General features: G+C 72.0%; 105 protein-coding genes, 2 tRNA genes and 1 pseudogene (1 of these 108 running past the window's edge). 80 read left to right on the forward strand and 28 right to left on the reverse strand.

Annotated features, from left to right (window positions below):
- Positions 1 to 23: 23 nt before the first annotated feature.
- The 4 genes from AOM05_RS14690 to AOM05_RS10570 all read left to right on the forward strand — a co-directional run bounded on the left by AOM05_RS14690 (position 24) and on the right by AOM05_RS10570 (position 2706).
- The gene (locus AOM05_RS14690; RefSeq protein ID WP_267127700.1) at positions 24 to 146 is read left to right on the forward strand and encodes a hypothetical protein; all 123 of its coding nucleotides are present in this window, start codon (positions 24 to 26) and stop codon (positions 144 to 146) included.
- 54 nt (positions 147 to 200) lie between these two features.
- A complete protein-coding gene (locus AOM05_RS10560; protein WP_062522043.1) occupies positions 201 to 1841 on the forward strand; it encodes an IS1634 family transposase in 1641 nt (546 codons plus the stop codon).
- Between the two features lie 64 nt (positions 1842 to 1905).
- Positions 1906 to 2331: a tetratricopeptide repeat protein gene (locus tag AOM05_RS10565; protein WP_082097462.1), complete on the forward strand. Its 426-nt coding sequence runs from the start codon at positions 1906 to 1908 to the stop codon at positions 2329 to 2331.
- A 3-nt stretch (positions 2332 to 2334) separates the two neighbouring features.
- Positions 2335 to 2706: a YccF domain-containing protein gene (locus AOM05_RS10570; protein ID WP_062522047.1), complete on the forward strand. Its 372-nt coding sequence runs from the start codon at positions 2335 to 2337 to the stop codon at positions 2704 to 2706.
- Positions 2707 to 2710: 4 nt separating this feature from the next.
- Here AOM05_RS10570 and AOM05_RS10575 read toward each other — a convergent pair whose 3' ends face one another.
- Together AOM05_RS10575 and AOM05_RS14695 are read right to left on the reverse strand one after the other, a co-directional pair.
- Positions 2711 to 5398, reverse strand: coding sequence for a DEAD/DEAH box helicase (locus tag AOM05_RS10575; RefSeq protein WP_228373274.1), 2688 nt, complete (start codon positions 5396 to 5398; stop codon positions 2711 to 2713).
- Entirely contained in the window at positions 5328 to 6998 is a 1671-nt protein-coding gene (locus AOM05_RS14695) for a hypothetical protein (RefSeq protein WP_156165155.1), read from the reverse strand. Before AOM05_RS14695 ends, AOM05_RS10575 begins: the two co-directional genes overlap by 71 nt.
- On the opposite strand from AOM05_RS14695, the gene AOM05_RS14295 reads away from it, so the two are divergent.
- The 10 genes from AOM05_RS14295 to AOM05_RS10620 are packed head-to-tail and all read left to right on the forward strand — an operon-like array spanning position 6987 to position 16636.
- Positions 6987 to 7736 (forward strand): tetratricopeptide repeat protein, encoded by a 750-nt coding sequence (locus AOM05_RS14295; RefSeq protein WP_156165156.1) that lies wholly within the window; start codon positions 6987 to 6989, stop codon positions 7734 to 7736. The genes AOM05_RS14695 and AOM05_RS14295 overlap by 12 nt on opposite strands.
- Positions 7733 to 8734, forward strand: a complete 1002-nt coding sequence (locus AOM05_RS10585; RefSeq protein WP_062522051.1) for an HAD-IIA family hydrolase — start codon at positions 7733 to 7735, stop codon at positions 8732 to 8734. The genes AOM05_RS14295 and AOM05_RS10585 overlap by 4 nt, the downstream gene beginning before the upstream one ends.
- Positions 8735 to 8745: 11 nt before the next feature.
- Positions 8746 to 8919, forward strand: coding sequence for a hypothetical protein (locus tag AOM05_RS14300; RefSeq protein ID WP_156165157.1), 174 nt, complete (start codon positions 8746 to 8748; stop codon positions 8917 to 8919).
- A 2-nt stretch (positions 8920 to 8921) separates the two neighbouring features.
- Positions 8922 to 9728 carry a TlyA family RNA methyltransferase gene (locus AOM05_RS10590; RefSeq protein ID WP_062522053.1) on the forward strand — a complete coding sequence of 269 codons (807 nt, stop codon included), beginning with the start codon at positions 8922 to 8924 and terminating at the stop codon, positions 9726 to 9728.
- Positions 9725 to 10588 (forward strand): NAD kinase, encoded by an 864-nt coding sequence (locus tag AOM05_RS10595; protein WP_062522055.1) that lies wholly within the window; start codon positions 9725 to 9727, stop codon positions 10586 to 10588. The genes AOM05_RS10590 and AOM05_RS10595 overlap by 4 nt, the downstream gene beginning before the upstream one ends.
- Before the next feature lies 1 nt (position 10589).
- The gene (gene recN / locus AOM05_RS10600) at positions 10590 to 12272 is read left to right on the forward strand and encodes a DNA repair protein RecN (protein ID WP_062522057.1); all 1683 of its coding nucleotides are present in this window, start codon (positions 10590 to 10592) and stop codon (positions 12270 to 12272) included.
- 5 nt (positions 12273 to 12277) lie between these two features.
- A complete protein-coding gene (gene steA / locus AOM05_RS10605; protein WP_062522059.1) occupies positions 12278 to 13408 on the forward strand; it encodes a putative cytokinetic ring protein SteA in 1131 nt (376 codons plus the stop codon).
- A complete protein-coding gene (locus AOM05_RS10610; protein ID WP_062522061.1) occupies positions 13405 to 14283 on the forward strand; it encodes a copper transporter in 879 nt (292 codons plus the stop codon). The genes steA and AOM05_RS10610 overlap by 4 nt, the downstream gene beginning before the upstream one ends.
- A gap of 38 nt (positions 14284 to 14321) precedes the next feature.
- Positions 14322 to 16010: a CTP synthase gene (gene pyrG, locus AOM05_RS10615; RefSeq protein WP_062522063.1), complete on the forward strand. Its 1689-nt coding sequence runs from the start codon at positions 14322 to 14324 to the stop codon at positions 16008 to 16010.
- Entirely contained in the window at positions 16010 to 16636 is a 627-nt protein-coding gene (locus tag AOM05_RS10620) for an NUDIX domain-containing protein (RefSeq protein ID WP_062522065.1), read from the forward strand. The genes pyrG and AOM05_RS10620 overlap by 1 nt, the downstream gene beginning before the upstream one ends.
- Before the next feature lie 19 nt (positions 16637 to 16655).
- On the opposite strand, the gene ilvA is transcribed toward AOM05_RS10620, so the two are convergent.
- Together ilvA and AOM05_RS10630 are read right to left on the reverse strand one after the other, a co-directional pair.
- Complete coding sequence (gene ilvA / locus AOM05_RS10625; protein WP_062522068.1) at positions 16656 to 17885, reverse strand: threonine ammonia-lyase; 1230 nt, start codon at positions 17883 to 17885, stop codon at positions 16656 to 16658.
- Positions 17885 to 18787, reverse strand: coding sequence for a COX15/CtaA family protein (locus AOM05_RS10630; protein ID WP_062522070.1), 903 nt, complete (start codon positions 18785 to 18787; stop codon positions 17885 to 17887). The genes ilvA and AOM05_RS10630 overlap by 1 nt, the downstream gene beginning before the upstream one ends.
- Positions 18788 to 18972: 185 nt before the next feature.
- On the opposite strand from AOM05_RS10630, the gene AOM05_RS10635 reads away from it, so the two are divergent.
- The 10 genes from AOM05_RS10635 to AOM05_RS10680 all read left to right on the forward strand — a co-directional run bounded on the left by AOM05_RS10635 (position 18973) and on the right by AOM05_RS10680 (position 26619).
- Complete coding sequence (locus tag AOM05_RS10635; RefSeq protein WP_082097465.1) at positions 18973 to 19623, forward strand: helix-turn-helix transcriptional regulator; 651 nt, start codon at positions 18973 to 18975, stop codon at positions 19621 to 19623.
- Positions 19624 to 19625: 2 nt separating this feature from the next.
- The gene (gene sufB, locus AOM05_RS10640; protein ID WP_062522074.1) at positions 19626 to 21053 is read left to right on the forward strand and encodes a Fe-S cluster assembly protein SufB; all 1428 of its coding nucleotides are present in this window, start codon (positions 19626 to 19628) and stop codon (positions 21051 to 21053) included.
- Positions 21050 to 22237, forward strand: coding sequence for a Fe-S cluster assembly protein SufD (sufD, locus tag AOM05_RS10645; RefSeq protein ID WP_062522076.1), 1188 nt, complete (start codon positions 21050 to 21052; stop codon positions 22235 to 22237). Before sufB ends, sufD begins: the two co-directional genes overlap by 4 nt.
- On the forward strand, positions 22230 to 22586 hold the full coding sequence (locus AOM05_RS10650; RefSeq protein ID WP_062522078.1) for a non-heme iron oxygenase ferredoxin subunit: 357 nt from the start codon (positions 22230 to 22232) through the stop codon (positions 22584 to 22586). Before sufD ends, AOM05_RS10650 begins: the two co-directional genes overlap by 8 nt.
- The gene (gene sufC, locus AOM05_RS10655; protein ID WP_062291949.1) at positions 22583 to 23338 is read left to right on the forward strand and encodes a Fe-S cluster assembly ATPase SufC; all 756 of its coding nucleotides are present in this window, start codon (positions 22583 to 22585) and stop codon (positions 23336 to 23338) included. The genes AOM05_RS10650 and sufC overlap by 4 nt, the downstream gene beginning before the upstream one ends.
- A 2-nt stretch (positions 23339 to 23340) precedes the next feature.
- Complete coding sequence (locus AOM05_RS10660) at positions 23341 to 24612, forward strand: SufS family cysteine desulfurase (RefSeq protein ID WP_062522080.1); 1272 nt, start codon at positions 23341 to 23343, stop codon at positions 24610 to 24612.
- Positions 24609 to 25079 carry a Fe-S cluster assembly sulfur transfer protein SufU gene (sufU, locus tag AOM05_RS10665; protein ID WP_062291956.1) on the forward strand — a complete coding sequence of 157 codons (471 nt, stop codon included), beginning with the start codon at positions 24609 to 24611 and terminating at the stop codon, positions 25077 to 25079. The genes AOM05_RS10660 and sufU overlap by 4 nt, the downstream gene beginning before the upstream one ends.
- Positions 25076 to 25405 carry a metal-sulfur cluster assembly factor gene (locus AOM05_RS10670; RefSeq protein WP_062291958.1) on the forward strand — a complete coding sequence of 110 codons (330 nt, stop codon included), beginning with the start codon at positions 25076 to 25078 and terminating at the stop codon, positions 25403 to 25405. The genes sufU and AOM05_RS10670 overlap by 4 nt, the downstream gene beginning before the upstream one ends.
- A gap of 112 nt (positions 25406 to 25517) precedes the next feature.
- Entirely contained in the window at positions 25518 to 26084 is a 567-nt protein-coding gene (locus tag AOM05_RS10675) for an NADPH-dependent FMN reductase (protein WP_062522082.1), read from the forward strand.
- Entirely contained in the window at positions 26077 to 26619 is a 543-nt protein-coding gene (locus AOM05_RS10680) for a DUF1697 domain-containing protein (protein ID WP_062522084.1), read from the forward strand. The genes AOM05_RS10675 and AOM05_RS10680 overlap by 8 nt, the downstream gene beginning before the upstream one ends.
- A gap of 26 nt (positions 26620 to 26645) precedes the next feature.
- Here the strand turns inward: AOM05_RS10680 and AOM05_RS10685 are convergent, their stop codons facing one another.
- The 4 genes from AOM05_RS10685 to AOM05_RS10700 all read right to left on the reverse strand — a co-directional run bounded on the left by AOM05_RS10685 (position 26646) and on the right by AOM05_RS10700 (position 30235).
- Positions 26646 to 28025 carry an HNH endonuclease gene (locus AOM05_RS10685; RefSeq protein ID WP_062522086.1) on the reverse strand — a complete coding sequence of 460 codons (1380 nt, stop codon included), beginning with the start codon at positions 28023 to 28025 and terminating at the stop codon, positions 26646 to 26648.
- Between the two features lie 66 nt (positions 28026 to 28091).
- Complete coding sequence (locus tag AOM05_RS10690) at positions 28092 to 28835, reverse strand: energy-coupling factor transporter transmembrane component T family protein (protein WP_062522088.1); 744 nt, start codon at positions 28833 to 28835, stop codon at positions 28092 to 28094.
- The gene (locus AOM05_RS10695) at positions 28832 to 29539 is read right to left on the reverse strand and encodes an energy-coupling factor ABC transporter ATP-binding protein (protein WP_062522090.1); all 708 of its coding nucleotides are present in this window, start codon (positions 29537 to 29539) and stop codon (positions 28832 to 28834) included. The genes AOM05_RS10690 and AOM05_RS10695 overlap by 4 nt, the downstream gene beginning before the upstream one ends.
- Before the next feature lie 9 nt (positions 29540 to 29548).
- Positions 29549 to 30235, reverse strand: coding sequence for a biotin transporter BioY (locus tag AOM05_RS10700; protein WP_062522092.1), 687 nt, complete (start codon positions 30233 to 30235; stop codon positions 29549 to 29551).
- A gap of 131 nt (positions 30236 to 30366) precedes the next feature.
- On the opposite strand from AOM05_RS10700, the gene AOM05_RS10705 reads away from it, so the two are divergent.
- On the forward strand, positions 30367 to 31965 hold the full coding sequence (locus tag AOM05_RS10705) for an ABC-F family ATP-binding cassette domain-containing protein (RefSeq protein ID WP_062522094.1): 1599 nt from the start codon (positions 30367 to 30369) through the stop codon (positions 31963 to 31965).
- A gap of 16 nt (positions 31966 to 31981) precedes the next feature.
- On the opposite strand, the gene AOM05_RS10710 is transcribed toward AOM05_RS10705, so the two are convergent.
- Both AOM05_RS10710 and AOM05_RS10715 read right to left on the reverse strand, forming a co-directional pair.
- Positions 31982 to 32260 (reverse strand): DUF4190 domain-containing protein, encoded by a 279-nt coding sequence (locus AOM05_RS10710; protein WP_062522096.1) that lies wholly within the window; start codon positions 32258 to 32260, stop codon positions 31982 to 31984.
- Positions 32250 to 33083 (reverse strand): SURF1 family protein, encoded by an 834-nt coding sequence (locus AOM05_RS10715; protein ID WP_062522098.1) that lies wholly within the window; start codon positions 33081 to 33083, stop codon positions 32250 to 32252. The genes AOM05_RS10710 and AOM05_RS10715 overlap by 11 nt, the downstream gene beginning before the upstream one ends.
- 61 nt (positions 33084 to 33144) lie before the next feature.
- On the opposite strand from AOM05_RS10715, the gene fabG reads away from it, so the two are divergent.
- Genes fabG through AOM05_RS10735 form a run of 4 tightly spaced genes read left to right on the forward strand, consistent with a single transcriptional unit; the run spans position 33145 to position 36092 of the window.
- Entirely contained in the window at positions 33145 to 33849 is a 705-nt protein-coding gene (gene fabG, locus AOM05_RS10720; RefSeq protein ID WP_062522101.1) for a 3-oxoacyl-ACP reductase FabG, read from the forward strand.
- Positions 33850 to 33878: 29 nt separating this feature from the next.
- Positions 33879 to 34646 (forward strand): enoyl-ACP reductase FabI, encoded by a 768-nt coding sequence (gene fabI / locus AOM05_RS10725; RefSeq protein WP_062522103.1) that lies wholly within the window; start codon positions 33879 to 33881, stop codon positions 34644 to 34646.
- Positions 34647 to 34650: 4 nt separating this feature from the next.
- Positions 34651 to 35163: a SixA phosphatase family protein gene (locus AOM05_RS10730; RefSeq protein WP_062522105.1), complete on the forward strand. Its 513-nt coding sequence runs from the start codon at positions 34651 to 34653 to the stop codon at positions 35161 to 35163.
- A complete protein-coding gene (locus AOM05_RS10735) occupies positions 35160 to 36092 on the forward strand; it encodes a glycoside hydrolase family 88 protein (RefSeq protein WP_062522108.1) in 933 nt (310 codons plus the stop codon). Before AOM05_RS10730 ends, AOM05_RS10735 begins: the two co-directional genes overlap by 4 nt.
- A 270-nt stretch (positions 36093 to 36362) precedes the next feature.
- On the opposite strand, the gene serB is transcribed toward AOM05_RS10735, so the two are convergent.
- Together serB and glgC are read right to left on the reverse strand one after the other, a co-directional pair.
- Complete coding sequence (serB, locus tag AOM05_RS10740) at positions 36363 to 36989, reverse strand: phosphoserine phosphatase SerB (RefSeq protein ID WP_062522109.1); 627 nt, start codon at positions 36987 to 36989, stop codon at positions 36363 to 36365.
- Positions 36986 to 38227 carry a glucose-1-phosphate adenylyltransferase gene (gene glgC / locus AOM05_RS10745; RefSeq protein ID WP_062522111.1) on the reverse strand — a complete coding sequence of 414 codons (1242 nt, stop codon included), beginning with the start codon at positions 38225 to 38227 and terminating at the stop codon, positions 36986 to 36988. The genes serB and glgC overlap by 4 nt, the downstream gene beginning before the upstream one ends.
- A 69-nt stretch (positions 38228 to 38296) precedes the next feature.
- On the opposite strand from glgC, the gene glgA reads away from it, so the two are divergent.
- The 6 genes and pseudogenes from glgA to AOM05_RS10775 form a co-directional block, all read left to right on the forward strand.
- Positions 38297 to 39499 carry a glycogen synthase gene (gene glgA / locus AOM05_RS10750; protein ID WP_062522113.1) on the forward strand — a complete coding sequence of 401 codons (1203 nt, stop codon included), beginning with the start codon at positions 38297 to 38299 and terminating at the stop codon, positions 39497 to 39499.
- Between the two features lie 11 nt (positions 39500 to 39510).
- Entirely contained in the window at positions 39511 to 40293 is a 783-nt protein-coding gene (locus tag AOM05_RS10755; RefSeq protein ID WP_062522115.1) for an ABC transporter ATP-binding protein, read from the forward strand.
- 5 nt (positions 40294 to 40298) lie between these two features.
- The gene (locus tag AOM05_RS10760) at positions 40299 to 40772 is read left to right on the forward strand and encodes an RrF2 family transcriptional regulator (protein ID WP_062522117.1); all 474 of its coding nucleotides are present in this window, start codon (positions 40299 to 40301) and stop codon (positions 40770 to 40772) included.
- A gap of 87 nt (positions 40773 to 40859) precedes the next feature.
- Positions 40860 to 41777 (forward strand): sulfite exporter TauE/SafE family protein, encoded by a 918-nt coding sequence (locus AOM05_RS10765; protein WP_062522119.1) that lies wholly within the window; start codon positions 40860 to 40862, stop codon positions 41775 to 41777.
- Positions 41778 to 41874: 97 nt separating this feature from the next.
- Positions 41875 to 42318, forward strand: coding sequence for an NfeD family protein (locus AOM05_RS10770; protein ID WP_228373275.1), 444 nt, complete (start codon positions 41875 to 41877; stop codon positions 42316 to 42318).
- Between the two features lies 1 nt (position 42319).
- Positions 42320 to 43393 (forward strand): annotated as a pseudogene (locus AOM05_RS10775) (SPFH domain-containing protein); the annotation flags it as partial.
- Between the two features lie 97 nt (positions 43394 to 43490).
- On the opposite strand, the gene AOM05_RS10780 reads toward AOM05_RS10775, so the two are convergent.
- Positions 43491 to 44486, reverse strand: coding sequence for a DUF2157 domain-containing protein (locus AOM05_RS10780; protein WP_062522124.1), 996 nt, complete (start codon positions 44484 to 44486; stop codon positions 43491 to 43493).
- A gap of 106 nt (positions 44487 to 44592) precedes the next feature.
- Here AOM05_RS10780 and AOM05_RS10785 point away from each other — a divergent pair, with 106 nt between their 5' ends.
- Entirely contained in the window at positions 44593 to 45393 is an 801-nt protein-coding gene (locus AOM05_RS10785) for a TrmH family RNA methyltransferase (RefSeq protein ID WP_062522126.1), read from the forward strand.
- Positions 45394 to 45408: 15 nt separating this feature from the next.
- On the opposite strand, the gene AOM05_RS10790 is transcribed toward AOM05_RS10785, so the two are convergent.
- A complete protein-coding gene (locus tag AOM05_RS10790; protein WP_062522128.1) occupies positions 45409 to 47244 on the reverse strand; it encodes a glycoside hydrolase family 13 protein in 1836 nt (611 codons plus the stop codon).
- Between the two features lie 119 nt (positions 47245 to 47363).
- Between AOM05_RS10790 and imuA' the strand changes: the two genes are divergently transcribed.
- The 8 genes from imuA' (at position 47364) to AOM05_RS10825 (ending at position 56972) form a co-directional block, all read left to right on the forward strand.
- Positions 47364 to 48065, forward strand: a complete 702-nt coding sequence (gene imuA' / locus AOM05_RS10795; protein ID WP_062522130.1) for a DnaE2-dependent mutagenesis accessory factor ImuA' — start codon at positions 47364 to 47366, stop codon at positions 48063 to 48065.
- Positions 48062 to 49762, forward strand: a complete 1701-nt coding sequence (locus tag AOM05_RS10800; protein WP_082097467.1) for a DNA polymerase Y family protein — start codon at positions 48062 to 48064, stop codon at positions 49760 to 49762. The genes imuA' and AOM05_RS10800 overlap by 4 nt, the downstream gene beginning before the upstream one ends.
- A complete protein-coding gene (locus AOM05_RS10805) occupies positions 49755 to 53129 on the forward strand; it encodes an error-prone DNA polymerase (RefSeq protein ID WP_062522132.1) in 3375 nt (1124 codons plus the stop codon). Before AOM05_RS10800 ends, AOM05_RS10805 begins: the two co-directional genes overlap by 8 nt.
- Before the next feature lie 45 nt (positions 53130 to 53174).
- The gene (locus AOM05_RS10810; RefSeq protein WP_062522135.1) at positions 53175 to 53552 is read left to right on the forward strand and encodes an OsmC family protein; all 378 of its coding nucleotides are present in this window, start codon (positions 53175 to 53177) and stop codon (positions 53550 to 53552) included.
- Positions 53553 to 53723: 171 nt separating this feature from the next.
- Positions 53724 to 53867, forward strand: a complete 144-nt coding sequence (locus tag AOM05_RS14435) for a GPGG-motif small membrane protein (RefSeq protein WP_169746750.1) — start codon at positions 53724 to 53726, stop codon at positions 53865 to 53867.
- A gap of 114 nt (positions 53868 to 53981) precedes the next feature.
- Positions 53982 to 54069 (forward strand) — tRNA-Leu (locus AOM05_RS10815).
- Positions 54070 to 54225: 156 nt separating this feature from the next.
- Entirely contained in the window at positions 54226 to 55626 is a 1401-nt protein-coding gene (locus AOM05_RS10820) for an ArnT family glycosyltransferase (protein ID WP_156165158.1), read from the forward strand.
- 47 nt (positions 55627 to 55673) lie between these two features.
- Positions 55674 to 56972, forward strand: coding sequence for a M20/M25/M40 family metallo-hydrolase (locus tag AOM05_RS10825; protein ID WP_062522137.1), 1299 nt, complete (start codon positions 55674 to 55676; stop codon positions 56970 to 56972).
- Positions 56973 to 56990: 18 nt separating this feature from the next.
- Here AOM05_RS10825 and AOM05_RS10830 read toward each other — a convergent pair whose 3' ends face one another.
- The gene (locus AOM05_RS10830) at positions 56991 to 57248 is read right to left on the reverse strand and encodes a DUF5703 family protein (protein ID WP_228373276.1); all 258 of its coding nucleotides are present in this window, start codon (positions 57246 to 57248) and stop codon (positions 56991 to 56993) included.
- A 42-nt stretch (positions 57249 to 57290) separates the two neighbouring features.
- Between AOM05_RS10830 and AOM05_RS10835 the strand changes: the two genes are divergently transcribed.
- Positions 57291 to 57617 carry a hypothetical protein gene (locus AOM05_RS10835; RefSeq protein ID WP_062522139.1) on the forward strand — a complete coding sequence of 109 codons (327 nt, stop codon included), beginning with the start codon at positions 57291 to 57293 and terminating at the stop codon, positions 57615 to 57617.
- Between the two features lie 67 nt (positions 57618 to 57684).
- Here the strand turns inward: AOM05_RS10835 and AOM05_RS10840 are convergent, their stop codons facing one another.
- A complete protein-coding gene (locus AOM05_RS10840; protein WP_062522141.1) occupies positions 57685 to 58647 on the reverse strand; it encodes an aldo/keto reductase in 963 nt (320 codons plus the stop codon).
- Between the two features lie 67 nt (positions 58648 to 58714).
- Here AOM05_RS10840 and AOM05_RS10845 point away from each other — a divergent pair, with 67 nt between their 5' ends.
- Positions 58715 to 59575: an undecaprenyl-diphosphate phosphatase gene (locus AOM05_RS10845; protein WP_062522143.1), complete on the forward strand. Its 861-nt coding sequence runs from the start codon at positions 58715 to 58717 to the stop codon at positions 59573 to 59575.
- A gap of 41 nt (positions 59576 to 59616) precedes the next feature.
- On the opposite strand, the gene AOM05_RS10850 is transcribed toward AOM05_RS10845, so the two are convergent.
- Positions 59617 to 60483 carry a PAC2 family protein gene (locus AOM05_RS10850; protein WP_062522145.1) on the reverse strand — a complete coding sequence of 289 codons (867 nt, stop codon included), beginning with the start codon at positions 60481 to 60483 and terminating at the stop codon, positions 59617 to 59619.
- 24 nt (positions 60484 to 60507) lie between these two features.
- On the opposite strand from AOM05_RS10850, the gene AOM05_RS10855 reads away from it, so the two are divergent.
- Positions 60508 to 61197, forward strand: a complete 690-nt coding sequence (locus AOM05_RS10855; RefSeq protein WP_062522147.1) for an HAD family hydrolase — start codon at positions 60508 to 60510, stop codon at positions 61195 to 61197.
- 79 nt (positions 61198 to 61276) lie between these two features.
- Here AOM05_RS10855 and AOM05_RS10860 read toward each other — a convergent pair whose 3' ends face one another.
- The gene (locus tag AOM05_RS10860; protein WP_062522149.1) at positions 61277 to 62110 is read right to left on the reverse strand and encodes a RecB family exonuclease; all 834 of its coding nucleotides are present in this window, start codon (positions 62108 to 62110) and stop codon (positions 61277 to 61279) included.
- Positions 62111 to 62224: 114 nt separating this feature from the next.
- Between AOM05_RS10860 and AOM05_RS10865 the strand changes: the two genes are divergently transcribed.
- The 22 genes from AOM05_RS10865 to gtfA all read left to right on the forward strand — a co-directional run bounded on the left by AOM05_RS10865 (position 62225) and on the right by gtfA (position 90081).
- Entirely contained in the window at positions 62225 to 63340 is a 1116-nt protein-coding gene (locus AOM05_RS10865; RefSeq protein WP_062522150.1) for a M50 family metallopeptidase, read from the forward strand.
- Positions 63341 to 63423: 83 nt separating this feature from the next.
- Positions 63424 to 64431 carry a tRNA (adenine-N1)-methyltransferase gene (locus tag AOM05_RS10870; protein WP_062522152.1) on the forward strand — a complete coding sequence of 336 codons (1008 nt, stop codon included), beginning with the start codon at positions 63424 to 63426 and terminating at the stop codon, positions 64429 to 64431.
- Positions 64432 to 64433: 2 nt separating this feature from the next.
- Entirely contained in the window at positions 64434 to 65840 is a 1407-nt protein-coding gene (arc, locus tag AOM05_RS10875) for a proteasome ATPase (RefSeq protein WP_228373277.1), read from the forward strand.
- Position 65841: 1 nt separating this feature from the next.
- Positions 65842 to 67356, forward strand: a complete 1515-nt coding sequence (dop, locus tag AOM05_RS10880; RefSeq protein WP_062522156.1) for a depupylase/deamidase Dop — start codon at positions 65842 to 65844, stop codon at positions 67354 to 67356.
- A gap of 10 nt (positions 67357 to 67366) precedes the next feature.
- A complete protein-coding gene (locus AOM05_RS10885; protein WP_062522158.1) occupies positions 67367 to 67555 on the forward strand; it encodes a ubiquitin-like protein Pup in 189 nt (62 codons plus the stop codon).
- A gap of 20 nt (positions 67556 to 67575) precedes the next feature.
- On the forward strand, positions 67576 to 68985 hold the full coding sequence (pafA, locus tag AOM05_RS10890; RefSeq protein ID WP_062522160.1) for a Pup--protein ligase: 1410 nt from the start codon (positions 67576 to 67578) through the stop codon (positions 68983 to 68985).
- A 40-nt stretch (positions 68986 to 69025) separates the two neighbouring features.
- The gene (locus tag AOM05_RS10895) at positions 69026 to 69949 is read left to right on the forward strand and encodes an FKBP-type peptidyl-prolyl cis-trans isomerase (RefSeq protein ID WP_062522163.1); all 924 of its coding nucleotides are present in this window, start codon (positions 69026 to 69028) and stop codon (positions 69947 to 69949) included.
- Entirely contained in the window at positions 69949 to 70719 is a 771-nt protein-coding gene (gene hisF / locus AOM05_RS10900; RefSeq protein ID WP_062522164.1) for an imidazole glycerol phosphate synthase subunit HisF, read from the forward strand. Before AOM05_RS10895 ends, hisF begins: the two co-directional genes overlap by 1 nt.
- Positions 70716 to 72584: an ABC transporter ATP-binding protein gene (locus AOM05_RS10905; protein WP_062522166.1), complete on the forward strand. Its 1869-nt coding sequence runs from the start codon at positions 70716 to 70718 to the stop codon at positions 72582 to 72584. The genes hisF and AOM05_RS10905 overlap by 4 nt, the downstream gene beginning before the upstream one ends.
- Positions 72581 to 74356 (forward strand): ABC transporter ATP-binding protein, encoded by a 1776-nt coding sequence (locus AOM05_RS10910; RefSeq protein WP_062522168.1) that lies wholly within the window; start codon positions 72581 to 72583, stop codon positions 74354 to 74356. The genes AOM05_RS10905 and AOM05_RS10910 overlap by 4 nt, the downstream gene beginning before the upstream one ends.
- 125 nt (positions 74357 to 74481) lie before the next feature.
- The gene (locus tag AOM05_RS10915; protein ID WP_062522169.1) at positions 74482 to 74865 is read left to right on the forward strand and encodes a hypothetical protein; all 384 of its coding nucleotides are present in this window, start codon (positions 74482 to 74484) and stop codon (positions 74863 to 74865) included.
- A gap of 54 nt (positions 74866 to 74919) precedes the next feature.
- Positions 74920 to 75288, forward strand: a complete 369-nt coding sequence (gene hisI, locus AOM05_RS10920; protein ID WP_062522170.1) for a phosphoribosyl-AMP cyclohydrolase — start codon at positions 74920 to 74922, stop codon at positions 75286 to 75288.
- Positions 75285 to 76832, forward strand: a complete 1548-nt coding sequence (locus AOM05_RS10925; RefSeq protein WP_062522171.1) for an anthranilate synthase component I — start codon at positions 75285 to 75287, stop codon at positions 76830 to 76832. Before hisI ends, AOM05_RS10925 begins: the two co-directional genes overlap by 4 nt.
- A 32-nt stretch (positions 76833 to 76864) precedes the next feature.
- Positions 76865 to 77101 (forward strand): HGxxPAAW family protein, encoded by a 237-nt coding sequence (locus AOM05_RS10930; RefSeq protein WP_062522174.1) that lies wholly within the window; start codon positions 76865 to 76867, stop codon positions 77099 to 77101.
- A gap of 77 nt (positions 77102 to 77178) precedes the next feature.
- Complete coding sequence (gene trpC / locus AOM05_RS10935; RefSeq protein ID WP_062522296.1) at positions 77179 to 77988, forward strand: indole-3-glycerol phosphate synthase TrpC; 810 nt, start codon at positions 77179 to 77181, stop codon at positions 77986 to 77988.
- Positions 77985 to 79193, forward strand: a complete 1209-nt coding sequence (trpB, locus tag AOM05_RS10940; protein ID WP_062522177.1) for a tryptophan synthase subunit beta — start codon at positions 77985 to 77987, stop codon at positions 79191 to 79193. The genes trpC and trpB overlap by 4 nt, the downstream gene beginning before the upstream one ends.
- Positions 79190 to 79978, forward strand: coding sequence for a tryptophan synthase subunit alpha (trpA, locus tag AOM05_RS10945; RefSeq protein ID WP_062522186.1), 789 nt, complete (start codon positions 79190 to 79192; stop codon positions 79976 to 79978). The genes trpB and trpA overlap by 4 nt, the downstream gene beginning before the upstream one ends.
- A complete protein-coding gene (lgt, locus tag AOM05_RS10950) occupies positions 79975 to 80904 on the forward strand; it encodes a prolipoprotein diacylglyceryl transferase (RefSeq protein ID WP_062522187.1) in 930 nt (309 codons plus the stop codon). The genes trpA and lgt overlap by 4 nt, the downstream gene beginning before the upstream one ends.
- A gap of 123 nt (positions 80905 to 81027) precedes the next feature.
- On the forward strand, positions 81028 to 85563 hold the full coding sequence (gene gltB / locus AOM05_RS10955; RefSeq protein WP_062522188.1) for a glutamate synthase large subunit: 4536 nt from the start codon (positions 81028 to 81030) through the stop codon (positions 85561 to 85563).
- Positions 85556 to 87022, forward strand: coding sequence for a glutamate synthase subunit beta (locus AOM05_RS10960; RefSeq protein WP_062522190.1), 1467 nt, complete (start codon positions 85556 to 85558; stop codon positions 87020 to 87022). The genes gltB and AOM05_RS10960 overlap by 8 nt, the downstream gene beginning before the upstream one ends.
- A 17-nt stretch (positions 87023 to 87039) precedes the next feature.
- Positions 87040 to 88458: a pyruvate kinase gene (gene pyk / locus AOM05_RS10965; protein ID WP_062522192.1), complete on the forward strand. Its 1419-nt coding sequence runs from the start codon at positions 87040 to 87042 to the stop codon at positions 88456 to 88458.
- Between the two features lie 129 nt (positions 88459 to 88587).
- Positions 88588 to 90081 carry a sucrose phosphorylase gene (gene gtfA, locus AOM05_RS10970; RefSeq protein ID WP_062522194.1) on the forward strand — a complete coding sequence of 498 codons (1494 nt, stop codon included), beginning with the start codon at positions 88588 to 88590 and terminating at the stop codon, positions 90079 to 90081.
- 7 nt (positions 90082 to 90088) lie between these two features.
- On the opposite strand, the gene AOM05_RS10975 is transcribed toward gtfA, so the two are convergent.
- Positions 90089 to 90547 carry a methylglyoxal synthase gene (locus AOM05_RS10975; RefSeq protein WP_062522195.1) on the reverse strand — a complete coding sequence of 153 codons (459 nt, stop codon included), beginning with the start codon at positions 90545 to 90547 and terminating at the stop codon, positions 90089 to 90091.
- 130 nt (positions 90548 to 90677) lie between these two features.
- Positions 90678 to 90751: transfer RNA gene (locus AOM05_RS10980), tRNA-Leu, on the reverse strand.
- 21 nt (positions 90752 to 90772) lie between these two features.
- Here AOM05_RS10980 and AOM05_RS10985 point away from each other — a divergent pair.
- Positions 90773 to 91402, forward strand: coding sequence for an ANTAR domain-containing response regulator (locus AOM05_RS10985; protein WP_062292132.1), 630 nt, complete (start codon positions 90773 to 90775; stop codon positions 91400 to 91402).
- 163 nt (positions 91403 to 91565) lie between these two features.
- Positions 91566 to 92840, forward strand: a complete 1275-nt coding sequence (locus AOM05_RS10990; RefSeq protein WP_062522196.1) for an ABC transporter substrate-binding protein — start codon at positions 91566 to 91568, stop codon at positions 92838 to 92840.
- A 356-nt stretch (positions 92841 to 93196) separates the two neighbouring features.
- Here the strand turns inward: AOM05_RS10990 and AOM05_RS10995 are convergent, their stop codons facing one another.
- The 5 genes from AOM05_RS10995 to AOM05_RS11015 all read right to left on the reverse strand — a co-directional run bounded on the left by AOM05_RS10995 (position 93197) and on the right by AOM05_RS11015 (position 97315).
- A complete protein-coding gene (locus AOM05_RS10995; RefSeq protein WP_062522198.1) occupies positions 93197 to 93925 on the reverse strand; it encodes an ABC transporter ATP-binding protein in 729 nt (242 codons plus the stop codon).
- Positions 93922 to 94773, reverse strand: a complete 852-nt coding sequence (locus tag AOM05_RS11000; protein WP_062522200.1) for an ABC transporter ATP-binding protein — start codon at positions 94771 to 94773, stop codon at positions 93922 to 93924. The genes AOM05_RS10995 and AOM05_RS11000 overlap by 4 nt, the downstream gene beginning before the upstream one ends.
- The gene (locus AOM05_RS11005) at positions 94773 to 95741 is read right to left on the reverse strand and encodes a branched-chain amino acid ABC transporter permease (protein ID WP_062522202.1); all 969 of its coding nucleotides are present in this window, start codon (positions 95739 to 95741) and stop codon (positions 94773 to 94775) included. Before AOM05_RS11005 ends, AOM05_RS11000 begins: the two co-directional genes overlap by 1 nt.
- Before the next feature lie 38 nt (positions 95742 to 95779).
- Positions 95780 to 96823, reverse strand: a complete 1044-nt coding sequence (locus tag AOM05_RS11010) for a branched-chain amino acid ABC transporter permease (protein WP_062522203.1) — start codon at positions 96821 to 96823, stop codon at positions 95780 to 95782.
- 81 nt (positions 96824 to 96904) lie between these two features.
- Positions 96905 to 97315: a PaaI family thioesterase gene (locus tag AOM05_RS11015; protein ID WP_062522205.1), complete on the reverse strand. Its 411-nt coding sequence runs from the start codon at positions 97313 to 97315 to the stop codon at positions 96905 to 96907.
- Between AOM05_RS11015 and polA the strand changes: the two genes are divergently transcribed.
- The 7 genes from polA (at position 97314) to AOM05_RS11050 (ending at position 107377) form a co-directional block, all read left to right on the forward strand.
- Positions 97314 to 99995: a DNA polymerase I gene (gene polA, locus AOM05_RS11020; protein ID WP_062522207.1), complete on the forward strand. Its 2682-nt coding sequence runs from the start codon at positions 97314 to 97316 to the stop codon at positions 99993 to 99995. The two genes, AOM05_RS11015 and polA, sit on opposite strands and share 2 nt — an antisense overlap.
- 10 nt (positions 99996 to 100005) lie before the next feature.
- On the forward strand, positions 100006 to 101028 hold the full coding sequence (locus tag AOM05_RS11025; RefSeq protein ID WP_062522209.1) for a 6-phosphofructokinase: 1023 nt from the start codon (positions 100006 to 100008) through the stop codon (positions 101026 to 101028).
- A gap of 176 nt (positions 101029 to 101204) precedes the next feature.
- Entirely contained in the window at positions 101205 to 102704 is a 1500-nt protein-coding gene (gene rpsA, locus AOM05_RS11030) for a 30S ribosomal protein S1 (protein WP_062292157.1), read from the forward strand.
- 100 nt (positions 102705 to 102804) lie between these two features.
- Positions 102805 to 103398 carry a dephospho-CoA kinase gene (coaE, locus tag AOM05_RS11035; RefSeq protein WP_062522211.1) on the forward strand — a complete coding sequence of 198 codons (594 nt, stop codon included), beginning with the start codon at positions 102805 to 102807 and terminating at the stop codon, positions 103396 to 103398.
- A 42-nt stretch (positions 103399 to 103440) separates the two neighbouring features.
- Complete coding sequence (gene uvrB / locus AOM05_RS11040; protein ID WP_062522213.1) at positions 103441 to 105507, forward strand: excinuclease ABC subunit UvrB; 2067 nt, start codon at positions 103441 to 103443, stop codon at positions 105505 to 105507.
- Positions 105508 to 105565: 58 nt separating this feature from the next.
- The gene (locus AOM05_RS11045) at positions 105566 to 106600 is read left to right on the forward strand and encodes a TerC family protein (protein WP_062522215.1); all 1035 of its coding nucleotides are present in this window, start codon (positions 105566 to 105568) and stop codon (positions 106598 to 106600) included.
- 117 nt (positions 106601 to 106717) lie between these two features.
- Positions 106718 to 107377 (forward strand): thermonuclease family protein, encoded by a 660-nt coding sequence (locus AOM05_RS11050; protein WP_062522217.1) that lies wholly within the window; start codon positions 106718 to 106720, stop codon positions 107375 to 107377.
- Between the two features lie 12 nt (positions 107378 to 107389).
- Here the strand turns inward: AOM05_RS11050 and AOM05_RS11055 are convergent, their stop codons facing one another.
- From AOM05_RS11055 to AOM05_RS11065, 3 genes are all read right to left on the reverse strand, one after another.
- Complete coding sequence (locus AOM05_RS11055; protein ID WP_062522220.1) at positions 107390 to 107674, reverse strand: YciI family protein; 285 nt, start codon at positions 107672 to 107674, stop codon at positions 107390 to 107392.
- A 76-nt stretch (positions 107675 to 107750) separates the two neighbouring features.
- Positions 107751 to 108500 carry a hypothetical protein gene (locus AOM05_RS11060; RefSeq protein WP_062522222.1) on the reverse strand — a complete coding sequence of 250 codons (750 nt, stop codon included), beginning with the start codon at positions 108498 to 108500 and terminating at the stop codon, positions 107751 to 107753.
- Between the two features lie 9 nt (positions 108501 to 108509).
- Positions 108510 to 109244, reverse strand: coding sequence for a hypothetical protein (locus tag AOM05_RS11065; protein ID WP_062522224.1), 735 nt, complete (start codon positions 109242 to 109244; stop codon positions 108510 to 108512).
- A 102-nt stretch (positions 109245 to 109346) separates the two neighbouring features.
- On the opposite strand from AOM05_RS11065, the gene uvrA reads away from it, so the two are divergent.
- Together uvrA and uvrC are read left to right on the forward strand one after the other, a co-directional pair.
- Positions 109347 to 112187, forward strand: a complete 2841-nt coding sequence (uvrA, locus tag AOM05_RS11070; protein ID WP_062522227.1) for an excinuclease ABC subunit UvrA — start codon at positions 109347 to 109349, stop codon at positions 112185 to 112187.
- Positions 112188 to 112203: 16 nt separating this feature from the next.
- On the forward strand, positions 112204 to 113936 hold the 5' portion of the coding sequence (gene uvrC / locus AOM05_RS11075) for an excinuclease ABC subunit UvrC (protein WP_062522229.1). 151 nt of this gene lie beyond the right edge of the window; 1733 of the gene's 1884 nt are visible here — the first part of the coding sequence; the start codon lies at positions 112204 to 112206; the stop codon falls past the right edge of the window.

Here is a 113936-nt window from a genome sequence, read left to right on the forward strand (position 1 = left end):
TCCCAGGCAGATAGCCTGATGTCATGCGATCCACCGACTGGGAGAGGGACGTCGCCGCGCTCTGGGACGACGTCGACATCGACGACCGCCTGTCTTGGTTCACTCGTGCCACTCGACACACCCCGGAATTGATCTACCTGGGGTGATTGTCGCGCTTAGTGACCGTTCAGGGCACTAAGCGGGGCGTCTATGCTGGGCGGATGGCGTGGGTGAGGCGAGTGCGGACGGCCTCGGGCGCCACTGCGGTGCAGATCATGGAATCCGTCGGCGGTCGGCGCCGGATCGTGCGTCATGTCGGATCCGCGCACGACGAGGTCGAGCTCGGCGTGCTGATGGACACCGCGCACGAGATGCTCACCGACGACGCGCAAGGCCTGCTTGATCTGGGGATGAGCGTGCCGCGGCGGGCGACACCCCTGTCGAAGGCGCCTGGCCCGCGCACCTTGTTTCCCGACACGAGCACCCGGCGCGTGCGCGCGAAGACCGTCAGCCCCGGCGTCGTGCACCGCACCCAGTCCCGCCTGCTCTACGGCGTGCTCGCCGCTGTCTATGACGAGCTCGGCTTCCACGCCGCGGTCGCGGACGAGTGCTTCCGGGATCTCGTGATCGCGCGGATCGTGGAGCCGACATCGCTGCTGGACGTCGACCGGGTCCTGGCGGATCTGGGGAGGGTGTCGGCAAGCCTGTCCACGCGTAAGCGCACCCTCAAGCGGGCCCACTCGGGCCAGTATCGCGATGCGATCGCGACGGCCTGCTACGCCCACGCGTCAACCGTCGGCGACATCAGCTTGGTGCTGTACGACGTGACGACCCTGTACTTCGAAGCTGAGAACGAGGACGCCCTACGCAAGGTCGGGTTCTCGAAGGAACGCCGAGTCGACCCGCAGATCGTCGTCGGCCTCCTCGTCGACCGCAACGGCTTCCCGCTCGAGATTGGCTGCTTCGAGGGCAACAAGGCTGAGACCCTGACGATTCTGCCGATGATCCGCGCCTTCCACGCCCGTCACCAGCTCGCCGGGATGGTCGTGGTCGCCGACGCAGGGATGCTGTCCGCGTCGAACCTGCGCCAGCTCGACGAGGAGGGGCTCAACTTCATCGTCGGGTCCCGCCAGACCCGCGCGCCCTTGGATCTGGAGTCGCACTACCGGTGGCATGGCGACCACTTCGTCGACGGGCAGATCGTCGACACCGTCACGCCCCGCCACCGCGGCACCAAGAACGCGAACGATCCGATGGTGAAGGCCGAGCCCGTGTGGACAGCGACGGATGAGCGCACGTGGCGGGCGGTGTGGGCGTACTCCGCCAAGCCCTTCGCCCGCGACAACCGCACCCTGACCCTGCAGGCTGAGCGTGCCCAGTCGGTGGTCGATGGCGTCAAGGCCGCCCGCGCGCCCCGATTCGTCAAGACCGCTGGAAACAGCCGCTCGCTGGACCACACCGCGCTGGCCCGCGCCCGTCGCGTCGCCGGCCTCAAGGGCTACGTGACGAACATCCCCGCCGCCGTGATGGAAGCCCGCGAGGTGATGTCGAGCTATCACGACCTGTGGCACGTCGAGCAGTCGTTCCGGATGTCCAAGACCGACCTGGCCGCGAGGCCCATGTTCGCCCGCACCCGCGACGCCATCGAGGCGCACCTGACGATCGTGTTCACCGCCTTGGCCGTGTCCCGCACGGTTCAAGACCGCTCGGGCCTGTCGATCCGCAAGGCCCTGCGTCAGCTACGGCCACTGCGGTCCGCGACCATCACCATCAACGGCGCCACCCGCACCTTCGACCCCTTCATCGACGACCCCACCGGCGCCCTCATCACCGCCATCACGACGCCGAGCCCAGGGCACTAAGCGGAATGACCCAACTCAGGTCTGGGACGACGTCGACATCGACGACCGCGCCCGCGTCGAGCAGATGCGCGCGGTGGCGGCATCGGCGCCTCACCCGGCGCTCGGCGCCTTCGAGCTCGGTGGCGCCTACGACTCCGCGGGGTTCGAGGCGGAGGCTGACGCCCAGTACGCCGCGGCGACCGCAGCAGGCCTCGGCGCCGTGGATCCTGCTCGCGCCGCACAGCAGGTGGTGCAGCACGCGTCCACCCTGCGCAATCTCGGTCGCGTCGACGAAGCGATCGCCATGCTGCAGGCCGCTCCGGTGCACCCTGAGACCGGGAGCGCGCCCGCCGTGTTCCTGGCGCTCGCGCTGCACAGTGCGGGACGTCACGACGAGGCGTTGCGCGTCGCGATCGAGGCGATCGAGCCTTCGCTCCCGCGATACCGCCGTTCCGTACGCGCCTATGCCGCGGCGTTGACGGCCTCCCCGCCGACTCGCCGCATACCCTGAGGTATGCGCACTCTTCTCAACATCATCTGGTTCTTCTTCGCCGGCATCGCGCTGTGGGTGTCCTATGCGATCGTCGGGGTGATCGCCTTCATCACGATCATCGGCATTCCCGCGGGCATCGCGTGCTTCCGCATCGCGAACTACGCGATCTGGCCGTTCGGCCGCGAGGTGGTGCGCGACCCCAACGCGGGCGCCTGGACGGTGGTGGGCAACATCCTGTGGATCCCGCTGGGGCTGATCTTGGTGATCGCGCACGTCTTCACTGCGATCACCCTCGCGATCACCATCATCGGCATCCCGATGGCGTGGGCCAACCTCAAGCTGATCCCGATCTCGCTCACCCCGATGGGCCGGATCATCGTCGAGACCCACTAGGGGTTCAGAGCGCCCCTACCGCGAGGACCTCGATCACCACCTCGCCGGCCTCGTCGCTCGCCTCGAGATCCACCGCCGCGACGATGCCCCAGTCGTGGTCGCCTGCCGGGTCGTCGATGACCTGGCGGACTATCCACATGCCGGCAGGGACCTCCGTGTGATCGGTGGCGGCCAGGGCCGCGCGGGCCCGCCCGTCGTCGCCGATCGAGCCGGGCTCGACGAAGGTGAGCAGCGCCGAGGCCCGGGCGTTCGGCCCGATGCCCACCGCATCGTCCCCATGCAGGTCGAACAAGGGCGCGAGCGCGTCCTCCCACGCCTCCGCATCCCAGCCCGCGCCCTTGTCGAGCGTGCCGAGCGCGTCGTAGTCCTCGCGCGCCGCCAGCTCGACCCGCCGGAACATGGCGTTGCGGATGAGGCGGCGCAGGACGCGCGGGTTGCCCGTCACCGGCCGGGCGGGTCCCGCGCCGGCGAGCAGGGGAGCGGCGGGGTCCGCGTCGTCCTCCATGAAGGCTTCGGGGTTGGCGAGCTTCTCCCATTCGTCGAGCAGCGACTGGTCCGTCGACCGCACCAGCTCGCCGAGCCATTCGGTGATCTCCTGGACCTCTTCCGTGCGGTGGTCCTCGGGGACGGTCTGCCGCATGGCTCGGTACGCCTCCGCGAGGTAGCGCAGCGCGATGCCCTCGGTGCGTTCGAGACCGTAGATCGAGACGAGCTCCCCGAAGGTCATCGCGCGCTCGAGCATGTCGCGCACCACGGACTTGGGGGAGAGCTCCGCGCCCATGATCCATGGGTTCGACCGGCGGTACATCGCGAACGCCGGCTCGAGCAGGTCCGCGAGGGGCCGAGGCCAGGTGACCTCCTCGAGCGCCTCGAGTCGCTCCTCGTACTCCATGCCCTCGGCCTTCATCGCGGCGACCGCCTCGCCCCGTGCCTGGAACTGCTGCGCCATCAGGAGCTGACGCGGGTCCGAAAGCGTCGACTCGATGACGGACACCACATCGAGCGCGTGCGACGGCGACTCGACGTTGAGGAGGTCCATCGCGGCCAGCGCGAAGGGGGACAGCGGCTGGTTGAGAGCGAAGTTCCGCGGCACGTCGACCGTGAGGCGGACGGACGGCCGCGAGCCGCGCGGGTGCGTCGGGTCAGGGATCCGCACGCGCTCGACCACGCCCGCCTTGCGCAGGGACCAGTAGATGCGCAGCGCCTGACGCGCGTGCGCCGACCGCTGAGCCGGCGTCTCGTGCACGGCCGCCAGCAGGTCCCTCATCGCGGCCACCGGATCCTGCGCCGCCCGCCCGGCCCGCGCATCGTCCCTCCCACGCGCCAGGATGTTCAGCACCATCGCGTGCGTCACCGCGAAGCTCGAGGTCAGCGGTTCCGGGGCGGCGTCGCGGAGGCGTTCGAAGGTCGCGTCGGTCCAGTTGACGTGCCCGGCGGGTGCCTTCTTGCGGACGATCTTGCGCTGCTTCTTGACGTCGTCGCCGGCCTTGAGGAGCGCCTTGCGGTTCTCGATGACGTGCTCGGGCGCCATCACTAGACACACGCCCTCGGTGTCGTAGCCCGCACGTCCGGCGCGCCCCGCGATCTGATGGAACTCGCGGGCGGTCAGGTGGCGCATGCGCTCGCCGTCGTACTTGACGAGCGACGTGAGCAGCACGGTGCGGATGGGCACGTTGATGCCGACGCCGAGCGTGTCGGTCCCGCACACCACCTTGAGGAGCCCCTGCTGGGTGAGGCGTTCGACGATCCGGCGGTACTTGGGCAGCATGCCCGCGTGGTGGACGCCGACGCCGGCGCGCAGGAACCGGCCGAGGGTCTTGCCGAACCCGGTGCCGAAGCGCACGCCGTCGAGCGCGGCGGCGATCTGGTCGCGTTCCGCGCGCGTCGCGACGTTCATGCTGAGCAGCGACTGGGCGCGCTCGACGGCGTCCTTCTGGGTGAAGTGGACGATGTAGACGGGCGCGAGGCCCGTCTGGACGATGCGCTCGACGACCTCCGGAAGAGGGTCCAGGACGTAGTCGAACGACAGGGGCACGGGGCGCTCGGCGCTCGTGACCTGGGCGACCGCGCGGTCGGAGCGGCGCTGGAGGTCCTCGACCAGCCAGTCGGTGTCCCCGAGCGTCGCGGACATCAGCACGAACTGCGTGCGCGGCAGCTCGAGGAGCGGCACCTGCCAGGCCCAGCCTCGCTGCGGGTCGGAGTAGAAGTGGAACTCGTCCATCACCACGAGCGCGGCATCTGTGGCGTCGCCGTCGCGCAGCGCGAGGTTCGCGAGGATCTCCGCGGTGCAGCAGATGATCGGGGCGTCCGCGTTGACGGCGCTGTCGCCCGTCATCATGCCGACGTTCTCGCTGCCGAACATCTCGATGAGCGCGAAGAACTTCTCCGACACCAGCGCCTTGAGCGGCGCGGTGTAGAAGGTCCGGCCGCCCGTGCCGGCACGATGCGCGGCGAGCGCCGCGAAGTGCGCTCCGGCGGCGACCAGGGACTTGCCCGAGCCGGTCGGTGTCGCGAGGATCACGTGCGACCCGGAGACGATCTCGATGAGCGCCTCGTCCTGGTGTGGATATAATGGAAGGTCCCGTTCCGCCGCCCACGTCGCGAAAGCCTCGTAGAGCGCGTCAGGATCGGGGCCCGCGCCGGGCGCCGTCATCGGCAGGCGGGCGAGCAGGGACAGGTCGGTGGCAGTCATCGTCGCCATTGTCCCGTGTCTTGACCGCTGGAGACGCCGCGACCGCGCGTGATGCAGACTTACTCAGGACGTACTGACCCGGTTCTTCGCGCCCAGCCGCGTAAGAATGGCGGGAGCGTCCACACAATTGGACAGGAGCACCATGAACGACAGGGACGAGCGCGACGAGCGCCGCGCGAGCTACGACTCGCGCCCCGGAATCAACCCGCGCAAGCAGCGCGACGGCGACCGCCGCGACGGCGGTGACCGCCCCCGTCGTTCGAACGATGGTGACCGTCCCCAGCGCTCCTCCGACGACCGTCCGCGTCGTCAGTACGACAACGACCGTCCGCGTCGCTCGTTCGACGGCGACCGCCGCGACGGCGACGACCGTCCGCGTCGCAACTTCGATGGCGACCGGGGACCGCGACGTGACGGTGACCGTCCGCAGCGTTCGTACGACGACCGTCCGCGTCGCTCGTTCGATGGCGACCGTGGTCCGCGTCGTGATGGTGACCGTCAGCAGCGTTCCTACGACGATCGACCGCGTCGCTCGTTCGATGGCGACCGTCCCTCGCGTCCCGCGAACTCGGACCGTCCGCGCCGGAACTTCAACGACGACCGCGGACCGCGCCGTCCCTACGACAACGACCGTCCGCGGCGCGACTTCGACGGCGAGCGCAGCCCGCGCCGCTCGTATGACGAGGACCGCCCGCGGCGCTCGTACGACGACCGTCCTCGCCGTTCCTTCGATGGCGACCGTGGCCCGCGTCGTGATGGCGACCGTTCCCAGCGGTCCTACGACGACCGTCCGCGTCGTGACTTCGACGGTGACCGTCCCCGCCGTTCCTTCGATGGCGACCGCGGTCCGCGTCGCGATGGCGACCGCCCGCAGCGTTCCTATGACGACCGTCCCCGCCGCTCGTTCGACGGTGACCGTCCGTCGCGTCCGGCGAGCTCCGACCGTCCCCGTCGCGACTTCGACGGTGACCGTCCGCGTCGTTCGTTCGATGGCGACCGTGGTCCGCGTCGCGATGGCGACCGTCCCCAGCGGTCGTACGACGACCGTCCGCGTCGCCAGTACGACAGCGACCGTCCGCGCCGCGACTTCGACGGTGACCGTCCGCGTCGTTCGTTCGATGGCGACCGTGGTCCGCGCCGCGATGGCGACCGTCCCCAGCGGTCGTACGACGACCGTCCGCGCCGCCAGTACGACAGCGACCGTCCCCGTCGCGACTTCGACGGAGACCGTCCTCGCCGCTCGTTCGATGGCGACCGCGGCCCGCGCCGTGACGGCGACCGCCCGCAGCGCTCGTATGACGACCGCCCGCGCCGCCAGTACGACAGCGACCGTCCCCGCCGCAGCTTCGATGGCGACCGCGACCGCGACCGCGCCCCGCGCGGCTCCGGTCGCCCCGGCGCGCGTCCCGACCGCGGCGGACGTGCGCGCCCCGAGTCCGAGGAGCGCACCGCCCGCGTCGCCGGCGTGCCGCTGACCAAGTCGCAGATCATCGAGGCCCCCGAGGTCCCCGAGGAGATCACGTACGGTCAGCTCGACCGCGCGGTCCGCGCGCGCCTGCGCACCCTCAGCAAGGACAACGCCGAGGACGTGGGCCGCCACCTCATCATGGCGGGCAACCTGGTCGACACCGATCCCGAGCTCGCCTACCGCCACGCGCAGGTCGCGCTGCAGCGCGGCGGCCGCGTGGACGTGGTCCGCGAGGCCGCAGCGCTCACCGCCTACGCGACGGGCCGCTATGCGGAGGCGCTGCGCGAGTTCCGCACCGTCCGCCGCCTGGGCGGCTCGATCGAGCACCTGCCCCTAATGGCCGACTGCGAGCGTGGCCTGGGCCGTCCCGAGCGCGCCCTCGCGATCGCGGAGGAGCCCGACGCGAAGCAGCTGCCGCAGGAGTCCGCGGTGGAGATGCGGATCGTGGTCGCCGGCGCGCGGCTCGACATGGGCGACGCCGAGGCGGCGCACCTGATCCTCAGCCGCATCGCCGCCCCGAACGACGACCTGAAGGTGCGCGTCGACGAGGCGCTCGTCGCGGTGCTGCGCGCGCTCGGCCGCGATGCCGAGGCCGACGAGCTCGAGGCCTCGATCCCCGAGCCGGTCGACGAGGAGCTCGAGGAGGACATCGTCCTGTACGACACCGCCGAGCTGCCCGACCCCGACCAGGAGCTCGCCGACGAGGACGAGGACGACGACCTCGACGAGGCCGCAGCCTTCGACGCCGAGGACGGCCTGACCGAGGCCGCCGACGACGACGAAGACGACGAGGACGAGGACGAGGACGACGAGTCCGACTCCGACATCGACTTCACGGACGAGGACCACGGCGACGAGGACCGCGCATGACCGCCGGCCTGCTCGGCACCGAGTCCGCGCTCCAGGACGCCTTCGACGTCGCGCTGGTCGACCTCGACGGCGTCGCGTACAAGGGTCCGCACGCGATCCCGTCCGCGCCGCCCGCGCTCGAGGCGGCCCGCGCGGCCGGCATGGGGGTGATGTTCGTGACGAACAACGCCTCCCGCGAGCCGGAGACCGTCGCGGCGCACCTGTCCGAGCTGGGCATCCCGTGCGCCCCGACCGAGGTCATGACCGCCGCGCAGGCGGGCGCCGAGCTGCTCGCGGAGCACGTCCCGGCAGGCGAGCGCGTCCTGGTGGTCGGCGGCGCCGGCCTCTACACTGCGGTCGCGGCCAAGGGCTACGAGATCGTCGAGGACGCGACCGAGCACCCCGTCGCGGTGATCCAGGGCTTCTCGCCCGACCTCGGCTGGCGTCAGCTCGCGGAGGCGACGTACGCGATCAACGCCGGCGCCCGCTTCTTCGCGACCAACCTCGACCTCACCATCCCCAACGAGCGTGGCATCGCCCCCGGCAACGGCTCGCTCGTGGGAGTGGTCCGCACCGCGACCGGCGTGACGCCCCTCGCGGCGGGCAAGCCCGAGCCCGCGATGCTGCGCATGGCGGCACGCAAGGCGGGCGCGGCCCGCCCGCTGATGATCGGCGACCGCCTCGACACCGACCTCAAGGGTGCGCGCGCCGCGGACATCCCGGGCCTCATGGTGCTCACCGGCGTCAACACCGCGCGCGACGCGCTGCTCGCGGTGCCGGGGGAGCGTCCTGCCTTCATCGGCGCCGACCTCTCCACCCTCGCGGACGTGCACCCGGCGCCCCGTCTCGCCGAGCACTGGTGGCACGTGGGCGACGCTCGAGCGCGCGTGACCGAGGGCCGGCTGCTGGTCGACGGCGGCGACACGCTCGACCGCGTCCGCGCCGCGTGCGCGGCCGCGTGGGATGCCGCGGACAACGGTCACAAGTTCGACGTTGAGACCCTCCCGCACTTCGGCTAGCCTCCATTCTCATGGCTGACCTCAACGACGCGCGCGAGTCCCTGGGCCAGGTCGAGTACCCGGCCGAGGTGCGCCAGGCCCTCCAGGCCGTCACCGAGCTCCCCGACGACCTCGACCAGCAGGCCGAGTTCTTCGACAAGGTGCAGGAGGCGCTCTCGACGCGCCTTCGCGACGAGTCGCGCTGAGCATGCGGCTGGACCGCGCGCTCGTCGCGCGCGGCCTGGCTCCGTCGCGCACCCGCGCGCAGGAGCTCATCGCGGCGGGGGCCGTCTCCGTCGACGGCGTGACCGCCGCCAAGGCGGCGCTCGAGGTGAGGGACGATGCGGTGGTCGAGGCCGTCGCGCCCGACCAGTACGTCTCGCGCGCGGCCCACAAGCTCCTCGGGGCCCTCGAGGCGTGCCCGGAGCTCGAGACGGCCGGCCGCATCGCGCTCGACGTCGGCGCCTCCACGGGCGGCTTCACCCAGGTCCTGCTCGAGCGGGGAGCGGCGCGCGTCCACGCCATCGACGTCGGCCACGGCCAGCTGGCGCCCGCCGTCGCCGCGGACGCCCGCGTCGTCGCCCGCGAGGGGCTCAACGCGCGCGAGCTCACCGTCGAGAGCCTGGGCGAGCGGCCCGACCTCGTGGTGGCGGACGTGTCCTTCATCTCGCTCACGCTTCTCGTCGCGCCCATCGTCGCGACCCTCGCCGAGCGCGCGGATCTGCTCCTCATGGTCAAGCCGCAGTTCGAGGTGGGGCGCGAGCGCCTGGGCCGCGGAGGCGTGGTCACCAACCTCGACGACCGCGCGCGTGCGGTGATGTCGGTGGTGCGGTGCATGATGGACGCGGGTCTGGACATCCGTCGCATCGCCCGGTCGACCCTCCCGGGCCCGCACGGCAATGTGGAGTTCTTCGTGTGGGCGTCTCGGGCATGGCAGGCTGGTGGCGGACCCGAGCCGCTGGTAGAACCGCAGGTCAGGGCCGCGATCATCGAGGAGACGGGAGGGACGCCGTGACGCGACGCATCCTCATCGTCACGCACCCGCATCGTCCCGAGGCGGCGGACGCCGCCGCCCTCGCCGCGGAGGCCCTCGCCGCCGACGGCGTCGCCACGTGCACGGACTTCCACGCGGGGGACAAGCCCATCGAGGCCGCGCTGGTGCTCGGCGGGGACGGCACCATCCTCCACGCCGCCGACCTCACGCGCGGCACCGGGATCCCGCTGCTGGGAGTGAACCTGGGCCACGTGGGCTTCCTCGCGGAGTTCGAGCGGGACGACGTCGCGCATGCGGCCCGCCGCCTCGCGGCCGGCGACTACGTGATCGAGGAGCGCGGCACCATCGACGTCGCCGTGACCTCGCCCGACGGCGTGCTGAGCACCGGCTGGGCGCTCAACGACGTCACCGTGGAACGTGCGAACCTCCGCACCACCATCGAGGTCGCGCTCGACATCGACGGCCGTCCGCTGTCGACCTTCGGCTGCGACGGCGTGGTGGTCGCCACCTCGACCGGTTCCACCGCGCACGCCTTCAGCGCGGGCGGGCCCGTGCTGTGGCCCGACGTGGACGCGCTGCTCGTGGTGCCCCTCGCGGCGCACGCGCTGTTCTCGCGCCCGCTCGTGGTGAGCCCGTCCTCCCGGGTCACGGTCGAGATCCTTGACCGGTCCTCGAGCGACGGCCAGGTGGTGCTCGACGGCGCGCGCGCGATCGACCTCGCCCGCGGCGGCCGCGTCGAGGTCACCCGCGGCTCGCAGACCGTGCGGCTCGCCCGCATGTCGGACGCCCCGTTCAGCGAGCGCCTGGTGCAGAAGTTCTCGCTGCCGGTCGACGGCTTCCGCGGCACCCGACCCGTCGCCGGGTGGGGAGCGGGGATCTGACGTGCTCCACGAGCTCGCCATCGAGAACCTGGGCGTGATCGAGTCCGCCCGCGTCGACCTGGGACCCGGCCTCACCTGCGTGACCGGTGAGACAGGCGCGGGCAAGACCATGGTGCTGACCGGCCTGGGTCTCATCACCGGCTCGAAGAGCATCCCCGCGACCGTGCGCACCGGCGCCGAGGCGGCGCTGGCGGAGGCCGTGGTCGACGTCGAGCCCGGCTCCTGGCCCGCCGCCCGCCTCGAGGAGGCGGGCGCGAGCCTCGACGACGACGGCACCGTGATCGTGTCCCGCACGGTGGGCGCCACCACGCGTTCGCGCACCGTCGTGGGCGGCCGCACGGTCCCGCAGGCCGTGCTCGCCGAGGTCGCCGAGCACTGGGTCACCGTCCATGGCCAGAGCGATCAGGCACGCCTGCGCTCGTCGGCGGAGCAGCGCGCGATCCTCGACGGCTTCGCGGGGCACGATGCCCTGGTCGCCTCGTACGCGCGGGCGTGGGAGTCCTGGCGTGAGGCCCGCAGGGAGCTCGAGGCCATGGAGTCCGGCGCCGAGGCGGCGCGGCTCGAGGCGGCACGTATGCGTGACGACCTCGACGCGATCGACGCCGTCGATCCGCAGCCGGGCGAGGACGCGGCGCTCGCCGCTCAGATCGAGGTGCTCGAGCACTCCGAGGCCGTCCGCGCGGGAGTGGCCGGCGCGCGCGAGGCCATCGACGGCGACGCGGAGGTCACCCTGGTGGTGGCGGCCGAGGCGGCACGGCGCGCGCTCGGCGACGCGGCCCGCCACGATCCCGAGCTCGAGGCGCTCGAGTCGAGGCTTGCGGAGGTGGCGTACGGCGCCGCCGACATCGCGCACGAGCTGTCCTCCTACCTCGACCGCATGGACGCCGACCCCGCCCGGCTCGAGACGCTGCAGTCGCGCCGCGCGGACCTCAACGCGCTCATGCGCCGGATCGGCGCGGATCTGGACGGCGTGCTCGCCTACCGCGAGCGTGCCGCGGCCGCGGTTGCGCAGGACGACTCGTGGGACCAGACCCTGGTGGCGCGCCGCGACGCGGAGCGGGACGCGCGCGCCCGCCTCGAGGGGCTGGCGGCGGACCTCACCGCGAGCCGCCGCGCCGCCGCGGACCGGCTGTCCGCCGAGGTCGATTCCGAGCTGGACGGGCTCGCGATGCCGGAAGCCGAGTTCCGCGTCGGGCTGCGCCGGTCCGAGCCCCGCGCGACCGGAGCCGACGACGTCGAGATGACCCTGGCCTCGCACCCGGGCGCCCCGCACCGCCCCGTCGCGCAGGCTGCCTCCGGCGGCGAGCTGTCGCGCATCATGCTCGCGATCGAGGTGGCGCTCGCGCGTCACGCCGTCACGCCCGGCCACACGTTCGTGTTCGACGAGGTCGACGCGGGCGTCGGCGGCAAGGCCGCCATCGCGGTGGGCCGCCGCCTCGCGGAGCTCGCCCGCACCCACCAGGTGCTGGTGGTGACGCACCTCGCGCAGGTCGCCGCGCACGCCGACAGGCACGTGGTGGTGGCCAAGGCCACGGACGGCTCGGTGACCCGCTCCCAGGTGCACGAGGTGGCGGGGGAGGACCGCGTCGAGGAGCTCGCGCGCCTGCTCTCCGGGCACGAGGGATCGAAGACCGCACTCGCCCACGCACGTGAGCTGCTGGAGGCCTCGCGCGTGGCACCATAGCGGCCATGACCGCCGCCACCACCGCCATCTCCGGCCCCGCGCGGGTCGACTCGTCGCCGCTCGCGCTGGCGCGGCGTCTCCAGCCCGGCGACGTGGCGATCGTGGATGCGCTGGACCTCGACAAGCGCGCCGCCGCGGCCCTCGCGGCACGCCGGCCCGCGGCCGTCATCAACGCGCAGGCCTGCATCTCGGGCCGCCTCCCGACCACCGGCGCGCTGGTGCTGCTCGAGGCCGGCATCCCGGTGGTGGAGTCCGCCGGCCAGGACGTGCTCGCGTTCCGCGACGGCGCCCAGGTCACCGTCGAGGGCGACAGCGTCGCCGGGGCGGGACGCGTGGCCGCGGACGGCACGCGGCTCACCCTCGAGGATGTCGAGCACCGCATCCGCGTCGCCGACCAGGACCTCCACGTCCACGTCGCCTCCTTCACCGCGACCGCGCTCGACCTTCTGGGCCGTGACGCGGAGCTGCTGCTCGACGGGATCGGGCTGCCCGAGCTCCGCCTCCCCGTCGACGGGCGTCCCGTCATCGTGGTGACGCCCCGCTTCTCCGGAGACGACGAGACGCTCGCCCGCCTCGCCCGCGAGCGGCGGCCCATCGTGATCGGCGTCGCCGAGGGCGCGGACGCCGCGCGCGCCGCGGGGCTCAACCCGCGCATCGTCCTCGGGGACATCGACGCCGTGGGGGAGGACGTGCTGCGCCGCGCCGCCCAGGTGATCGTCCACGACCCGGCCGGCCGCGACGCGGGCCTCGCCCGCGCCCAGGCGATCGGGCTCAGCCACGACGACTGCGACGCGAGCCTCGCGAGCGAGGACGTCGCGCTGCTCGCGGCGCACGCGGCCGGGGCGTCCGTGGTGATCGTCGCGGGCGGCCGCGACGGGCTGCTCGACTACGTGGAGGACCGCTCGACTGCGGGCGCCGGTGCGCTGCTGTCGCGCCTGGTCGCGAGCGGATCGGTCGTCGACGCGGCAGTCCTGCCCGCCGTCTACCGTCATCGCTACAGCGCGTGGACCGCGTGGGGGGCGCTCGGCCTGGCGGCCGCGGCGCTGCTGCTCGCCGCGTGGGGAACGCCCGAGGGGCACGACGCGCTGGCCGGGGCATGGACCTGGCTCGCCGACACGGTGGGGGGCGGGGCATGAGCGACGGCCGCACCCGGCTGGTGTCCGCGGCCGCCGGCGTGGCGGTGCTCGCGATCGGCGTGGTGCTCGGCTCCGGGCCGCTGCGCGCGGCGTTGCTGGGAGAGACCGGCGATCGCCTCGACCAGCTCGAGGGCGACATCGCGGTGGCCCAGGAGTCCGCGGAGGCCGCCGAGGAGCGCGCGTCCACGTCGAGCGCGTACGTCGACGCGACCGCACCGACGCTGCTCATCGGGCTGCTGCCCGAGACCCAGGTGGTGGTGGTCGCCGCGCCCGGCGCGCCCGCCGAGGCGCTCGAGGCCGTCGAGGGTCGGCTGCCGCTGGCCGGCGCCGTCACCGCAGGCTCGGTGGCGCTGGGCGACGGCTGGGACGAGGACTCCACCTCGGAGTTCCGCGGCGCCCTCGCGGACCAGGTGGCGCCCTCGCTCGTGGGCGTCGACGCGGTCGAGACCGGGGAGCTGCTCGCGCACGCGTTCGTGCAGGGCGCCACCGGCGCCGCGCCCACCGGCGCGGACCCGACCGAGGTCGGAGCGGCCGGCACGGACCGCGGCGCGGTCCTCTGGGACCTGCTTGAGCAGGCCGACCTCGCGACCGGCGTGCCCGCCACCGCCGCGGACGCGATCATCCTGGTGGCCGGACGCGAGGAGGCGACCGCGTCCCTCGCGGCCGCCTTCGCGGCCTACGACGCCCCCGTCACCGTGGTCGGCTCGCCCGCCGCCATCCAGGGAGAGACCAGGCGCGATGATGTGGCGACCGTCGCATCGTCCGACTGGATCCTGGGGTCCGTGACGGCCGTCGCGACCGTGTCCGAGACCCTCACCGGGGTGCTCCCGCACTACCGCGACGGAGAGGTTCCTGCGGTTCTGGGCGTTTCCTGAGACGCACCCGGGACTCACGGCTGTTAGAGTTGAAGCCCGTGGAGCGAACGCGATTCTCGTCCGGTACGGACCATGTCACCCGTCAGATCTTTGTCACCGGAGGCGTCGTGTCCTCCCTCGGGAAGGGCCTGACGGCATCCAGCCTCGGCCGCCTTCTCCGGTCGCGCGGACTGCGCGTCACCATGCAGAAGCTCGATCCCTACCTCAACGTGGACCCGGGCACCATGAACCCGTTCCAGCACGGCGAGGTGTTCGTCACGGATGACGGCGCGGAGACCGACCTCGACATCGGCCACTACGAGCGCTTCCTCGACGTGGAGCTGTCCGCCGCGTCGAACGTCACCACCGGCCAGGTGTACTCGCAGGTGATCGCCAAGGAGCGCCGCGGCGAGTACCTGGGCGACACCGTGCAGGTCATCCCGCACATCACGGACGAGATCAAGCGCCGCATGCGCCAGCAGGCCGGCCCGAACGTCGACGTCATCATCACCGAGATCGGCGGCACGGTGGGCGACATCGAGTCGCAGCCGTTCCTCGAGGCCGCCCGTCAGGTGCGCCACGACGTGGGCCGTGACAACGTCTTCTTCCTGCACGTCTCGCTGGTGCCGTACATCGGCCCGTCGGGCGAGCAGAAGACCAAGCCCACGCAGCACTCGGTGGCCGCGCTGCGCTCGATCGGCATCCAGCCCGACGCGCTGGTGCTGCGGTCGGACCGCGAGGTGCCCACCTCGGTCAAGAACAAGGTCGCGCTCATGTGCGACGTCGAGCCCGCCGCCGTGGTCAACGCGATCGACGCGCCCAGCATCTACGACATCCCCAAGGTGCTCCACGCCGAGGGCCTCGACGCGTACGTGGTGCGCCGCCTCGACCTGCCGTTCCACGACGTCGAGTGGGGCGCCTGGAACGACGTCCTCAAGCGGGTGCACAAGCCCGCCAAGGACGTCGAGATCGCACTGGTCGGCAAGTACATCGACCTGCCCGACGCCTACCTGTCGGTGACCGAGGCGCTGCGCGCCGGCGGCTTCCACCACAACACCCGCGTCCGCATCCGCTGGGTCGCCTCCGACCGCTGCCAGACCCCGCAGGGCGCCCAGGAGGCGCTGGGCGGCGTCGACGGCGTGCTGGTGCCCGGCGGCTTCGGCGTGCGTGGCGTGGACGGCAAGATCGGCGCGCTGCGCTGGGCCCGCGAGAACCAGGTCCCCACGCTCGGCATCTGCCTGGGCCTGCAGACCATGGTGATGGAGTACGCGCGCAACGTGCTGGGCCTCGAGGGCGCGTCCTCGTCGGAGTTCGACCCCGACACGCAGCACCCCGTGGTCGCGACCATGGAGGAGCAGCTCGAGATCGTCGAGGGCAAGGGCGACCTGGGCGGCACCATGCGCCTGGGCGAGTACCCCGCGCTGCTCAAGGAGGGCTCCGTGGTGGCCGCCACCTACGGCGCCACCACCGTGGGCGAGCGTCACCGCCACCGCTACGAGGTGAACAACGCGTACCGCGCGCAGCTCGAGGAGGCCGGCCTGGTGGTGTCGGGCGAGAGCCCCGACCGCTCGCTCGTCGAGTTCGTCGAGCTCCCGCGCGAGGCGCACCCGTACTACGTCTCCACGCAGGCGCACCCCGAGTTCCTGTCGCGTCCGACCAAGGCGCACCCGCTGTTCGCCGGCCTCATCGGCGCGGCGATCGAGCGCCAGGAGGGCGCCACGGCCCCGGCGGACGCCGCGACCGTCTGATGATCGAGGACGTCCCCGGCGCGCGGCCGGTCGTCGAGACGCGCCTGGCCTTCGAGGGCAAGGTGTGGAACGTGCGATCGGACCGCGTCGACCTGGGGGAGTCCGGTCAGGTCCAGCGCGACTACATCCATCACACCGGCGCGGTCGGCGTGATGGCGCTCAACGAGGCGGGCGAGGTGTTCCTGGTCCGGCAGTACCGTCATCCGGTGCGCGCCGAGACGTGGGAGCCCCCCGCCGGCCTGCTCGACCTGCGCGACGAGCCGCCGGTCGAGGCCGCCGCGCGCGAGCTGTTCGAGGAGGCGGACCTGCGGGCCGCCCGCTGGGACACGCTGGTCGACTTCATGACCTCGCCGGGAGGGTCCTCGGAGGGCATCCGCATGTTCCTCGCGCGCGACCTCACCGCGGTGCCCGAGGCCGAGCGCTTCGAGCGCCACGAGGAGGAGCGCGACATGGAGGGCCGCTGGGTCCCCCTCGCGGACATCCTCGCGTCCATCTGGGCCGGCACGGCGCAGAGCCCGTCGCTCGTGGTGGGCGCGCTGGCGCTCGACGCGGCGTTGCGGTCCGATGGTGCGACCCTCCGCCCGGCCGACGCGCCCTGGCGACGTCCGCCGTCGCTGCTCGACTGAGGCGCGGCCGGGCCGCGCGTCAGCCCGCGACCTGCGGCGCGAACCCCGCGCCGCGCAGCGCCTCGAGCACCTGCTCCTGATGGTTCGGGCCGCGCGTCTCGACGCTCACCTGCAGCACCACGTCGTTGAGCGTGAGCCCCAGGTCGTGGCGCGTGTGCAGCACCTCGATCACATTCGCGCCCACGTGCGCGAGCAGCTCCGAGACGCGCGCGAGCTGGCCGGGACGGTCGGGGAGCGGGATGCGCAGCGTCATGTAGCGCCCCGACGCCACCAGGCCGTGCGCGACGATGCGCTGCAGCAGCAGGGGATCGATGTTGCCGCCCGAGACCAGCGCCACGGTGGGCCCGGTCGCCTCGATGAGGCCCGCCTGGATCGCGGCCACGGGTGCCGCGCCCGCGGGCTCGACCACCAGCTTGGTGCGCTCGAGGAGGGTGAGCACGGCGCGCGCGAGGTGGTCCTCGTCGACCGTCACCACCGCGTCCACCAGCTCCTGCACCAGGGGGAACGTGTGCTCGCCGGGGCGGACCACCGCGATTCCGTCCGCGATGGTGCCGCCGCGCTCGATGGTGACGGGACGGCCCGCCGCGAGCGACGGGGGGAACGATGCGGTGGCCGAGGCCTGCACACCGACCACCTTCACCTGGCGTCCGGCCGCAGCGGCGCGCGCCTTCGCGGCGACGGCCACGCCGGCGATGAGACCGCCGCCGCCGACGGGCACGATGATGGTCGCGGCGTCGGGGACCTCGTCGAGGATCTCGAGCCCGATGGTGCCCTGGCCCGCGATCACGTCGGGGTGGTCGAACGGGTGGATCATCACGGCGCCGGTGCGCGCGGCGTGCTCGGCGGCGAGCACCAGGCACTCCTCGACGGTCGCGCCGTCCGTCACCACCGTCGCGCCGTAGCCCTTGGTCGCGAGGAGCTTGGGCACGGGCGCGCCCAGCGGCATGAAGATGGTCGCGTCGACGCCCAGCTGCTGCGCGGCGAACGCGACGCCCTGCGCGTGGTTGCCCGCCGAGGCCGCGACCACGCCGCGCGCACGCTCCTCGGGGGTGAGCCGCGACAGCCGGTACGTGGCGCCGCGCAGCTTGAACGACCCGGTGCGCTGGAGGTTCTCCAGCTTCATGTACGTGGGGACGCCCAGCAGCTCGGTCAGGTAGGACGCGTGGTCCACCGGGGTGCGCTGCGCCACGCCCGCGAGGACCCGCGCCGCGTCCTCGACGTGGCTGAGCGTGACCTCGCGCGCGCTCATCAGGCCGCCGTGTCGCGCGCCGTGAGGCGGAAGAACGCCGAGTGGGCCGCGGTGAGCACCGCCGCGCCGAAGAGGTGGAAGCCCACGATCAGCGCGGGCAGCCCGGTGAAGTACTGGACGTAGCCGATCGCGCCCTGCGCGAGCGTCACGCCGGCGAGCACCCAGAAGGACAGCCGCGCCTCGTCGCGGTCGCCCGCGCTCACGTCGCGGCGGATGCGCCAGCCGATCCACACCAGCAGCGCGCAGAACGCCCACACGGTGAGGGCGTGCGCCTTCGCGACACCCACGGGGTCGAGCGCGAGGCGCTCCGTGGCCTCCGCGTCTCCCGAGTGCGGTCCGGCGCCGGTGGTGAGCGCGCCGAGCACGAGCAGGACCACGAGCAGCCCCGCGGACACCCATCGCTCGACCGCGAGGGAGCCGCCCACGCGGCCGCGCGCACCGCGGTAGCGCAACGCGAAGCGCACCGAGTACCAGACCAGCGCGAGGCTCAGAAGCATGTGGGGCGCGACCACCAGGGGATGGAGCTCGACCAGCACCGTGATGCCGCCCAGCACGGCCTGTGCGATGACGCCCAGCGCGGGGACCAGGCCCCACCACTTGAGCTCGGGACGCGTGCGCCACACCGCGATCGCCATGGCGACGGCCACGATGAGCAGGAGGCCGGTGAGCGTCCGGTTCCCGAACTCGATGAACGGGTGGATCGACGTCGCGTCGTGGCGCGTGGGCGTGAACTGTCCGGGCTCGCACTGCGGCCACGTCGAGCAGCCCAGGCCGGACCCGGTGAGGCGCACCGCGCCGCCGGTGACGATGATGCCCGCCTGCGTCGCGATGTTGGCCAGGGTGAGGCCCCGCGCAATGCGGTAGCCCAGGGTGGACCGGGTCAGTTCGGTGGTGCTCGACACCCGACAATCGTAGGGCCGCCGCGGGCACAGAACGGCCCGCCGACGCGTTGTGGACAAGGGTGACCGCCGCATCGTCCCGAGGTAAGGCTCGCCTTGCTTGCGCCCTTCTTTTTAATGAACCAAAATGTTTGTAAATACGTCGCAGCCGCTGTCGGCTGCGCGAGATGCGGACGAGAGGACCACGGATGACCGCCGACACCACGCGCGATCGTGTGCTCAGCCTCATCGCCACCGCGGGTCCCATCACCGCGGCGGCCCTCGCGACGGAGCTCGGCGTCACGCCCGCGGGCGTGCGCCGTCACCTGTCCTCGCTGGAGGACTCCGGCTACATCGTCGACCACGAGCCTCCGGGCATCCACACGCGCGGTCGGGGACGTCCCGCGCGGTCGTTCGTCGCGACCAACGAGGGCCAGCGCGCCCTCGCGACCGCGTACCAGGCCGTCGCCGTCGACGCGATGACGGCGCTGCGCGACTCCGGCGGCCTTGAGGCGTTCGTCGAGGCGAAGGCCAAGGAGCTCGAGGACGCGGTCGCGTCCGCCGTCGACCCGGCCGCCCCCATGGCGACCAAGGTCCAGGACCTCGCCGCGGCGCTCGGGGACCGTGGCTTCGCCGCGTCCGTGCGTCCCGGCCCCGGCGGCATCACCGTCCAGCTGTGCCAGGGGCATTGCCCCGTCCAGTCCATCGCGGAGAAGACCCCCGAGTGGTGCGAGGCCGAGGCCCGCGCGTTCTCGAGGATCCTCGACGTGCACGTGCAGCGGCTGTCGACCCTCGCGGGCGGCGCGCATGTCTGCACCACCACGATCCCGCTCGCCACCCCCACCCGTAAGGAAGGATGAGCATGAGTGCTCCGACCGAGCCCATGACGCAGGACGAGGCCATCGCCTCGATCGGCAACTACCAGTTCGGATGGCACGACTCGGATGAGGCCGGCGCGCTTGCCAGGCGCGGCCTCAACGAGGACGTCGTCCGTCAGATCTCGGCGCTGAAGAACGAGCCCGAGTGGATGCTGGAGACGCGTCTCAAGGGCCTGAAGCTGTTCGGCAAGAAGCCGCTTCCGCACTGGGGCTCCGACCTCACCGGCATCGACTTCGACAACATCAAGTACTTCGTGCGGTCCACGGAGAAGCAGGCGACCTCCTGGGAGGAGCTGCCCGAGGACATCAAGAACACGTACGACAAGCTCGGCATCCCGGAGGCGGAGAAGCAGCGCCTCGTCGCGGGCGTCGCCGCGCAGTACGAATCCGAGGTGGTGTACCACCAGATCCGTGAGGACCTCGAGCAGCAGGGCGTCATCTTCGTCGACACCGACACGGGCCTGCGCGACTACCCGGAGCTGTTCGAGGAGTACTTCGGCACCGTCATCCCCACCGGCGACAACAAGTTCGCGGCGCTCAACACGGCCGTGTGGTCGGGCGGCTCGTTCGTGTACGTCCCGCCGGGCGTCCACGTGGAGATCCCGCTCCAGGCCTACTTCCGCATCAACACGGAGAACATGGGCCAGTTCGAGCGCACGCTGATCATCGCGGACGAGGGCTCGTACGTGCACTACGTCGAGGGCTGCACCGCGCCGGTGTACTCGTCCGACTCGCTGCACTCGGCCGTGGTCGAGATCATCGTGAAGAAGAACGCCCGCGTGCGCTACACGACCATCCAGAACTGGTCGAACAACGTGTACAACCTGGTCACCAAGCGTGCGACCGCGGCCGAGGGCGCCACCATGGAGTGGGTCGACGGCAACATCGGCTCGAAGGTCACCATGAAGTACCCGGCGATCTTCATGCTCGGCGAGCACGCGCGCGGCGAGACCCTGTCGATCGCGTTCGCCGGCGAGGGCCAGCACCAGGACGCGGGCGCCAAGATGGTGCACGCCGCCCCCAACACCTCGTCCTCGATCATCTCGAAGTCCGTCGCCCGTGGCGGCGGCCGCACCTCGTACCGCGGCCTGGTCCAGGTCCTCGAGGGCGCGAAGAACTCGAAGTCGAACGTGCTGTGCGACGCGCTGCTCGTCGACCAGATCTCGCGGTCCGACACCTACCCGTACGTCGACGTCCGCGAGGACGACGTCCACATGGGTCACGAGGCCTCGGTCTCGAAGGTGTCCGAGGACCAGCTGTTCTACCTCATGTCCCGAGGCCTCGAGGAGTCGGAGGCCATGGCCATGATCGTGCGCGGGTTCGTCGAGCCCATCGCGCGCGAGCTGCCCATGGAGTACGCACTCGAGCTCAACCGCCTCATCGAGCTCCAGATGGAAGGATCCGTCGGTTGACCGTCACCGATCACACCCAGGCCACCGCAGACGCCGCGCACTCGCACGGCATCATCCCCGACAAGTCCCGCGCGGACCGCGTCGTCTCCTTCGACGCCGACGTGTTCCCCGTGCCCACGGGGCGTGAGGAGAACTGGCGCTTCTCGCCGGTGCGCGACCTCAAGTCGATCTTCGCGGACGAGCCGGCCGACGGCCACCTCGAGTGGACCACGTCGGAGCTTCCGGCGGGCGTCACGCTCGCCGAGGTTCCGGAGGACGATGCGCGGGCCCGGACCGTGCGCGAGCCCGGCGACCGCGCGTCCGCCCTGGCGGTCAAGCACTCGGGCGGCGCGATGGCGCTGACGATCGCGGCGAACACCGTGGTCGAGGAGCCCATCACCATCGACCTGCGCGGCACGGGCGGCGACGTCCGCGGCCACCTGCTGGTCGAGATCGGCCAGAGCGCCGAGGCGACCGTGGTGATCACCCGCACGGGCACCGCGCGCTACTCCGAGCTGGTCTCGGTGGACCTGCGCGACAACGCCGGCCTCAACCTGGTGCTCCTGCAGCAGTGGGACGAGGACGCGATCCACGCCGGCGAGGTGGTGGCCCGTCTGGGCCGCGACTCGCGCCTGCGCGGCACCGTCGTCACGCTCGGCGGCAAGGTGGTCCGCCTCAACACCTCGGCCGCGTTCGCGGGCGAGGGCGCGTCCGTGGACCTGTTCGGCCTGTACTTCGCGGACTCGGGTCAGCACCAGGAGCACCAGCTCTTCGTCGACCACGCGGTCCCCAAGTGCACGTCGCGCGTCACCTACAAGGGCGCGCTCGCCGGCAAGACGGCCCACTCCGTGTGGATCGGCGACGTCCTCATCCGCGCCGCGGCGGAGGGCACCGACACGTACGAGCTCAACCGCAACCTGGTCCTCACGGACGGCGCGCGCGCGGACTCGGTCCCCAACCTGGAGATCGAGACCGGCGAGATCGAGGGTGCGGGACACGCGTCCGCGACCGGCCGCTTCGACGAGGAGCAGATGTTCTACCTGCGCTCGCGCGGCATCTCCGAGGACCAGGCCCGCAAGCTGGTGGTCCGCGGCTTCTTCGCGGACCTCGTCCACGAGATCGGCGTGCCGGCGGTGGAGAAGTCGCTGATGAAGCAGATCGACCTCGAGATCGCGCACGTGGAGGAGGAGCTCGAGCATGAGTGAGCAGCTCGCCTGCCTGGTGAGCGACCTCCAGCCCGGCTCCGCGATGCTCGCCGAGCTCACGGTCGCGGACGGCTCCGACATCCCGATCGCCATCGTGCGCTCGGATGACGGCGACTTCTACGCGATCGACGACCTCTGCACCCACGGCGCGGTGTCGCTCTCGGAGGGCGACGTCGAGGGCTGTCACGTCGAGTGCTGGGCCCACGGCTCGCGCTTCGACGTCCGTACCGGTGAGCCCGACGAGCTGCCCGCCATCACCCCCGTGAAGACCTACCCGACCCGAGTCGACGGCGAGCGCGTGCTCGTGGACGTCGACGCCCCCAAGAATTCCGTCAAGGAGAACGCATGAGCACCCTGGAGATCCGCAACCTCCACGTCACCGTCGAGACCCCCGAGGGGACCAAGGAGATCCTCAAGGGCGTCGACCTCACCATCAACTCGGGTGAGACCCACGCCATCATGGGCCCCAACGGCTCCGGCAAGTCGACGCTGGCCTACTCGATCGCCGGCCACCCCAAGTACACGATCACCGAGGGCTCCGTCACGCTCGACGGCGAGGACGTCCTCGAGATGTCCGTGGACGAGCGCGCCAAGGCGGGCCTGTTCCTCGCGATGCAGTACCCGGTCGAGGTCCCCGGCGTGTCCGTGTCCAACTTCCTGCGCACCGCGAAGACCGCGATCGACGGCGAGGCCCCCAAGCTCCGCACGTGGGTCAAGGACGTCAAGGGCGCCATGGAGAACCTCCGGATGGACCCCGCGTTCGGTGAGCGCGGCGTCAACGAGGGCTTCTCCGGCGGCGAGAAGAAGCGCCACGAGATCCTCCAGATGGAGCTCCTCCAGCCGAAGATCTCGATCCTCGACGAGACCGACTCGGGCCTCGACGTCGACGCGCTCCGCATCGTGTCCGAGGGCGTCAACCGCGCCAAGGACACCACGGGCCTCGGCATCATGCTCATCACGCACTACACGCGGATCCTGCGCTACATCAAGCCGGACTTCGTGCACGTGTTCGTGGCCGGCCGCGTGGCCGAGCAGGGCGGCCCCGAGCTCGCCGAGCGCCTCGAGGCCGAGGGCTACGACCGCTACCTGGCGTCTGCCTGAGCATGTTCCCCGACCTCCGCGGCGACTTCCCGATCCTCACCCGCACGGTGAGGAACGGGAGGCCGCTCGTGTACCTCGACTCCGGCGCGACCTCGCAGCGGCCGCTCGCGGTTCTCGAGGCCGAGTCCGCCTTCGTCCGTGAGCACAACGGTGCCGTCGCCCGCGGCGCGCACCTGCTCGCGGAGGAGGCCACCGAGGCCTTCGAGACGGCGCGCGCGGACGTCGCGCGCCTCGTGGGCGCGCCCGCTGAGGAGATCGTGTGGACGTCGGGGGCGACCGCGGCGCTCAACCTGGTCGCCAACGGGATGCTGCAGGCGTCGCTCGGCGCCGGCGGCGCGGCGGCCGAAGGGTTCCACGTGGGACCCGGCGACCGCATCGTCGTCACCGAGCTCGAGCACCACGCCAACCTCATCCCGTGGCAGCAGCTCGCCGCCCGCACGGGCGCCGAGCTCGCGTGGATCCCGGTGGACGATGCGGGGGTCCTGGTCCTCGATGACCTCGCCTCGGTCATCACGCCCGCGACCAAGGTGGTGGCGTTCTCGCACGCCAGCAACGTCACCGGCGTCGTGACGGACGTCGCGCCGATCGTGGCGCGCGCCCGCGAGGTGGGTGCGCTCACCGTGCTCGACGGCTGCCAGTCGGTGCCGCACATCCCGGTCTCCGTGAGCGACCTCGGCGTCGACTTCATGGCGTTCTCGGGGCACAAGATGCTGGGCCCCACCGGGGTCGGCGCGTTGTGGGGCCGCAAGGCGCTGCTCGACGCGCTGCCGCCGTCGATGTTCGGCGGGGGAGCGATCGCCGTGGTCACCATGGAGACCACCACGTGGCTCGAGGCGCCCACGCGCTTCGAGCCGGGCACCCAGCCGGTCGCGCAGGCGGTCGGCATGGGCGCGGCGGCGCGCTACCTCATGGACCTCGGCATGGAGAACGTCGCCCGCCACGAGGCGCGCCTGGCGCAGATCCTGCGCGAGGGGGCGTTGAGCGTTCCCGGGGTGCGGCTTATCGGGCCGGTCGGGGACCCCGACCGCTTCGACGTGCTCGGCCTCGCAGCCGTCGCCGTCGAGGGCGTCCATGCGCACGACGTCGGGCAGGTGCTCGACGACCGCGGCATCACGGCTCGCGTGGGTCACCATTGCGCGCAGCCGCTGCACCGTCGCCTGGGGCTCACGGGCTCGACCCGCGCCTCGGCGCACGTCTACACCACCGAGGACGACGCCCGCGCCTTCGTCGAGGCGCTGGCAGGCGTCCGCGAGTTCTTCGGAGCAACCCTATGAGCCTTGAGGCCATGTACCAGCAGGTCATCATGGACCACGCCCGTGAGGGTCACGGGCGCGGCCTGATCGACCTCACTGCCGCCGGCCGCGGCGAGTCGCACCAGGTCAACCCGACCTGCGGCGACGAGGTCACCATGCGCGTGGGCGTCGACGGGGACACCGTCGCCGCGATCGCGTGGGAGGGCCACGGCTGCTCGATCTCGCAGGCCTCGATCTCGGTGCTCACCGAGCTGATCGAGGGGGAGTCGCTCGACACCGCCGACGCGACCGTGGAGGCGTTCCGCGCCCTCATGCAGTCGAAGGGCGAGCACCTCGACGAGGAGCGCGAGGATCTCCTGGGCGACGCGACCGCCTTTGTGGGGGTCGGCAAGTATCCTGCACGAATCAAGTGCGCGCTCCTGGGCTGGATGGCCTTCAGGGACGCGCTGATCCAGGCGCGCGGAAGCGCGGAAGGAGCAACGGCATGACCGAGGACACCAAGGCCCCGGCCAACGCGGCTGACGTCGAGGAGGCGCTCCGCGACGTCATCGACCCCGAGCTCGGCATCAACGTCGTCGACCTCGGCCTCGTCTACGGGGTGATGCTCGACGAGAACCGCCACGCGGTGATCGACATGACGCTCACCTCGGCGGCGTGCCCGCTGACGGACGTCATCGAGGACCAGGCGGGCCAGGCCCTCGACGGCCTGGTCGACGGCTTCCGCATCAACTGGGTGTGGATGCCGCCGTGGGGCCCGGACAAGATCACCGACGACGGCCGCGAGCAGCTGCGCGCGCTCGGTTTCAACGTCTGAGACGCCGTCGCACACGCGAGAGCCTCCTTCCCAGCCCGGGAAGGAGGCTCTCGCCGTTTGCGGGTGGTGCGGCGCCGGGCGACGATGGAACCCCAACCCCAGGAGCGTCACCATGGTCTACAAGGTCGGATACTTCGTCGGCAGCCTGTCCTCGACGTCGATCAACCGCACGCTCAGCAAGGCGCTGATCCGTCTCGCGCCCGACGACCTCGAGTTCACGGAGATCGCCATCCGCGAACTCCCGCTCTACAGTCCCGACTACGACGCCGACTACCCGGCGCCCGCGACCGCGCTCAAGGAGGCCATCGCCGCCTCCGACGCGGTGCTGTTCGTGACGCCCGAGTACAACCGCTCTATCCCCGGGGCGCTGAAGAACGCCATCGACTGGGCCTCGCGGCCGTGGGGGCAGAACTCCTTCGACCACGTCCCGGCGGCCGTGATCGGCGCGTCGATCGGCAAGATCGGCACCGCGGTGGGGCAGCAGAGCCTCCGTGCGGTGCTGAGCTTCTGCAACGCGCGACAGATGACGGCGCCCGAGGCGTACGTGCACTTCACACCGGGGCTCGTCACCGCGGACGGCGAGGTGCCGGACCAGGCCACCGCCGCCTTCCTCACGGACTTCATGCAGGAGTTCCGCAACCACACCGAGCGCGTGCTCACGGTCCTGCCGCGTGGCTAGCCACGTCGCGCTGATCCGCGGCATCAACGTCGGCGGCAAGAACCCGGTGTCGATGGCGCGACTGCGCGAGGTGCTGGGGGAGCGGGGCACCCCGTCCCGCACCCACATCGCCTCGGGCAACGTGCTGCTCGAAGCCCCGGACCTCGACGAGGCCGGCGTGGAGTCGCTGCTCGAGGACGTGCTCCGCGAGGAGTTCGGCGTGGACACGGTGGTGGTGGGTGTCGCTGAGGCTCGCATGCGCGCCGCGGTGGACGATGCGCCGGCCGGGTTCGGCGCCGAGCCTCACCTCTACCACTCGGACGTCGCGTTCCTGCGAGCGGGTGTCGACGCGGAAGAGGCGTTCGCGGCGTTCGGGCTACGCGAGGGCGTGGACACCGGTTGGCCGGGGAAGGGGATGGTCTACTTCCGCCGGCTCAGCGCGCAGCGCACCAAGAGCCGCATGAACAAGGTGATGTCCACGCCGTTCTACGCGGACATGACCATCCGAAGCTGGAACACCACCGTGAAGCTGGTGGACCTCCTCGACGGAGAATAGGGCGCCCGCCGCGCCCGCGGCGGCTTTCAGACCGGTCCGGCGCGGCTTGCTGCGGCGAGTGCGGCGTGGTCGAGCCTGATGCGTTGCTGGTAGCCGGGTCGGGGTTGCTGGTCGGGGTCGATCGAGGTGGGTGGGATGAATTCGGGGCTGCCTTGGCGGAATCTGATGGCCCATTCGTCGCGGTGGATCCAGTGGTGGCAGGCCACGCACAGCATGATGCCGTTCTCGAGGTCGGTCTTGCCGCCGTCGCGCCAGTAGCGGATGTGGTGGACGTCGCAGTGGCTCGGCGGTGCCCCGCACCATGCACAGCCGCGGTCACGTTGCGCGATGGCCTTGCGTTGGGCGGGGGTGAACAGCCGTTCGGCGTAGCCGTGGTCGAGGACCTGCCCGCAGGAGCCCAGCACGGTGGGGATGACCTCGGCGTCCACGGCGAACCAGGCCAGCAGGCTGCCGGGTAGGGGTCGCTTGATGCCGTCGATCTCGCCGTACCCGCCCCCGGCCTCGAAGTCGTCGAGGGAGATGCGGATGTTGACGGTGGTCTTCACGGCGTCGTGGGGCTTGCGACAGCCCGTCGCATGCCGGCCGAGCCATCCGAGCCCGTCGGCACGCATCTGACCGGGGGTGGGCTGATCGTCGCCGCCGTCCTCGCGGGCAACACGGAACTGCTTCTTCATGTAGCCATCCAGTGCGGCCATCAACGGTGCGGCCGTCAGCGGGTCCAGGATCGCGACAAGGCGGATCATCCCGTTGGCCTCCTCACGGAGAGTCGCGAGGCGTGCCTGGTACAGCTCCTCATACTCGATCTCGCCCGTCGGCGGCGGCGTCAGTCCCGCGTGCAGCTGTGCGACGGAAGCCTTGACGGTCTTCAGCGGCGAGATGACAGCCTTGTCCACCGCCATCTTCTCCACCCGCGCCAACGGCAGCCGACCCAAAGGGGTGGCGCGGACGGCATCGTCCACGGGAAGGCCGTCCATGTCGCGGGCGTCGGGGTGCATCATCAGCACCTCGCGCAGCAGCACGAACTTGTCGGCGCTGAGCCGGCCTTCCCTGGCCTCGTGCGCGAGGTGAGGCAGGACGGAGGCGCTGCCCGGGGCATCGTCCGGCGCACCGTACAAAGCCGTGCCCATGATCCGCAGCCGTCCGGCCTCGGCCACGGTGCCGCCGGTCTCGGACGCGATCAGCTGATCGACACCCTTGAAGCCCCGCCTGCTGGCGATCCCCGCACGTCCCGGAGTGGACCGCAACGCGAGCTTCGCCGCCATCTGCGCGACCACCAGATCACCCTCACGCCGCCGACCCACGGCCTCACGCATCAACGCAACCGCATCCCAATCAGGCAGCCCATCCGACGCCTCGACACGCACACGCAACGCGTCCAACGCGTCGGGGGCAGTGGTCTCGGCCATGGAACAAGTCCACCACCGGCCTCTGACAGCGAACCCGCCAAACCGGACAGTTATCCCCAGGGGGAGTCAGCGCCGCCGCGCCCGCCGTGACGGAGCAGGTTCAACCGGCGCCGGCACCTCGCGCACCGGAGGTTCCGCGAGAACCCGGCCCGGCGCATCGTCCCGCGCCTCGGACGCAGGCGCGGAGCCACCCCGCGGCGCCCGCCCGTGCTCCGCGATCCCGCGCGCGTGCAGCGCCTGCCCCAGGTCCAGCGCGAAGCCGACGGTGCGGGACGCGGTGGGGATGAGGATCGCGCGCGGATCGCGCTCGAGCCCGCGCGCGCGGGCGGCGACGCGCGACTCGGTGAGGATCTGTGCGGCCTCGGGGATCGCGCGCAGCGTGAGCGACACCATCACGCCGATGGTCTCCGGCGGCAGCAGCCACCGCAGCGGCCGTGCGAGCGCGGTGACGAAGTCGAGCATCGCGCCCATCGACGTCGAGCTGGACACGGCGAGCGCGAGCGCCGCGATCGCGACGATGTCGCCCGCAAGGTCGAGCGCGCGCACCCAGTCGCCGCGCCACAGTTGGAAGAGCGTGGTGAGGATCGCGATCACCACGATCGCGCCCATGCCCTTGAGCGTCGCCTTGAGCGGCGGCAGCGTCGACGCGAGCAGCAGCAGGCACGCGGCGGTGATGCCGATGCTCGTGACGGGGTCCGAGACCACCACGCACGTGATCGACATGCCCACCAGCAGCAGCATCTTGAACCACACCGGCGCCCGATGCATCAGGGTGCGTCGCGGCCGGTAGATGCCGAGGAGCGAGATCACGCCGTCGCGCCCTGCGAGGCTCGGCCGAACATGAGGTCGCGGTAGATCCCGACGGCCTCCTTGGGGTCGCCGTCGAAGACCACGCGGCCCAGGTCCACCACGAGGGTGCGCTCGGCGCGCGCGGCCGAGTCGAGGTCGTGGGTGACCTCGATCACCTGGAGCGGCAGCGAGCGCAGCAGTGCGCCCACGTGCGCGCGCCAGCGCAGGTCGAGCAGGGTGGTGGGCTCGTCGGCGACCACGATCGACGGGGTGCACGCCAGCACGCCCGCGAGCGCGAGCAGCTGGCGCTGCCCGCCGGACAGCGCGTTGACGGACACGTCCGCCTTGGCGGCGAGCCCGATCTCGCGGAGCGCGGACATCGCGGCCTCGTCGCGCTCGGCGCGGTTCTTGATGAGGCGGCGCAGCGACAGCGCGACGTCCTCGATCGCGGTCGGCATGATGAGCTGCGCGGACGCGTCGGTGAACAGGTAGCCCACCTTGCGTCGCACCTGCGCGCCGTGCCGCTGCGTGTCGAGGCCGTCGACCTCCACCGATCCGGTCACCGGCAGCACGAGCCCGTTGATGAGCCTCGCAAGGGTCGACTTGCCGGAGCCGTTCGCGCCGATGATGCTGATGCGGTCCTCGGTGAGCGTCAGGGTGGTGGGCTCGAGGATCGGCACGCCCGAATCGGGCGCGACGACGGCCGCGTCCTTGAACTCGATCATGCGATAAGGCTACGCGGTGGCGCGGGCGCCCTCGTCCGTCCCGTCGGTGACGGGGGACGATGCGGCGGTCGCCGCACGCGCCGAGCCCAGCAGTCCCGGGTAGGCCCGGTGGATGGCGGCCGCGACCAGGCCCGCGACGACGACCTTGATGATGTCGCCCGGGAGGAACGGGATGACGCCGACGGTGAGTCCGGAAACGCAGTCCGCGTCCGTGATCGACGTGCAGCCGGTGGGCAGCAGCGGGATCCCCAGGCGCCACGACAGCCACGGCACGCCCACCGCGTAGACGAGCGGGATGGACACCAGGCCCACGGCGATGAGCGCGGGCGCCGCCGTGCGGCGACGCGCGAGCACGCCGCGCCGCGCCAGCAGCTGGGCCAGCGCGCCGATCACGGTCGCGGCCAGGATGAAGCCGATGAGGTAGCCGCCTGTGGGGCCGGTGAGCACCGCGAGGCCCACGGCGCCGTTGGCGTAGACGGGCACCACGAGCCCGAGCAGCACGTAGAGCGTGACCGCGGCGAGCGCGCGCCAGGGCCCGAGCACCAGGCCCGCCAGCACGATCGCAAACGTCTGCAGCGTGATCGGGACGCCGCCGATGAGAGTGACCTCCGGCACGAGCGTGGACGCGGCGATGAGGCCGGCGAAGACGGCGACGAGCGCGATGGACTGGCCGGTGAGGCCGCGGTGCTGAGCCATGGGAACCCCCTGGGATAATGGATGCGGAAACCCTAGAGCCGCCGGTGGTCCCCGAGACCGAGTTCCGGCCAGGGTGCAGAAACGTTGTGGGGACACCACAAGAACGGCCGCGCAGGCAGCAGGGAGAACGTGTGATCATCGCCAAGGATCTGGAGGTGCGCATCGGCGCACGAGTGCTCCTGCACCCCGCGAGCTTCCAGATCGGACCAGGCGACCGCGTGGGCCTCGTGGGCCGCAACGGCGCAGGCAAAACCACGATGACCCGGATCCTCGCGGGGGAGTCCCAGCCCACCGGCGGCTCCGTCACGCACCGCGGCTCGATCGGCTACCTCCCTCAGGACCCGCGCGAGGGCGAGCCCACGCAGCGCGCGCTCGACCGCATCCTGTCCGTCCGCGACCTCGCGGGCCTCATGCAGAAGCTCCGCGAGGCGGAGGAGGGCATGGCGAGCCCCGACATCAAGGTGATGGAGAAGGCGATGAACGCCTACCCGCGCCTCGAGGAGCGCTTCCGCGCCGCAGGCGGCTACGCCGCCGAGTCCGAGGCGCAGCGCATCGCCGCCAACCTGGGGCTCGACGAGCGCATCCTGAGCCAGCCCCTCGGCACGCTCTCCGGCGGCCAGCGCCGCCGCGTCGAGCTCGCGCGCATCCTGTTCTCCGACGCGGAGACGCTGCTCCTCGACGAGCCCACCAACCACCTCGACGCGGACTCGATCGTGTGGCTGCGCGGCTTCCTCGCGTCCTTCCCGGGCGGGCTCGTGGTGATCTCCCACGACGTCGAGCTGCTGCGCGCGTCCGTCACCCGCGTGTTCCACCTCGACGCCAACCGCGGCGAGCTGGACCAGTACGCGCTCGGCTGGGACCTCTACCTCCGCCAGCGCGAGACCGACGAGAAGCGCCGCCGCCGCGAGCGCGACAACGCGGAGAAGAAGGCCGCCGCCCTGCTCGCGCAGGCCGCCAAGATGAAGGCGACCGCCACCAAGGCCGTCGCCGCGCAGAACATGGCCAAGCGCGCCGAGCGCATGCTCGAGGGCGTCGAGGGGGAGCGGGTGCAGGACCGCGTGGCCGCGCTGCGCTTCCCGACCCCGGCTCCGTGCGGCAAGACCCCGCTGCGCGCCGCCGAGCTGTCGAAGTCCTACGGCTCGCTCGAGGTGTTCACGGACGTCGAGCTCGCGATCGACCGCGGCTCGCGCGTGGTGGTGCTGGGCCTCAACGGCGCCGGCAAGACCACGCTGCTCAAGCTGCTCGGCGGCGTCGAGGACCCCGACACCGGCGAGGTGCAGCCCGGCCACGGCCTCAAGCTCGGCTACTACGCCCAGGAGCACGACACGCTCGACATGGACGCCACCGTGCTCGAGAACCTCCGCCACGCGGCGCCCGACCTCGACGACACGGCCGTGCGCAACGTGCTCGGCTCGTTCATGTTCCAGGGCGACGACGCGCACAAGCCCGCGAAGGTCCTCTCGGGCGGCGAGAAGACCCGCCTCGCGCTCGCGACGCTCGTGGTGTCCCAGGCCAACGTGCTGCTCCTCGACGAGCCGACCAACAACCTCGACCCCGCCTCGCGCGCCGAGATCCTCCGCGCGCTGCGCACCTACGAGGGCGCGGTGGTCCTGGTCACCCACGATGAGGGCGCCGTCGAGGCGCTCGAGCCCGAGCGCGTCCTGCTGCTGCCCGACGCCGTGGAGGACCTTTACAACGAGTCCTACCGGGAGCTCATCTCGCTGGCCTAGTGGGACCCACGGGCGGTCAGCCCCAGAGCGACCCGAACTGCTGCCAGAACACCACGATCAGCACCGCGCCGAGCACGCCCGCGGCGCCGCACGCGATCCCCGTGATCGCGAGCGTGCGCGCGCCCGGGATCGGGTCCTCGGGGTCCTGGCGGCGCAGCGACATCCATCCCAGCGCCATCGCGACGCCGCCCAGCAGCAGCCCACCGATCATGGTGAAGCACGTCACCACGGACACGATCCCGAGCACCACCGCGGCGATCGCCAGCCAGTCGCGTCGGTTCTCCTCAGAGCGCATCCTCGATCTCCTCGTCGCTGGGTTCGGCGCGCCGCCTGCGCGGCGCCTTCGGCGGGGACGATGCGCGGGCCGGGACCACCGCATCGTCCCCAGAGGCGGACATGGCGGCCCATTCGCGGCGCGCCAGCAGCACCCCGGCCACGGGAGCGATGAGCGCGAACGCGAACCACTGCCACGTGTACGCGAGGTGCGGGCCCAGGCTGAGCGTGGGCAGCGGCACCTGCGAGCCGAGCGCGTCGACGCACCCGTCCGCGGTGCACACCTGCTGGACCATGCCGTAGCCGTCGATCGGCTCGGCGGCCGGTGCCGGCATCTGGAGGGGCGTGATCCGGGTGGCGCCGTCGTCGCGGCGGCCGTCGTCCTCCTCGGCGGCGCGGAGCACCACCTCGAGCGTGACGTCGCCCGCAGCGAGGTCCGGCACCACGCCGTCGGGCTCGCCCGAGTCGGGGATGGGCACCCAGCCCGCGTCCACCAGCAGCGACCGCCCGTCCGCGGTGTCAAACCATGCGAGCAGGTGCCAGGTGCGCTCGCGGTCGACGGGCCGGTTGCGCAGCAACGCGGTCGAGCCCTGCTCGAACTCGCCCTCGACGGTCACGCGGGTCCACTCGGCGTCGCCCACCGCGGAGCCCGGCGGCACGGCCTCCGCCAACGGCACGGGATCCGCTTCGGCGTTCGCCTCGTACAGCGCGATCGCGGCCGCGCGGGTGTGATGCCGGTCGAGCTGCCAGAAGCCCGCCTTCACGGCCACCGCGGACACCGCGAGCCCTACCGCGACGATCCCGACGACGCGCAGGATCCGCGAGGCGAGCGAGGGCGTGGTCACCCGCACGATGCTAGTGCCGCGCTTTCGCGCATCGGTCCCCGCCTCCGCTAGCGTGACCCCCATGACCCGTCACGTCCTCGTCACCGGAGCCAACCGCGGCATCGGCCGTAGCATCGCCGAGGCGTTCGTCGCCAACGGCGACACCGTCTCCACCATCTACCGCGGGGGAGACCTCCCCGAGGGCGTCACGGGCGCCGTCGCCGACGTCACCGACACCGCGGCCGTCAACGCCGCGTTCGACGATCTCGAGGCGCAGCACGGCCGCGTCCGCGTCCTCATCGCCAACGCCGGCATCACGCGCGACGGCCTGCTCATGCGCATGTCCGACGAGGACTTCGAGCAGGTTGTCGACGTCAACCTCACCGGCACGTTCCGCTGCGTGCGCCGCGCCGTGAACTCGATGATCCGCGAGCGCTACGGCCGCATCGTGCTCATCGGCTCCGTGGTGGGCCTCATGGGCAACCCGGGCCAGGTCAACTACTCGTCGTCGAAGTCCGCGCTCGTGGGCATGGCCCGCTCCGTGACCCGCGAGGTGGGCGCGCGCGGCATCACCGCGAACGTGATCGCGCCGGGCTTCATCACCACGGACATGACCGCCGAGCTCGGCGACGACGTCGTCAAGCAGTACGCGGACACCATCCCTGCCAAGCGCTTCGGCTCGACCGCCGAGGTCGCCGCCGCCGCCGTCTTCCTCGCGTCCGACGCCGCGGGCTACGTCTCGGGCGCCGTGCTGCCCGTCGACGGCGGCCTCGGCATGGGCCACTGACACCCCGCATCGTCCCCCTAGGAGCAATCATGGGCATTCTCGAAGGCAAGAACATCCTGGTCACCGGCGTCCTCACCGAGGGCTCGATCGCGTTCGAGGTGGCGCGGCTGTGCCAGGAGCAGGGCGCGACGGTGGTCCTCACCGGTGTGGGCCGTTCGCTCAAGATCACCCAGGCCATGGGCCGTCGCCTCCCTGTCGAGGCGCAGGTGGTCGAGCTCGACGTCACCAACCCCGAGCACCTGACCTCGCTCGCCGACAAGGTCCGCGAGCTCGTCCCGCACCTCGACGGCGTGGTCCACTCGATCGGCTTCGCGCCGCAGTCCGTCATGGGCGGCAACTTCATGGCGGGCGAGTGGGAGGACGTCTCCACCGCGATCCACATCTCCGCGTACTCGCTCAAGGCGCTCGCGCAGGCGACCGCGCCGCTCATGGTCAACGGCGGCTCGATCGTGGGCCTCACGTTCGACGGCCGCTACGCGTGGCCGGTCTACGACTGGATGGGCGTCGCGAAGGCCGCGTTCGAGGCCGTCAACCGCTACGTCGCGCGCGACCTGGGCCCGCAGGGGATCCGCTGCAACGTGGTCTCGGCCGGCCCGCTCAAGACCACCGCCGCGCGTCACATCCCCGGCTTCGACCAGATGGAGGGCGGCTGGTCCGCCCGCGCCCCGCTCGGCTGGGACTCGGAGGACACGGTCCCCACCGCCCGCACGGTGACGGCCCTGCTCTCCGACTGGTTCCCCGCGACCACCGGCGAGATGATCCACGTGGACGGCGGCGTCCACGCTATGGGACAGTGACACCGTGCCCACGCTGATCCTCGCCCGTCACGCCAAGGCGGAGGCCCCCGCGCCCGGCCTGAGCGACTCCGCCCGCGCGCTCGAGCTCATCGGCCGCAAGGCCTCGACGCTGCTCGGCCAGGTCATCGCGCGTGCGGGGATCTCGCCCGACGTCGCGCTCGTGTCGCCGTCGCTGCGCACGCAGCAGACGTGGAAGCTCATGGCTCCCTCGTTCGGCGAGTGCGAGACCATCACCGACGACGAGCTCTACGAGACCCACGTCTCCGGCCTCCTCGAGGTGCTGCACGGGTTGGGCGACGCGGGGACCGTGGTGGTCGTGGGTCACGAGCCCACCTCCTCGGCCGCCGCCGCGCACCTCGCGGGCCCGGGTTCGGACAAGACCGCGCTGCAGCGCGTCGCGCACGGCCTCCCGACCGCCACCGCCGCGGTGCTCGAGTTCGACTGCCCGTGGTCGGAGATCACGTCGCGCTGCGGCCGTCTGGTCTCGGTCCTGTCGGGCCGCGACGTCGAGGAGTGACGGACACCTCCGCGCTGTGGCGCGCGCTGCTCGCGATGCAGCGCTTCGGGTGGGAGCAGGGCGTCGCCTCCCATGCTGCTGTGGACGCGGGTGACCGCGACCTCGCGGCCCTCCTGGTGAGGGACGCCGTCACACGTCAGGACGCGGACGGCCAGCTGGGCGCGATGGACGACGCGGCGGCCGTGAACTCTGGCTCCCTCCTCGAGGCGGCGCTCCTGGTGGGCGGGGACGATGCGGTGGTCGCCGAGGCGGCCCAGCGCCAGCGCTGGTGGTTGCTGCGGCATTCGCCGCGCGACGACTGGGGCGTCCTCCACCACCTCAAGGGCGCCACCGAGGTCTGGGCCGACTCCGTGTACATGGTGGTGCCCGCGCTGGTCGCGTCGGGCGACCTCGCCCCGGCGGACATGCAGTACCGCATGCACAAGGAGCAGCTGTGGGACGAGGCCACCGGGCTCTACCGGCACCGCTTCGACATGGCGTCGCGGACCTTCGCGCGCGAGGCGTTCTGGGCGAGCGGCAGCGGCTGGGTCGTGGCGGGCCTCGCCCGCGGCCTTCACCTGGGCGTCGCCGCGGACAGCGTGCGCGAGCGCTGGGAGTCCGAGGCGCGTGCGCTGATCGATGCCTGCGCGCGTTACGCGACCCCCGAGGGCCGCTTCCACGACGTCCTCGACGACCCCTCGACCTTCACCGACGGCTGCGCCGGCCTCATGCTCGCGTACGCGTCCCTCACGGGCGTCGCGGACGGCTGGCTTCCCGCGTCGTATGCGGACGATGCGACGGCCTGGCTCGACGCGGCCCTCGCCCGGGTCGACGCGACAGGGGTGGTCCGGGACGTCTGCGGCGCGCCCGGCTTCGACGCCCCGGGCGTGAGCGCGGAGGCGCAGGCCTTCGCGATCATGGCCCTCGCCGCCCGCGCCCGCCTCGCCTGACCGCCTTCGCCTGACCGCCGTCGCCGCTGCGTCGCGGGGGCCGTATCGCCAAGCTCGCCGTTTTCATGCACTTTCGCATGGGTCTGCGGGGTGTGACCGGTCTCGGCGGTGGGGCAGCTCACGCACCCCGCAGAGAATGGCCTGGTATCTCGGGTGCGCCCCGTAGGTTCGGCGCGCACCATACGCGCCGAGAGCCGCGAGAGTGCATGAAAACGGCGAGCGGCGCGGACAGGGGAGCGCGAGGGCTCGTCGCGGTGACGTCGCCCCTGCTCAGCCGAGGATGATCGCCAGCGCCGCGTCGAGACGGGGCGTGTTGAGCGCGACATCGGCCTGCTCCTGGACGATCGGCTTGGCGTGCCACGCGATCCCGAGCCCCGCGGTCGCCATCATGTCGAGGTCGTTCGCGCCGTCGCCGATCGCGACCGCGTCGCCCAGGTCGCAGCCCACCTCGGCCGCGAAGGTACGCAGCGTCTCCGCCTTCACCGCCCGGTCGATCACGGGGCCGAGCGTACGGCCGGTGAGCCGCGCATCGTCCACCTCGAGGCGGTTCGCGCGATAGCGCGTGATCCCCAGCCGGGCCGCGAGCGGCCCGACGATCTCCGCGAAGCCGCCCGACACGAGCGCGACCTCGAAGCCGGCGTCCTGCAGGCCGGCGACGAGCTCGGGCGCGCCGGGGGTGAACTCGACCTCCGCGAGGACGTCCGCGAACACGGTGTCGGGGACCCCGGCGAGGGTGGCGACGCGCTCACGGAGCGACTCGGCGAAGTCGAGCTCGCCGCGCATGGCGCGCTCCGTGATCTCGGCCACGAGCTCGCGCGTGCCCGCGCGGGCGGCGATGAGCTCGATGACCTCGGCGGTGATCAGGGTGGAATCGACGTCGAGGACGCACAGCCTCATGCGGTGACGACCGTTCCCTTCGCCACGACGGTGATGCCCGACTCGGTGACGGTGAACCCGCGCGCGAGGTCGGCCTCGCGGTCGATACCCACGCGCGCTCCCTCCTGCACGTCGACGTTCTTGTCGAGGATCGCGCGGTGCACCTGCGCGTGGCGGTGCACCTGCACGCCGTCGAGCAGCACCGAGTCGGACACGGTCGACCACGAGTGCAGGCGCACGCCGGGGGACAGCACCGACCCCGTCACGGTCGCGCCCGACACGATCACGCCGGGCGACACGATCGAGTCCGCGGCGTGGCCCAGGCGGCCCTCCTCGGAGTGGATGAACTTGGCCGGCGGGTGCGTGATGAGCCCCTGGTGGACGGGCCACTTGTCGTTGTACACGTTGAACACCGGCTGGACCGCGATGAGGTCCATGTGGGCGTCGTAGTACATGTCGAGCGTTCCCACGTCGCGCCAGTAGTCGCGGTCGCGGTCGGTGGAGCCGGGGACGTCGTTGCGGATGAAGTCGTAGAAGCCGCACGTGCCGCGGTCGACGAAGTAGGGGACGATGTCGCCGCCCATGTCGTGCTTCGAGCTCGGGTTGTCCGCATCCGCCGTCAGCGCCTCGAGCAGAGCGTCCGCGTTCGCTACGTAGTTGCCCATCGACGCGAGGATCTCGCCGGGGGAGTCGGGCAGGCCGGTCGGGTCCTTGGGCTTCTCGAGGAAGGCGCGGATCCGGTCGGGGCTGTCGGGGTCGATGTCGATGACGCCGAACTGGTCCGCGAGCGAGATGGGCTGGCGGATGCCCGCCACCGTGAAGTCCGCGCCCGACTCGATGTGCGCGTCCACCATCTGCGAGAAGTCCATGCGGTACACGTGGTCCGCGCCGACGATCACGACGATGTCGGGCTGCTCGTCCTCGATGATGTTGACGGTCTGATAGATCGCGTCGGCGCTGCCGAGGTACCAGTGCGGGCCTCGACGCTGCTGCGCCGGCACCGGCGCCACGTAGTTGCCCAGCAGCGGCGACATGCGCCAGGTGCGGGCGATATGGCGGTCGAGCGAGTGCGACTTGTACTGCGTCAGCACCACCACGTGGAGGTACCGCGAGTTCACCAGGTTGCTCAGCGCGAAGTCGATGAGGCGGTACGTCCCTCCGAAGGGGACCGCCGGCTTCGCGCGGGCTGCGGTGAGGGGCATCAGGCGCTTGCCCTCACCTCCTGCAAGGACGATGGCGAGAACCTTCTGCGCTGGCATACCGCCAGCATAGGGGGCGAAGCGGGACACACGCAGGCTCTGGCGTGGGCGAGCCGCTAGCGTGGGGTCATGCGCGTCGACATCCTCACCCGTGAGTACCCGCCCCACGTCTACGGAGGCGCCGGGGTCCACGTCACCGAGCTCGCGGCGGTGCTGCGCGCCCACCTCGACGTGCGCGTCCGCGCGTTCGAGGGCCCGCGCGACGAGCCGGGCGTCACGGGCTACGAGGCGCTCGGCGGCGGCGTGGGCGACGCGTCGCTCGACGTCCTCGCGCACAACCTGCCGATGGCGAAGGACTGCGGCGGAGCCGACCTGGTCCACTCCCACACCTGGTACGCCAACATGGCGGGCCACCTGGCCGCACGTCTGCACGGGATCCCGCACGTGCTCTCCGCCCACTCGCTCGAGCCGCTGCGCCCGTGGAAGGCCGAGCAGCTGGGCGGCGGCTACCGCGTCTCGAGCTGGATCGAGCAGACCGCCTACGAGGCCGCGGACGGGATCATCGCCGTGTCCGACGGCATGCGCAAGGACGTGCTCCGTTGCTACCCGGACGTCGACCCCGGGAAGGTCCACGTGGTGCACAACGGCATCGACGTCGCGGGCTGGGCGCCGCCTACGACGGACGCGGCGCGCGCGCACGCCGATGCGGTGGTGGCCGAGCACGGCATCGACCCGACCCGCCCGGCGATCGTGTTCGTGGGCCGCATCACCCGCCAGAAGGGCCTGCCGTACTTCCTCAAGGCCGTCGAGCTGCTCCCGAAGGACATCCAGGTGGTGCTGTGCGCGGGCGCGCCGGACACCAAGGAGATCGCCAGGGAGGTGTCCGGCGCGGTCGCGAAGCTGCAGGAGACCCGCGACGGCGTGATCTGGATCGAGCGGATGCTGCCGCGTCCCGACCTGGTCGCGGTGCTCGACGCCTGCACCGCGTTCGTGTGCCCGTCCGTGTACGAGCCCCTCGGCATCGTCAACCTCGAGGCCATGGCGGTCGGGCTGCCCGTGGTGGCCACCGCGACCGGCGGCATCCCCGAGGTGGTGGTGCCCGGCGAGACCGGCACGCTGGTGCCGATCGAGCAGGTGCAGGACGGCACCGGCACGCCGCTCGACCCGGAGGGCTTCGCGCGCGACCTCGCCGACGCGCTCACCGCGATGGTGGCGGACGTCGAGCGCGCGAAGGTCATGGGAGAGGCCGGCCGCCGGCGCGCCGCGGAGAGCTTCTCGTGGGAGGCGATCGGGGAGAGGACCCTGGGCGTCTACCGCTCGATTCTTGGATAGGCTCACCTGCCATGACTGAGGTGCTCGGGTTCGAGGGCGTGCGCGTCCGCCGCGGTGACAACGAGATCCTCCGGGACGTGTCCTGGAGCGTCTCCGACACGGACCGCTGGGTGATCCTGGGTCCCAACGGTGCGGGCAAGACCACGCTGCTGTCGATCGCCTCCGCGCGCATGTTCCCCACGGAGGGCACCGCGACCATCCTCGACGAGCGTCTGGGCGAGACCGACACCCGCGAGCTGCGGGTGCGCGTGGGCCTGTCGAGCGCCGCGCTCGCGGACCGCATCCCCTCGCACGAGACGGTGCGCAACGTGGTGATGACCGCCGCGCACGGCGTGACCGGCCGCTGGCAGGAGCAGTACGAAAGCTTTGACGAGGACCGCGCCGACGCGCTGCTGTGGGCGTTCGGCATGGCCGACTTCGCGCAGCGCGAGTTCGGCACGCTGTCCGAGGGCGAGCGCAAGCGCGTCCAGGTGGCGCGCGCGCTCATGCCCGACCCGGAGCTGCTGCTGCTCGACGAGCCCGCCGCGGGACTGGACCTGGGCGGCCGTGAGGAGCTCCTCGAGGCGCTGCGCGAGCTGGCGGGCGACCACCGCTCGCCGGCGATCGTCATGGTGACCCACCACGTCGAGGAGATCCCGGTGGGCTTCACGCACGTCCTGCTGCTGCGCGACGGCGGCGTGGTCGCGGCCGGCCCCCTCGCGGAGACCCTCACGTCCGAGGCGCTCTCGGAGACATACGGCATGCCGGTGCAGCTCACCGCCGCGGGCGGGCGGTACTCCGCCCGCCGCGTGTAGCCGCGATGAAGGTCTCGGCCCGCGCCGACTACGCCCTGAGGGCGGTGGCCGAGCTCGCGCGCGCCGACGCGCCCCGCACCACCGGCGAGATTGCCGCCAACCAGGGCATCCCGCGAAAGTTCCTCGAGGGCATCCTCACGGAGCTGCGGGACGACGGCCTGGTGGTGGGCCAGCGCGGCATCGGCGGCGGCTACCGCCTCACGCGCGACGCGGCCGACATCACGCTCGCTGACGTGGTCCGTTCCGTCGACGGTCCGCTGATCTACGTGCGCGGGGAGCGGCCGTCGGGCCTCGAGTACGACGGCGCCGCCTCCGAGCTGCTCACCATCTGGGTCGCGGTGCGCGCGAGCGTCCGCGCGGTGCTGGAGCGCGTGACGGTCGCGGATCTCGCGACGGGGGAGCTGCCCGCCGAGATCCGATCACTTGTCGAGGACCAAGCTGCCTGGGAGGACGCCCAAACAAACCTACTTGGCGAGTAGGAATTGATTCCTACCTACTAGGTGGGTATGGTTTATCTCATCTCGACCCATGGGTGCGCCCGCGCCCGGCTCGGGAGGAGGCATCTCATGCGTTCTCTTGTCCTGCTGGCGATCGTCGGCTTCGGCGCGCAGCTCGTCGACGGCAGCCTCGGCATGGCGTACGGCGTCACCTCGTCGACCCTCATGCTGGCCGTGGGCCTGAGCCCGGCGATCGCGTCGGCAACCGTCCACCTCGCGGAGGTGGGCACCACGCTCGCGTCCGGCGCTGCGCACGCCCGCTTCGGCAACGTCGACTGGCGCGTGGTGTGGCGCGTGGGCGTCCCCGGCGCGATCGGCGCGTTCGCCGGCGCGACGTTCCTCTCGAACCTGTCCACCGAGGCGGCCGGTCCGATCATGGCCATGCTGCTGTTCGGCCTGGGCATCTACGTCCTCACCCGCTTCACCGGCACCAAGGTGAGCGCGGACAAGGCCAAGCGCCCGCTGCGTTCGCGCTTCCTCGCCCCGCTGGGCCTGGTCGCCGGCTTCGTGGACGCGACCGGCGGCGGCGGCTGGGGGCCCATCGGCACCCCGACCCTCCTCGCCTCCGGCCGCATGGAGCCGCGCAAGGTGATCGGCTCGATCGACACCTCGGAGTTCCTGGTCGCCGCAGCGGCCTCCGTCGGCTTCATCTTCGGGCTCGGCACCTCGGGCATCGACTTCGGCTGGGTGCTCGCGCTCCTCGCGGGCGGCCTGCTCGCCGCGCCGCTCGCTGCCTGGCTGGTCCGCCTGGTCCCGCCGCGCATGCTGGGCGCCGCGGTCGGCGGCATGATCCTGCTGACCAACGCGCGCACCCTGCTCCACACCGACGCCCTCGCGGCCGTCGCGCCCTTCGCCTGGGCCGTCTACGCGACCATCGTCGCGGTGTGGGCGTGGGCCATCGCGCGGGCCTGGAAGGGCCACCGCGCGGACGTCGCGGCGCGCAAGGCGCTCGAGGCCGAGGCGGCGACCGAGGCGACCCCCGCCTAGGCCCGCCTCCCGCGTCGACCCAGGGCGCGCATCGTCCCCACGGACGATGCGCGCCCTTCGTCGTCCCTGCTAGCGTCGCGGAGAGAAGGAGGATGCTGTGGAACAGTTCCTGTGGTGGTTCATTGCGGCGATGATTCTCGGGGCCATCGAGATCTTCACGCTCGACCTGCTGTTCGCGATGCTTGCGGTCGGTGCGCTGGCCGGAGGCTTCGCCGCCCTGCTGGGGGCCCCGTGGTGGCTCGCGATGATCATCGCGCTCGTCGTGGCGGCGGCGCTGATCGGCCTGCTGAGGCCGTTCCTGCTGCGCTCGCTGCGCGCCAGGGGAGGCGGAGAGCCCCAGACCAACACGGCGGCCCTGGTGGGCCGCGGCGCACGCGCGATCGACGAGGTCACCGAGACGCGCGGGCGGGTCAAGCTCAACGGGGAGGTGTGGTCGGCACGCACCGAGGACGATGCGCAGGCCATCCCCGAGGGCACCGAGGTGACCGTGCTGAGGATCGATGGCGCGACCGCCGTGGTCGCGCCCCAGAAGGAGAGCTGAGATGGACGACGTCGGAACGATCATCCTGTGGGTCGCGATCGCGGTCCTCGCGATCTTCGTCATCACCGCGATCGCGCGAGCGGTCATCGTGGTGCAGCAGACCCAGGCGTACCTGGTGGAGCGCCTGGGCCGCTACCACACCACCATGGACGCGGGCCTGCACCTGCTGGTCCCGTTCATCGACAAGGTGCGCGCCAAGGTGGACCTGCGCGAGATGGTCTACTCCTTCCCGCCGCAGTCCGTCATCACGTCGGACAACCTCGTGGTCGACATCGACTCGGTCATCTACTTCCAGGTGACGGACCCCAAGTCCGCGGTGTACGAGATCGCCAACTACATCACGGGTGTGGAGCAGCTCACCACCACCACGCTGCGCAACATCGTCGGCACCATGGACCTCGAGCAGACGCTCACCAGCCGTGACCAGATCAACGGTCAGCTGCGTGGCGTGCTCGACGACGCGACCGGCAAGTGGGGCATCCGCGTCAACCGTGTCGAGCTCAAGGCTATCGAGCCGCCCGTGTCCATCAAGGACTCGATGGAGAAGCAGATGCGTGCCGAGCGCGACCGTCGTGCCGCGATCCTCACCGCGGAGGGCTTCAAGCAGTCCGCGATCCTCACCGCGGAGGGCGAGAAGCAGTCCGCGATCCTGCGGGCGGAGGGCAACGCGCAGTCCCGCATCCTCGAGGCCGAGGGTGAGGCGCGCGCGATCCTCCAGGTGTTCGACGCGATCCACGAGGGCGACGCGGATTCCAAGCTGCTGTCCTACCAGTACCTGCAGATGCTCCCTGAGATCGCGAAGGGCACCAACAACCAGATGTGGTTCGTGCCCACCGAGTTCACCGGCGCGCTCAAGGCGGTCTCCGCGGGCTTCGGCCTCGACGAGTCGCCCGAGCCGCTCGAGCGGGACCCCGAGCGCGCCAGGCGTGCCGGCTCGCGCATCACGTCCGCGCTCGCGGACCCGCGCGCCGCGCTCGAGGAGGCGCGCCGCCAGGCCGAGGGCTTCTCCGCGGAGGCCACCGAGGCCGGCTCGGGCTCGGGCAAGCCGTTCGACCCGGACGCCGAGAAGGGCCAGTAGCGGGACGATGCGGCGGGCCCCGGGGGAGCGATCCCTCGGGGCCCGCTGTCGCGTCCGGGGCGTGACGGGGCACCCGGGCGCGACGCCTCCTTCGTTACGGGCCGGGCGGGGACTCGGTGCCGGCCTCGGGACGGCGTTCCCGCACCAGCCACACCGCAAGCGCGACCAGCACCAGCCCGGTCGCCATCACGGCCACCCATGTGGCGACCGCGTCGCCCACCACCTCGCTGATGAGCCGCGGCACCGCCACGAGCAGCCCGATCCCTCCGGGCACGATCAGCGGCATCAGCCGCGCCGCGCCGACCGCGAGCGCGATCATCGCGATGGCCAGCGCGACCGCGACCCCGAGGATCGCGACGCGCCCGTCGCCCGCCGCCGCGGTCTGCATCCCCAGCACCGCGAGCAGCCCGCCGGCGGCGAGCGCCACCGGGGGCGGGGCCAGCAGCCGGAACGCCCCGAGCGCGGCCCACGCGACACCGAGCGTGGCCCACGCGACGCCCATCCAGGTGGAGTCCACCGAGTCGTCCCACGGGGACACCGCCGCCGTGAGCGCGGCCGCGAGCGAGGCCAGCAGCGCGAGCTGCGCGAGCGCGCGCCGCCGGAACGCGTAGACCGTCGCCGCCACGGCCGCCAGCGTCCCCGTGACCCACCTGGCCAGCGCATCGTCCCCCGTGAGGCCCACCAGGTCGTGCGCGACCACCCAGGCCAGCCATCCGGACAGCGCCACCGTCGCGAGCAGCAGCACCGAGGCCAGGCGCTGCGCGGGCGGCTGCGGGGCGCGCGCCGCGAGGATCCCGCCGGTGGCGACCACCGCGGTCAGGGCGACCACCAGCGCGAGGCGCGCGCCGTCGCCCAGGTCCTGCCACGTGCGGCCCACCACGAACGCCGCGCCCGACACCGCGAGGACCGCGCCCAGGTAGCCCACGATCTCGCCGACCACCGCGAGCGCGCGCGGCGCGACGTCGAGGCGGGGCGCGGCGGGCGCGTGGGCGGCGTGCGCGGCCTCGTAGCGGCGCACCTCGGCCGCCTGCTCGGGGGTGATGAGCCCCTGCTCGACCCACCTGTCGAGGCTGATGTCCACGCTGTGCATGACCGCCTCCCTCCGGCGGCGGCGACATCGTCGTCGTCCCTTCCAGGTTACGCCCGGGGGCATGCGTGCGCCCCGCCGGGAGGTCGCGGGCTGGGATGATGGCGCCATGCCCGTCATCGCGATCGACGACCCCTCCGACGCCCGCCTCGCCGACTACCGCGGCCTCACGGACGTGGCGCTGCGGCGCGTGCTCGAGCCCGAGCGCGGCCTGTACATGGCGGAGGGCGCGAAGGTGATCGAGCGGGCGCTGCGCGCCGGGCATGCCGCGCGGTCGGTGCTGGTGAGCGAGCGGTGGCTCGAGTCGGTGGCGCCGCTGGTCGCGGACCAGGTGCCGGTGTACCTCGCACCCACCGCGCTCCTCGAGGACGTCACCGGCTACCAGGTGCATCGCGGCGCGCTCGCGTCCATGGAGCGGCCCGAGCTGCCCGCGCTCGCGGATCTCGCGCGCGACGCGCGCAGGATCGTGGTGCTCGAGGGGATCGTCGACCACACCAACGTGGGGGCGATCTTCCGTTCGGCCGCGGGGATCGGCGCGGACGCGGTGGTGGTGTCGCCCACGTGCGCGGACCCGCTCTACCGCCGGTCGGTGAAGGTCTCCATGGGCACCGTGTTCCAGGTGCCCTGGACGCGCGCGACCTCCTGGCCCGGCGCGCTCGACGAACTGCGCGCGCTCGGCTTCACCGTGGGCGGGCTCGCGCTGACGGACGATGCGGTGGCCCTGGACCGCTTCGCGGCGCGGGCGGGGGAACGGGTCGCCCTGGTGATGGGCACCGAGGGCGACGGGCTCACCCGCCAGGCGCTCGCGCATGTCGACGAGGCCGTGGTGATCCCCATGCACGGCGGCGTCGACTCGCTCAACGTGGCCGCCGCCTCCGCGGTGGCGATGTGGGAGCTGCGGGCGCGCTGAGCCGCGCCGCCGCTCTCAGCCGAGCCGCCAGACCCCCGCGGCGGGGCCGTCGGCGGTCAGCGTGATCGCGCCCTCCGCGTCCGTCTGCGCGCCCATGGCCCCGTGCAGGCGCGCGAGCCCCGTCACGCCTCCCAGGTCGACCTCGAGCGCGACCGCGTCCCGTGCCAGGGCGACCAGCAGCGTCTGGTGCGGGCATTCGCGCAGGTAGACCAGCGCATCGTCCACCGCGGCGACCCACCGGAGGCCGCCGTGCCGGAGCGCGCACGCGTCCCGCCGCAGCGCCCCCAGCTCCCGGTACGTCGCGTGCGTCGCGGCGTCCCAGCGCGGACCGCCGCCGTCGACGTCGGTCCACGGCATGGGGGTGCGGGAGTGCTCGCCGTTGAGGCCCTCGAGGCCGCCCTCGTCGCCGGCGAACACGAACGGCGCGCCGACGTAGGTGTAGAGCAGCGCGGCCGCGACGCGGTGGCGCTCCGGGGAGCCGGTCACGGTGCGGATGCGGGCCGTGTCGTGCGTCGAGAGGAGGTTCCACTGGCGCGTCGCGACACGCCATGGGACGGTCGCGAGGACGTCGCGCATGGTCGCGGCGACCTCGCCGCCGGTGCGGGACGGGACGGGGACCGGGGTCTCGAGGTAGCGGACGTCCGCGCGCGGCGAGGCGAGCCACTGCCAGGCCGGACGCAGGAATCCCGCGTAGTTCATGCCCGCGTCCCACGCGCCGCGGCGGAGGTCCTCCGTGGCGTCGTGGAAGTGCTCGGCGACCACGGCGGCGTCGGGGCGGTCGGCGGCGACGGTCGCGCGCACCAGGGAGGCGACGTCCGCGTTGAGGTCCACGTCGCGGTGGCGGCCGGTCATGTTGGCGACGTCGATGCGCCAGCCGTCGAGCGCGTACGGCTCCGCGAGCCAGCGCCGCACCGGCGAGCCGGGGTCGGTGACCATGCGTGCGCGAAGCTCGGGCGAGCGCCAGTCGAGCTTGGGCAGGCTGCGGTGGCCGCACCAGCCGACCCAGTCCTCGCGGGCGTCGTCCCACAGGTAGAAGGACGCCTCGGGCGAGGCGGGGTCGCGCGACGCCTCGAACCACTCGTGGCCCTCGCCCGTGTGGTTCGTGGTGAGGTCGCCCATGACGCGCAGACCGCGCGCGTGCGCCGCGCGGGTGAGGGAGGCGAGCGCCGCGTCGCCGCCGAGCAGCGGGTCCACGCGGTCGAACGTCGACGCGTCGTAGCGGTGGTTGGAGCGGCCGGGGAAGATCGGCGTGAGGTACAGGGTGGTCACGCCCAGGCCGACCAGGTGGTCGAGGTGCGCCTCGACCCCCGCGAGCGTGCCGCCGAACACCTCGGTGACCGCGGCGCGGCCGTGCGCGGCGGGCTCGTCGTGCCACTCCTTGCGGATCGCCCAGGCGGGCAGGCCGTCCGGCGCGGGGGATTCGGGACCCGGCGCGAACCGGTCGGGGAACACCTGGTAGACCACCGCATCGTCCATCCAGGCGGGCGCGAGGTCGCGCGTGTGGAGGCGGAAGTCGTGGTGGTCGGTGACGTCGCGGCGGCTGAGGCCCGCGCCGTTGAGCCACGCGGTCCCGCCGCCGGTCTCCAGGAGGAAGCGGTATCCGGTGAGCGGGTTGTGCAGCACGAGCTCCGCGGCGAACCAGCGCTCGCCGTCGCGCTCGCCGTCCGCGACGGCCTCCACGAATGCGGGCTCGCCGTCCCTCACGGTGCGCAGCCAGACGCGGTCCGGCGCGGCCGCCGCGGCGGTGCGGACCCGCAGCGTGACGGTGTCGCCCAGGCTCACGGCGCCGGCGGGCGCGTAGAGCGCGGAGCCGTCGTGGTGGGCGGGTGCAAGCGCTTGCATTCCTGACATGGTCAGCCATCGTAGGGCCTTCCCCGGCCCGCCTTGCCGAGTGTCGGAGGGTGGGGTCATAATCGAACATGCGTTCGAACAGGTGTTCGAATCGATGGACGATGCGGGGGTGGGCAAGCATGGCGGAGACGGCCGAGTCGAGGCTCGCCCGGGCACGCGAGGCGCTCGCGGGCGTGCAGCGGCGGGTCGGCACCACGCGCGAGACGTGGGACGCGCCCACCCTGCCGCTGGCGCCGGTCCTGGACGGGCTGCTGCCGCAGGGGCTGAGGCGCGGCCAGGTGATCGCGGTGGCCGGGTCCACGTCGCTCATGCTCGCGCTCGCGGCCGCCGCGTCGGAGGCGGGGTCGTGGACCGCGGCCGTGGGGATGCCCTCGCTCGGGGTGGTGGCGGCGGCCAGGCGCGGGCTCGAGCTCGCGCGGCTCGCGCTGGTGCCGTACCCGGGCGCGCAGGCGGCCGCGGCGGCGGGCGCGTGCGTGGACGGCATGGACGTGATCCTGCTGGGGCCGCGCCTCGCGTTGTCCGAGGCGGACAGGCGGCGCCTCGCCTCCCGCGCGCGGGAGCGCGGCGCGGTGATCGTCGCGGACGGGGCCTGGACCGGGGCCCATGTCACGCTCGCCGCCGTCGGGTCGCGCTGGGAGGGCCTCGGCGCGGGGGACGGCCGGCTGCGGGGGCGCGAGCTCACCGTCCGGGTCGAGGAGCGGCGCGGCGGCATCGCGCGGCTCGTCACCGTGCCGCTCGACGGCCTCGGCGTCCCGGTGCGCCGCGGCGGGGGCGTCCCCGCCGTGCCCGGGCACGTGCGCGCCCTCGGGGGTGCGGCATGAGCGTCGTCACCGTGGTGCGCCGCGCCGTCCTGTGGGTGCCGGACTGGCCCGTGGTCGCCGCGATGACGGAGGCGGGGCTGGGCGCGGACGTGCCCGCGGCCGTCCTGCACGGGCGCGGGCTGGTCGCGGTCTCCGCCGCGGCGCGCGCCGCCGGGGTCACGCGCGGCAGCACCAGGCGGCTCGCGCAGCGCGCCTGCCCCGACCTCGCGATCCTTCCCCACGACGAGGGGCGCGACTCGCGCCTGTTCGAGTCCGTCGCGGCGGCCGCAGAGCAGGCCGTCTCCGGGGTCGAGATCTCCCGGCCGGGGCTCATGATCATCCCCGCGGACGGCGCCGCCCGCTTCCACGGCTCGGAGGAGGCGCTCGCGGAGGCGCTCGTCACCGCGGTCGCGGAGCATGCCGGGGTGGAGTGCGCCGTCGGCGCCGCGGACGGGCTGCTCGCCGCGGTGCTCGCGGCGCGGTCCGCGGAGCTGGTCCCCGCGGGGGCCTCCCGGGAGTACCTCGCGCCCGCGTCCATCGACTCGCTCGCGCTCGCGGCCATGGAGCGCGTCCAGCGGCAGGAGGTCGAGCGGCTCGCGAGCGTGCTCGCGCGCCTGGGGATCGTCACGCTGGGGGACCTGGCGGCGCTGCCGTTCGCGGACATCCTCGCCCGGTTCGGCCCCGTGGGGGTGTGGGCGCACCGGCTCGCGTCGGGGGAGGACCTCGCCCCGCCGGTGCTGCGCCGCACCGAGGAGGACATCGCGGTCGAGCACGTGTTCGAGGACCCGGCGGAGCGCGTCGAGCAGCTGGTGCACGTCGCCAAGGAGGCCGCGATCGCGCTCGACCGCGCGCTGCTCGACGCCGGCATGCGCTGCGGGCGGGTGCGCATCACCGCCCGCACGGAGAAGGGTCAGGACCTCGAGCGCGTGTGGCGCACGGACGTGGGCACCCGCGCCGGCGCGTTCGCACGGCACATGACGGACCGCGTGCGCTGGCAGCTCGAGGGATGGCTGTCGGGCACCGCGGGCTCCACCACGGGCGACAAGGGCCCCGAGCCCTCGCCGCTGGTGTCGCTCGGCCTGGTGGCCGAGGACGTGGTCCCGCGCGGCTCCGAGCAGGCCTACCTGTGGGGCGGGGTGTCGGGCGCGGACTCGCGCGCGCATCGCGCCCTCGAGCGCGTCCAGGGGCTGCTGGGCCTCGAGGGCGTGCTCGCGGTCGCCGAGCAGGGCGGACGCTCTCCCCGCGACAGGGCGCACCTCGCGCCCTGGGGCCAGGAGGCGCCGCCCGCCCGTGCGATCGCCCACCCGTGGCCGGGACGCATCCCCGACCCGCCGCCCGCGACCGTGCCGCCCGTCGCGCGGCCCGCGCTGGTGCTCGACGCGGGCGGCGCCCCCGTGGCCGTGAGCCAGCGGCTCGCGGTCAGCGCACCCCCCACGTGGGTACGGCTCGAGGCGGACCCGTCCGACGACCGCGCCCGCGCCGCGAACCGCCACCCCTCCTCGGGCCACGTGGGCCGCGTCGACGGGCCGGTGTGGGACCGGCCCCGCCCTGTGGAGTCCTGGGCCGGCCCGTGGCCCGTGTCGGAGCGATGGTGGTCGGAGGACGCATCCCGGCGCGCGTACCTCCAGGTCGCGCTGCGCGACGGCGAGGGGACCGTCACCGCGGTGCTGCTCGCCTACGGCGGCGGCGAGTGGCGGCTGGAGGCCGTCTATGACTGAGATCCCCGAGTACGCGGAGCTCCACGCCCACAGCGCCTTCAGCTTCCTCGACGGCGCGAGCCAGCCCGAGGAGATGGCCGCGGAGGCGGGCCGCCTGGGCCTCAGCGCGCTCGCGATCACCGACCACGACGGCCTCTACGGCGCGGTGCGCTTCGCGGGCGCCGCCAGGGAGATCGGGCTGCCCACCGTGTTCGGCGCGGAGCTCAGCCTCGCCGCGGACGGTCCGGGCGGGCGCCCCGTGCTCGACCCGCCCACCGGGGTGCCGGACCCGCGCGCCTCCCACCTGGTGGTGCTCGCGCGCGGCGCCTCCGGCTACTCGCGGCTCAGCCACGCCATCGGCATGGCGCACCTCGCCACGGGGGAGAAGGGCCTGGCCCGCTACACGCTCGAGACCCTCGCGGACGCCGGCGGCGGGGACCTGCTGGTCCTCACCGGCTGCCGCAAGGGGGCGGTGCGGTCCGCGCTCGTCGGACCGGCCGGCGCGGCGCTCGCGGGAGGGATCTCCCGCGACGGCCACGCCGCCGCGAGGGCCGAGCTCGACCGGCTGGTCGCGCTGTTCGGACGCGAGGGCGTCGCGGTGGAGATCACGGACACGGGATTGCCCTTCGACTCGGAGATCAACGCGGCGCTCGCGGACCTGGCGTTCGACGCCTCGCTCCCGCTGATCGCCACCACCAACGCCCACTACGCCACCCCGCGCGACGCGGACCTCGCCGGCGCCCTCGCCGCGGTCCGCGCCCGCTCCTCGCTCGACGACATGGACGGCTGGCTGCCCGGCTCGCCCGGCCAGCACCTGCGCAGCGCGGGGGAGATGGCGTTCCGACACCGCCGCCACCCGCAGGCCGTCATCACGGCGGCACGCCTGGCCGCGGAGTGCGCGTTCGACCTCGACCTGGTCGCCCCGAACCTCCCGCCGTACCCGGTGCCGCCGGGTCACACCGAGGCCACCTGGCTGCGCGAGCTCACGTACCGCGGCGCGCGCGAACGCTACGGGCCGCCCGACGCGGAACGGGTCAAGGGCGCGTGGGCGCAGATCGAGCACGAGCTCGCGGTCATCGAGGCGCTCGACTTCCCCGGCTACTTCCTCATCGTCCAGGACATCGTGGCGTTCTGCCGTCGCGCGGACATCCTGTGCCAGGGGCGCGGCTCCGCGGCCAACAGCGCGGTGTGCTTCGCGCTGGGCGTCACCGCGGTCGACGCCGTCACGCACGGGCTGCTGTTCGAGCGATTCCTCGCGCCCGAGCGCGACGGCCCGCCGGACATCGACGTCGACATCGAGTCCGACCGCCGCGAGGAGGTCATCCAGTACGTGTTCTCACGGCACGGACGCATCAACGCCGCGATGGTCGCGAACGTCATCCAGTACCGCCCCCGCTCGGCGGTGCGCGACGCCGCGCGGGCGCTCGGCTTCGACGTGGGTCAGCAGGACGCGTGGTCCAAGTCGATCGACCGGTGGAGCGCGCTGCGGGTCCCGCCCGAGAAGCAGGAGGCGTGGGCCGCGCAGCAGCGCGACGTGATGTGGCCCGAGCCGCCGCCCAGCCAGGACCTCGAGCACATCCCCGAGAACGTGCTCGACCTCGCCGACCGGTTCATGCGCCTGCCCCGCCACCTGGGCATCCACCCCGGAGGCATGGTGCTGTGCGACCGGCCCGTCATCGACGTGTGCCCCGTCGAGTGGGCGCGGATGCCTGGACGCACCGTGCTCCAGTGGGACAAGGACGACTGCGCGGACGCGGGACTGGTGAAGTTCGACCTCCTGGGCCTGGGCATGCTGTCCGCCCTCAAGTACGCGTTCCGGTACATGCAGGAGGTGCGCGGCGAGGACCTGGGGCTGCACTCGCTGCCGCAGGAGGACCCGGCGGTCTACGACCTGCTGTGCGCCGCCGACACCGTCGGCGTGTTCCAGGTGGAGTCGCGCGCCCAGATGGCGACCCTGCCGCGGCTGAGGCCGCGCCGCTTCTACGACATCGTCATCGAGGTCGCTCTCATCCGTCCCGGCCCCATCCAGGGCGGCTCCGTCCACCCGTACATCAACCGGGCGCGAGGCCGGGAGCCCGTGACGTTCCTCCACCCGCTGCTCGAGAGGTCGCTGGGCAAGACGCTGGGCGTGCCGCTGTTCCAGGAGCAGCTCATGCAGATGGCGATGGACGCGGCCGGCTTCGACGGCGCCCTCGCGGACCAGCTGCGCCGCGCCATGGGCTCAAAGCGCAGCCCCGAGCGCATGGAGGCGCTGCGCGCCCGGTTCATGGTGGGCGCGAACGAGCGCGGCATCCCCGCGGACGTCGCCCACCAGATCTTCGACAAGCTCAAGGCGTTCTCCGACTTCGGCTTCCCCGAGTCGCACTCGTACTCGTTCGCCTACCTGGTCTACGCGTCGAGCTGGCTCAAGGTGCACCGGCCCGCCGCCTTCTACGCCGGGCTGCTCGCCGCGCAGCCCATGGGCTTCTACTCGCCGCAGTCGCTCGCCGCGGATGCGCGGCGCCATGGGCAGGTGATCCTGCGCCCCTGCGTGGTGCGCTCCGAGGTGCTCGCCCGCGTCGAGGAGCTCGCGGAGCCGTTCGCGCCGCCCGAGGAGCGGCGCGAGGAGATGGCCGGGCTGGTGCGGGTGGACCCGCGGCTCGCCGTCCGCATGGGCCTCGCGGCGGTGCGGGGCCTCGGGGACGAGGCCGCAGCCGCCATCGTGGCCGCGCGCGCCGAGCGCCCGTTCGAGTCGCTCCACGACATGGCGCGCCGCGTCCGCATCCGCCCCAAGGGGGTGTCGGGGCAGTCGGGGCTCGCGCCCGAGAAGGGGCTCACCACGGCCCAGTGGGAGGCGCTCGCCACCGCGGGCGCGCTCGAGAGCTTCGGGGTGACGCGGCGCGAGGCGCTGTGGGCCTCCGGCGTGCTGGCGCGCGAGGGGCCCGACACGCTGCCGGGGACCGTGCCCGGCGCGAAGGCGCCCATGCTGCCCGGCATGAGCGTGGTCGAGGAGGCCGTCGCCGACGTGTGGGCGTCCGGAGTGTCGGTCGAGGGCTACCCGACGGCGTTCGTGCGCGAGGGGCTCGACCGCAACGGGGTGCTGCGCGTCGCGGAGGTGCTCGCGCACGAGGCCGAGCGGCGCGTCACGGTGGCCGGCGTGGTGACCCATCGGCAGCGGCCGGGCACCGCCCGCGGCGTCACGTTCATCTCCCTCGAGGACGAGACGGGCTTCCTCAACGTCATCTGCTCCGTGGGCGTGTGGAAGAGGTTCCAGGCGGTCGCCAGGCGCTCGCCCGCGCTCATCATCCGCGGCCGGATCGAGCGCGCGGACGGCGCCACCAACCTGGTCGCCGAGCACCTCTCGCCCATGTCCCTCAAGGTGCCGTCGCGCAGCCGCGACTTCCGGTGATGCGTTCCGCGCCCGCCCGGAGGATGCTGAAGACGGAGGTGCGGGATGACCGACGTGACCGCGAGGGCGGGAGCCGGCACGCTCGCACTCGAGGACGGCACCGCCTGGGGCGACGGGCGCACCACCGTCGAGGCGCGCTTCACCGGCATGCACCTCACCCACCTCGCGATCGCGGGCTGCGTCCTCAACGACACCTACCGCGAGGCCGCCGAACTGGGAATCCCGATCGCCGGGGTGCGGGTCGAGGTGCGCGGCGAGTTCGACATGGCGGAAGTCGCGTTCGGTCCCGTCGAGTACACCCTCACGATCGACTCGCACGCCCCTCGAGAACGGATCGAGGAGCTCGAGCGGCGCGTCGAGACGGTGGCCGAGATCCCGCAGGCGCTCGCGCGTTCGTTGGCTGTCCGCAGGCGCGACACCTAGCGGCCCTCCACGGCGCCGCGACCCGTCCGCGACCCCGCCCGCGCGGGCCGTGTCGACTCCGTGCGGTCGACCGGAAGTTCACGGCGGCGGGAATACCAGCGGCATCACGCGAGGTTGTCACAGGCGCAACCCGGGTACGCATGCACATTGAAGAAGAAAGGCAGCATCGAAATGGAATTCATCCTGTGGATTCTCGCCGTGATCCTCGTCGTCTTCGGCATCGTCCGGCTCATCCAGAAGCAGATCCTCTGGGGCATCGTGCTCATCATCGTCGGACTGCTGGTGGGCCCGGGAGGCGTCAGCATCTTCACATGACGCTGGATCACTAAGTTTTGCGGTGATCCGCTCCTCGATGGCGAATCGACGTCTCCAGACCGTGCTACAGTTCTTCTCGCGCTGAGGCGCTCGGAAGAGCATCTCGGGCCACCTGTCCGGGTGGCGGAAATGGCAGACGCGCTAGCTTGAGGTGCTAGTGCCCGTATAGGGCGTGGGGGTTCAAGTCCCCCCTCGGACACCAGCCGGAAGGCCCCGACCATGAGGTCGGGGCCTTCTGCTTTCCCCGGGCGGACGTCCTCTCGAACCCCGCCCGTGCGGCGTACGCGAACGGGACAGAACCGCCGATACGATGCGACCAACGCGCCCGCCGTGGGCGCCTCGGGGGCAGGGAGCGCGGGTGGCAGGCACGACGACGCGGCGGGCACCGTTGCCCTCCGAGTGGCTGGGCCTCGCCGAGGAGTGGGCCGCCGGCTTCCGGGACTCGCGCCGCTCGCGCCTGGGCGTGCTGGCGCTCTACCTGGCGGTCGCCGCCGCGATCGTCATCCCCGTGGTCCTCGGTCCCGGCACCGCGATGTCGCGAATCGACGAACCCACCCACGCCGACTACGCGTGGCGCGCCGCGCACCTCGAGATCCCGTACGCCGGATCGATCATCGCGCCCGAGATCCGCGACATCTGGGCGTGCGTGGGCCAGGAACGATACGAGCTGCCCGAGTGCGGCGCGGACGCCGACGCCTGGGAGTTCCCGTACGAGGGCCAGCAGTACAACTTCTCCCACCCGCCGCTGTACTACCTCGCGGTGGGCCTGCCCGCGCGCGCGGTCGAGGCGCTCATCCCCGCGGTCGACTTCGTCACCGCCGCGCGCCTCCTCGGCGTGCTGTGGCTCGGGCTGGGCATGTTCGTCATGTTCGTCGCGCTGCGCCGCTGGCGCATCGACCCCGCCGCCGCGATCATCGCGCCGCTGCTCCTGCCCGCCTTCCCCCGGGTCCTGCACGCGGTGACCACCGTCAACCCCGACGCCGCGACCGTGGTGATCGGCGCATCGGCCGTCTGGCTGGCCGCCCGCATCTTCGTCGACGACGACCTCGACTGGCGCCTCGCCGCCCTCCTCGCCGGCGTCGCCGGCATGACCAAGACCATCGCCGCGATCCCGTTCATCGCGCTCGGCGCGCTCCTGACGTTCCGCATGCTGCGCGACTGGCGCCGCTCGCGCCCCCGTGGCCACGACGTCGCGATCGTGGGCGCCATGGCCGGCGCGATCCTGGTGCCGTACGCGCTGTGGCAGGCGTGGCAGGGGACCAGGGGCGACCCGAACTGGCAGAACCCGCTGGTCGGGCTCAACACCCGCGACGTGCTCGGGCTGCCCGGGTCCGAGTGGCTCGAGACCGCGTTCAGCGGCCTCAACCTCGCGTCCGACTACTACCTGCAGGAGCCGCTCGACGTCGCGATCATGATCTCGTGGACGCGGCTGCTCAACTTCCTGGTGATCGGCGCGATCTTCGCGGTGATCGTCGCGTGCGCGAAGGAGCCGGCGCGCCGCGCGCTCGGCTGGATGGTGCTCGCCGGCACCGTCCTCTACCCGACCGTGGTGCAGATCCAGGCGTACCTCAACACCACCGTCCCGCAGTACTTCCCCAACGTCACCGGGAGATACGGGCTCGCGCTCATCCCCGGCGCGGTGGCGTGCATGGTGATCGCCGCGTGGAAAGCGGGCTTCCGGCGCCTCATCTACGTGCTGGCGGCGGCGGGGCTGGTGGTGCTCGGCATCGTGATCGTGAACGGCTGGCGGGTCATCTAGCCGGGACGATGCGGGGGCCGGGTCCGGCGGGCCGCTAGCCTGGCCGCATGACCGAGTCCGACGTGGTCCGCCTCGCGCGCGACCTCATGCGCATCGACACCTCCAACTACGGCGACGCCGACGGGCCGGGGGAGCGTGCGGCGGCCGAGTACGTCGCGGCGTACCTGTCGGACCTGGGGCTCGAGCCCGTCATCCGCGAGGCCGCGCCGGGTCGCGCGTCGCTCACCGCCCTCTGGGAGGGCGCCGACCGCACCCGCCCGCCGCTGGTGCTGCACGGCCACCTCGACGTGGTGCCCGCCTTCCCCGAGGACTGGACGGTCGACCCGTTCGGCGCCGAGGTCAAGGACGGCATGATCTGGGGCCGCGGCGCGGTCGACATGAAGGGCGTCGACGCGATGTACCTCGCGGCGATCGGCCGCATGATCGCGGCTGGCGTGAAGCCGGCGCGCGACATCGTCATCGCGTTCTTCGCGGACGAGGAGCACGGCGGCCACCGCGGCGCCAAGTGGATGGTCGAGAACCACCCCGACGACTTCCGCGGCGCCACCGAGGCCGTGTCCGAGGTGGGCGGCTTCTCCATCCAGGTCGCGGGCAAGCGGGTGTACCTGTTCCAGACGGGGGAGAAGGGCATGCAGTGGCTGCGACTCGCGGCCTCCGGCGTGCAGGGCCACGGCTCGCTGGTGCACCACGACAACGCGGTGGCGCACCTGGGCGGCGCGATGGCGCGGATCGGCGCCTACGAGTGGCCCATGGAGATCTCGCCCACGTCCGAGCACCTGCTGCGCGGCACCGCGTCGCTGCTGGGGGTCGAGTACGCCGAGGACCCGGCGACCGTGGACCGCCTGATCGCGGGACTCGGCGCGGTGGGCCGGATGGTCGAGGCCTCGCTCAGGAACACCTCGAACCCGACCATGATGGACGCCGGCTACAAGGTCAACGTCATCCCTGACACCGCCGGCGGCTACGTGGACTCGCGGTTCCTCCACGGCCAGCAGGAGCAGGTGCTGCGGAAGATCGAGGAGCTGGCGGGCACGCACGTCAAGGTCGAGCAGTACATCACCGAGGCGTCGATCGAGCTGCCGTTCGACGTGCCGCTGGTCCACAAGGCCATCGAGGCGGTGACGTTCGACGACCCGGAGGCGATCGTGCTGCCGTACACGATGATGGGCGGCACGGACAACAAGCACCTCGCCCTGCTGGGCATCGCGGGCTACGGCTTCGCGCCGCTGCGCCTGCCTCCCGAGCTCGACTTCCCGGGCCTGTTCCACGGCATCGACGAGCGCGTGCCGATCGACTCGCTCGAGTTCGGCACCGATGTGATGGTGCGGTTCCTCACCGACTGCTGAGGCGCCCGCGCGGCCAGATCAGGCCGCGTCGTCCGTCCGGCGCACGTTCATGATGCGGCGGCGCAGCCACACGCGGCGCGCGCCGCCGATGAAGGTCTGCGAGCGGATCAGGTCCCACCGGCCGTACTCCGCCTGCTCCGTGAGCAGGGCGCGCGCCTCGGCCCGCGTCACCTCCACGGGGATGTCCACCACCCTCCAGTCGAAGCGCGAGTCCGCCGGTACGGACGTGCGTCGAGGGGTGATGATGTGGGCGGTCCTGCGTGCGTCGTGGTTCATCTCGCCTCCCATTCAACCTGTTCCGCGGGTAACGTCATAGCCATGGATTCCCAGGCGCACGAGGCGCTGAGGCTGTTGATCGCCGCATACGAGGAGCACCTCGCCGCCATCCTGGCCCGCCGCGGCGACGCGGACGTGGCCGTCGACGACGCGTACGACTCGTTGGCCGACGCCTTCGACCGGTACGAGGCCGTGCTGGACGTCGAGTATGGGGAGACGCTGCCGATGCTGCTCGACGACCTCGAGATGGAGGACGCGGGCGACGGCGAAGGGGACGAGGAGGACGAGGACGACGACGGCCTCGACCCCCACGCCGGCGAGGACGAGGACGCGCTCGACGACGACCTCGACGACTTCCAGCTGCGCTGACCGTCCGTGGGGGCGGCACCGCCGCGCGCGCACGGACCCCAGGCTGCGAGGCTCGTGCGCGCCGTGATCACCGGCGCTCCGGGTATCCCAGGTCGATCGCGGAGACCTCGTCGAGGGCGTCCACGATGGCCGGCGGCAGTTTGAGGGTGGCGGCGGCGAGCGAGGGGAGCAGCTGCTCCGCGGTCCGCGCCCCCACCACCGCGGAGGCGACGAAGGGTCGCGCCAGCACCCACGCGAGCGCGGTCTCCTGGGGTGTCACGCCGAGGCCCTCGGACGCGATCGCCAACGCCTCCACGATGGATCCGGCACGGTCGTCGAGGTACGGCTCGACGAACCCGGCCAGGTGCTCGGACGCGGCGCGCGAGTCCGCGGGGATCGCGGCACGGTACTTGCCGGTGAGCACGCCGCGTCCCAGCGGCGACCACGCCATCACGCCCAGCCCGATCGCCTGGGCGGCGGGCACCACCTCGCGCTCGATACCGCGCTGGAGCAGCGAGTACTCGACCTGGGTGGTCGCGAGCGTGGGACGCCGGTCCGCGAGCGTCGCGATGCGCGCGGTCGCCCAGCCGGGGTAGTTGGAGACACCCACGTACCGGGCGCGGCCGGAGTTCACCGCAATCTCGAGCGCGTGCAGCGTCTCGTCGAGCGGGGTGCCGGCGTCGAACTGGTGGACCAGCCACACGTCGACGTGGTCGGTGCCGAGCCGCGCGAGCGAGGCGTCCAGCGTGTCGAGCATGGTGTCGCGCGACGCGTCGACCATGCCGCCGTGCGCGGTGCGCCGGATGCCGGCCTTGGTGCAGATCTGCACGTCGGCGCGCGAGACGGAGCCGCCCAGCATGCGGCCGATCAGCTCCTCCGCGCCGCCGTCCGCGTAGGACGCCGCCGTGTCGAGCAGCGTGCCGCCCGCGTCGAGGAACGCGTCGAGCTGGCCGCCCGCCTGCTCCGCGTCGGTGTCGCGGCTCCACGTCATGGTGCCGAGCGCCACACGCGACACCTCGAGACCCGTGGTGCCGATCCGTGCGCGCTGCATGGGGGTGACGCTACCGAAGGTCGGCGGCGTCACCGGCGCGCAACACGCGGGCACTAAGGTTGCCGCCATGGGTTGGTGGGAAGCGGTCATCCTCGGGCTGGTGCAGGGACTCACGGAGTTCCTGCCGATCTCCTCGAGCGCGCACATCCGTGTCATCGGCGCGCTGCTGCCGCACGGCGAGGACCCGGGCGCCGCCTTCACTGCGATCATCCAGATCGGCACCGAGGCCGCGGTGATCCTCTACTTCTGGAAGGACATCACCCGCATCGTCGCCTCGTGGTTCCGCGCGCTGTTCGGCCGCGACGGCGCCGACTGGAAGGCGCGCATGGGCGCGCACAACGCGGACGCCCGCATGGGCTGGTGGGTGATCCTCGGATCGTTCCCGATCGTGATCCTGGGCGTGCTGTTCAAGGACACCATCGAGACGAGCCTGCGCAACCTCTACATCACCGTGGTGGTGCTCGCCGGCTTCGCGTGCGTGCTGTGGATCGCGGACCGGATCGGCGCCAAGCGCCGCAACCTCGACGACATCACCGTCAAGGACGCGATCCTGCTCGGCTTCGCGCAGGCCATGGCGCTCATCCCCGGCGTCTCCCGTTCGGGCGGCACCATCACCATGGGTCTCTTCCTCGGCATGACGCGCGAGGCCGCGGCCCGCGTCTCGTTCCTGCTGGCGATCCCGGCGGTGATGGGGTCCGGCTTCTTCGAGCTGTTCACCGAGTGGGACACGCTCGGCGCGGAGGGCTCGCCCGGCTTCCTCAACACCGCGATCGCGACCGTGGTCGCGTTCGGCGTCGGCTACGCGGTGATCGTGTGGTTCCTCAAGCTCGTCTCGACGCACAGCTACACGCCGTTCGTCATCTACCGGATCGCCGCGTCCGGCGCGATCCTGGGCCTGCTCACCGCCGGCGCCATCAGCGCGACCTGACCCGCGCATCGTCCCTTCTGGAGGGACGATGCGGCGGTCGCCTACGCCTTCCCGTTGCCCAGGTCGCGGCGGCGCAGGAACTTCTCGAACTCGGCGGCGATCGCGTCTCCGGACGCCTCGGGCAGGCTGGTCTCGTCCATCACGGACTCGAGCTGCTCGACGTGGGCGGCGATCTCCTCGTCCTCGTCGGTGAGCTCGTCGGCGCCGGCCTGCCACGCGTCGACCTCGTCGGGCAGCTCGCCGAGCTCGATCGGCTCGCCGAGGAAGCGCTCGAGCTGCGACAGGATCGACACGGTCGCCTTGGGGCTCGGCGGGTGCGCGATGTAGTGCGGCACGCCCACCCACACGGAGATCACGGTGATGCCGCGCAGCGCCGCCTCGTGGCCCAGCACGCCGAGCACCCCGGTGGGGCCCTCGTAATCGGAGCGCTCGAGGTCGAACGCCTCGCGGGCGCGCGCGTCCTCGCTGGTGACGAACGTGGGTAGCGGGCGCGTGTGCGGGGCGTCGACCAGCAGCGCGCCGCACGTGATGAGCGTCTTGACGTCGAGGTCCTCCGCGTAGTCGAGGATCTCGCGGCAGAAGCGGCGCCACCGCATCGACGGCTCGATGCCGCGCACCAGCGCGATCTCGCGGTCGCCCACCCAGGGGCCGTTCGCGGTCGAGATGACGGTGCCGGGCCAGGAGACCACGCGCTCGCCGCCCGCGAGGGTCTGGATGCTCGGGCGGCTCACCTGGAAGTCGTGGTACTCCTCGGGGTCGAGCGCCGCGTACTCGCGCGCCTGCCACGCCGTGGCGAGGTGGTCGAGCGCGGAGGACGCGGCCGAGCCGGCGTCGTTCCATCCCTCGAACGCTGCGATCATCACGGACTGGTCGGCTGCCAGGGCTACGGGGTCGCTCTCGGCTGTCATTGCGCCAGCCTAGACTGGCGCCATATGAATGAGAAGGCGACGCTCCCGGCCGCCGTGCTGTGGGACATGGACGGCACGCTCATCGATTCGGAGCCCTATTGGATCGGCGCCGAGATCGAGCTCGCGAGGAAGTTCGGCGTGGGCTGGACTCACGAGGACGGGCTCCAGCTGGTGGGCAACCCGCTGTCCGTGAGCGCGCAGATCATGATCGACCGCGGCGTCGCGCTCGAGCCGGACGAGATCATCACGTACCTGGTGGGCCGCGTGACGGCCCAGGTGCGCCAGCGCACACCCTGGATGGACGATGCGCGGGCACTGCTGGACGCCGTGGTGTCCGCGGGCATCCCGTGCGCCCTCGTGACGATGTCCTACGCGATGCTGGCCGAGGCGTTCGTGTCGCGCGCGCCCGATGCGTTCGCGGTGGTGGTGACGGGCGACGAGGTCACGCACGGCAAGCCCCATCCCGAGCCGTACCTCACGGCCGCCGCGCGACTGGGGGTCGACGTCGCGGACTGCGTCGCGATCGAGGACTCGCCGGCGGGCGTGGGCTCCGCGCTGGCGTCGGGGGCGGCGACGGTGGGCGTGCGGCGGCTGGTGCCCATGCAGCCCAGGCCGGGACTGAGCAGGGTGCGGTCGCTCGCCGGGCTCGACGTCGCCGCGCTGGGACGGATCCTGGCAGGGGAGACTGTCGACCAGCTCGGGGCGGACGTCTAGGCGACGCTGAGTTCCCCGCAGGAGGAGCAAACCTTCCGAAACCGTCAGTCACTTCCCCATAGCGCGCTCGGGTGGGGTGTTAGGCGGTCGCCGGGCGGACACCCAGGGCACGCTCGACGGCGTCCGGATCGAGCGGGAGCTCCGTGCCGCCGAACTCGGGGCACTGCTCCTGGAAGCTGCACCACCCGCACAGCGCGGTGCGGCGCGTCCGGAATCGTCCGGCCTCCGCGGCGGCGGTGATCTCCGCCCAGATCTCGCGGATCTCGTGCTCGATCCGGGCGATGTCGTCCCCCGTGGGGCGGATCTCGAGGCGGCCGCCGTCCTTGAGGAACAGCAGCTGCAGCAGCGCGGGGCGGCGCGCGCGCAGGCGCTCGACCACCAGCGCGTAGAAGCGCATCTGGAAGCGCTCCTTCTTCTCCCCGTAGCGCGGGTCCGGCGTCTTGCCCGTCTTGTAGTCGACGATCCGGATGGAGCCGTCCGGCGCAATGTCGATGCGGTCGATGATGCCGCGCAGCAGCGGGCCGTCCTCGAGCTGCAGCTCCACGAACTCCTCCCGCGCGGCCGGCTCGAGGCGCTGCGGGTTCTCGAGCTCGAAGTAGGTGGCGAGGCGGGTGCGACCGTCGGCGAGCCACGCCTGCTCCGCGGCAGGGTCCGGATGCAGCTCCGCGAGCTCGGGCTGCTTGGCCAGCATCGCGCGCCACTGCGGCTCGAGCCGGTCCTGGGCCGCGGCCACGGTGCGCTCGCGCGCCGGGAGGTCGTAGAGCTTCTCGAGCACCGCGTGCACCAGGGTGCCGAGCGTCGCTGCCGCCGACGGCGCCTCGGGCAGGCGGTCCACCGTGCGGTAGCGGAACAGCAGCGGGCACTGCTGGAAGTCGCCTGCGCGGGAGGGCGAGAGTGCGGGCGGTCGAGGCATGCGACCACCCTAGAGCCAGCCTCCGACAGCCTCCCCGTGATCCCCAGGCGCGCACGGTCGCGGACGGCGCGCGTCGCGCAGGGGCCGTCGGCGGCGCCCACTAGCGTGGTCCCCATGAGCCAGCCCCCGACCCGCGCCCGCAAGCCTCGCGGCATCACGCTCGGGCGCGTCCTGGGCGCGCGCATCGTCCTCATGCCGTCGACCATCGTGATGGCGCTCATCCTCGCGGTGTTCTACGCGGCGGACGAGGACGGCTTCAGCCGCCAGGGGTTCTCTATCGGTCTCGCTGTCGCGCTGCTGCTGTTCGTGTCGGTGTTCCTCCACGAGCTCGCCCACACCGCCGCCGCGCGGGGCTTCAAGCGCGAGGTCGACGAGATCGTGCTGACGTTCTTCGGCGGGCACACGCAGTTCCGCAGCGCGGACCCGCGCCCGCTCGAGATCGGCGTGATCGCCGCCGCGGGCCCGCTCACCAACGCCGTGATCGGCGCCCTCGCGCTGGCCGCGTCCGGCGCGCTCGACGGCATGGCCGGCCGGATCGTGCTGTACGCGGGCGCGCTCAACCTCATCCTTGCGGGCTTCAACGCGCTGCCCGGCTCGCCGCTCGACGGCGGGCGCGTGGTCAACGCGATCGTGTGGGCGGTCTCGGGCGACCGGTGGAAGGGCCACCGGTGGGCGGCACAGGGCGGGCGCATCGTCGCGATCGGCGTGATCGTGGTCGCGGTGGGGCTGCCGATCCTGCGCGGCGGCCAGGTCGACTTCGTCGCCGCGATCTGGGCGATGTTCCTCTTCTCCGTCATCTGGCCCGCTGCGAGCGCCGAGCTGCGCGCGGCGACCGTGCTGGGCAGGCGCGAGAACGTCACCGCGCTGTCGCTCGCCGCCCCCGCGGTGGGCATCCCCTACGACGCCACGGTCGCGCAGGCGCGCGAGATCGCCGCCCGCGCGCAGGCCCGCGAGGTGGTGGTGCTCGCCGCGGACGGCCAGGCGGCCGGCCACTTCCCGGTCGCGCTCACCGAGGCCGTGCCCGAGGAGGCGCGCGCCCAGACGCGGCTCATGTCCGTCACCATGCCGCTGGTGCGCGGCGCCCAGATCCCCGCGACGGCCACGGGGGAGCGCCTGGTCGAGGCGGTGGTGCCGTGGTTCGGCCGCACCGACGTCCTCGTGGTGGTCGACGAGCACGGCATCCCCGTCGGGATCGCGAAGCTCGACGAGATCAGGGACGCGCTGAGCTGACGCGGGACGATGCGCGGCGGACCGGGCACGACGGGTCCGGCCGGGCCGTCGGTGGCCCCCGACCCGCGCCCTAGACTGGCCGCATGACCCAGACCTCCGAGCCCGTCGGCGCGTCCGAGCGCAGGGGCCCGCTCCGCGCCGGCGACCGCGTCCAGCTGACCGACGCCAAGGGCCGCCACCACACGATCATCCTCACGCCGGGCAAGCAGTTCCACACGCACCGCGGCCTGTTCCACCACGACGACGTCATCGGGCAGCCCGAGGGCACCGTCGTGACCAACACCGCGGGCTTCGACTACCTGGTGCTGCGCCCGCTGCTGAGCGACTTCGTGCTGTCCATGCCGCGCGGAGCCGCCGTGGTCTATCCCAAGGACGCCGGGCAGATCGTCCAGATGGCGGACATCTACCCGGGCGCCCGCGTGGTCGAGGCGGGAGTCGGCTCCGGCGCTCTCACGATGTCGCTGCTGCGCGCGGTCGGAGACGCCGGGCGGCTGGTGAGCATCGAGCGTCGCGAGGACTTCGCGGACATCGCGCGCGCCAACGTCGAGTCCCACTTCGGCGGCCCGCACCCGGCGTGGCGCCTCGAGATCGGCGATTTCGCGGACCGCGTGGGCGACGCGTTCGAGGCCGGCACCGTCGACCGCATCATCCTCGACATGCTCGCCCCGTGGGAGAACATCGACGCGGCGGCCGATGCGCTCGCCCCGGGCGGCGTGTTCCTCGCCTACGTCGCGACCACCACGCAGCTGTCCCGCCTCGCGGAGGACCTGCGCGAGCACGGCGGATACACGGAGCCCCGCGCGTGGGAGTCGATGGTGCGCACGTGGCACCTCGAGGGCCTCGCGGTGCGCCCCGACCACCGCATGATCGGCCACACCGGCTTCCTGCTCACCGCACGCCGCATGGCGCCCGGCGTCGAGCCGCCGCGACGCACCCGCCGTCCGGCGAAGGGCTCGTACCCGACGACCGACGGCGAGTGGAGCCCCGAGGACCTGGGCGAGCGTCCCGTGAGCGAGAAGAAGATCCGCAAGGTGCGCCGCGACGCGACAGCGGCCGCGCCCTCGGCTGACACCGCCGCAGGGGAGGAGTGATGGTGGCCGAGGCTCAGGACCTGATCGCGCGCCTCGAGCGCCAGAACAACGAGCTCCAGCGGCTCCTCACGCTCGCGCGCGACCAGATCGGCGAGATGCGCGAGAAGCTCGCCGAGGCGTCGCAGCCGCCGCAGACGTTCGCGACGTTCGTCGAGTGGTCGGGACGCAACGCGGACGTGGTCTCCAGCGGCCGCCGCCTGCGCGTCGCCGTGCTGCCCACGCTCGAGGCGGACCTGAGCCCCGGCGACGAGGTGCTGCTCAACGCCATGTCCGTGGTGGTCGACGTCGCCAGGCCGGACCGCACCGGCCAGGCCGCGATCGTCCGCGAGGTCGTCGACGAGGACCGCCTGCTGGTGGTCTCGCGCGGCGAGGACGAGCGCGTGGTGACCCTCGTCGGTGGCGACGCCGCACGCCGCGTCCACGAGGGCGACACCGTGATCATCGACCCGCGCACCGGCTTCGCCACGGAGAAGGTCGAGCGCACCGGCGTCGAGGCGCTGCTCCTCGAGGAGGTGCCCGACATCGACTACTCGTCGATCGGCGGCCTCACCCCGCAGATCGAGCGCATCCGCGACGCGATCGAACTGCCCCTGGTCCACCCCGAGCTCTACCGTGAACACGCGCTGCGTCCCCCGCGCGGCCTGCTGCTCTACGGTCCGCCCGGCTGCGGCAAGACCCTCATCGCGAAGGCCGTCGCGCACTCGCTCGCGGAGGCGGTGGGCGCGGACCGCTCCTACTTCCTCTCCGTCAAAGGCCCCGAGCTGCTCAACAAGTACGTGGGCGAGACCGAGCGCTACATCCGCACCATCTTCGAGCGCGCCCGCGCCAAGGCGCACTCCGGCGCCCCCGTGGTGGTGTTCTTCGACGAGATGGACGCGCTGTTCCGCGCCCGCGGCTCCGGCGTGAGCTCCGACATGGAGACCACGATCGTCCCGCAGCTGCTTACGGAGCTCGACGGCGTCGAGGCGCTGGGCAACGTCATCGTGATCGGTGCGTCGAACCGCGAGGACATGATCGACCCCGCGATCCTGCGCCCCGGCCGCCTCGACGTGAAGATCGAGATCTCGCGCCCCAGCCCCGAGGCCACGGCGGACATCTTCGGCAAGTACCTCACGGCGGACCTGCCGCTCGCGCAGGCGGAGCTCGACGCGCACGGCGGCGACCGCGCCGCCACCGCGCGGGCGCTCATCGACGCGGGCGTGGGCCGCATCTTCGCCCACGCGGACGCGTCGCGCCACGTGTCGGGCGCCGTGGTCCGCAACGTGGTCGACCGCGCCAAGACCTCCGCCATCAAGGGCGTGGTCGCCGGGCACGCGAAGGGCCTCACGCGCGCCCACCTCGAGCACGCAGCCGACCAGGAGCTCGCCGAGGCGCGCGCCGTCGCCGCGGGCACGCTCGCGGGGGAGTGACGTGCGGGTCGTCGGCATCGAGACCGAGTACGGCATCGTCGATCCCGCCGAGCCGCGCGCCAACCCCATCCTGCTGTCCTCGCGCCTGGTGACGGCGTGCCGGGCGTGGGCGGGGGAGCGCACCAGCCGGTGGGACTACGGCGGCGAGGACCCGCTGCAGGACCAGCGCGGCTTCCGCCGCTCGCGCCTGGGCGCCTCCGCGGACCTCCTGACGGATTCCGCCGAGTACGATGCGGCGGCCGGGCGGGTGACCCTGCGTCGCCGCCGCGGGTCGTGGGAGGACCCTGCCCACCTCAACGCGGTGCTCGCCAACGGCGCCCGCTTCTACGTGGACCACGCCCACCCCGAGTACAGCGGTCCCGAGGTCACGGGCGCCCGCGACGCGGTGATCTGGGACCGGGCGGGCGACGCGATCGCGCTCGCCGCAGCCACGCGGTACGCGGAGGACGAGGACGGCGAGGTCCACCTCTACAAGAACAACGTCGACGGCAAGGGCGCCTCGTACGGCACCCACGAGAACTTCCTGGTCGCCCGCGCGGTGGCGTTCGACGACCTCGCGCGCCGCCTCACGCCCCATCTGGTGACCCGGCAGGTCTTCACGGGCGCCGGGCGCGTGGGGCTCGGCCAGTTCGGCGAGGAGCCGGGCTTCCAGCTGTCGCAGCGCGCGGACTACATGGAGGCCGAGGTGGGCCTCGAGACCACCCTGCGCCGGCCCATCGTCAACACCCGCGACGAGCCGCACGCCACCCGCGACAAGTACCGCCGCCTGCACGTCATCATCGGCGACGCCAACCTCTTCGACGTCGCGACCTACCTCAAGATCGGGACCACCTCGCTGGTGCTCGCCGCCATCGAGGCGCAGGACGAGCGCCTCGACGAGCTCGAGCTCGCGCATCCCGTGGAGGCCGTGCAGGAGGTATCGCGCGATGTCTCGCTCCGCCGCCGCATCGTCCTGGCCTCCGGCGAGGCCGCCACGGCCCTCGAGCTCCAGCGCGCCCTCCTCGAGATCTGCCGCACCTACGCCGCCGACGCCGGCGACGCCGCCGTGCTCGCCCGCTGGGAGGGCGTGCTCGAGCGGCTCGGCGCGGACCTCTTCAGCGCCGCGCGCGAGGTCGAGTGGGTCGCCAAGCTCCAGCTGCTGGGCAGGTTGCGGTCGCGGCACGTCTCGGAGGATCACCCCGACGGCCTGCCGTGGGACGATGCGCGGCTCGCCGCTGCCGACCTCCAATGGAGCCGTCTGGGGGACGGGTGGGCGACGCGGCTCGCGCAGGCGGGCCAGGTGGAGCGGCTCGCGACCGAGGACGAGGTCGCGGCGGCCGCCATCACGGCGCCCCAGGACACCCGTGCGCGCCTGCGGGGAGGCATCGTCTCCGCGCGGCCCGACCTGGTCGACGCGGCCGGCTGGTCCACCGTGGTGCTCGACCGCGAGACCGACCACGGGCACCTCGAGGTGGTGCATCTCGACGAGCCCGGCGCGGCGCGTCACCCCCTCCTCGACGCCCTGATCGACGGATAGACTCGCGAGCATGGCCCAGCTCAACGCGCAAGGACAGCCCTACGAGGACGACGCCCCGGAGCCGGAGGCGCCCGCGCCCGCCGCGGCGGCGACCGCCTCGAGCGACGCGCTCGACGACCTTCTCGCGGAGATCGACGGCTCGCTCCAGGTCAACGCCGAGCAGTTCGTGCGGTCCTTCGTCCAGAAGGGCGGCCAGTAGCCTCCCGCGGGCCACGCACCATGCTCTCCACCGACATCCCGCCGCCGCTCGACGTCGACCCCGCCCGCCGCATCTTCGGGCTCGAGACCGAGTTCGGCCTGCACCTCGACACCGGCGCCGCGCGTCCCGTCACGCCCGAGGAGGTCGCCGGCCACCTGTTCCACTCCGTGGTGCAGTGGGGCCGATCCTCCAACGTGTTCCTGCCCAACGCGTCCCGCCTGTACATCGACGTGGGCGCGCACCCCGAGTACGCGACCGCCGAGTGCGACACCCTCACGGACCTCATCGCGCTCGACAAGGCCGGCGAGCGGATCGTCCACGACCTCGTGGCCGGGGGAGAGCAGCGCCTGCGCGACGCCGGCGTGGACGGCACCATCCACCTCTACAAGAACAACACCGACTCCGCGGGCAACAGCTACGGCTGCCACGAGAACTACCTGGTGCGCCGCCGTGCGGACTTCAAGGCGTTCGCATCCGCGCTGCTGCCGTTCCTGGTGACCAGGCAGATCGTCACGGGCGCGGGCACCATCACACGCACCCCGTCGGGCGCCCACTACAGCTTCTCGCCGCGCGCGGACCACATGTGGGAGGGGCTGAGCTCCGCCACCACCCGGTCGCGGCCCATGATCAACACGCGCGACGAGCCCCACGCGAACGCGGAGCTCTACCGCCGCATGCACGTGATCGTGGGCGACTCGACCATGGCGGAGCCCACCACGCTGCTCAAGATGGGCGCCACCGACCTGGTGCTGCGCCTCATGGAGGCGCGCGTGGTGCTGCCCGAGCTCACGCTCGCGCGGGAGATGCAGGCCATCCGCGACGTCGCGCACGACCTCACGGGCGCCGCGACCGTCGAGCTCACCGACGGCCGCAGGCTCACCGCGGTCGAGGTGCAGCAGACGTACATCGACCTGGTGCGCTCGCACCTGGGCGGCGTGATCGCCCCCACGGCGGAGGTCGACCGGATCCTCGACCTGTGGCAGCGCGGCGTCGACGCGGTGCGCACGCAGGACTTCTCCGGCGTCGAGACGGAGCTCGACTGGGCGATCAAGCACCGCCTGGTGATGCGCTACCGCGAGCGGCTGGGCTGCGACCTCGACGACGCGCGGCTGGCGCGGCTCGAGCTCGCGTTCCACGACGTCTCTCCCGAGCGCGGCGTGTTCGCCAAGCTGCAGGAGCAGGGGCTGGCCCGGCGCATCGTCTCCGACGCGGACATCGAGCGCGCCATGACCACCGCGCCGCAGACCACGCGGGCCCGCCTGCGAGGCGAGTTCGTCACCAAGGCGCTCGCCTCGGGGCGTGACTTCACGGTGGACTGGGTGCACCTGAAGATCGCAGGCTCCTCCGGCACGACGGTCCTGCTCAAGGACCCGTTCCGCACCGAGGACGCGCGTGTCGACGCGCTCATCGAGGCCCTCGACCCGGCCTGACCGGCCGTAGACTCTTACGGTCCCGAAAGGAATCCCTCACATGCGTCGTCTCGTCGTGCTCGCGCTCGCCCTGGTGCCCCTGGCACTCGGGGCGTGCACAGCCGCGCCGTCCGAGACCGACCCGAGCGTGTCCCCGTCCGGCGACATCTCCGACATCGTGATCGGCGGCTCCGACACGCTCGCACCGTCGCTCGAGTTCACGCCCGGCCTGGACTACGCGGAGGAGCAGTCGACCGTGGTGTGGGACGGCGACGGCGAGTACCTTCAGGACGGCGAGCCGCTGCTGCTCGACATCTACGGCGCCTCGCTCGACGACGGCACCACGCTGATCAACACCTACGACGGGCTGCCGCGGTCCTTCCTGCTCGCCCCCGAGGTGGTGGGCGAGGAGCTGTACGACCGCCTGCTCGACGTGCGGGTGGGCGCGCGCCTGCTGGTGGTGGCGCCGCCTGGCTTCGAGTCCGAGGCCGAGGCGCCCATCGCGATGGTGATCGACGTCCTGCCCGACCACGCCGTGGGCACCGAGGTCGAGGCGAGCCCCGACCTGCCCGAGGTGACCCGCCACAAGACCACGGGCGAGCCGTCCGTGACCATCCCGAAGCAGTCGCCCCCCACCGACCTCCAGGTCGCGACCCTCATCCAGGGCTCCGGCCCGCAGGTGAAGGAGGGGTCCTTCCTCACCGTCAACTACACCGCCTGGTACTGGTCGGACGGCAAGGGCGCGGACGGCAAGTGGCGCAAGGGCGACGTGCTCGACTCGTCGTGGCCCGTCGAGGCGGCCCCCTTCGAGCTGCAGATCGGGTCCGGCCAGGTGATCAGGGGCCTCGACGAGGGCCTGCTCGACCAGACGGCCGGATCGCAGGTCGAGCTCGTGGTGCCCGCGAGCTACGGCTACGCCGACAAGGGCACGCTCGTGTTCGTCGTCGACATCCTCGACGTGTTCAACCCGGAAGGAGACGCCTGATGGGTGTCGCCGTGCGTGTGATCCCCTGCCTCGACGTCGACGCGGGCCGCGTGGTCAAGGGCGTCAACTTCGAGAACCTCCGCGACGCGGGCGACCCCGTCGAGCTCGCCGCCGCATACGGCGCCGCGGGCGCGGACGAGGTCACGTTCCTCGACGTCACCGCGTCCTCCGGCAACCGCGAGACCACCTACGACGTGGTGCGCCGCACCGCGGAGCAGGTGTTCGTGCCCCTCACCGTGGGCGGAGGCGTGCGTGCGCCCGAGGACGTGGACCGGCTGCTGCGCGCGGGCGCGGACAAGGTGGGCGTCAACACGGCCGCGATCGCGCGCCCCGAGCTCATCTCCGAGATCGCCCGCCGCTTCGGCAACCAGGTGCTGGTCCTGTCCGTCGACGCGCGCCGCGTGCGCGACGGCGTGGAGACGCCCTCGGGCTTCGAGGTGACCACGCACGGCGGCCGCCAGGGCACCGGCATCGACGCCGTCGAGTGGGCGCGCCGCGGCGCGGAGCTCGGCGCGGGCGAGATCCTGCTCAACTCGATGGACGCCGACGGCACCACCGACGGCTTCGACCTCGAGATGCTTGCGCGCGTGCGCGACGTGGTGGACGTGCCGCTGATCGCCTCCGGAGGCGCCGGCACCGTCGACCACTTCGTCGCCGCCGCGCAGGCCGGCGCGGACGCGGTGCTCGCCGCGTCCGTCTTCCACTTCGGCACGCTCACGATTCAGGAGGTCAAGGACGCGATGCGGGCGGCGGGGGTCGAGGTTCGATGACGTCACGCGATCAGGCGCGCCGGTACGAGGTCTCCGGCCGCTTCACCAGGAAGGCTGCCCAGCTGCTGATCCACGCGGTCCGCGAGCAGCCGTGGCAGTTCGGCATCGCGGTCGCCGCCGCGGCGGCGTTCAGCCTGCTCACCGTGCTGTTCGGCACCCTGCTGGGCGACGTCACCGACCAGGTGGTCATCCCCGCCGCCGCAGGCGAGCCCATCCAGGGCTACTGGGGCGAGCGCACGCAGGACCCGAAGGCCGCGATCTGGCTGGTGGGCGGCGCGTTCGTGCTCATCGGCCTCGCCAACGCCGTGCTGGTCGGCATGCGCCGCACCGTGCAGGGCTTCGGCGTCGCGGGCGTGGGCGCGAGCCACCGCCGGGTGGTGGCCGATGCGCTGGCATCGCTGCCGCTCGGATGGCACCGGTCCAACCCGTCGGGCCGCATGCTGTCCGCGATGTCCTCCGACTCGGAGACCGCGACCTCCCCGCTGCACCCCTTCGCGTTCACCGTCGGATCGTTCGTCATGATGATCGCCGCGGGCTGGTCCATGTGGCGCATGGATCCGTGGCTGGCGGTCACGGGCCTCGCCGTGGTGCCCATCATCTTCGCGATCAACGTGGCGTACGAGAAGGTCATCACGCCACGCTGGGACCTGGGCCAGAGCCTGCGCGCCGACGTCGCGACCATCGCACACGAGAGCTTCGAGGGCGGCACCGTGGTCAAGGCGCTCGGCGCCGAGGACCGCGAGACCGCGCGCTTCGCACGCGCCGCCAACGACCTGCGCGACGCCGACACGCGCGTGGGCCACACCTCCGCGTGGTTCGAGCCGCTCATGGACGTGATCGTGCCGCTCGGCGCGGTGGCCCTCATGGTCGTCGGCGCGATGCGCGCCTCCGTGGGCGCCGTCTCCGTCGGAGACGTCGTGTCCGCGATCTACCTGGTCACGCTCATGGCCGTGCCGATCCGCGGCCTCGGATGGGTGCTCGGGCAGATGCCGCAGGCGCTCGTCGCGTTCACGCGCATCGGCGACATCGCACGCGCCGCCACCGAGGTCGACGAGCCCGGCCACACCGAGATCGCGACCGCCGGCGCCGGCGGCGTCCGCTTCGACAACGCCTCGATCGCGGCCGACGACGGCGACGGCGAGCTGTCCGTCATCCTGCAGGACGTCTCGCTCGAGCTGCGCCCCGGCACCGTCACCGCCCTGGTGGGGTCGACGGGCTCCGGCAAGTCCACCGTCGCGCTGGCGGCCGCCCGTCTCGCGCGCCCCTCGACGGGCTCCGTCACCCTCGACGGGACGGAGCTCGAGGCGATCGCGCGGCTGGGCGACCACGTCGCGCTCGTGCCCCAGACGGCCTTCGTGTTCGCCGGCACCGTGCGCGACAACGTCACGCTCGGCGCCGACTTCACGGACGACGAGGTGTGGGACGCCCTGCGCCGCGCCAACGTGGTCGACGTGGTCGAGCGCCTCGCGCGCGACGGCAGCACCGGCCTCGACGCCGTGCTCGCCGAGCGCGGCATGAACCTCTCGGGCGGCCAACGCCAACGCCTCGCGCTCGCCCGCGCGCTCGTGCGGCGCCCGCGCGTGCTCGTGCTCGACGACGCGACCAGCGCCGTCGACCCGCGCGTCGAGCGGGAGATCCTCACCGGATTGGCGGGGGAGGACGGCCCCACCGTGCTCGTCATCGCCTACCGGCTGGCGTCGATCCTGCTGGCCGACCACATCGTCCACGTCGACCGCGGCCGCGTGGTCGACGCCGGCGCCCACACGGAGCTGATCACGCGCGACGCCGGCTACCGCGAGCTGGTGCTCGCCTACGAGGAGGACTCCCGCCGTCAGGCCGAGGAGCAGGCGGGATACGTCGGATGAACGAGCAGATGACCATGCGCCGGCTGTTCCGGCGCGGCCTCCAGCTGAGCCCCGAGTTCCGCAAGGGCCTCGGCGTGACCCTCACGCTCGCGGCCATCGCCGCCTCGGGACGCGCCGCGACGCCGTTCCTCACCCAGCGCGTCACCGACCTGGGGTTGCTCGCGCCAGGCGGGGTCGACATCGGCCTCGTGGCGGCCTACGCGGCCGGCGGAGCCGTGGTGCTCATCATCGCCGCGTCCCTGTCGTACGTGGTCCGCCGCCGCATGGTGACGGCCGCGGAGGCGGGTCTCGCGACGCTGCGCATCCGCGCGTTCGGCAAGGTCCACGAGCTGTCGGTGCTCACCCAGAACGAGGAGCAGCGGGGCCGCTACGTCTCGCGCGTCACGGGCGACGTCGAGACCATGCGCGACCTCATGCAGTGGACGGGCGCCGCCATGATCATCTCGGCGATGGAGGCCGCCGTGGTCTTCGCCGTGATGCTCGCCTACTCGTGGCAGCTCGCGCTGATCGTCCTGGTCGCGTTCGTCCCCATGTCGCTCACGCTCGCGTGGATCCAGCCGCGCATCAGCGAGGCCTTCTCGCGCGTCCGCGGCCGCATGGCCGACCTCATGGGGCGCACGTCCGAGCAGCTCGTCGGCGTCTCGACCATCCGCGCCTACGGCGTCCAGCAGCGCATGCGCGACCAGCTGGGCGGCGACATCGACGCGATCCTCGCCGCGGAGAAGCGCGCCTCGATGCTCGCCTCGGTGACGTTCTCCTCGACCGCGTTCGGCCAGTCGCTCGCGACCGGCATCGCGCTCGTCGGCGGCACGCACCTCGCCCTGGCCGGCGAGATCAGCGTCGGCACCGTCGTCGCGTTCGCGTTCCTCGTCTACATGTTCGCGGGCCCGCTCATGTGGATCATCGAGATGCTCGCGGAGATGCAGCGCGCGCTCGTCGGCTGGCGCCGCGTGGTCGAGCTGGTCGACGAGGACATCACCATCCCCGACCCCGGCGCGGACGGCACCGCCATCCCGCACGGCCGCGGAGACCTCGCCATGGACGGCATCCGCCTTACGTACCCGGGCGGGCCGGAGGTGCTCAAGGGCATCGACCTGCACCTGCCCGCGGGCAAGCGCCTCGCGCTCGTCGGCACCACGGGCTCGGGCAAGACCTCGCTCGCGCGCCTGATGTCCCGCTTCTTCGACCCCACCGAGGGCACCGTCCGGGTCGGCGGCGTCGACCTGCGCGAGGTGCCCATGGGCTCGCTGCGCCGCTCGGTCGCGGTGGTGCCCCAGGAGGGGTTCCTGTTCGACGGCTCCGTGCTGTCGAACCTGCACTACGCGGTCCCCGACGCCGACTCGGAGGAGCTGCGCAGCCGCGCCATGGCCGCGTTCGAGTCGCTGGGTCTCGAGGGCTGGATCAAGGTCCTCCCGCACGGGCTCGACACCCACGTGGGTCCGCGCGGCGAGCTGCTCTCGGCGGGCGAGCGCCAGCTAGTGTCGATCGCGCGCGCCTACCTGCGCGACCCCGACCTGCTCATCCTCGACGAGGCCACCTCCGCGGTCGACCCCGCCACCGAGGTGCGCATCTCGCGCGCGCTCGAGTCGCTCATGCAGGGCCGCACCGCCGTGGTGATCGCGCACCGCCTGTCGACCGCCGAGCGCGCCGACGTCGTGGGCGTGATGGAGCACGGCGAGCTCATCGAGCTCGGCCACCACGACGAGCTGGTCGCGGCCGGCGGCACGTACGCCGGCCTCCACGAGGCCTGGGTGGCCCAGACGCGGGACTGAACCGGCGCATCGTCCCTTCGGGGTGTGGGGCAACTCACGCCGTGTCGCACTGGCGCGGGGGGACGATGCGGTGGTGAGATCGGAACGGGCGCCCGGCCGGGCGGCCGGCTGGGGGAGGAGCAGCGGTGGAGTCGTTGGCAGCGAGCGTGCGCGGGCTGCGTCGCGAGGCGTACGAGGCGCACCTGGTGCGGCTGTCGACGCTCACGGTGCGCGAGGTGGTGGCGCTGTCGAAGGCGCGCCGCCTGGGGCTGACCGAGGTGTTCGACGTGCTCGCCGACACCGACTTCCTGGTGAGCGACTGGCATCCCGCGTGGCGCGAGGCGCACGAGGCCGTGCGGCGCGTGTCCGCGGAGCTCGGGCTCGACGGCCTGCCGATCGTGTGCGACGCCGCCGCGGACGCTGCGGCATGCCAGGCGCTGGCGCGGCTGTTCGGCTCCGACGTGGGCATCGACATCCACGTGAAGCTGTCCGAGCCGTGGCGGTTCGTGATGGAGCGCGGCGCGCGCTGAGCCCCGCCCGCACGGTGCGCACCGTCCGGGGCGCGCCGTGGAAGGATGGTCCGCATGCCGCTCGACGCTGACATCGCTGCGCGCCTCAAGCGCGACCCCGCCGGACTCGTCTGCGCCGTGGTGCAGCAGCACGACACCCGCGAGGTCCTCATGGTCGCGTGGATGAACGACGAGGCGCTCCACGAGACCCTCACCACCGGCCGCGCCGTGTACTGGAGCCGCTCGCGCCAGGAGCTGTGGCGCAAGGGCGACACCTCGGGCAACGTGCAGCGCGTGGTGCGCGTCAGCCTCGACTGCGACGGCGACGCGCTCCTGCTCGAGGTCGACCAGCAGGGCCCCGCCTGCCACACCGGCACCCGCACCTGCTTCGAGGCCGGGGGAGACCTGGGCGCCGTGGACGGGCTCGCCGGGGCGACGCCGTGACCGCCGTGCGCGTGGAGTGGGGCCAGACGTGGCCGTCGCTCGACGGGTTCGTGGAGCTGGGCCGCTCGCACCGGGTGGTCCCCGTGGTGCGCCGCCTGCTGGCGGACTCGCTCACGCCCGTGGCGGTCTACCGCGCCCTCGCGCAGGAGCGGCCCGGCACGTTCATCCTCGAGTCCGCGGAGCCCGACGGCTCGCGTGCGCGGTTCTCCTTCGTGGGCGTGCGCAGCCGCGCGATGCTCACGGTGGACGGGGACGATGCGCGGTGGAGCGGCGACGTGCCCGTGGGCCTCGCCGACGGGGCACCCCTCCCGGCAATCGCGCAGGTGCTCAGGGAGATGCGCTCCGAGGCCATCGACGGGCTCCCGCCCCTCACGGGCGGCATGGTGGGCGTGCTCGGGTGGGACATCATCCGGCAGTGGGAGCCCACGCTGCCCATGAAGGCGCCCCGCGAGATCGACGTGCCCGATGTGCTGCTGCTGCTCGCGACGGACATCGCGGCGATCGACCACCGCGACGGCTCGGTGTGGCTCATCGCCAACGCGGTCAACGCGGACGCGCAGGAGTCGGGCATCGAGAACGCGTACGCGGACGCCGTCGCGCGGCTCGACCGCATGCAGCGCGACCTCGCCTCCGCCGCACCCGGCCCGGTGTCCGTCCTCGACGACGGGGGCGAGCCGGAGGTAACCCAGCGCAGCGCGCCGGGGGAGTACGAGGCCGCGGTCGCGTTCGCGAAGGAGGCGATCCGCGACGGCGAGGTGTTCCAGATGGTGCCCTCGCAGCGCTTCGACCTGCCCTGCGAGGCGAGCCCGCTCGAGGTGTACCGCGTGCTGCGCACGCTCAACCCGAGCCCGTACATGTACTACTTCCAGCTCGAGGACGACCGCGGCCGCGAGTTCGCGGTGGTGGGGGCGAGCCCCGAGTCGCTGTGCACGGTGAAGGACGGCCGCGTGTCGACCTTCCCGATCGCGGGCTCGCGCCCGCGCGGCGCCACCCCGGCCGAGGACCGTGCCCTCCAGGAGGAGCTGCTCGCGGACCCCAAGGAGGTGGCCGAGCACGTGATGCTCGTCGACCTCGCGCGCAACGACCTGGTCAAGGTGTGCGAGCCCACCTCCGTGGAGGTGGTCGAGTTCATGACCGTCAACCGCTACTCGCACATCATGCACATCTGCTCGACGGTGGTGGGCACGCTCGAGGCCCCGCACGGCGCGCTCGACGCGTTCACGGCGGTGTTCCCGGCCGGCACCCTCTCGGGCGCCCCGAAGCCGCGGGCGATCGCGCTGATCGACGAGATCGAGCCCACGCGCCGCGCCTTCTACGGCGGCGCCGTGGGGTATCTCGACTTCGCGGGCAACATGGACATGGCGATCGCCATCCGCACCGCGCTGATCGAGGACGGCACCGCCCACGTGCAGGCCGGCGCCGGGATCGTCGCGGACTCCGTGCCCGCCACCGAGGACGCCGAGACCAAGCACAAGGCGGCCGCGATGATCCGCGCGATCGCCACCGCATCGCGCCTGGTCGAGTCCCGCGCTTCGCTAGACTGACGCCCAGCCCCCGAGTCCCCGAGGAGAACCCCATGTCGAGCGTGCACCTGGAGCCGCAGGACCTTCCCGAGATCGCCCCGCACAACCACGGCCGCACCGTCGCCGCGTGGGTGACCAACTGGGGCCTGGTGATCGCCGCGCTGCTCGCGTCGGTCGGCATCGCGATCCCCGTGCACGCGCTCACGTTCGCCGGCATCGGCGTCGCGGTCGTGTCGCTCGCCGCGGGAGCCGTGCTGCGCGCCCTCGGCCACGGCCAGCCGCTGTCCTAGGCACCTTGTGCCGTAACTTGAGCCGTCCTTGAGGCGTCCTTTGCGGCGGTAGAGTGGTCGCCATGGGAGAGGGTTCAATCAGCGTTCTCGACAGCATCGTGGCTGGTGTGCTGGAGGACCTCTCGGTCCGCCAGGAGCTCACCACGATGGACGCGCTCAAGGAGCGCGCCTCACGCCTGCCGAGCGCGCTCGACGCGCGGCAGATCCTCGCGCGCGACGAGGTCGGCATCATCGCCGAGGTCAAGCGCTCGAGCCCGTCCAAGGGGTCCCTCGCGGAGATCACGGACCCGGCGCTGCTCGCGACCGAGTACGCGGCCGGCGGCGCCTCGGTCATCTCGGTGCTCACCGAGCAGCGGCGCTTCAACGGCTCGCTCACGGACCTCGACGCGGTACGCGCGAAGGTCGACACCCCGATCCTGCGCAAGGACTTCATCGTCACGCCGTACCAGGTGTGGGAGGCGCGCGCGCACGGCGCGGACGTGGTCCTCCTCATCGTGGCCGCGCTCGAGCAGCTCGCGCTCGAGAGCCTCATCGAGAGGGTCCACTCGCTGGGCATGCTCGCCCTGGTCGAGGTGCATGACGAGGTCGAGGTGAAGCGCGCGGTCGACGCCGGCGCCACCGTGGTGGGCGTCAACGCCCGCAACCTGCGCACGCTCGAGGTGGACCGCACCACGTTCGCCCGCGTGGCCCCGCACATCCCCGACGGCGTGCTCCGCATCGCCGAGTCCGGGATCCGCGACAGCCACGACGTGGTCGAGTACGCCCGCCTCGGCGCGGACGCGGTGCTCGTGGGCGAGGCGCTGGTCAAGGACCGCGACCCCCGCGCCACCGTCGCGGAGATGGTCGCCGCGGGCGCGCACCCGGCCCTGCGGTCGGTCCGCCCGTGACGGAATCGCTCCAGGAGGCCCCCGGGCCGTACTTCGGCGAGTTCGGCGGACGGTTCGTCCCCGAGGCGCTCATGGCGGCGCTCGACGAGCTCACGGACGCCTACGACAAGGCCCGCATCGACCCCGAGTTCACCGGCGAGCTCGAGCGGCTCGCCCGCGACTACACGGGTCGCCCGTCGATCGTCACCGAGGTGCCCCGGTTCGCCGCCCACTGCGGTGGAGCGCGCGTGCTCCTCAAGCGCGAGGACCTCAACCACACGGGCTCGCACAAGATCAACAACGTGCTGGGCCAGGCGCTGCTGACCAAGCGGCTCGGCAAGTCCCGCGTGATCGCGGAGACGGGCGCGGGCCAGCACGGCGTCGCGACCGCCACCGCCGCCGCGCTGATGGGCCTCGACTGCGTCATCTACATGGGCGAGGAGGACACGGAGCGCCAGTCGCTCAACGTCGCGCGCATGCGCCTCCTCGGCGCCGAGGTGATCCCGGTCGCCACCGGCACCCGCACCCTCCGCGACGCCATCAACGAGGCCTTCCGCGACTGGGTCGCCAACGTCGAGACCACCAACTACGTGTTCGGGACGGCGGCAGGTCCGCACCCGTTCCCCGCGATGGTGCGCGACTTCCAGCGCGTGATCTCCGTCGAGGCGCGCGCGCAGATGCTCGAGCTCGGCGGCCTTCCGGACGCGGTGCTCGCGTGCGTCGGCGGCGGCTCGAACGCGATCGGATCCTTCGACGCGTTCCTCGACGACCGCGACGTGCGGCTCATCGGCTGCGAGGCCGCGGGCGACGGGGTGGAGACGGGTCGCCACGCCGCGACCCTCACCGGCGGCCGCCCGGGCATCCTGCACGGCTCGATGTCCTACATCCTCCAGGACGAGGACGGGCAGACCCAGCCGTCGCACTCGATCTCCGCGGGTCTCGACTATCCCGGCGTGGGCCCCGAGCACACGTGGCTGTCGAGCATCGGCCGCGCCGAGTACTGGCCCGTGACGGACGCCGAGGCCATGGAGGCGTTCCGCCTCCTCACGCGGACCGAGGGCATCCTGCCCGCGATCGAGTCCGCGCACGCCCTCGCGGGCGCGATCCGCCTGGGCCGCGAGCTCGGCCCGGAGGCCACCCTGCTGGTGACGCTCTCGGGTCGCGGCGACAAGGACGTGGAGCAGGCCGCCCGCTGGTTCGAGATGCTCCCGGAGGGGGACGAGTGAGCGCACTGACCGATCGGCTCGACGCATGCCGGGCCGAGGGCCGTGCCGCGCTCGTGGGCTACCTGCCCGTCGGCTACCCCGACGTGGAGACCTCGATCGCCGCGATGCGCGTGCTGGTCGAGGCCGGCTGCGACGTGGTCGAGGTGGGCCCGCCCTACTCGGACCCCGTCCTCGACGGCCCGGTCATCCAGCACGCCGCCGCGCGCGCGCTCGAGGGCGGGGTGACGGTGGACGATGCGTTCGTCGCCGTGCGCGCCGTCGCTGAGGCGGGCGCGGTGCCCGTGGTGATGAGCTACGCGAACCTCATGCTGCAGCGCGGATGGTCGCGCTTCGCCCACGACCTTCGTGACGCCGGCGGCGCCGGCGTCATCACGCCCGACCTCACGCCCGACGCGGCGCCCGAGTGGGTCTCCGCCGCGCGCGAGGCCGAGGTCGACACGATCTTCCTGGTCGCCCCGTCGACCACGCGCGAGCGCATGCAGCTCACGTGCGACGCGTCCACCGGCTTCGTCTACGCGACGCCCCTCATGGGCGTGACGGGCGAGCGCACCTCGGTCGGCGACGCCGCGCAGCGGGTGGTCCGCGGAGCGCGCGAGGCCGGCGCCGAGCGCGTCTGCATCGGCGTGGGCGTGTCCACAGGCGAGCAGGCCGCGGAGATCGCGGGCTTCGCCGACGGCGTCATCGTCGGCACGGCGTTCGTGCGCGCGCTCGGCGACGAGGGCGACCTCGAGCGCCTGCGCGCCAAGGTCGCCGAGCTCGCCGACGGCGTGAGGAGCGCACGATGACCACGTCGATCCCCAGCCCGCCCATCGAGTGGAGCTCGTTCTCGATCGGGCCGCTCACCATCCACGCGTACGCGCTGTGGATCCTGCTCGGCATCCTGGTCGCCCTGTGGCTCACCACCCGGCGCTGGGTCGAGCGCGGGGGAGACCCCGAGGTGGTCGGCGACATCGCGTTCTGGGCGATCCCGTTCGGCATCGTCGGCGGACGCCTCTACCACGTCATCACCACGCCCGGCCCATACTTCGGCGAGGGCGGCAACCCCGTCGACGCGCTGAAGATCTGGAACGGCGGCCTCGGCATCTGGGGCGCGGTCGCGCTGGGCGCGCTCGGCGCCTGGATCGGCGCGCGTCGCGCCGGCGTGAGCTTCACGGCGTTCGCGGACTCCGCCGCGCCCGCGGTGCTGATCGCGCAGGCGATCGGCCGCATGGGCAACTACTTCAACCAGGAGCTGTTCGGCGGCCCCACCACGCTGCCGTGGGCGCTCGAGATCGACCCCGCCTTCCGTCCCGAGGGCTACGAGCAGTTCGCCACGTTCCACCCGACGTTCCTGTACGAGATGCTTTGGAACCTCGCGGGCGCCGCGCTGATCATCTACCTGGACCGCCGCCTCAAGCTGTACGGCGGCCGCGTGTTCTGGCTGTACGTCATGGTCTACGTGTCCGGCCGCCTGTGGATCGAGGGCGTCAGGATCGACGATGCGGTCACCATCGCGGGCCTGCGCATCAACGAGTGGGTGTCCATCGTGGTGCTCATCGGCGCGACCGCCGCGTTCGCGGCCCTAGGATGGGCGCAACGCAGATCCGGCGAGCGCCCCGAGCGCTCGCTGCTCGCGGCCCGCGCCTCCCACCCCGAGGATGCGGCCGCGCAGGACGTCACCGAGACGCCCGACGTCGCCGACACCCCCGGCGACGGCCCCGCCGGGGCCTGAGAAGCGGGATTCCGTGCCTGCCGCCGTTCGCGGTAGGCTGAACGCCCGTGTCAACACCGGGTCGACGGCGCCCCGATATCTACGAATGTCCCCGCGTGCCCGGGGACGCTTAAGGACGGTGTGATGGTCGCGCATCTTGGCGCTCCCCAGCCCGCAGCGGGGCTCTACGACCCCGCTTACGAGCACGACGCGTGCGGCGTCGCCTTCGTCGCCACCCTGCGTGGCACGGCGGGCAGGGACATCGTCGATGCGGGCCTGACCGCCCTCAAGAACCTCGAGCACCGCGGCGCCGTGGGCGCCGAGACCGAGACCGGCGACGGTGCGGGCCTGCTCACCCAGGTCCCCGACGCCTTCCTGCGCGAGGTCGCCACCTTCGAGCTGCCCGCCGCGGGCGAGTACGCCGTAGGCATCGCGTTCCTCACGCCGGGCGCCGAGGCCGCCGAGGTGGCGGCGTTCGAGTCCGCCGCGACCGACGAGGGCGTGCGCGTCATCGGCTGGCGCGACGTCCCGACCAACCCGGAGCCGCTGGGCCCGAGCGCGCGCGCCGCGATGCCCACCTTCCGTCAGGTGTTCGTCTCCCACGACGGCCTCGCCGGCATCGAGCTCGACCGCAAGGCCTACCGCGTGCGCAAGCGCGCCGAGGGCGCCGGCGGGCCGTTCTTCGCCTCGCTGTCCTCGCGCACGCTCACCTACAAGGGCATGCTCACCACGTACCAGCTCGAGCAGGTGTTCCCGGACGTCACGCACCCGCTGTTCGCGTCCGAGCTCGCGCTGGTCCACTCGCGCTTCTCCACCAACACGTTCCCGTCGTGGCCGCTCGCGCAGCCCCTGCGCGGCATCGCCCACAACGGCGAGATCAACACCGTGCGCGGCAACCGCAACTGGATGGCGGCGCGCGAGGGCACCCTGCGCTCGGACCTGCTGGGCGACCTCGGGCCGCTCATGCCCGTGTGCACGCCGAGCGCCTCGGACACCGCGTCCTTCGACGAGGTGCTCGAGCTGCTGCACCTGGGCGGGCGCCCCATCCACCACGCGCTGCTCATGATGATCCCCGAGGCGTGGCAGAACAACGAGTCGATGGACCCGGCCCGCCGCGCCTTCTACGAGTACCACTCGGCGCTCATGGAGCCGTGGGACGGCCCCGCCGCGCTGCACTTCACCGACGGCACCGTGATCGGCGCGACGCTCGACCGCAACGGGCTCCGTCCCGGCCGCTTCTGGGTGACCGACGACGGCCTGGTGGTGTGCGGCTCCGAGGCGGGCCTGCTCGACCTCGACCCCGCGAAGGTGGTCCGCAAGGGCCGCCTCCAGCCCGGCCGCATGTTCCTGGTGGACACCCGCGAGGGGCGGATCGTCGAGGACGAGGAGATCAAGTCGGCGCTCGCCTCCGAGCACCCGTACGAGCAGTGGGTCGCCGACAACGCGATCCGCCTGTCCGAGGTGCCCGACCGCGAGCACATCTCGCACTCGGCGCGCTCCGTCCAGCGCCGCCAGCGCGCGTTCGGGTACACCGAGGAGGAGCTCAAGGTCCTGCTCGCCCCGATGGGCAGGACCGGCGTCGAGCCCATCGGCGCGATGGGCTCCGACACCCCGATCGCGGTGCTCTCGAAGCGTCCGCGCCTGCTCTTCGACTACTTCGTGCAGATGTTCGCGCAGGTGACCAACCCGCCGCTCGACTCGATCCGCGAGGAGATCGTCACCGCGACCGGCGGCGCGCTCGGCCCCGAGCCGAACCTGCTCGACGCGACCCCCGAGCACGCCCGCAAGATCATCATCGACTTCCCGGTGATCGACAACGACGAGCTCGCGAAGATCCTCCACATCGACCGCGACCCCAAGCGCCGCGGCGTGTTCTCCGCGCGCAAGATCCGCGGCCTGTACCGGGTCAAGGGCGGCGCCGACGCGCTCGACGCACGCCTGGCCGAGATCTTCCGCGAGGTCGACGAGGCCATCGAGGACGGCGTGTCCTTCCTGGTGCTGTCCGACCGCGACTCGAACCCCGACCTCGCGCCCATCCCGTCGCTGCTGCTGACGTCCGCCGTTCACCACTACCTGGTGCGCACGCACCGCCGCACGCAGCTGTCCATGGTGGTCGAGGCCGGCGACGTGCGCGAGGTGCACCACGTCGCGCTGCTCATCGGCTACGGCGCCGGCTGCGTCAACCCGTACCTCGCGATGGAGACCGTCGAGGACCTCGCCAAGCGCGGGTACCTGGGCGACGTCGCTCCCGAGCAGGCCACGCACAACCTCATCAAGGCGCTCGGCAAGGGCGTCCTCAAGATCATGTCCAAGATGGGCATCTCGACCATGGCGTCCTACCGCGGCGCCCAGGTGTTCGAGGCGATCGGCCTGTCCAAGGAGCTGGTGGACCTCCACTTCAACGGCACGCCCAGCCAGATCGACGGCGTGGGTCTCGACGTGGTCGCCGCCGAGGTCGAGGCGCGTCACGCCGACGCGTACCCCGCCTCGGGCGAGCTGCCGCCCCACCAGGCGCTCAAGACCGGCGGCGAGTACCAGTGGCGTCGCGACGGCGAGGAGCACCTGTTCGACCCCGAGACGGTCTTCAAGCTCCAGCACGCGACCCGCACGCGCCGCTACGACGTGTTCCGCGAGTACACGGACCGCGTCGACGACCAGGCCAAGCGCCTCATGACCCTGCGCGGCCTGCTCGAGTTCAGCGCCGACCGCCGGCCGGTGCCGATCGACGAGGTCGAGTCCGTCGCCGAGATCGTCAAGCGCTTCAACACGGGCGCGATGTCCTACGGGTCCATCTCGCAGGAGGCGCACGAGACGCTCGCGATCGCGATGAACCGCCTGGGCGGCCGCTCGAACACCGGCGAGGGCGGCGAGCCCGTCGAGCGCCTGTACGACCCGGAGCGCCGCTCCGCGATCAAGCAGATCGCGTCGGGCCGCTTCGGCGTCACCTCCGAGTACCTGGTCAACGCGGACGACATCCAGATCAAGCTCGCGCAGGGCGCCAAGCCCGGCGAGGGCGGCCAGCTGCCCGGCAACAAGGTCTACCCGTGGGTCGCCGAGACGCGTCACGCGACGCCCGGCGTGGGCCTCATCTCGCCGCCGCCGCACCACGACATCTACTCGATCGAGGACCTCAAGCAGCTGATCCACGACGCGAAGAACGCCAACCCCAAGGCGCGCGTCCACGTCAAGCTCGTGGCCGAGGTCGGCGTCGGCACCATCGCCGCAGGCGTCGCCAAGTGCAAGTCCGACGTGGTCCTCATCTCCGGCCATGACGGCGGGACCGGCGCGAGCCCGCTCAACTCGCTCAAGCACGCCGGCGCGCCGTGGGAGATCGGGCTCGCCGACACGCAGCAGACGCTGGTGCTCAACGACCTGCGCGACCGCATCGTGGTCCAGGTCGACGGCCAGATGAAGACCGGCCGCGACGTCATCGTCGCCGCGCTGCTGGGCGCGGAGGAGTTCGGCTTCGCGACCGCCCCGCTGGTGGTCGAGGGCTGCATCATGATGCGCGTGTGCCACCTGGACACCTGCCCGGTGGGCGTCGCCACGCAGAACCCCGAGCTCCGCGGCCGCTTCTCCGGCAAGCCCGAGTTCGTCGAGACGTTCTTCGAGTTCATCGCGGAGCAGGTGCGCGAGCACCTCGCGGCGCTGGGCTTCCGCTCCATCGCGGAGGCCGTGGGGCACGTCGAGGTGCTCGAGACCCGCGCGGCGATCGACCACTGGAAGGCGCAGGGCCTCGACCTGGCGCCCATCCTCGCCCGTCCCCGCGAGGGCGCGGCCCTGATGAACTCCACCACGCAGGATCACGGCCTCGAGGCGGCGCTCGACAACGAGCTCATCGCCGCGGCCGAGCCCGCGCTCGAGCGCGGCGAGCCCGTCCGCATCGAGACCGAGGTGCGCAACATCAACCGCACGGTCGGCACGATGCTCGGCTACGAGGTCACGCGCCGCTACCGCGGCGCGGGCCTGCCCGACGACACGATCGACGTGACGTTCCGCGGCAGCGCGGGCCAGTCCTTCGGCGCGTTCGTGCCGCGCGGCATCACGCTGCGCCTCGAGGGCGACGTCAACGACTACGTCGCCAAGGGCCTGTCGGGCGGACGCGTCATCGTGCGCCCCGCACGGGAGTCCATGCTCGACGAGACCTCCGACGTCATCGCGGGCAACGTGGTGGGCTACGGCGCGACCGGCGGCGAGATCCTCCTGCGCGGCCAGGTGGGCGAGCGCTTCCTGGTGCGCAACTCGGGCGTCACCGCGGTGGTGTCCGGCGTGGGCGACCACGGCCTCGAGTACATGACCGGCGGCACCGCCGTCATCCTGGGCCGCACCGGCCGCAACCTGGGCGCCGGCATGTCCGGCGGCACGGCGTACGTGCTGGACCTGCGGACCGAGCGCGTCAACGCGCAGGCCCTCGCGTCCGGCGAGCTCACGCTCAGCCCGCTGGACGAGGAGGACGCCGTGATCGTCCGCACGCTCGTCGAGAGGTTCGCGGAGGAGACCCGGTCGCCGGTGGCGCGCGAGCTGCTCGCCGACTGGACCATGACGGTGGCGCGCTTCACCCGCGTGCTGCCTGCACAGTACGCGCGCGTCCGCGACGCGCTCAACGAGCTCGAGGCGAAGGGCGGCGACCTGTCCGCCCCCGGCGCCTGGGCCGAGTTCCTGGAGGTGACCGGTGGCTGACCCGCGTGGATTCCTGAAGGTTCGCGAGCGGGAGGTCCCCGCCTACCGCCCCGTGTCGGTGCGTCTGCGCGACTGGTCCGAGGTCAAGGACGAGCTGGGGCGCGACGAGGTGGTGCTCAAGCGCCAGGCCGGACGCTGCATGGATTGCGGCATCCCGTTCTGCCACCAGGGCTGCCCGCTGGGCAACCTCATCCCCGAGTGGAACGACCTGGTGTGGCGCGACCAGTACGCGGACGCCATCGAGCGCCTGCACGCGACCAACAACTTCCCTGAGTTCACCGGCCGGATCTGCCCCGCGCCGTGCGAGACCTCCTGCGTGCTGGGCATCAACCAGCCCGCCGTCACCATCAAGAACGTCGAGGTCGAGATCATCGAGCACGCGTTCGAGGACGGCAACGTGACGCCGCACATCGCGCAGCGGCACACCGGCAAGACGGTCGCCGTGGTGGGCTCCGGCCCGGCCGGCCTCGCCGCCGCGCAGCAGCTCACGCGCGCCGGCCACACCGTCGCGGTCTACGAGAAGGACGACCGCGTGGGCGGCCTGCTCCGCTACGGCGTGCCCGACTTCAAGATGGAGAAGCACGTCATCGACCGCCGTGTGGTGCAGATGGAGCGCGAGGGCACCCGCTTCCGCACCGGCATCGCGATCGGCACCGACATCACGTGGGACGACCTCCGCGCGCGCTACGACGCGGTGCTCATCGCGACCGGCGCCCCGGTGGAGCGCGACCTGCCGATCCCCGGGCGCGAGCTCGACGGCATCCACTACGCGATGCCGTACCTCAAGCAGGGCAACCAGGCCGCCGCGGGCGACGAGGTCCCCGGCCAGCTCACGGCGGACGGCAAGCACGTCATCGTGATCGGCGGCGGCGACACCGGATCGGACTGCATCGGCACCGCGCTGCGCCAGGGCGCCACGACGGTGACGACCCTCGCGATCGGCAAGAAGCCGCCGGTCGACCGCCCCGACAGCCAGCCGTGGCCCACCGACCCGCGCGTGTTCGAGGTCTCCTCGAGCCACGAGGAGGGCGGCACCCGCGAGTACCTCGCCTCGACCGTCGAGTTCGTGGGCGACGAGAACGGGCACGTGCGATCGCTCAAGGTGGCGGTCACGCAGTACAACGCCGACGGCTCCCGCACCCCGACCCCCGGGACGGAGCGCGAGATCCCGGCGGACCTGGTGCTCATCGCGATGGGATTCACTGGGCCTGAGGTCACGAACCTCCAGGCACAATCCCAGGTAGCGTTGACATCGCGCGCTCAGATCGAGCGTGCGGACAACTTCGCGACCACCCAGGACGGCGTGTTCGTGGCCGGTGATGCCGGCCGTGGCGCGTCGCTCGTGGTCTGGGCGATCGCGGAGGGACGCGCGGCCGCGGCCGCGATCGATGAATACTTGACAGGGAGCACCGAGCTCCCGGCGCCGGTCACGGCGCACACATCGGCGCTACGCGCCTGATACCGAGGTTGGAGAACATGCGAAACGCGAAGATTGTCTGCACGATCGGCCCGGCAACCGCACCGATCGAGCAGATGCGCAAGCTCGTGGGCGCGGGCATGGATGTCGCCCGCATCAACCGCAGCCACGGCTCCGCCGAGGAGCACGAGCAGGTGTACCGCAACATCCGCCAGGCCGCGGAGGAGTCCGGCCGCAACGTCGCGGTCCTGGTCGACCTGCAGGGCCCCAAGATCCGTCTCGAGAAGTTCGCCGACGGGCCGCACGACCTCGCCGTCGACGACGTCTTCACCATCACCACGCGCGACGTGGTGGGCACCAAGGACATCTGCGGCACCACGTTCAAGGGCCTCCCGGGCGACTGCAACCCCGGCGACACGCTCCTCATCGACGACGGCAAGGTGCGCCTCGAGGTGACCGAGGTCACCGAGACCGACGTCATCACCAAGGTCGTCGTGCCCGGCCCCGTCTCCAACAACAAGGGCATCAACCTGCCCGGCGTCGCCGTCTCCGTGCCCGCCATGTCGGACAAGGACGAGGCCGACCTGCGCTGGGGCCTCAAGCTCGGCGCCGACTTCATCGCCTTGTCGTTCGTGCGCAACGCCGCGGACTACGAGGACGTCGCGCGCATCATGACCGAGGAGGGCCGCACCGTCCCCGTGATCGCCAAGGTCGAGAAGCCGCAGGCGGTCGAGAACCTCGCCGAGATCGTCGACGCGTTCGACGGCGTCATGGTCGCCCGTGGCGACCTGGGCGTCGAGCTGCCCCTCGAGGAGGTGCCGCTCGTCCAGAAGCGCGCGATCGAGCTGTGCCGCTCGCAGGCCAAGCCCGTGATCGTCGCCACCCAGGTGCTCGAGTCGATGACGCACTCGCCGGTGCCGACCCGCGCCGAGACCTCGGACTGCGCCAACGCCATCCTCGACGGCACCGACGCGGTCATGCTCTCGGGCGAGACCTCGGTGGGCGACTACCCGATCATCACGGTCGAGACCATGGCCCGGATCGTCAAGAACACCGAGGAGAAGGGCTACTCGCGCATCGCGCCGTACCTGTCGACGCCGCACACCCGCGGTGGCGCCATCACGCACGCGGCCGCCGAGATCGCCGAGAACCTCAACATCAAGTACATCGTGACGTTCACCCAGTCGGGCGACTCGGCGCTGCGCATGTCGCGCCTGCGTCCCTCAACCCCGATGCTCGCGTTCACGCCCCGCCCCGACACCCAGAAGCGCCTCGCGCTGTCCTGGGGCATCCAGGCGGAGCTCGTGGAGAAGGTCGACTCGACCGACGACATGGTCGCGTTGGTCGACGGTTACCTCAAGTCCTCGGGCCGCGCGGTCGACGGCGACTACGTCGTGGTCGTGTCCGGCACCCCCGTGGGCGTGCCCGGCACCACGAACTCGATCTTCGTGCACAAGGTGGGCCAGGTCCGCGGCTAGCGGTCACCCGCCTCAGCAGGGCCCCGTCGGCGCACGCCGGCGGGGCCCTCGCCGTTCCCCGGGACCACCGCATCGTCCCGTCCTAAGGTGGGAGGAGGCGCGATGGGGCGCCGGTCGAGGGGGTGCGCCATGGCGCGCAACGCGGTTCAGCTCATCACGTACGCGGACCGTCTCGCGGGGGACCTGCCCGGCCTCGCGCGGCTGCTGGGGACGCCGCCGTGGTCCGAGGCGTTCGGGGGCGTGCACATCCTGCCGTTCTTCACGCCGTTCGACGGCGCCGACGCGGGCTTCGACCCGGTCGACCACACGGCCGTCGACCCGCGGCTCGGCGGCTGGGAGGACGTGCGCGCGGTCGCGCAGGGCCGCGACCTCATGGTGGACGTGATCGTCAACCACGTGTCCGCGGACTCCGCCGCGTTCCGCGACTGGAGGGAGCACGGCGACGCCTCGGAGCACGCCGGCATGTTCCTCACCATGGCGGCGGTGTACCCGTACGGCGCGACGGAGGGCGAGCTCGCGCGCATCTACCGACCGCGCCCGGGCCTGCCGTTCACGCCGTACACGGTGGCGGGGGAGAAGCGCCTGGTGTGGACCACCTTCACGCCCCAGCAGGTGGATCTCGACATCGCCCATCCGGGCGCGCGCGCGTACCTCGACTCGATCCTCGACGCGATCGCGGGCGCCGGCGCGACCTCGGTACGGCTCGACGCGGTCGGCTACGCCGTGAAGACGCCGGGGGAGACGTGCTTCATGACGCTCGACACGTTCGCGTTCATCGGCGAGTTCACGGAGCGGTGCCGCGCGCGCGGCCTCGAGGTGCTGGTCGAGGTCCACTCGTACTACCGCCGCCAGATCGAGATCGGCGCCGCGGTGGACCGCGTCTACGACTTCGCGCTGCCGCCGCTGGTGCTCCACGCGCTCGGCACGGGCGACGGCGAGCCGCTCGCGCGCTGGCTGGAGGTGCGTCCCCCGAACGCGGTCACGGTGCTCGACACTCACGACGGTATCGGCGTGATCGACGTGGGAGCGGACCAGACCGCACCCGACGCTCCCGGGCTGCTACCGCCCGCGGAGCTCGACGCGCTGGTGGAGCGCATCCATGAGGCCTCCGGCGGCACGTCGCGCCTCGCGACCGGCGCCGCCGCCTCGAACCTGGACCTCTACCAGGTCAACTGCACGTTCTACGACGCGCTGGGCGCGGACGACCACGCCTACCTTGCGGCCCGTGCCCTCCAGTTCTTCACGCCCGGGATCCCGCAGGTCTACTACGTGGGGGCGTTGGCCGGCCGCAACGACGTCGCCCTGCTGCGCGCCTCGGGCGTGGGCAGGGACATCAACAGGCACCGGTACTCGGCGGGGGAGGCTTCGCACGAGCTCCAGCGCCCCGTGGTGCGCGCCCTCATGGCGCTGTGCGCGTTCCGCACGGCGCTGCCGGTGTTCGACGGGGACTTCGCCTTCCGCCTCGAGGACGGCGTGCTCACCATGGGCTGGCGGGCGGGGGACAGCGAGACCCAGCTGACCGTGGACCTGCTGTCGCACCGCGCCGGGCTGTGGTGGCGGCACGCCGGCGTCGAGGGGTCCACCGACGACCTGCTCGCGGACCCGCCGCGCCTGGCCTCCTGACGGGCGGCTACGCCTGGTCCTCCGGACGCATCGCCTCCCAGTCGCGCGGCCCCAGGTCGGGGATCTTGCGCTCGTAACCGTCGCGGAACAGCGGCGAGGAGATGAGGAAGTCCGCGGTCGCCACGTTGGACGCGATCGGGATGTTCCACAGCGCGCCCAGGCGCAGCAGCGCCTTGACGTCCGGGTCGTGCGGCTGCGGCTCCAGCGGGTCCCAGAAGAAGATGAGCATGTCGAGCGTGCCCTCGGCGATGCGCGCGCCGATCTGCTGGTCGCCGCCCACCGGGCCCGACAGGAACCGGTGCACCCGGAAGCCGAGCTCGTACTCGAGCATCGTGCCGGTGGTGCCGGTCGCGTACAGCTGGTGATGCGAGAGCGAGCCCTTGTTGAAGGAGGCCCACTCGAGCAGTTCGGCCTTCTTGTTGTCGTGCGCGACGAGCGCGATGTGCATGGTGGTCGCGTGGGTCATGGCAGGCTCCTCAGGTTCTCACCCGAGCATCCCACGAACCGCCGCCCGCAAGATCGGGCCGCGCCGCATCGTCCCGTCGCGAGGGGACGATGCGGGGGTCGCCCGGGACGGTCGTCCCGGGTCGGAGGGGTGCCCCGGGTGGGATTCGAACCCACAACACCGCGGGTTTGAGCCGCGTGCCTCTGCCAGTTGGGCTACCGGGGCGGGGGCACTAGGCTATCGCCTGTGACTGATGCGAACGACGCTCCCCAGGCGGAGAACCAGACCCAGGCCCCGAAGCGCGCGCGCCGCGCCGTCGTCGCGGAGGACGAGGCGCTCATCCGCATGGACATCGTCGAGACCCTCCGCGAGGGCGGCTACGACGTGGTCGGCGAGGGTGCGAACGGCGAGGAGGGCGTGGCGCTCGCCCGCGAGCACAAGCCCGACGTGGTGGTCATGGACGTCAAGATGCCCGTGATGGACGGCATCACCGCCGCCGAGCAGATCGCGAAGGAGCGCATCGCGCCCGTGGTGCTGCTCACCGCGTTCTCGCAGACCGAGCTGGTCGAGCGCGCCCGCGACGCCGGCGCCATGGCCTACGTGGTCAAGCCCTTCACGCCAGGCGACCTGCTGCCGGCCGTCGAGATCGCCGCCTCGCGCTACGTCGAGATCCGCGCGCTCGAGTCGGAGATCGCCGACATCACCGAGCGCATGGAGACCCGCAAGAAGGTCGAGCGCGCCAAGGGCCTCCTCATGGAGAAGATGAAGCTCAACGAGCCCGAGTCCTTCCGCTGGATCCAGAAGACCTCGATGGACCGCCGTCTCACCATGCGAGAGGTGGCCGAGGCCGTAATCGAGCAGATGGGCGGAAAGTAGCGCATTCTGGGCGCTGCACGCCGGGTTCGGTCACGAAATTGTGATGGACACGACGCAAATGTGTAACAGGCTCCCGCTAGGTTGACGGGTACCGCGACGGGGAACTCCCCTCGACGCGCGTCAACCAAGGCGAGATTCGTCTCGCCGACTGGGAGGAAGAAACATGGCTCGATGGAAGCCCATCGCCAGCGGCGCGGCATTCGCCGCGGTCGCCACCCTGTCCCTCGCCGCGTGCTCCGTCGAGGGCAGCGAGACCGGTTCGAGCTCGAGCGCCGAGGGCGCCTCGGGTGAGGGCCTGAAGGTCGGCTCGCTGCTCCCGATCACGGGTTCGCTCGCCTTCCTCGGCCCGCCGGAGATCGCGGGCGTGGACCTCGCGGTCCAGGAGATCAACGAGGCGGGCGGCGTGCTCGGGTCGGACGTGACCGTGCAGCACGAGGACTCCTCGGACACCGACAACCCGAACATCACGTCGGACTCGGTGACCAAGCTCCTCAGCGGCGGCGTGTCCGTGGTCATCGGTGCGGCCTCGTCCTCCGTGACCCTGAACGCGGTGGACGACATCACCAACGCCGGCGTGGTCCAGATCTCGCCCGCGAACACCGCGACGAGCCTCTCGGGCTACTCGCCGCTGTACTTCCGCACCGCTCCGCCGGACACCGTCCAGGGCAACGCGCTCGGCAACCTGATCCTTGCCGACGGCTACAAGAACATCGGCGTCCTGGTCTTCAACGACGACTACGGCACCTCGCTGCGCGACGTGGTCCAGGAGACGGTCGAGGCCGAGGGCGGCTCGCTCACCTACGGCACCTCGGGCCAGGAGTTCGACCCGTCGGCCTCGAGCTTCGCGTCCGACGTCCAGGCGATCCTCGCGACCAACCCCGAGGCGATCGCGCTCATCGCGTTCGACCAGACCTCGCTCATCATCCCCGAGCTCGTGGCCGCCGGCTTCGACACCTCGAAGCTCTACCTGGTGGACGGCAACCTCGCCGACTACTCGGAGGAGCTCGAGGCGGGCGCGCTCACCGGCGCCAAGGGCACGCTGCCCGGCGCGAGCCCGGAGAGCGACTTCCGTTCGCGCCTCGACTCGGTCGCCGACGGCGGCAAGCTCGACGAGTACGCGTACGGCGCCGAGTCCTACGACGCGGTCATCCTCTCCGCCCTCGCGGCGATCAAGGGTGGCGCGACGGACGGCCAGACCATCGCGGACAACCTGCCCGCCGTGTCCGGCTCGACCAGCGGCACGGAGTGCACCACGTTCGCGGAGTGCGTCGAGCTGCTCGACGCCGGCGAGGAGATCGCCTACGTGACCGTCTCCGGTGCCGGCCCGTTCAACGCGGACAACGACCCGTCGAGCGCGTACATCGGCGTGTACGAGTACGCGGACGACAACACCTACTCGCTGCTCGACTCGGTCTTCGGCGAGGTCCCCTCGGAGTGATCCCGCTCCGCTGAGACACACTCTCGGAAGAGCCCCGGCCCTCGTGGTCGGGGCTCTTCTGTGCTGTGGGGTGCCGGGATTGCCGGCCTGCTCCGGCGGGCGATCCTGCATGCAGGCTACTTACGGCTACCGTCCTGCATGCATGCGGCCGCTCTCCTGGATGCAGGACCGGCGAGCGAGTCCTCCTGCATCGCCGACCGCGTGCGGCGCCCTCCCGCGACCGGCCGGCCTGAGGCGCGCGACGCCTCGGCGCGTGTCCGCACCCACCCGGCCGCCGCATCGTCCCCCATCCACCCCAAGGGACGCCGAAGGCCCCGACCCCCACGAAGGGGAGCCGGGGCCTCGGGAGAAGCGGGTCAGGCGCCGAGCGTGCCCAGGTACAGCTCGATGACCTTGGGGTCCTTGAGCAGCTCCTGGCCGGTCGCCGTGTAGGCGGACGTGCCCTGGTCGAGCACGTAGCCGCGGTCGCAGATCTGCAGGCAGCGGCGGGCGTTCTGCTCGACCATGATGACGGTGACGCCGGTCTTGTTGATCTCGCGCGTGCGGACGAACGTCTCGTCCTGACGGGCGGGGGAGAGGCCGGCGCTGGGCTCGTCGAGCAGCAGCACGTGCGGGTCCATCATGAGCGCGCGGGCCATGGCGACCATCTGGCGCTCGCCGCCGGACAGGGATCCGGCGCGCTGGTTCTTGCGCTGGATGAGCACGGGGAACAGGTCCCCGATACGCGCGAGCTGCTTCTTGAAGTTCTTGTGCGCCTGGTACGCGCCCATCTCGAGGTTCTCCTCGATGGTGAGCGACGGGAACACGTTGTTGGTCTGCGGGACGAACCCGACGCCACGCTTCACCAGCTCGTCGGCGCGGAGGTTGGTGATGTCCTCGCCGCCGAGCGTGACCGAGCCGTCGCGCACCGGGACCAGGCCGAACAGCGCCTTGAGGAAGGTCGACTTGCCGGCGCCGTTGGGGCCGATGATGCCGATCAGCTCGCCCTCCTTCACCTCCATCGAGCATCCGTTGAGGATGTTGATGCCCGGCAGGTAGCCGGCGATGAGGTTGTCCGCGTCGAGGATCACGGGCTTGTCGTTCATTCGTCGTCCTCCAGCGTGAGCTCGGACAGGTCGGTGTCGTGGTGGGCGCCCAGGTAGGCGTCCTGCACCGCGGGGTTGGCCATGACGGTGCCGGCGGGGCCCTCGGCGATGATCCTGCCCTCGGCCATCACCACCACCCAGTCGGAGATGCGGCGCACCATGTGCATGTCGTGCTCGACGAAGAGCACGGTCATGCCGTCCTCCTTGAGCTCGACGATGTGGTCGAGGAGCGACTCGGTCAGCGCGGGGTTCACTCCGGCCATCGGCTCGTCGAGCATCACCATGGTGGGCTTGGACATGAGGGCGCGCGCCATCTCGAGGAGCTTGCGCTGGCCGCCGGACAGCGAGCCGGCGTAGTCGTCGCGCTTCTCGTAGAGCTTGAAGCGGTGCAGAAGGTCGTGCGCCTGCTCCGTGATCTCCCGCTCGCGGGCCTTCCACAGCGGCGGCGCGAACGCGCGCAGCAGGTTCTCGCCCGGCTGCTCCTGCGCGCCCAGGCGCATGTTCTCGATGACCGTCATGCGGCTGAGCGCCTTGGTCAGCTGGAACGTGCGGACCATGCCCGCGCGCGCCACCTTCGCCGGCGCCATGCCGCGCAGCGGCTTGCCGTTGAACTGGCCCTCGCCCTCCTGCGCGTGGTCGAAGCCGGTGAGCAGGTTGAAGAACGTGGACTTGCCGGCGCCGTTGGGGCCGATCAGCGCGGTGATGGTGTTGCGCTGGACCTCGAAGTGGTCCACCTTCACCGCGGTGAGGCCGCCGAAGCGGCGGGTGACGCCTTCGGCGATGAGGATCGGGTCGGGCTTGGCGGCGCCCGGCTCGTGGGGGACGGAGACGAATGCGGTGTCAGCCATCAGAACGCCAGCTCCTTCTTGTTGCCGAGCACACCCTGCGGGCGGAACACCACCAGCAGCATGAGCGTCACGCCGACGAGCACGAGCGAGAAGGGCTCGAGCTCCGTGGGGGCGAGCACGTCGGACGGGATGAACGCGGAGGCGAGGCTCTTCACCAGCGTCAGCGAGGACCAGAAGAGGATCGAGCCGAGCACGGGACCGAACACGGTCGCCGCGCCGCCGAGCAGCAGCAGGGTCCACAGCCAGAAGGTGGTGGGACGTCCCATCGAGTCCGGCTGGACCGAGTTGCCCAGCGCCCACGTGATGCCGCCCAGCGCGCCGATGACGCCACCGATGATGAGCGCCTGCATCTTGTACGAGTAGACGTTCTTGCCGAGCGACCGCACGGCGTCCTCGTCCTCGCGGATGCCCTTGAGCACGCGGCCCCAGGGAGAGTTCGCCAGGCGCCAGAACAGGCCGGCGCACAGCAGCACGATGCCCCAGGTCACGGCGGTCAGCCACCACGACGACGAGCGCGAGCCGTGCATCGAGAACGGGCCGATGTTGACGATCGCGTCGGGGAACGGCGAGAGCTCCTCGAACGGCGCCTTGTAGTCCGAGCCGCGGATGCCGCTGGAGGCGCCGGTGAGCCCCTGGAGGCTCTGCGAGCGTCCCAGGAAGCGCACCATCTCCGCGGCGGCGATGGTGACGATCGCGAGATAGTCGCCGCGCAGCTTCAGGGTGGGCCAGCCGAGCAGCACCGCGAACACCGCCGCGGCCGCGAGGCCCACGAGGATCGCGATCCAGATGGGCCAGCCCTGCTGGATGGAGATGGCGAAGCCGTACATGCCCAGGAGCATGAAGCCCGCCTGGCCCATGTTGAGGAGGCCGGTGAGGCCGAAGTGGAAGTTGAGACCGATCGCGGCGAGCGCGAAGGCGGCCGTCGACGGCGCGATGGCCGTCCGGAGCACGTCGAAGAGGATGTCCATGTCAGCCGACCCTTTCCGCCTTGCCGAGGATGTCCATGTCAGCCGACCCTTTCCGCCTTGCCGAGGATGCCCTGCGGGCGGACCAGCAGCACGATGATGAGGATGCCCAGCGCGGTCGCGAACTTGAGGTCCGGCGGGAGCCACACGGTCGACACCTCCGCGACGACGCCGATGATGAGCGACCCGACGAGCGCGCCGTACGGGTGGCCGAGGCCGCCCAGCGTGACCGCAGCGAACATCATCATGAGCAGCTTGGTGCCGTCGTCGAAGCCGATGCCCTGCTGGTACAGCGCGAGCAGGATGCCGCCGAGGGCGGCGAGGCCGGCGGCCATCATCCAGACGATGCGGATGATCGAGTCGACCTTGATGCCGGAGGCCGATGCGAGGGCCGGGTTGTCGGACACGGCACGGGTGGCGCGGCCCAGGCGGGTGCGCTGGAGGAAGAACGCGACACCCAGCAGGGCCACGATCGCGATGGCCATCGAGATCAGCGTGACGTTGCCCACCGAGATGGGGCCGTACTGGACGCGCGGGTCGATCGAGGTCACCAGGCGCACCGGGCGGCCACCCATCCACCATTGGATGAAGTTGACCAGGGCGAGCGAGAGGCCGATCGAGACGATCATCTGCTGGATCATCGCGACCCGGCGGCGACGCAGCTGGCTCCAGATGATCTTGTCCTGCACCCATCCGAAGAACGTCGCGATCGCGATGCCCACAGGCGCGGCGATCCAGAACGGCCACGCGATGGTGAACTCGAACGGCAGCAGCGGGAAGGACACCGCCTGCGGGGTGGCGAGGAAGTAGGTGATCATCGCGCCGAACGTCACCATCTCGCCGTGAGCGAAGTTGCTCAGGCCGGTGGTGCCGTAGATAAGCGAAAGGCCCACTGACGCGAGTGCGAGCAGCAGGCCGAAGACGATCCCGTTGAACAGGTTCTGGATGAGGAGGTTGGTCCCACCGGTGGTGGCCACGGTGGTCACGGCCTCCGTCTCGGTGGCGGCTTCCGCCGTCCCTCCCATGGATAGGATCGCGGTGATTCCCACCGCCGCGACCACGAAGACGAGCGCTGCACGCAGCATCGCTCGTCGGTCAAGAGTTGCCAACACGGGGCCCCCTCCAAGGTCAAGGTTGCGGGTCAACCTACCCGAGCGATGTTTCGGTTATGTGGCACGGCGCGGTCGAATCGCGCACGTCAGGCGCGCCACGGCGACCGTGGCGTCCGATTCGTCCGTGATTGTCACGGCGTACGACGCGATCGTGCGTCCGCGGTGGATCGCGGTCGCCGTGCCGATGACGGTGCCCTCGCGCATGCCGCGCACGTGCGTGATGTTGAGGTCCACGCCCACGGCGATGCCGTCCGGGCCGGCATGCGCCGCGGCCGCGAGGGAGCCCAGCGTCTCCGCGAGCACGGCGGACGCGCCGCCGTGGAGGAGGCCGTAGGGTTGCGTGTTGCCCTCGACGGGCATGGACCCGACCGCGCTGTCGGGGGTGACCGTCATGATGGAGATGCCCATCCGGCTGATGAGGCCGCCCTCGGGCAGCGGCGGCAGGGCGACGTCGGCGTCAGACATGGAAGATAGGTTGGCACCTGTGAGCGAATCCACCAAGGGAACACTCCTGCTGGTCGACGGATTGTCGATGGCGTTCCGCGCCTTCTTCGGGCTTCCGGTCGAGAACTTCGCGACGTCCACGGGCGTCCCCACCAACGCGGTGTACGGCTTCACGTCCATGCTGGCGACGCTGATGAAGGACAACCAGCCCACCCACCTCGCGGTGGCGTTCGACCTGCCCGGCGGCACGTTCCGCACCGAGCGCCTGCCTTCCTACAAGGGCACGCGCGACGAGACCCCGCCGGAGTTCGAGCCGCAGGTGCCGCTGATCCGCGAGGTGCTGGGCGCGCTCGGCGTCGCCGCGGTCGACAAGCCGCGCTTCGAGGCCGACGACCTCCTCGCGACGTACGCGCGGATGGGGCGCGAAGCGGGGCTGCGGGTGCTGGTGGTCTCCGGCGACCGCGACACCATCCAGCTGGTCAACGAGGACGTGACGCTGCTGTACCCGCGCAAGGGCGTCTCCGACCTGGTGCGCTTCACGCCGGAGGCGGTCCAGGAGAAGTACGGCGTGGCGCCGCACCAGTACCCGGACATGGCCGCGCTCGTCGGCGAGACCAGCGACAACCTTCCCGGCGTCCCCGGCGTGGGACCCAAGACCGCCGCGAAGTGGATCGGCACCTACGGCGGGCTCGCCGGCATCCTCGAGCGCGCCGACGACGTGCCCGGCAAGGCGGGCGAGAGCCTGCGCGCCCACGCGGACCAGGTCCGCCTCAACCGCGAGCTCAACCACCTGCTCACCGACCTCGAGGTCGCGGTCCCTCTCGAGGACCTCGAGTACCGGGGAGGGGACTCCGCCGCGATCCACCAGGTCTGCGATGCGCTGCAGTTCCGCACGCTGCGCGACCGCCTGCTGCCGTGGGCCGTCGCGGGGGAGACCGCGGAGGCACCCACCGAGACGGCCGCCGTCGTGGTCCGCACCGAGGGCGCCGTCGAGGCCATCACGGCGATGGCGGGCCCCGTCGCCGTCCACGTCGAGGGCCGCGGCGGAGCGGAGGCCGATGCCTGGGCCCTGGGCGTCGCGGACGCCGCCGACGCCGCGTGGGGGGTGGACCTCGCCGGGCTCGGCCCGCAGCAGGAGGCCGCGCTGACGGCCTGGCTCGCCGACCCGTCCGTGCCCAAGGTGCTGCACGCGGCCAAGGACGGCTGGCACGCCCTCCAGGCCCGCGGCTGGGACCTGAACGGCATCGAGGGCGACACCCAGATCGCCGCCTTCCTGGTCAACCCCGACCAGCGCGGCTTCGACCTCGAGCAGATCCTGCAGCGCCACATGGGGCTCACGCTCGCCTCGGCGGCCGCCGCGGGGGAGCTGGACCTGGGTCTCGGCGGCTCGGCGGCGGAGGAGGCCGGCGAGCGTGCCGCCCACGTGCGCGCCCTCGCGGCGGTGCTCGACCCGATGGTGGCGGAGCGCGGCATGGCCGACCTCTACCGCGACCTTGAGATCCCGCTCGTCACGGTGCTCGCGGGCATGGAGCACGCCGGCATGGCCGTCGACCGCGCGCACCTCGCGGGCCTCGCGGACGAGGCGCGGGCGCGCGCGGAGCGCGCCGCCGAGGAGGCGTACGCGGCCATCGGCGGGGAGCAGGTCAACCTGGGCTCCCCCAAGCAGCTCCAGGAGGTGCTGTTCGACCGCCTGGGCATGCCCAAGACCAAGAAGATCAAGACGGGCTACACCACGGACGCCGCGTCCCTCCACGACCTCAACGAGAAGTCGCCCCACCCGTTCCTCACCGCGCTGCTCGCGCATCGCGACGCGACCAAGCTGTCGCAGATCATCGAGACCCTCGCGCAGGCGGTGCAGCCCGACGGGCGCATCCACACCACGTTCTCTCAGGTGGTCGCGTCCACCGGGCGCCTCAGCTCGAAGGACCCCAACCTGCAGAACATCCCGATCCGCACCCCGGAGGGGCACCGCATCCGCGAGTCCTTCGTGGTGGGCGAGGGGTTCGAGACGCTGGTGACGGCGGACTACTCGCAGATCGAGATGCGCATCATGGCGCACCTGTCGGGCGACGCGGGCCTCATCGAGGCGTTCGCGGCGGGGGAGGACCTGCACCGGTTCGTGGGCTCCCGGGTCTACGGCGTCGCGCCCGAGGACGTCACGCCGGAGATGCGTTCGCACGTCAAGGCGATGTCCTACGGGCTCGCGTACGGGCTGTCGACCTTCGGGCTGTCGCGGCAGCTCGGCATCCCCGTCAACGCCGCGCAGGCGCTCGTCGACGACTACTACGCGCGCTTCCGCGGCGTGCGCGAGTACCTCGACGCGGTGGTGGAGAAGGCGCGTGTCGACGGTTACACCGAGACCATCTTCGGCCGCCGCCGCTACATGCCCGACCTCACCTCGTCCAACCGCCAGCGCCGCGAGATCGCGGAGCGCGTCGCGCTCAACGCGCCCATCCAGGGCTCCGCGGCTGACCTCATCAAGCGCGCGATGCTCGGCGTCGAGGCCCGTCTCAGGGACGAAGGTCTGGCATCCCGCCAGGTACTTCAGGTGCATGATGAACTCGTGGTCGAGACAGCCCCCGGTGAACGCGAGGCGGTCGAGTCCATCCTCCGAGAGGAGATGCGCGCCGCCGGCGACCTCAGCGTCCCTCTCGATGTCAACGTCGGAACGGGCGGTGACTGGCGCACCGCCGGACACTAGGGTTGGTGCCATGCGAATCGGTCTACTCACGGGCGGCGGGGACTGCCCCGGTCTGAATGCTGCGATCAGGGCGGTGGTGAAGAGGGGCACCTCGGAGCTCGGCTGCTCGATCGTCGGGTTCAACAACGGCTGGCAAGGGGTGATCGACGGCGACGCGCGACCGCTCACCCGCGACGACGTCTCGGGCATCCTCGTCCACGGCGGCACCATGCTCGGCACGGCCCGCTGCCACCCTCACAAGGTCGAGGGCGGCATGGAGGCGGTGCAGGAGACCTTCGAGAACGAGAAGCTCGACGGCTTCATCTGCATCGGCGGCGACGGCACGCTCAAGGCCGCGGGCAAGGTCTCGAAGGCGCTCGGCGTCCCCGTGATCGGCATCCCGAAGACCATCGACAACGACGTGGTCGGGACGGACGCCGCGATCGGCTTCGACACCGCAGTCTCGATCGCCACCGAGGCCATCGACCGCCTCCACTCCACCGCCGAGTCGCACAACCGCGTCATGGTGGTCGAGCTCATGGGCCGCCACTCCGGCTGGATCGCGGTCACCGCGGGCATCGCGGGCGGCGCGGACATCATCCTCGCGCCCGAGGAGCCGTTCGACATCGACGTGATCGCCAAGCGCATCAAGCACCGTCACCGCTACAAGAACTTCTCGATCGTCGCCGTCGCGGAGGGCGCGATCCCCGCCGAGGGCTCCAACTGGACCGGCAAGGACACGCTGGACGCCAAGGGCAACCCCATCGCCGGGTCGATCGGCCACGAGGTCACCAAGGCGATCGAGGCGGCCACCGGCTTCACCTCGCGCCTCACCACGCTCGGCTACGTCCAGCGCGGCGGCGTGCCGACCGCGGCGGACCGCCTGCTCGGCACCCGGATGGGTGTCGCGGCGATCGACGGGATCGTCGCAGGCGAGACCGACAAGTTCACCGCGCTCCAGGGCGAGCGGATCGTGCTCGAGCCGTTCGAGACCATGATGGGCAAGACCAAGTGGGTGCCCGACGAGCTGCTGATGGCGGCGCGGGGCCTCTAGGCACGGGCCCCTCCGGGGGACGATGCGCCGGCGACCAGGCACGTCCGGTCGCCGGCGCGCGTGTCCGCATTGCCCCGGGGCAGGGGAACGCGGTAGGATATCCGATGGTCTGGCGCGTCCGCGTGCCGTGGCCATCCCTATCCATACGATTCCCTGTCCACCGGAGCAACTCCTTAATGTCCGTTTCCACCCCCGAGTCCGCAATCGCCGTCAACGACATCGGCACCGCTGAGGATTTCCTCGCTGCCGTCGACGCGACCATCAAGAACTTCGACGACGGTGACCTCGTCGAGGGCACCATCGTCAAGGTCGACCGTGACGAGGTCCTCCTCGACATCGGCTACAAGACCGAGGGTGTCATCCCCTCGCGCGAGCTTTCGATCCGCCACGACGCCAACCCGGATGAGGTCGTCAACGTCGGCGACACCGTCGAGGCGCTCGTCCTCACCAAGGAGGACAAGGAGGGTCGCCTGATCCTCTCGAAGAAGCGTGCGCAGTACGAGCGCGCGTGGGGCTCGATCGAGAAGATCAAGGAGGAGGACGGCGTCGTCTCCGGCACCGTCATCGAGGTCGTCAAGGGCGGCCTGATCGTGGACATCGGTCTCCGCGGCTTCCTCCCGGCCTCGCTCGTCGAGATGCGCCGCGTGCGCGACCTCGCGCCCTACATCGGCCAGTCCATCGAGGCGAAGATCATCGAGCTCGACAAGAACCGCAACAACGTGGTCCTGTCGCGCCGTGCCTTCCTCGAGCAGACGCAGTCCGAGGTGCGCTCGTCGTTCCTCACCGCGCTCGCGCCGGGCCAGGTCCGCAAGGGTGTCGTCTCCTCGATCGTCAACTTCGGCGCGTTCGTCGACCTCGGCGGCGTGGACGGCCTCGTGCACGTCTCCGAGCTGTCGTGGAAGCACATCGACCACCCGTCCGAGGTCGTCTCGGTCGGCCAGGAGGTCGAGGTCGAGGTCCTCACCGTCGAGATGGACCGCGAGCGTGTCTCGCTGTCCCTCAAGGCGACGCAGGAGGACCCGTGGGCGGTCTACGCCCGCACCCACGCGATCGGTCAGATCGTCCCGGGCAAGGTCACCAAGCTCGTCCCGTTCGGCGCGTTCGTCCGCGTCTACGAGGGCATCGAGGGCCTGGTGCACATCTCCGAGCTGGCGACCCGCCACGTCGAGCTGCCCGAGCAGGTCGTCTCGGCCGACGAGGACGTCTTCGTCAAGATCATCGACATCGACCTCGAGCGTCGTCGCATCTCGCTCTCCATCAAGCAGGCGAACGAGGGCGTGGACCCGCAGGGCGAGGACTTCGACCCCGCGCTCTACGGCATGACCGCCGAGTACGACGCTCAGGGCAACTACAAGTACCCCGAGGGCTTCGACCCGGAGACCCAGGAGTGGCGCGAGGGCTTCGAGTCCGAGCGCGAGGCCTGGGAGGCCGAGTACGCCAAGGCGCACGAGCGCTGGGAGGCGCACAAGGCGTTCGTCGCGAAGCAGGACGCGCAGGCCGCCGAGGCCGAGGCGACCGCTCCCGCGGCGTCCTCCTCGTCCGCTCCCCGCAAGGGCGGCCGCAAGGCCGACGGCCCGACCTCGTACTCGTCGCACGACGAGACGTCGGCGGACCAGGGCACCCTCGCCTCGGACGAGCGCCTCGCCGCTCTCCGCGAGAAGCTCACGGGCAACTAAGCACCGCACGCTCACGAAGGCCGTCACCCCTCCGGGGGTGGCGGCCTTCGTCGCGTCAGGGCCGGGTGGCGGCCGTCGGAGCGGCATGCTTGACTGCGGTGTGCTTCGCATCGGCCTCACCGGGGGGATCGCCTCGGGCAAATCCACCGCCTCCGCGCGCTTCCGCGAGCTGGGCGCGCGCGTGGTCGACCACGACGAGCTCGCGCGCCGCGCCGTCGAGCCCGGCTCCGCGGCGCTGGTGGACATCGCGTCGGAGTTCGGCGACCGCGTGATCGCGGACGGCGCGCTCGATCGCCGCGCCCTCGCCGGGATCGTGTTCCGTGACGAGGGGGCCCGCCGGCGCCTCAACGCGATCGTGCACCCGTACGTCTTCGCGATGGGCGCGGCCGCGGACCGCCAGGCGCGGCGCGACGGCGTCGACGTGATCGTGCACGACATCCCGCTGCTGGTCGAGAGCGGGCAGGGTCCCGACTTCGACCTGGTGGTGACGGTCGCCGCGCCCGAGGATGCGCGCGTCGCGCGCATGGTGGCCACGCGGGGGATGACGGAGGACGATGCGCGGGCCAGGATCCGCGCGCAGGCGACGGACCCCGAGCGGGCCGCCTTGGCGGACGCCGTGCTGGACGGCTCCGGCACGGTCGAGCACCTGGCCTCCCAGGTGGACGGGTTCTGGCGGCTGAACGTCCCCAGGTGACCGCCGCATCGTCCTGTCGGACCCCCGGCGTACCGTAGTCGCATGAGCAGCCCCGACCTCCGCCGCAGCGAGGCGCCGTTCCAGGTGATCTCCGAGTACCAGCCTTCCGGCGACCAGCCGAAGGCGATCGATGACCTGGCGCGCCGCATCCAGGCGGGCGAGCGGGACGTGGTCCTGCTCGGCGCCACCGGCACCGGCAAGTCCGCGACCACGGCGTGGTTGGTGGAACGCCTCCAGCGGCCCACCCTGGTGATGGCGCACAACAAGACCCTCGCGGCGCAGCTCGCGAACGAGTTCCGCGACCTGCTGCCGAACAACGCCGTCGAGTACTTCGTCAGCTACTACGACTACTACCAGCCCGAGGCGTACGTCCCGCAGACGGACACCTTCATCGAGAAGGACTCCTCGATCAACGAGGAGGTCGAGCGGCTGCGCTACTCCGCCACCAACTCGCTGCTCACCAGGCGCGACGTGGTGGTGGTGTCGTCGGTGTCCTGCATCTACGGCCTCGGCACGCCCGAGGAGTACATCCAGGGCATGGTGACGCTCGCGGTCGGGGACGTGCTCGACCGCGACTCGCTGCTGCGGGAGTTCGTGCAGATGCAGTACTCGCGCAACGACCTCGCCTTCACGCGCGGCACGTTCCGCGTGCGCGGCGACACCATCGAGATCATCCCGGTCTACGAGGAGCTCGCGATCCGCATCGAGATGTTCGGGGACGAGGTCGAGGCGCTCTACACGCTCCACCCGCTCACCGGGCAGGTGGTGGAGAAGCGGACGCAGGCGCACATCTTCCCCGCGTCGCACTACGTCGCGAGCGAGCAGCGCATGAACGCGGCCATCTCCACCATCGAGATCGAGCTGGGGGAGCGGCTGCAGGAGCTCGAGCGGCAGAACAAGCTGCTCGAGGCGCAGCGGCTGAAGATGCGCACCACGTTCGACCTCGAGATGATGCGCTCGGTCGGGACGTGCTCGGGCATCGAGAACTACTCGCGGCACATCGAGCAGCGCGAGGCCGGCACCCCGCCGCACACGCTGCTCGACTATTTCCCCGACGACTTCCTGCTGGTGATCGACGAGTCGCACGTCACCGTGCCCCAGATCGGCGCGATGTACGAGGGCGACTCGTCGCGCAAGCGCACCCTGGTCGAGCACGGCTTCCGCCTGCCCTCGGCGCTCGACAACCGGCCGCTCAAGTGGCCGGAGTTCCAGGAGCGCGTGGGTCAGACGGTCTACCTCTCGGCGACGCCCGGCAGGTACGAGCTCGAGCGCGCGGACGGCGTGGTCGAGCAGATCATCCGCCCCACCGGCCTGGTCGACCCGGAGGTGGTGGTGAAGCCCACCGAGGGCCAGATCGACGACCTCTTGGAGTGCATCCGCGCGCGGGTCGAGAAGGACGAGCGCGTCCTGGTCACCACGCTCACCAAGAAGATGGCCGAGGACCTCACCGAGTATCTGGGCGACCGCGGCGTGCGGGTCGAGTACCTGCACTCGGACGTCGACACGCTGCGCCGCGTCGAGCTGCTGCGCGAGCTGCGCATGGGCCGCTACGACGTCCTGGTGGGCATCAACCTGCTGCGCGAGGGCCTCGACCTGCCCGAGGTGTCGCTCGTGTCCATCCTCGACGCGGACAAGGAGGGCTTCCTGCGCTCGGGGACGTCGCTCATCCAGACCATCGGGCGCGCGGCGCGCAACGTGTCCGGCGAGGTGCACATGTACGCGGACTCGATCACGGACTCGATGGCGTCCGCGATCGATGAGACCAACCGCCGCCGCGAGCTCCAGGTCGCGTACAACACCGAGAACGGGATCGACCCCCAGCCGCTCCGCAAGCGCATCGGCGACATCACCGAGATGCTCGCGCGCGAGGAGGCGGACACCGCGGACGCGCTCGCGCAGGCCAAGAAGGCGCCCACGCCGTCGACCGCCGGCGGCAAGCGCGCGCTGCTCGCGCAGCGTCCCGCGGAGGAGCTGTCGCAGCTGATCGAGGACCTGTCCGCGCAGATGCGCGAGGCGGCCGCGGACCTGCAGTTCGAGATCGCGGCGCGCCTGCGTGACGAGATCGGGGAGCTCAAGAAGGAGCTGCGCCAGATGATCAACGCCGGCTGAGCCCTCCCAGACGGGGGAGACGCCGGGGGCGCGCGGGGCGCGCCACTACGATGGGCGAGTGGAATCCGGCTTCGTCTGGGCGATCACCATCGCCGCCATCATCGCGCTGTTCGTCTTCGACTTCGTCGTGGTCGTGTCGAAGCCGCACGTCCCCACGTTCCGCGAGTCGGTGCGCTGGTCGCTGTTCTACATCGGGCTGGCGCTGGCGTTCGGCGCGTCGATGTACTGGTGGAACCTGCCGCACAAGGGCACCGAGTTCCTCGCGGGCTACATCACGGAGAAGTCGCTCTCGGTCGACAACCTGTTCGTCTTCCTCGTGATCCTCACCAGGTTCGCGGTGCCGCCCAAGCAGCGCCAGCGCGTACTGCTCATCGGCATCGCGATCGCGCTGGTCCTGCGCGGCATCTTCATCGCCGCGGGCGCCGCCGCGCTGTCCACGTTCTCGTGGGTGTTCTACATCTTCGGCGCGTTCCTGCTCTACACCGCGTGGCACCTCGCGCGCGAGGGCGAGAGCAACGACGAGGAGCCCGAGTACAAGGACAACCTGCTGGTTCGCACGGTGCGGCGCATCTGGCCGGTCACCGACGGCTACCGCGACGGCCACTTCACGGTCCGCGAGGCCGGCGTCCGGATGCTGACCCCGCTCGCGCTGGTGATCCTCGCGATCGGCGGCACGGACGTGCTCTTCGCGCTCGACTCGATCCCCGCGATCTTCGGCATCACGCAGGACCCGTACATCGTGTTCACGGCCAACGCGTTCGCGCTGCTGGGCCTGCGGCAGCTGTTCTTCCTGGTGGACGGGCTGCTGTCGCGCCTCATCTACCTGTCCTACGGACTCGCGCTGGTGCTCGGCTTCATCGGCGTCAAGCTGGTGCTCGAGGCGCTCCACCAGAACACCATCCCGTTCATCAACGGCGGCGAGCCCGTCGAGGTGTGGACCCCGTCCTCGGCCGTGTCGCTGCTGGTGATCCTGGTGATCCTCGGCGTCGCGGCCACCGCCAGCCTGCTGGTGACGCGCAAGCGCCACCGCGAGCACCTGCTGGCGCTGCAGAACGGCGAGGCGGCGGAGTCCGCAGAGGACGAGAAGGCCTAGCTGCCGCCCTGGTCACCACCCGCCGGTGTGTGCGGAACATCACGCCGCCGGTGGTCATCGGCGCGCACCTCCGCCGCCTACCCTGGTCCCGCATCAGCCGAGGGAAGCAGGTTCACCGTGCGTCGCACGCTCATCACCGCCATCATGATCGCCACCCTGGCGGTAGGGGCGTCCGCCGCGTCGGCCGCGCCCGCGGACGCGTCGCTGCATGCCGCGACCACCGTCACCACGGTGAAGCGGGTCGCGGAGGTCATCGACGGCGACACCGTGCGCCTCGCCAACGGCGCGCGCGTGCGCCTGATCGGCTTCGACACCCCCGAGCGAGGCCAGTGCGGCTACACGTCCGCCACCGCCAAGCTCACCCGCATGGTCGAGGGCAAGAAGGTCACGGTCATCAACCCCGCCAGCGTCAAGGACAGGGACGCGTACGGCCGCGCGCTGCGCACCATCAAGGTCGGCACCACCGACGTCGGCGCCGCCCAGATCCGCTCCGGCTACGCCAACGCGCGCTACGACTCCGTCGACGGCTACCAGTGGCACCCCCGGCAGAAGACATACCGCGCCCTCGACCGGCAGACGGCGCACAAGTGCGGCACCGCTGTCGACAGGAAGGGCGAGCCTGCCAAGACGAGCGGCTCGGGCACGAGCACCGACTCCATCAGCATCCCGTCCGGCTGGTACACCGACGCCACCTACCCGGGCTACACCGGCTGCCGGCAGGGCTACCCGGGCGGCAAGATCAACGGCGTCTACGTCTGGAAGCCGATCTCCTGCTGACGCGGTGACGCGTCAGGCCACCCAGGGCCCGCCAGCGGGCCACGCGCGCACCGAGTGCGACACCACCAGCCCGGCCTGCTGGTACGGGTCCGCGGTGAGCATCTGCTCGATCGCGTCCGCGCTCTCGGCCTCGAAGATCAGCAGCGCGCCGGGGTCGCCCGCGTCCTCGTAGCGGCTGAAGGCCTTCGCGACGCCGGCCTCGACCAGCGACATGATCCACGCGCGGTGGACCGGGCGCATCTGCTCGCGCTCGGCGGCGCGGTGGTCGTAGACGTAGTGGATCGCGAAGAGGCTCATGCGCCCATCCTGGCGGCTGGTGCGGGGAGACGATGCGCGGCGCGCCGGGCCCACGACCGTCGCCGGGCGCGGGGGTTCAGGCCGCGCCGGACTCGCTCGCCAGCTCGCGCAGCGCGGTGATGTGGCCGTAGTACGCCGAGCGGCCGCGCGACGTCGCGCGGATCCACACGCGGCGGCGCGGTCCGCGGAGCCATGGCTGCGGGAACGTCAGGTAGCCCGCCTCGCCGAGCGAGAGCAGCGCGCCGCGCATCTCGGGCGTGGGGGCGGGGTCGACCCTGCCCAGGAACTCCGCGTCGACCCTGCCGTCGACCGCGCACACCGCCGCCATGGTGGGGAGGCGTCCGGGCGCGCCGAGCACGGGGTCGAGCAGCACGAACCCGCCCCGCGGGACGTCGGGCGGGACGGCGCGGCGCCCGCCGACCGCCGTCAGCGCGAACAGCGTCACGCCACCGGTGATCGCGCACGCGATCGAGGCCCACCGGGGCGCCTCCGTCGCATCGAGCCAGATGGCGCTCGCCATGAAGGCGATCAGGGTCACCATGCTGAGCCACAGGTAGCGGCCGCGCACCGGCGCGGCGCCCGTCGAGACGCCGGTGAGCTGTCCGCGCGAGAGATCGAGCAGGATCAGGCAGAGGACCCACGCGGCGAACAGGTGGATCCCCCAGCCGTCGGGAACGTCCACGGTGCGTCCCAGGAGGAACCACCCGGCGAGGAGGAGCGCGAACGCCGCGGAGTGCCACAGCGGCGGCAGCGCCAGCCCCGCGGCCCGCTGCCTGACCTGCGCGTTCTCGGCGAGGGTCTCGGCGGGGTGGTCGTCGTGCTCCATGGCCGCAGGCTAGGGCACCGGCGTCGCGGAGGCTCGCAGCGCCGCGAGGTGGGAGTCGAAGGCCGCGATGCCCGCGGGCGTCGCGCGCAGCCAGATGCGCCCGCGGCCGAACGGCTGGTCCGGGTCGGTGAACTCGGCGTAGCCCGCGGCGACCAGGGGAGTGCACGCGGCTCCGGCCGCGGTGTCGGGGGCCTCGAGGGCATGCTCGACCGTGGGCGCCTCGAGGTGGCCACGGTACGAGGCGAGGACGCCGAGCAGCCGCAGCGCGAGCGGCTCCTCAAGCACGGCGTCGAGCAGGGGAGCAGCCGACGCGTCGGGGATCACCGGTCGCGCCGCCAGCCGAGCCCACCACAGGTGCAGCGCCAGGAGGACGATCGCGATGAAGGCGCCGAGCGCGATGCCGAGGCCGGGTTCGCGCTCGTTCCAGCCGAGCCAGAGGGCGGCGGCGAACGCGGGGAGGAGGAGCACCACGATCACGGCCGCGGGCCACGCCCAGGTGAGCAGCCCGCGCTGGCGCGGCCTGCTCGCGTCGCGGAGCTGGGCGAAGCTCGGCACGAACATCGCGGCGAGCGCGAGGAAGGCCCAGGCGGGAAACGTGCCGGACGCGTATGTGGCGAGGAACGCCCCGGTGCCGGCCGCGTTCGAGACCGCGCGCCACACGGGCGTCCGCACGCTCCCGGCGAGGCGCCCGCGCGCCCGCTCGATCCCGGCCAGCGCCGCCGCGGGCGTCTCCGCACTCTCCACGCTCGCAACCTAGCGTCACCGGGGCGCGCAACCCGCGCATCGTCGCCCCGACACGCGCGCTTCGAACGTGTGTTCGAAGCGATTTCCGCGTAGCATGGCCGGGTGAACGACCGTCTCCTCGTCCGCGGTGCGCGTGAGCACAACCTCAAGGGTGTCGACCTCGACCTTCCGCGCGACGCCCTCATCGTCTTCTCGGGGCTGTCCGGCTCGGGCAAGTCCTCGCTGGCCTTCGACACGATCTTCGCGGAGGGGCAGCGCCGCTACGTCGAGTCGCTGTCCGCGTACGCGCGCCAGTTCCTGGGCCAGATGGACAAGCCCGACGTCGACTTCATCGAGGGTCTGTCGCCGGCCGTCAGCATCGACCAGAAGTCCACCAACCGCAACCCGCGGTCCACGGTGGGCACCATCACCGAGGTCTACGACTACCTGCGCCTCCTCTACGCGCGCGTGGGCACCCCGCACTGCCCGGTCTGCGGCGAGCAGATCCAGGCGCAGACTCCGCAGCAGATCGTCGACTCGGTGCTCGCGCTGCCCGAGGGCACCCGCTACCAGGTGCTCGCGCCCGTGGTCCGCGGCCGCAAGGGCGAGTACCAGGACCTCTTCGAGGACCTCCAGCAGCAGGGCTTCGCGCGCGCCCGCGTCGACGGCGAGACCGTGCAGCTCACCGAGCCGCCGCAGCTCGAGAAGAAGCTCAAGCACGACATCGAGGTGGTGGTGGACCGCCTGGTCGCCCGCGACGGCGTGCGCCAGCGCCTCACCGACTCGGTGGAGACGGCGCTGCGGATCGCGGACGGCCTGGTCATCATCGACCCCGTCGACGGTGACATCGAGCCGCGCCGCTACTCCGAGAAGCGCGCGTGCCCCAACGACCACGTCCTCACGCTCGAGGAGATGGAGCCCCGCACCTTCTCCTTCAACGCCCCGTACGGCGCGTGCCCGCAGTGCACCGGCATCGGGATCAAGCTCGAGGTGGACCCCGACCTGGTGATCCCGGACCGCGACCTCTCGCTACGGGAGGGCGCGGTGGCCCCGTGGGCCGCGACCAGCTCCGACTACTTCACGCGGACCCTCACCGCGCTGGCGGACGACCTGGGCTTCGACATGAAGACCCCGTGGCGGCACCTGCCCAAGGAGGCGCAGAACGCGATCCTCACGGGCAAGGACTACCAGGTCCACGTCCGCTTCAAGAACCGTTACGGCCGCGAGCGGCAGTACACCACCGGCTTCGAGGGCGTCATCACCTGGATCGAGCGCCTGCACGAGCAGACCGAGTCCGAGTGGTCGCGCGAGAAGTACGAGTCCTACATGCGCGAGGTGCCGTGCCCCGTGTGCAAGGGAGCGCGCCTCAAGCCCGAGGTGCTGTCCGTCACCATCGGCGACAAGTCCATCGCCGAGGTCTGCGAGCTGTCCATCGCGGACGCGCGCGACTTCCTGGTAACCGCCGAGCTCGACGAGCGCGGCCGCCACATCGCCGTCCAGGTGCTCAAGGAGATCGACGCGCGCCTGGGGTTCCTGCTCGACGTGGGCCTCGACTACCTCACGCTGGCCCGCGCGGCCGGCACGCTGTCCGGCGGCGAGGCGCAGCGCATCCGCCTCGCCACCCAGATCGGGTCGGGCCTGGTGGGCGTGCTGTACGTGCTCGACGAGCCGTCGATCGGCCTGCACCAGCGCGACAACCGCCGCCTCATCGACACCCTCACGCGCCTGCGCGACCTGGGCAACACGCTCATCGTGGTCGAGCACGACGAGGACACCATCCGCACCGCGGACTGGGTGGTCGACATCGGCCCCGGCGCCGGCGAGCACGGGGGAGAGGTGGTCCACTCGGGCACCTACGAGGAGCTCCTCGCCAACGAGCGCTCGGTCACGGGCGCGTACGTCGCCGGCCGCCGTCGCATCGAGCTGCCCGAGTCCCGCCGCGCGGTGGACCCCAAGCGCGAGATCACCGTGGTGGGCGCGCGCGAGCACAACCTGCGCGACATCGACGTGAGCTTCCCGCTGGGCGTCCTCACCTCGGTGACTGGCGTGTCCGGTTCCGGCAAGTCGACGCTGGTGAACTCGATCCTCTACACGTCCCTCGCGAACACGCTCAACGGCGCCCGCCAGGTCGCCGGCCGCCACACCCGGATCACGGGCGTCGACCAGCTCGACAAGATCGTGCACGTGGACCAGGGGCCCATCGGCCGCACCCCGCGCTCGAACCCCGCGACCTACACGGGCGTGTGGGACAAGGTGCGCAAGCTGTTCGCGGACACCCAGGAGGCGAAGGTCCGCGGCTACGGCCCCGGCCGGTTCTCCTTCAACGTCAAGGGCGGACGCTGCGAGGCGTGCGCGGGCGACGGCACGCTCAAGATCGAGATGAACTTCCTCCCCGACGTGTACGTCCCGTGCGAGGTGTGCAAGGGGGCGCGGTACAACCGCGAGACCCTCGAGGTGCACTTCAAGGGCAAGAACGTGGCCGACGTGCTCGACATGCCCATCGAGGAGGCCGCCCACTTCTTCGAGGCGATCCCCTCGATCGCGCGTCACCTCACCACGCTGGTCGAGGTGGGCCTCGGCTACGTGCGCCTGGGCCAGCCCGCGCCCACGCTGTCGGGCGGCGAGGCGCAGCGCGTCAAGCTCGCCTCCGAGCTGCAGCGCCGCTCCACCGGCCGCACCATCTACGTGCTCGACGAGCCCACCACGGGCCTGCACTTCGAGGACGTGCGCAAGCTGCTCGGCGTGCTGCAGGGCCTGGTCGAGAAGGGCAACACGGTCATCGTGATCGAGCACAACCTCGACGTCATCAAGTCCTCCGACTGGGTCATCGACATGGGCCCCGAGGGCGGCTCGGGCGGCGGCACGGTGATCGCGGAGGGCACGCCGGAGGAGGTCGCCGGCGCGGAGGGCTCCCACACGGGCGCGTTCCTCGCGGAGATCCTCGGCGCACCGGCGCGCGCCTGATCCGTAGGCTGGCGACGTGACCGATCCCGCCTCGTACCGTCCCGCGACCGGCACCATCCCGACCAAGCCGGGCGTGTACCGGTTCCGGGACCCGCACGGCCGGGTGGTGTACGTGGGCAAGGCGAAGAGCCTGCGCGCGCGCCTGGCCAACTACTTCCAGGACCCGGCCCAGCTCCACCCGCGCACGCGCGCGATGGTGACCACCGCATCGTCCGTCGAATGGACGGTGGTGCGCAACGAGGTCGAGGCGCTCATCCTCGAGCACACGTGGATCAAGCAGTACGACCCGCGCTTCAACGTGGTGTTCCGCGACGACAAGTCGTATCCGTACCTCGCCGTCACCATGAACGAGAGGTACCCGCGGATCCAGGTGATGCGGGGCGAGCGCAAGAAGGGCGTGCGGTACTTCGGGCCGTACGCGAAGGCGTGGGCCATCCGCGAGACCGTCGACACGCTGCTCACCGCGCTGCCGGTGCGCACGTGCGCGCCCGGGGTGCTGCGCAAGGCGGAACGGCAGGGGCGTCCGTGCCTCCTGGGCTACATCGACAAGTGCGCCGCGCCGTGCGTGGGCCGCATCTCCGAGGAGGACCACCGGGAGCTCGCCGAGCGCGTGTGCCAGGTGCTCGCGGGCGACGCGAAGTCGCTGGTGAGGGATCTCACCTCCACGATGCACGCGGCCGCCGAGCGCGAGGACTTCGAGTCCGCGGCGCGGGCCAGGGACCGGCTGCGCGCGCTGGACGCGGTGATGGCGCGCAACGCGATCGTGCTGGACGCGGGCGTGGACGCGGACATCTTCTCGCTGGAGGACGACGAGCTCGAGGCCGCGGCCCACGTGTTCCACGTCCGGGACGGCCGCATCGCGGGCGAGCGCGGCTGGGTGGTCGACAAGCCCGAGCCGCTCGGGCCCGCCGGGATGGTGGTGCGCCTGCTCGAGGAGGCCTACGGGGCCGCCGACGCAGAGGAGATCCCGCCCGAGGTGCTGGTCCCGCACCTGCCCGAGGACCACGCGGTCCTCACCGAGTGGCTGTCCGGTCTACGGGGCGCCAAGGTGACGATGCGCGTGCCGGCCCGGGGGAAGAAGGCCGAGCTGGCCTCGACGGGGCACGGCAACGCGGTGCAGGTGCTCGAGCAGCACCGGCTGAGGCGCGCCTCGGACCTCACCACGAGGTCCGCGGCGCTGCAGGAGCTCCAGGAGGCGTTGGGGCTCGCCGAGGCGCCGCTGCGGATCGAGTGCTACGACATCTCCCACACCCAGGGCACCAACCAGGTGGGCTCGATGGTGGTGTTCGAGGACGCGATCGCGCGCAAGCCCGAGTACCGCCAGTTCTCCATCGCGGACGCGGTCGACGACACGGCGGCGATGCACGAGGTGCTGTCGCGGCGGTTCAAGCGCTACCTCGAGGAGTCGCAGCTGCCGCCCGAGGAGCGCGAGACCGCGCGGTTCGCGTACCCGCCGCAGCTGGTGGTGGTCGACGGAGGCCTGCCGCAGGTGAACGCCGCGCGGCGGACGCTCGACGAGGTGGGGGTGCCGGACATCGCGGTGGTGGGGCTCGCGAAGCGCCTCGAGGAGGTGTGGGTGCCCGGCGACGACTTCCCGGTGATCCTGCCCCGCGGCTCCGAGGCGCTGTACCTGCTCCAACGCGTCCGCGACGAGGCGCACAGGTTCGCGATCAAGCACCACCGTGCCAAGCGCACCAAGGCCATGAAGGTGTCGCAGCTGGACCAGGTGCCGGGCGTCGGGCCCGGCCG

It is taken from the genome of Demequina silvatica, from assembly GCF_000971215.1.
In the GTDB taxonomy this organism is placed as follows: Bacteria; Actinomycetota; Actinomycetes; order Actinomycetales; family Demequinaceae; genus Demequina; species Demequina silvatica.

Coding starts and splice junctions, on each gene's coding strand:
- AOM05_RS14690 (WP_267127700.1), top strand. CDS start 24: ATGCGATCCACCGACTGGGAGAGGGACGTCGCCGCGCTCTGGGACGAC.
- AOM05_RS10560 (WP_062522043.1), top strand. CDS start 201: ATGGCGTGGGTGAGGCGAGTGCGGACGGCCTCGGGCGCCACTGCGGTG.
- AOM05_RS10565 (WP_082097462.1), top strand. CDS start 1,906: ATGCGCGCGGTGGCGGCATCGGCGCCTCACCCGGCGCTCGGCGCCTTC.
- AOM05_RS10570 (WP_062522047.1), top strand. CDS start 2,335: ATGCGCACTCTTCTCAACATCATCTGGTTCTTCTTCGCCGGCATCGCG.
- AOM05_RS10575 (WP_228373274.1), bottom strand. CDS start 5,398: ATGACTGCCACCGACCTGTCCCTGCTCGCCCGCCTGCCGATGACGGCG.
- AOM05_RS10585 (WP_062522051.1), top strand. CDS start 7,733: ATGACCGCCGGCCTGCTCGGCACCGAGTCCGCGCTCCAGGACGCCTTC.
- AOM05_RS14300 (WP_156165157.1), top strand. CDS start 8,746: ATGGCTGACCTCAACGACGCGCGCGAGTCCCTGGGCCAGGTCGAGTAC.
- AOM05_RS10590 (WP_062522053.1), top strand. CDS start 8,922: ATGCGGCTGGACCGCGCGCTCGTCGCGCGCGGCCTGGCTCCGTCGCGC.
- steA (WP_062522059.1), top strand. CDS start 12,278: ATGACCGCCGCCACCACCGCCATCTCCGGCCCCGCGCGGGTCGACTCG.
- AOM05_RS10610 (WP_062522061.1), top strand. CDS start 13,405: ATGAGCGACGGCCGCACCCGGCTGGTGTCCGCGGCCGCCGGCGTGGCG.
- AOM05_RS10620 (WP_062522065.1), top strand. CDS start 16,010: ATGATCGAGGACGTCCCCGGCGCGCGGCCGGTCGTCGAGACGCGCCTG.
- ilvA (WP_062522068.1), bottom strand. CDS start 17,885: ATGAGCGCGCGCGAGGTCACGCTCAGCCACGTCGAGGACGCGGCGCGG.
- AOM05_RS10635 (WP_082097465.1), top strand. CDS start 18,973: ATGACCGCCGACACCACGCGCGATCGTGTGCTCAGCCTCATCGCCACC.
- sufB (WP_062522074.1), top strand. CDS start 19,626: ATGAGTGCTCCGACCGAGCCCATGACGCAGGACGAGGCCATCGCCTCG.
- AOM05_RS10650 (WP_062522078.1), top strand. CDS start 22,230: ATGAGTGAGCAGCTCGCCTGCCTGGTGAGCGACCTCCAGCCCGGCTCC.
- sufC (WP_062291949.1), top strand. CDS start 22,583: ATGAGCACCCTGGAGATCCGCAACCTCCACGTCACCGTCGAGACCCCC.
- AOM05_RS10660 (WP_062522080.1), top strand. CDS start 23,341: ATGTTCCCCGACCTCCGCGGCGACTTCCCGATCCTCACCCGCACGGTG.
- sufU (WP_062291956.1), top strand. CDS start 24,609: ATGAGCCTTGAGGCCATGTACCAGCAGGTCATCATGGACCACGCCCGT.
- AOM05_RS10670 (WP_062291958.1), top strand. CDS start 25,076: ATGACCGAGGACACCAAGGCCCCGGCCAACGCGGCTGACGTCGAGGAG.
- AOM05_RS10675 (WP_062522082.1), top strand. CDS start 25,518: ATGGTCTACAAGGTCGGATACTTCGTCGGCAGCCTGTCCTCGACGTCG.
- AOM05_RS10685 (WP_062522086.1), bottom strand. CDS start 28,025: ATGGCCGAGACCACTGCCCCCGACGCGTTGGACGCGTTGCGTGTGCGT.
- AOM05_RS10695 (WP_062522090.1), bottom strand. CDS start 29,539: ATGATCGAGTTCAAGGACGCGGCCGTCGTCGCGCCCGATTCGGGCGTG.
- AOM05_RS10700 (WP_062522092.1), bottom strand. CDS start 30,235: ATGGCTCAGCACCGCGGCCTCACCGGCCAGTCCATCGCGCTCGTCGCC.
- AOM05_RS10710 (WP_062522096.1), bottom strand. CDS start 32,260: ATGCGCTCTGAGGAGAACCGACGCGACTGGCTGGCGATCGCCGCGGTG.
- fabG (WP_062522101.1), top strand. CDS start 33,145: ATGACCCGTCACGTCCTCGTCACCGGAGCCAACCGCGGCATCGGCCGT.
- fabI (WP_062522103.1), top strand. CDS start 33,879: ATGGGCATTCTCGAAGGCAAGAACATCCTGGTCACCGGCGTCCTCACC.
- serB (WP_062522109.1), bottom strand. CDS start 36,989: ATGAGGCTGTGCGTCCTCGACGTCGATTCCACCCTGATCACCGCCGAG.
- glgC (WP_062522111.1), bottom strand. CDS start 38,227: ATGCCAGCGCAGAAGGTTCTCGCCATCGTCCTTGCAGGAGGTGAGGGC.
- glgA (WP_062522113.1), top strand. CDS start 38,297: ATGCGCGTCGACATCCTCACCCGTGAGTACCCGCCCCACGTCTACGGA.
- AOM05_RS10755 (WP_062522115.1), top strand. CDS start 39,511: ATGACTGAGGTGCTCGGGTTCGAGGGCGTGCGCGTCCGCCGCGGTGAC.
- AOM05_RS10760 (WP_062522117.1), top strand. CDS start 40,299: ATGAAGGTCTCGGCCCGCGCCGACTACGCCCTGAGGGCGGTGGCCGAG.
- AOM05_RS10765 (WP_062522119.1), top strand. CDS start 40,860: ATGCGTTCTCTTGTCCTGCTGGCGATCGTCGGCTTCGGCGCGCAGCTC.
- AOM05_RS10780 (WP_062522124.1), bottom strand. CDS start 44,486: ATGCACAGCGTGGACATCAGCCTCGACAGGTGGGTCGAGCAGGGGCTC.
- AOM05_RS10785 (WP_062522126.1), top strand. CDS start 44,593: ATGCCCGTCATCGCGATCGACGACCCCTCCGACGCCCGCCTCGCCGAC.
- AOM05_RS10790 (WP_062522128.1), bottom strand. CDS start 47,244: ATGTCAGGAATGCAAGCGCTTGCACCCGCCCACCACGACGGCTCCGCG.
- imuA' (WP_062522130.1), top strand. CDS start 47,364: ATGGCGGAGACGGCCGAGTCGAGGCTCGCCCGGGCACGCGAGGCGCTC.
- AOM05_RS10800 (WP_082097467.1), top strand. CDS start 48,062: ATGAGCGTCGTCACCGTGGTGCGCCGCGCCGTCCTGTGGGTGCCGGAC.
- AOM05_RS10805 (WP_062522132.1), top strand. CDS start 49,755: ATGACTGAGATCCCCGAGTACGCGGAGCTCCACGCCCACAGCGCCTTC.
- AOM05_RS10810 (WP_062522135.1), top strand. CDS start 53,175: ATGACCGACGTGACCGCGAGGGCGGGAGCCGGCACGCTCGCACTCGAG.
- AOM05_RS14435 (WP_169746750.1), top strand. CDS start 53,724: ATGGAATTCATCCTGTGGATTCTCGCCGTGATCCTCGTCGTCTTCGGC.
- AOM05_RS10825 (WP_062522137.1), top strand. CDS start 55,674: ATGACCGAGTCCGACGTGGTCCGCCTCGCGCGCGACCTCATGCGCATC.
- AOM05_RS10830 (WP_228373276.1), bottom strand. CDS start 57,248: ATGAACCACGACGCACGCAGGACCGCCCACATCATCACCCCTCGACGC.
- AOM05_RS10835 (WP_062522139.1), top strand. CDS start 57,291: ATGGATTCCCAGGCGCACGAGGCGCTGAGGCTGTTGATCGCCGCATAC.
- AOM05_RS10840 (WP_062522141.1), bottom strand. CDS start 58,647: ATGCAGCGCGCACGGATCGGCACCACGGGTCTCGAGGTGTCGCGTGTG.
- AOM05_RS10845 (WP_062522143.1), top strand. CDS start 58,715: ATGGGTTGGTGGGAAGCGGTCATCCTCGGGCTGGTGCAGGGACTCACG.
- AOM05_RS10850 (WP_062522145.1), bottom strand. CDS start 60,483: ATGACAGCCGAGAGCGACCCCGTAGCCCTGGCAGCCGACCAGTCCGTG.
- AOM05_RS10855 (WP_062522147.1), top strand. CDS start 60,508: ATGAATGAGAAGGCGACGCTCCCGGCCGCCGTGCTGTGGGACATGGAC.
- AOM05_RS10860 (WP_062522149.1), bottom strand. CDS start 62,110: ATGCCTCGACCGCCCGCACTCTCGCCCTCCCGCGCAGGCGACTTCCAG.
- AOM05_RS10865 (WP_062522150.1), top strand. CDS start 62,225: ATGAGCCAGCCCCCGACCCGCGCCCGCAAGCCTCGCGGCATCACGCTC.
- AOM05_RS10870 (WP_062522152.1), top strand. CDS start 63,424: ATGACCCAGACCTCCGAGCCCGTCGGCGCGTCCGAGCGCAGGGGCCCG.
- AOM05_RS10885 (WP_062522158.1), top strand. CDS start 67,367: ATGGCCCAGCTCAACGCGCAAGGACAGCCCTACGAGGACGACGCCCCG.
- pafA (WP_062522160.1), top strand. CDS start 67,576: ATGCTCTCCACCGACATCCCGCCGCCGCTCGACGTCGACCCCGCCCGC.
- AOM05_RS10895 (WP_062522163.1), top strand. CDS start 69,026: ATGCGTCGTCTCGTCGTGCTCGCGCTCGCCCTGGTGCCCCTGGCACTC.
- hisF (WP_062522164.1), top strand. CDS start 69,949: ATGGGTGTCGCCGTGCGTGTGATCCCCTGCCTCGACGTCGACGCGGGC.
- AOM05_RS10905 (WP_062522166.1), top strand. CDS start 70,716: ATGACGTCACGCGATCAGGCGCGCCGGTACGAGGTCTCCGGCCGCTTC.
- AOM05_RS10910 (WP_062522168.1), top strand. CDS start 72,581: ATGAACGAGCAGATGACCATGCGCCGGCTGTTCCGGCGCGGCCTCCAG.
- hisI (WP_062522170.1), top strand. CDS start 74,920: ATGCCGCTCGACGCTGACATCGCTGCGCGCCTCAAGCGCGACCCCGCC.
- AOM05_RS10930 (WP_062522174.1), top strand. CDS start 76,865: ATGTCGAGCGTGCACCTGGAGCCGCAGGACCTTCCCGAGATCGCCCCG.
- lgt (WP_062522187.1), top strand. CDS start 79,975: ATGACCACGTCGATCCCCAGCCCGCCCATCGAGTGGAGCTCGTTCTCG.
- gltB (WP_062522188.1), top strand. CDS start 81,028: ATGGTCGCGCATCTTGGCGCTCCCCAGCCCGCAGCGGGGCTCTACGAC.
- pyk (WP_062522192.1), top strand. CDS start 87,040: ATGCGAAACGCGAAGATTGTCTGCACGATCGGCCCGGCAACCGCACCG.
- gtfA (WP_062522194.1), top strand. CDS start 88,588: ATGGCGCGCAACGCGGTTCAGCTCATCACGTACGCGGACCGTCTCGCG.
- AOM05_RS10975 (WP_062522195.1), bottom strand. CDS start 90,547: ATGACCCACGCGACCACCATGCACATCGCGCTCGTCGCGCACGACAAC.
- AOM05_RS10990 (WP_062522196.1), top strand. CDS start 91,566: ATGGCTCGATGGAAGCCCATCGCCAGCGGCGCGGCATTCGCCGCGGTC.
- AOM05_RS10995 (WP_062522198.1), bottom strand. CDS start 93,925: ATGAACGACAAGCCCGTGATCCTCGACGCGGACAACCTCATCGCCGGC.
- AOM05_RS11000 (WP_062522200.1), bottom strand. CDS start 94,773: ATGGCTGACACCGCATTCGTCTCCGTCCCCCACGAGCCGGGCGCCGCC.
- AOM05_RS11005 (WP_062522202.1), bottom strand. CDS start 95,741: ATGGACATCCTCTTCGACGTGCTCCGGACGGCCATCGCGCCGTCGACG.
- AOM05_RS11010 (WP_062522203.1), bottom strand. CDS start 96,823: ATGCTGCGTGCAGCGCTCGTCTTCGTGGTCGCGGCGGTGGGAATCACC.
- polA (WP_062522207.1), top strand. CDS start 97,314: ATGGAAGATAGGTTGGCACCTGTGAGCGAATCCACCAAGGGAACACTC.
- AOM05_RS11015 (WP_062522205.1), bottom strand. CDS start 97,315: ATGTCTGACGCCGACGTCGCCCTGCCGCCGCTGCCCGAGGGCGGCCTC.
- AOM05_RS11025 (WP_062522209.1), top strand. CDS start 100,006: ATGCGAATCGGTCTACTCACGGGCGGCGGGGACTGCCCCGGTCTGAAT.
- rpsA (WP_062292157.1), top strand. CDS start 101,205: ATGTCCGTTTCCACCCCCGAGTCCGCAATCGCCGTCAACGACATCGGC.
- uvrB (WP_062522213.1), top strand. CDS start 103,441: ATGAGCAGCCCCGACCTCCGCCGCAGCGAGGCGCCGTTCCAGGTGATC.
- AOM05_RS11055 (WP_062522220.1), bottom strand. CDS start 107,674: ATGAGCCTCTTCGCGATCCACTACGTCTACGACCACCGCGCCGCCGAG.
- AOM05_RS11060 (WP_062522222.1), bottom strand. CDS start 108,500: ATGGAGCACGACGACCACCCCGCCGAGACCCTCGCCGAGAACGCGCAG.